Source organism: Pseudomonas putida (assembly GCF_028682455.1).
Taxonomy (GTDB): Bacteria; Pseudomonadota; Gammaproteobacteria; order Pseudomonadales; family Pseudomonadaceae; genus Aquipseudomonas; species Aquipseudomonas putida_AA.
Genome location: NZ_JANHLD010000002.1, coordinates 1 through 113604, shown reverse-complemented (window position 1 = coordinate 113604; position 113604 = coordinate 1). Strand labels below are relative to the sequence as shown.

Genomic DNA, 113604 nt, shown 5'->3' with positions numbered 1-113604 from the left:
GCCAGGACGGCGAACAGCTCGACCTGCCCGCCCTGGGCAAATCCATCGAACGCCTGATTGCCGGGGGCGTGCACGCCATCGCCCCGCTGGGCAGCACCGGTGAAGGGGCTTACCTCAGCGACCTTGAATGGCAGCAGGTTGCCGAGTTCAGCCTGGCGCACATTGCCAAGCGCGTCCCCACTATCGTCAGTGTCTCGGACCTGACCACCGCAGGCGCCATTCGTCGCGCGCGCTTCGCCCAGGCCCATGGCGCCGATGCAGTCATGGTGTTGCCGGCCGCCTACTGGAAGCTCAGTGAAGCCGAGATCATCCAGCACTACCGCGCCATCGGTGCGAGCATCGATGTGCCGATCATGCTCTACAACAACCCGGCCACCAGCGGCACCGACATGTCAGTGGAACTGATCCTCAAGATCGTGCGCGAGGTCGACAACGTGACCATGGTCAAGGAGAGCACCGGCGACATTCAGCGCATGCACAAGCTGCAGTTGTTGGGCGAAGGCCAGGTGCCGTTCTACAACGGCTGCAACCCCCTGGCCCTGGAAGCCTTCGTGGCCGGTGCCAGCGGCTGGTGCACGGCCGCCGCGAACCTGATCCCCGACCTCAACCAGCAGCTGTACCAGGCTGTGCTTCGGGACGACCTGAAAACCGCCAAGGACGTGTTCTACCGCCAGTTGCCACTGCTGGACTTCATCCTCAAGGGTGGATTGCCCGCCACCATCAAGGCGGGCCTGGCGATGACCGGGCTTGCGGTGGGTGAGCCACGCCGGCCGGTGTTCGCGCTGGATCAGGCCGGCCAAGGCCACCTCAAGACACTGCTGCAAACGCTGCGCTGAGTTGCGCTAGCGGCGCGAGGCGGCCATGCGCAGGCGATAACCGCCAGGGCTTTCACCGGTCCACTTCTTGAAGGCCCGGTGAAACGCACTGGGCTCCTGAAAGCCCGTGCGCTCGGCGATTTCGGCGATGCTCAGGTCGGTCTCGCGCAGGCATTCGAAGGCCATGGCCCGACGCACCTCATCCTTGATCTGCTGGAACGAGCGCCCCTCGCGTTCCAGCATCCTGCGAAAGCTGCTGGCACTCAGGCCCTGGCGCTTGGCCATGGCCACCAGCGTCGGCCACTGCCCGTGCTCGCGCTCACGCAGGTATCGGTACACCTGGGCCACCTGGCCATTCTGGTTGCGATAGCGGATCACCAGCCACTGGGGAGCGCTGCGCAGGAAGGTCTTGAGCCCGGCCAGGTCCTGGACCACCGGCAGGCGCAAGTAATCGGCGGCAAACTCGATCTCCGTGGCCCCGGCCCCCAGCTGCAGGTTCGGCCCCCACAGCAACGGGTCGTCATCCTGCTTCGGGCGCTGGTCGGTCAGCGCGGTCCGGTCTATCACCAGGCGTTGCCCGCCCAACCAGCACAGCAGGCTGATAACCAGCGCCAGGAAGGTTTCTTCGGCATACACTCGAGTGACCGGGTCGTCGATCTGCGAGCGCAGGCTGATCAGTGCGCGCCCACCCTTGATGGTCAGGCTCGAGCGCATATCCCGCAGGAACAGCCCGAAGTTGCCCAGGCACTGACGCAAGGCCTTGCCCAGGTTCGGCTCCTGGATCAGCCCCCGGCAGATCAGGGCAAAGCTGCCCACCGGCATGCCGTGGCTGTCGAGGTTGAAGAACTCGTCGTTCAGATCCTGGATCAGCAGCAGCCATAGCCGCGCAAAGGCCGAGGCATGCACCCGCGAGGCGGGTGAGTCGAGCAACCCGGGATCAATGCCGGCCTCACGCAGCAGCGCCTCGGCTCGCTGCGGTTGATCGCGCAGGGAGTGGAGCATGGAATGGACGAAATAGACCGCGACTGTATCGTTTTCCCGCATGGGGGTTTCCGCAAGGGTATGGCAAAAAATACCAGTTCCACTGAGCAGTTAAGGCATAGGCCCGGCTGCAGCCTTTGCCTAGACTCGATCACTACCTGAACCTGGCCCGGTGTGCATTCTGGCAGAGCCTGCCATTGCCCCGCCACGCTTTCGCCTATGGAGTCGATCATGAATACCCCAGAAATCTACGTCGTCAGCGCCGTGCGCTCGGCAATCGGCAGTTTCGGCGGCGCCCTCAAGGACCTGCCGCTGGCGGACCTTGCCAGCACCGTGACCCGCGCCGCCATCGAACGCGCCGGTGTGGCTCCCGAGCAGATCGGCCATGTGGTCATGGGTACCGTGATCCCTACCGAAGCACGCGATGCCTACCTCGCCCGCGTGGCGGCAATGAATGCCGGCATCCCAAAGGAAACCCCGGCGTTCAACGTCAACCGCCTGTGTGGTTCGGGCCTGCAGGCCATCGTCTCGGCGGCGCAGAGCCTGCTGCTGGGCGAAGCCGAAGCCGTAGTGGCCGCCGGCGCCGAATCCATGAGCCGTGGCCCGTACCTGCTGCCCCAGGCACGTTGGGGTGCTCGCATGGGCGACCTCAAGGGCATCGACTACATGCTCGGCGTGCTGCATGACCCCTTCGCCAGCTTCCACATGGGTATCACCGCCGAGAACGTCGCCGAGCGCAACGGTATCACCCGCCAGATGCAGGATGACCTGGCCCTGGTCAGCCAGCAGCGCGCTGCCCGCGCCATCGCCGAAGGCCGCTTCGCCAGCCAGATCGTGCCAATTGATATCCCCGGCCGCAAAGGCACCGTACGCTTCGAAGTCGACGAGCATGTGCGTGGCGAAGTGACCGCCGAGCAACTGGCCGGCATGAAGCCTGCTTTCAAGAAGGACGGTACCGTCACCGCCGGCAACGCCAGCGGCCTGAACGACGGCGCTGGTGCCCTGGTGCTGGCCACCGGTGATTTCGTCAAGCGTCACGGCCTGCGTCCGCTGGCTCGCCTGGTGGCTTACGCGCATGCCGGCGTCGAACCGGAACTGATGGGCCTGGGCCCGGTACCTGCCACCCGCAAGGTGCTGGAGAAGGCCGGTATCAGCGTCGCCGACCTGGACGTGATCGAATCCAACGAAGCCTTCGCCGCACAGGCCTGCGCCGTTTCCGGCGAACTGGGCTTCGACCCCGAGAAAGTCAACCCCAACGGTTCGGGCATTTCCCTGGGGCACCCGGTGGGTGCTACCGGCGCGATCATCGCCACCAAGGCCATCCATGAGCTGCAACGCATCGAAGGCCGCTACGCACTGGCGACCATGTGCATCGGTGGCGGCCAGGGCATCGCCGTCGTCTTCGAACGCGTCTGAACCAAGGAATCATCACAGTGAGCATTGAAAACATTGCCGTGATTGGTGCCGGCACCATGGGCAACGGGATTGCCCAGGTGTGTGCGGTGGCGGGTTACCAGGTAACCCTGATCGATGTGTCCGACGCTGCGCTGGAGCGCGGCGTGGCCACCTTGCGCAAGAACCTGGAGCGCCAGGTAAGCAAGCAGACGTTGGCTGCCGAAGCGGCCGAGGCTGCCGTCGCACGCATTCGCACCAGCACCGACTACGCCCAGCTTGCCTCTGCGCAACTGGTGATCGAAGCCGCCACCGAGAACCTCGACCTCAAGCTGCGCATCCTCAAGCAGATCGCCGAGAGCGTCAGCAGCGAGTGCGTGATTGCCACCAACACCTCGTCGCTGTCGATCACCCAGCTGGGCGCGGCCATCGGCAACCCCGAGCGGTTCATCGGCGTGCACTTCTTCAACCCGGTGCCGATGATGGCCCTGGTGGAGATCATTCGCGGCCTGCAAACCAGTGACGCCACCTACGCCAAGGCCCTGGCCCTGACCGAACAGGTCGGCAAGACGCCGATCACCGCCGGCAACCGCCCGGGCTTCGTGGTCAACCGCATCCTGGTGCCGATGATCAACGAAGCGATCTTTGTGCTGCAGGAAGGCCTGGCCAGCGCCGAGGACATCGACACCGGCATGCGCCTGGGCTGCAACCAGCCGATCGGCCCGCTCGCCCTGGGCGACCTGATCGGCCTGGACACCCTGCTGGCCATCATGGAGGCCTTCCACGAAGGCTACAACGACAGTAAGTACCGCCCTGCCCCCCTGCTCAAGGAAATGGTCGCCGCCGGCTACCTGGGTCGCAAGAGCGGTCGCGGCTTCTACACCTACTGAGGGCCTGACCATGGACGCCGCTTTGCGCTGTGCGAACTTCGAAGAGCGGCGTGACAAGGCCTTGGCGCTCTTCGCCGAGAAAGGGTTTGGCCAGGTCAGCATGCGTGAGCTGGCCAGCCACCTGGGCTTGACTGCGGGGTCGTTGTACCACCACTTCCCCAGCAAGCAGGACCTGTTGTACGACCTGATCGAGGAGTTGTACGAAGAGCTGCTTGCCACCCTCAACCAGGGGCGCCGGGCGCACCAGCAGACCCTCGCCGAGGTGATTGCCGCACACTGGGCGCTGCATGCCGAGCGCCCCTTGCAGTTTCGCCTGGCCGAACGGGATCAATGCTGCCTGAGCCCGGACCAGCAGGCGCGCATCGGCCAATTGCGCCAGCAATACGAGACCGCCCTGCTACGGCTGCTGGTGCCCAAGGCCACCTTGCGTGGCAAGGCACTGGAAGCCACGGCGCATGTCATCGCCAACCTGCTCAACAGCCTGCCCGGCTGGCTGCAGACCTCGCAGCTGCCGCAAGCCCAGGGCCTGGCCTTGATGGAAAGCATGCTGATGGGCGGGATCGAGCGGACCTTGCGCGGTGAAAGCCTCAACTCGATGGCCTGACCCGCTACCGCGCTATCGGCTGCGGGTCATGCACCTGGTCTGGCCAGGCGCTAGCGCAATAGCGCCTGGATCTGGTCGCGCAGCGTATCGAGGTCGAACGGCTTGGCCAGGATCGGCGCCTTGAAGGCTATCGGGCTTCCCGACTCGCGGATCTCTGCCGGGTACCCGCTGATGAAAATCACCTTGAGGTCCGGTCGCAATTTCAGGGCAGGTTCGGCGATCTGCACGCCGGAGACCCCTCCCGGTAGGCGAAAATCGGTGACGATCAGGTCCAGGTGCGGTTTGCTGGCGAGGATTTCGAACGCCTGTTCTCCGTCTTCAGCCACCAGTACGTGGTACCCCTCACCGGCCAGGTAGTCCCGCAGGACCATGCGAATGGTGTCGTCGTCTTCGACCACCAACACCACATCTTGCGCATCTTCACTCATGCCAACGCCTTGTTTTTCAAAAAGTTCTAACTACGACCCCAACCTTACGCCGAGGTTGCCTGCTGCTGGTTCGCTTCGTGTTGCAGTTGGGGCATCGGCAGGCGGACGGTAAAGGTCGCGCCTTGCCCCTCGATACTGTGTACACCAATGCTGCCGCCATGAGCCAGCACGATCTGCTCGGAGATATACAAGCCCAGGCCCAGCCCCGCGCTGCTCTGGCTGGACGCCACGCGCTCGAACTGCTGGAAGATGCGTTGCTGGTTCTGCTCGCTGATACCGATGCCCTGGTCCCGAACCTCGATGCAGGCCATGCCCTGCTGCTCGAAGGTACGCACCTGCACCGGGCTCTTCGCCCCGTAGCGCAAGGCATTGGTCAACAGGTTCGCCACCACCTGCTCGATGCGAAACTCGTCCCACACACCGCGCAGCGACGCCTCGGCACTGAATTCGATGTGTGACTGGGCAGCGATGGCCTGTGCGGCGAAATTCTCGATCAGGCCGCCGACCAGTTGCGACAGGTCGAAAGGGCTCGGCCGGATCGACAACTTGCCGGTGCGAATACGCGAGACGTCGAGCATGTCCTCGATCAGGCGGATCAGGCTGTTGATCTGGCGCTCGTCACGCTCGACCATGGCGCGCATCTTGTCCAGGGTGAACGCATCGGCGTTGTCACGCGCCAGGTGCATCTTGCGCAGCTGGGTTTCCAGGATCAGGCCGTTGAGCGGCGTGCGCACCTCATGGGAGACAATCGACATGAAGTCGTCGCGCATGCGCACCGCGTGCTCCAGCTCGCCGCGGGTGATCTGCAACTGGGCCAGCAGTTGCGCCTGCTCTTCGCGACTGCGCTCTATGGCTTCCAGTTGTTGCTTGAGCGCCTTGCGCTGGCGGAACAGGTCGATGAACACCGCCACCTTGCTCTTGACGGCATGAGGGTCCAGCGGCTTGTGCAGAAAGTCCACCGCCCCGCTTTCGTAGCCCTTGAAGGCGTAGTTCATCTCGCGTCCGGCGGCGCTGACGAACACGATGGGAATGTTCTTGGTCTTCTCCATGCCGCGCATCAACTCGGCCAGCTCGAAACCGTTCATGCCCGGCATCTGCACATCGAGAATGGCCAGGGCGAACTCATGCTCGAGCAGTAGCGACAGCGCCTGGTCGGCCGATTGCGCCTGATGCACCTCGCAGTCGCTGCCCTTGACCAGTGCATCCAGCGCCAGCAGGTTTTCCGGCAGGTCGTCGACGATCAGCAGCTTGGCTTGTATATGACTCAGCATTCAGTGGGCTCCAGCTTGGCGAGCAATTGCCCGATGCCATTCAAAGGCAGTATATGGTCAGGATGGTGCAAGGCCAGTGCCGCTTGCGGCATGGTGGCAACCTGAGCCTCCCGAGGGTCCTGGACAACAGTGCAGCCGCCCAGGCGCTTGATGCGCGCCAGCCCTGCGGCCCCGTCCTCGTTGGCGCCGGTCAGCAGCACACCCAGCAGCGCAGGGCCATAGGCGTCGGCGGCGGACTCGAACAACACGTCGATCGAAGGCCGGGAGTAGTACACCCGCTCCTCCTGGCTCAAGGAAAAACTGCGATCCTGCTCCACCGACAGGTGGTAGCCGGGACCGGCGAAATAGATCATGCCCGGAGCCAGCGCCTGCTTGTCCCGGGCCTCGCACACCGGACGCCTGAGCCTGCGGCCGAACACCTCGGCCAGCTGGCTGTGACGGTCGTCGGGCAGATGCAGCACGCACACCAGGGGAATCCTGAAGTCCGGCGGCAGGTAGTGGAACACATGCAGCAAGGCGCTGACGCCGCCGGCCGAGGCGCCCAGGGTAATCGCCTGGATACCGTTCATGATTTGCGGTAGATCCGTTCAGGCCTGACCAACGCCTCGAAGCGGTCGGCGTAGGCGGAAAAGTCCAGCGACTCCTTGCTCCCCAGCACCAGGAAGCCCCGGTGGCACAGCGACTCGTGGAACAGGCCGAAAGCGCGATCCTGCAAGGACTTGTTGAAGTAGATGAGGACGTTGCGACAGGAGATCAGCTGGGTTTCGGAGAACACGCTGTCGGTGGCCAGGCTGTGGTCGGCGAAGGTCACGTTGTCGCGCAGGCTGCTGTCGACAATGGCATTGCCGTAGGCCGAGGTGTAGTACTCGCTGAAGTCGCGGCGCCCGCCGGCCTTGCGGTAGTTCTCGGCATAGGCGTGCATGTTCTGCATCGAATAGATGCCCTGCTTGGCTTTTTCCAGGGAGTTGGGGTTGATATCGGTGGCATAGATGATGGTGCGCTCCAGCAGGCCTTCTTCGCGCAACAGGATCGCCATCGAATAGACCTCCTCGCCCGTGCTGCAGCCGGCGATCCAGATCTTCAACGACGGCCAGGTGCGCAACAGCGGCACCACTTCCCGGCGCAGGGCGAGGAAGTGCTCGGGGTCGCGGAACATCTCGCTGACTGGAATGGTCAGGAACTGCAGCAATTGCATGAACATGCCTGGATCGTGCAGCACCCGTTCCTGCAGGGCCGAGACCGTCTTGCAGTCGAACTGGCGCAGGGCATGCTGGATCCGGCGCTTGATCGAGGCACCGGAGTAATCGCGAAAGTCATAGCTGTACTTGAGGTAGATCGCCTCGATCAACAGCCGTATTTCAATGTCGGTGTTACGTTCGATAGTCAAATTCGCTCCAATTGCGGCAGCCAGACACGAATCAGCGAGAACAGGCGATCGAGTTCTATCGGCTTGGCCAGGTAGTCGTTGGCCCCCGCTTGCAGGCAACGTTCCTGGTCGTCCTTCATCGCCTTGGCAGTGACCGCGATAATTGGCAGCTTGCGCCAGCGCGGATCCTTGCGAATCAAGCGAGTGGCTTCATAGCCGTCCATTTCCGGCATCATCACGTCCATCAGCACCAGGTCGACATCGATGTTCTGCTCCAGTCGCTCCATGGCTTCGCGACCATTGCGGGCAATCTCGACGATGGCGCCCTTGTGCTCCAGTGCGCTGGTCAGGGCGAAGATGTTGCGCACATCGTCATCGACCAGCAGCAACTTGCGCCCTTCGAAGACCTTGTCGCGACTGCGTGCGGTCTTGAGCATGCGCTGTCGTTCATGGGACAGCGTCGACTCGACTTTGTGCAGAAACAATGTCACCTCGTCGAGCAGGCGCTCCGGCGAACGCGCCCCCTTGATGATGATCGAGCGTGAGTACTTGAGCAGGTCGGCCTCTTCGTCCCGGGTCAGGTTGCGCCCGGTATATACGATGACCGGCGGGAAGGAGCGGATGTCCTCGGCCGACATGCGCTTGAGCAGCTCATTGCCCAGCATGTCGGGAAGTTTGAGGTCGATGATCATGCAGTCATAGATATTCTCGCGCAGCAGTTCCAGGGCCTGTTGGGCCATGCCGACGGCGGTGATCTCGATGTCGTCGTCGCCGATCAGGCGGGCGATGCTCTCGCGCTGCAGGTCGTCGTCCTCGACCAGCAGAATGTGCTTGAGCTTCTGGGTGAGCTTGGCCTCGAGGCGGGCGAACACCGCCTTGAGTTCGTCGCGACTGGCGGGCTTGACCGCATAACCGACCGCGCCCATATGCATGGCCGCCTCCATCCGGTCTTCGACAGAAATGATATGCACCGGTATGTGCCGGGTGCTGGCCTGCTCCTTGAGACGCTGCAGCACCGTCAGGCCCGAGTGGTCCGGCAGGCGCATGTCGAGCAGGATCGCGTCGGGAATGAAGCGTGCCGCCAGCTCGAAACCTTCGTCGGCCGCCTGGGCGACCAGGCAGCTGTACCCCAGCTCATGGGCCAGATCGAACAGGATGCGGGCAAAGTTGGGCTCGTCCTCGATCACCAGGATGCAGCGGTTGCTGAAGGGTGCCAGCTCGCGGTCATCGGCAAAGGCCGGCGCGTGGCGAGGGGCGACGGCCACGCTGGCAGGCGCCTGCGGCTCGGGCTCGCTCACCTGTACCGGCGGCTGGTTGATGATCACCGCCGGGACCTGGTCGGCCTCCGGCTCGTAGTGCTCCGGCAGGATCAGGCTGAACACGCTGCCCTTGCCTTCGCTGCTGTCGACACTGATCTGTCCGCCCAGCAACTGGGCCAGGTCGCGGGAAATCGAGAGCCCAAGGCCGGTACCGCCGTAGCGTCGATTGGTAGTGCCGTCGGCCTGATGGAACGCCTCGAAGATGCTTTGCTGTTGATCGGCGGCGATCCCGATGCCGCTGTCGCGGACCGTGAAGACAATCCCGGTGCCCGGCTGCGCGCTGACAGTCAGGCTGACCTGGCCCTTCTCGGTGAACTTCAGTGCGTTGGACAGCAGGTTCTTGAGGATCTGCTCCAGGCGCTGGCGGTCGGTGTACAGGGTCGCCGGCACCTGCGGCTCGATGACCACGCTGAAATCCAGGCGCTTCTCGCTCGCCAGCGGTGCGAACAGCGTCTGCAGGCCTTCCGTCAGACGTGCCACCTGGGTGGTTTGCGGCCTGACTTCAAGCTTGCCGGCCTCGACCTTGGCAATATCGAGAATATCGTTGATCAGGTTGAGCAGGTCGTTGCCGGCCGAGTAGATCGACTCGGCAAACTTGACCTGCTCTTCGCTGAGATTGCCCTGGCTGTTCTCTGCCAGCAGCTTGGCCAGGATCAGCGAGCTGTTGAGCGGCGTGCGCAGCTCGTGAGACATGTTGGCCAGGAATTCGGACTTGTACTTGCTCGAACGCTGCAGTTCTTCGGCGCGCTCCTGCAGCTCGCCCTGGGCACGATTGAGCTCGCTGTTCTTGTGGTCCAGGGCATCGCGTTGCTGGGCCAGGGCGTCGGTGCGCTCGGCCAACTGCTCGTTGGTCTGTTCCAGCTCTGCCTGCTGGGTCTCAAGGTGCGCCTGGGACTCCTTGAGTACCCGTGATTGCTCCTCCAGCTCTTCGTTGGCGGTTTTCAGCTCTTCCTGTTGCACCTGCAGTTCTTCATTGAGCTGCTGGGTTTCCGCCAGCACTTCCTGCAGGCGTTGACGGTAGCGGGCGCTCTCGATGGACGTGCCGAGGTTGTCGGCAACCCGCTCCAAAAACTCGATGTCGCGGTCGGTCAGGGCGCGCAGGAAGCCGAGTTCGACCACGCCGTTGATCTGTCCGTCATTGCTGGCCGGAATGACCAGCACGCTGCGTGGCAGGCCCTCGCCCAGGCCCGAGGCGACTTTGAAATAGTCCTCGGGCACCTCATCCAGGCGCAGCAGGCGACCCTGGCTCACGGCCTGGGCCAGCATGCCTTCCTGGTGCCCGATCACCTGTTCGCGCTCCTGTTGCTCCCGTGAAAAGCCGTAGCTGGCCACCCGGCGCAGGCCGCCGTGCTCGTCTCGCACATAGAGCGCCGCGACCACGCTGCCCAGGTAACTGGCAAAAAAACGCAGGATATTGTTGCCGAGCATCGGCAAGGTCAATTGGCCCAGCACCTGTTCGGCCAGTTGGGTCTGGCCGCTGCGCAGCCAGGCTTGCTGTTCCAGTCGCAGGTTGGCACGTTGCTGGGCCTCGAGGTTGCTGGAGTAGCTGGCCGAGAGCGCCAGCAAGTCGCGGCGCCCAAGAAACGCCAGCAAGGCACTCAAGAGGATGACAAAGACCAGGTAGGTACTGATAGCCACCACGGTGTTGGTGCTGACCTGTTCGTTACGCGCCACCCGCAACTGGTGCTCCATGGCGATGAAGGCATCGAACTCCTTGCGGATTTCGTCGGTGATGCGCTTGCCGCGACCGCTGCGAATCGGTGCACTGTAATCGCCGGCTTCGCGGCGCAGGGTGATCATTTCGCTGGCAAACGCATTCCACTCGCTCTGCAATCCGATCAGCCGCTCCAGCCGGTCCAGCTGCTGCGGGTTATCCATCACCAGTTGCTTCAAGCCAGTGAGCCCGGACATCACCTGGGGCTTGGCTACTTCGTAGGGGTCCAGGAAGCGCTCGTCACCGGTGATCAGAAAGCCGCGCATGCCGGTTTCCATGTCGATCGACAGCTTCACCGTTTCATTGGCGTTGTTGATCACCCGGTCGGTATGTTCGACCCACTGGATGGCCGAAAGCAGGTAACTGACCACCGCCACGAACACCAGGGCACTGAGCAGGCCCACCCCCAAAGGCAGTCCGATGTTGCGGCTCAGCAACTTGCGAAAGCTTTGCTGATCTATCGAGGCGGGTTGAGTCATTGCAAAAAGTCCGGGCAAGTGAATCAAACAAAAGAGTGTGGCGGATTTTTCGAGTATTTGTTCTATTTTCCGCGACACAGGCCGCTGCTGGGCCTTTCTGTCATGAAGTCTAAACAGCTTTGCCGAATCTGGCAGGGCATTTAGCCAGCATTTGAGACCTGTGTACGGCAATCGTTCCCTGCCAGTGCGCAGATCGCTATTCTGCAGAACACGCCGGGAACTTCAGGTAACCCCCGGCTTACAGAATATGAACACACACCTGCACAGGACCCTTGCCATGCCCTCACCTACCCTTCCGCTGCTGGTCGTCGAGGATGACGATATCGTGCGCATGCTGATCGTCGAAGTGCTGGCAGAGCTGGGCTACGCGGTGATCGAGGCCCAGGACGCCGCCGCCGCGCTGGCGATCCTTGAAGACGCCAGCCAGCCGCTGGCGATGATGATGACCGATGTCGGCTTGCCGGACATGGACGGCAAGGTACTGGCGGCCAAGGCCCGCGAAGCCAGGCCATTGCTGCCGATCCTGTTCGCCAGCGGCTATGCCGAAACCATCCAGGTGCCCGAAGGCATGCACCTGATCGGCAAGCCGTTCAGCATCGATCAACTGCGCGACAAGGTGCACGGCATCCTGTAGAAGCGGGCTTGCCCCGCGATGCGATGTAACTGAACGACCGCTATCGCGGGGCAAGCCCGCGCCTACCGGATCTGGTTTAATACGCGTTTTTTGCCAAGGCGCTCAGCACTCATGTCCACCCTCAATGTCCTGGCCATCGGCTACGTCTGGCCCGAACCGCGCTCTTCGGCCGCCGGCGGGCACATGATGCAGATCCTTGAAAGCTTCGTGCAGCGTGGCTATCGCGTCACCTTCAGCAGCCCGGCGACCGTGGGCGAGCACAAGGCAGACCTGGCAAGCCTTGGCATCGCCGAGCAGGCCATCACCCTCAATGACAGCAGCTTCGATCGGTTCGTCGCCGAGCTGGCCCCGGATGTGGTGCTGTTCGACCGCTTCATGATGGAAGAGCAGTTCGGCTGGCGCGTGGAGAAACACTGCCCCAATGCCCTGCGTGTGCTGGAAACCTCCGACCTGCAAAGCTTGCGCGATGCCCGCCAGCAACTGCTGCGCCGCCGCCTGGTCGAAGGCCTGGACCCGAACGACTTTCGCGCCCTGTTCTCCACCCCCGGCCCCGAGCTCTATCGACAGATGGCCGCGGCTGACGTGACCCTGCGCGAACTGGCGGCCATCTACCGCAGCGACTTGAGCCTGATGATTTCAGATGTCGAGATCGACCTGCTGATCAATGGCTTCGGTGTTCCCGAGCACCTGCTGCACTGGTGCCCGCTGATGGTCGACATTCCCAGCGAGCCGTTCAAGCCCTACGCCGCGCGCGCGAACTTCCTCAGCATCGGCAACTTCCGCCATGCGCCCAACTGGGATGCCGTGCTGTGGATGAAGAACAGCCTCTGGCCGATGATCCGCCGACGCCTGCCCCAGGCCCAATTGCATATCTATGGCGCCTACACGCCGCCCAAGGCGACGGCGCTGCACAAGCCGGCCGAAGGTTTTCACATCATGAACTGGGCCGAAGACGCCCTGGAGGTGATGAGCGACGCGCGTATCTGCATGGCGCCGCTACGCTTCGGCGCCGGCATCAAGGGCAAGCTGACCGACGCAATGCTCTGCGGTACACCCAGCGTCACCACGCCCATCGGTGCCGAAGCCATGCACGGCTCCCTGCCCTGGCCAGGTGCCGTGGCCAGCACTGCCGAAGGCCTGGCCGAAGCCGCGGCGCAGCTCTACAACGACGAGTCGCGATGGCTGCAGGCCCAGCAACAGGGCCTGCAATTGCTCGCTGCGCGCTATGATCGCCGCCAGCACGCGGTTGCCCTGGTGGAACGCATCGAGTACGCGCTCAGCGATCTGGCCCAGCACCGCCTGTTCAACTTCACCGGGGCCATGCTGCGCCATCACCAGCACAAGAGCACCCAGTACATGGCGCAGTGGATCGAAGCCAAGAACCGCCTGGCTACAGCGGCCGACGCAGCAGATAAGTGTCCATGATCCAGCCCTTGCGCGCCCGGGCCTGGGCGCGCAGCTCAAGAATCCGTGCCTTGACCTGCTGCAACGGACCACTGACGAGCATTTCGTCCGCGGTGCCCAGGTAGGCACCCCAGTAGATGTGCAGCGCCGGGTCATCGAGGTCGGCGAATGCACAGCCACCATCGAGCATCACCACCAGGTTGTCGATCTGCGCCTGTTCAGGCAGGCGTCGGCCCGGCAGCACGGTCAACGGTTCGCCGATGCGGTTCAGGGGAATACGATGGCGGGCTGCCAGGGCCTGTACGCTGCTGATGCCTGGGATCACTTCGAGTTCGAACGCCAGCCCCCTGGCCTGGACCAGGTCAAGGATACGCAGGGTACTGTCGTACAGCGTCGGCTCGCCCCAGAGCAGGAACGCCCCGCATTCTCCCTCGCCAAGCTCGGCTTCCAGCAGGCGGGCGTACAGCGCCGCACGCTGCTGGTGCCAGTCGTGCACCGCACCCACATAGTCACTGGCCTCCCCCGCACGTTGCGGGTCTTCGACCTGCACGACCCGATAGCTTGTGTAGCGGATATAGCGTTCCAGAATGTTTTTGCGCAGTTGCAGCAACTCGTCCTTGACCGTGCCCTTGTCGAGGACGAAGAACACTTGGGCACGGTTCAGTGCATCGATGGCTTCAACCGTAATCTGGCGCGGATTGCCCGGCCCGATCCCGATCAATAACAGCTGTTTCATTGCAGTCGGTCCATTGTTCGGCCAGCCGACATTGTCGACCGGCCAAACAGCAGTGGCAATGCGCGGTTTACCAGATCGAGAAGTTGTAGCTGACAATCACACGGGTCTCGTCCATGTCACGCGCATACTTTTCGTAGTTGCTGCGAAAGGTCGAGTTACGCAGGCGCACGCTGACATCCTTGAAGGTCCCGCTTTGCACCTGGTACTTGAGTTCGCTGTCGCGCTCCCACTCCTTGCCCTCGTCCAGGCTGCCCGGCACCTTGATATGGTCACCGCTGATATAGCGGGTAAAGAAGCTCAGGCCGGGCACGCCCACAGCCTTGAAGTCATAGTCGTAACGCAGTTGCCAGGAACGCTCCTGGGCGGCGGCAAAGTCGTTGACCTGTGCATAGTTGACCAGGTACGGGTTGCTGCCATCCAGGTACGGCATGGCGTTGTCACCATACATGCGCTGCCAGCCGGCGCTGACCTTGTGACCGCCCAGGCTGTAGCCCAGCATGCCGCTGAAGGCGCGGTGATCGATGTCGCCCGCCCGTGCATTGCCAATATCGTCACTCTTGATCACGCGCAGGTCGGCCGACAGGCTGCCGACGGCCAACGGCTGGCTGGCGACGACTGCGAAGAAATGCTGGCGGTAGATGTTTTCCAACTTGGCGACCTGGTACTGGACGCTGAGTCGTTCATTGAAGCGGTAGTCCAGGCCGGCCAAGTCGAAATGATCGGCCGTGATGTCGCAGGCATAGCGCTTGTTCTTGCAATGCACGCGAATGTCCTGGCGATCGGTGGAATCACGCGCGGTATATTTGTCCAGGCGAGCCACATTGAACTTGAGGTTGTCGATCTCTTCCAAGGTGAGCATCGCGCCCTGGAACATCGTCGGCAGTAAACGGCCGTCGTTGTACTTGAGCAGCGGCATGTCGGGCAACATCGCGCCGTACTTGAGTACGGTTTTCGAATAACGCAGCTTGCCGGTCAACCCCAACTTGGCATATTGATCTACCGAGTGACGCGGATCGCGACCACTGGAGGGCAACAGTCCGCTGTTGCTGTCGGCCGGGCTGGAGTCGAGCTTGACCCCCAGCATTCCCAGGGCATCGACGCCTACGCCCACAGGCCCCTGGGTATAACCGGACTGCACATTGAGGATAAAACCCTGTGCCCATTCTTCGCGCTTCGAAGCGCCTTGGCTGGAACTGACATGGCCATCGCGAAAGTCGCGATTGAAATAGACATTGCGCGCTTCGAGTTTGGCACTGCTGTCTTCAAGAAAACCGGCAGCCTGAGTCGAAGTGGCAGCCAACATCGCGAGCAGGCCAGTGAGGCTGCGCCCGGGCGCGAGAGGGGTTGGGGCAAACATGAGAAGCACAATCCGAAAGAGTGACATAAACAACCGGCAACCATCCGGATGCCGGTAATGCGACCAGCGCCAACGCAGGCCGGGGCTGACCGACAATCATCTCGCAACCGCTCTAGACCGGGCCATTGGACCATCGTCTAAGGCGTATTCCAGGCGAAAGTTTAGTTCGTCTTCGGTAACGCTCGAGCAAATAAGAAAGTTCCATCAAAGCGCAATTAAAAGTTATTGTTTACCCGCTGCTTTGAGACTACTACACTCTTTATTAGTGCGATGTTGTGCCCAACCCGGTGGCGGCTGCGTAACTCAGGTTACTCCACATGTACACGCATGCCGGGCCACTTCAGACATAAAGGAGTGATGACAGTGTCCAGACTTGCAGAGTTTCGTGCTGCCGAAAAAGCGCTTCAAGAACAGATGGCGCAACTGGAGGCGCTGAAAAAGGACGCCGGCCTGAAGCGCGAAATCGAGTTCGAGCGCAAACTTGTCGACCTGATGAAAACCTACGGCAAGAGCCTGCGCGATATCATTTCCATCCTCGACCCCAAAGCCACGGCCAAAGGTCCTGCCAGCGCGCCCAAGACTCGCCGGGCACGGGTGGTGAAAGTGTATGAAAACCCCCATACCGGCGAGCTGATCGAAACCAAGGGCGGCAACCATCGCGGCCTCAAGGCCTGGAAGGAACAGTACGGTGCCAAGACCGTCGACAGCTGGTTGCGCAAGTGAGGATACCCTTCACACTTTTTTCACATCGACTCTATCAGGATGGAGGCTGCTAACGGACTAGCGCCCCATACGCCCGCCTCGGCGGGCTTCTAATTCTTGCGCCTCGCCCTCCCCGGCGGGGCGCAAACCGTTTGCGCTCTCGCATCAGTTCCGTATCATGTCGCCCTGACTGTTTTTCGCTGGCCGTGCTGCCAGCTTATTATGCGGAGTGCCCATGAGCCTGAACCATCTCGACACCCTCCCCGGTGTCACCGCGCAACCGGATGCCGCGACCCACAACTTCGTCTTCAACCACACCATGCTGCGGGTCAAGGACGTTGCCAAGTCCCTGGACTTCTACACCCGCGTGCTGGGCTTCAGCCTGGTTGAAAAACGCGACTTCCCCGAAGCCGAATTCAGCCTGTACTTCCTGGCCCTGGTCGACAAGTCGCAGATTCCCGCCGATGCCGCCAAGCGCACCGAGTGGATGAAATCGATCCCAGGCATTCTCGAACTGACCCACAACCACGGTACCGAGAACGACCCGGGCTTTGCCTACCACAACGGCAACACAGATCCGCGCGGCTTCGGTCATATCTGCATTTGCGTGCCAGACATCCGCGCCGCCTGCGAGCGCTTCGAACAGTTGGGCGTGACCTTCCAGAAACGCCTGAGCGACGGCCGCATGAAGCACCTGGCCTTCATCAAGGACCCGGACGACTATTGGGTCGAGATCATCCAGCCCACCGAGTTCTAAGCGACGCTGCACGAAAAACGGCCGGTTATCCCGGCCGTTTTCGTTTCTCGCTGGCATCGATGACGTTCGTCGCCCACGGCCGCCTGTGCAGCATTGCTGTGGTATACCCGAAAGAGCAGCCCAGCCTGCACCCTGAGCGAGGATACATTCGATACCATTGCAAGCGAGGTCAGGACGATGAAAACCCTTCAATGCGTGCATCGCAACCACACCATCACCGCCAGTGTCGAAACCCACGACGGCATTCCTACCCCCTTTGCCGCCGGATGCCTGATTACCGATCCCGACGGCCACACCAGCCGGCGCCTGTCGCTGCCCGTGAAGATGGCCTTCCTGGCCGATCTCGAGAATGCCCAGCATGCCTCACTGGCTCATGGCAAATGGCTGGTCGATCAACAACTGGACAAGCGCCAGCAGCTGTTCTGACGGGACGCTTGCCTGGCCGCTCGAACTAACCGGGGCGGCCCTTCGCTGCAGCATCATGGATGATTGGCGGCTCGAATCCCCAATCGCCATGCAGGTACCAGTCGTCACCGAGCATTTCAGCGGGGTGCATGGTCCGGTCGGCGCCATTGCCACAGGCCAGGGCGCTGGCCGCACAATAGCGATCGCAGCCCCAGCAGATGCGCTCGGGGTGTTTGGGATTGACTGGAAAGGGCTTGGTCATGATCATCGGCCGATCGTTGGACACGCCCAACTTACCGCTTCGCCGGCAACGCTTCTTGACGCAGGTCAGCCAGGGTCGCTGTCGCCCGGCTCGCCGCTGGACTACCCTGGTTGATCCGGAACAAAAAAAGGACCCTGAGGTCCTTTTTTTTGCGCTACGGACTTGAATAAGCCTGTAGCGCCAGATTTGGAGCGGGAAACGGGACTAGCACTGACGCGCTAAGCGTATGTTTTCCAACTCTTTTCTTCGCTGAGGGCTTCAACGAAGGCCTCAATTTTAGCCTCGTTTTCGAGCGTCGTCAACGAAGACCGTCCACCAATTTCCACTCGCCGCCAACACCATCCACTCACCTGCGTGCTACCCCGTGCCAAGGCAGTCCGCTGCATCGCGTACGTGTGCGCGAACTGAGTGCGCATCTCTCAGCCTTGCACAGCTGATCATGCGCAAGGCGGAGCGAGGCAGTCAGTTGTTATGTCGATCTATCAGGATGCCGTGGAAGTCTCACCGGCATCGTCTCCCCCTTGGCTAGTGCCAATCAAACTGCATAGATGCAGCGCCGAGGCAAGTCGGTTAGACCCCTTATAGAACACGCGATACGAAATGAGTCTTGATGAAAAAATCAAGGCCGACGACGCTGACAAGCGTGTACAAGCGCAACCAGGTGCGGTCACTAATCGCTCGATAGTCGAAGCATCGCGATTTTCACATATCGAGCGGGCAATGGCCACTGGCCTTGAGCATGTGGACCCAACATGCTTCGGCATACCCCGCCAACGTGCGCCCAAGAAGCCAAACAACAAACGCCGTGACCATACGTCGATCGGCAGCAGAGGAGTCGGTGATGTAGCGCTCCCGCAAGGAGATGGAGACATGCATGAAGAGCTGCCAGCTTCAAAGGTGTTCTATCGTCCGATTGAGGCCGCCATACGCTGGGCAGGATTATGGCGTTACTCGCAAGAAATCCTGTCCTCCATCTCGTCGCCTAGAAATCTGCCGAGAACGCTCAATTGCCCCCGATGGGATGAACTGCGGCTCTGCACGGAACGCATCTACGATGCCATCGTCAACGGTGAGCTTCCCTATGGTCGAAACGGCATCACGTTGAACGATGAATCCCTGCTTGATTCCCATGAGTTGACCGTGCGCCACCTCGATCTCAAACACTGGATGCAAACCCACTACCCAGGGCATCGACCTGCTTTTCTTTTCAGTCGCATCGAGCGCATCGCGCACCCCGTCATCACGCTGGAAGCCGGACAGGCCATGTTGGTGGAACGCCAAGCCATGAAGGCGGAGCTTGAGCTTTGTCGTCGCGAACTGCGGAACCTCAAGGAGCGTCACGAAGAACTGCTCAAGCAATCTGGGGCAATCCCAGCCTGCGGCCAGTGTTCTCTCAGTGATCGTGCGGAGGCCACCTACCTGCACATCATTGGCAGCATGTTGGAGCTGATGCTGAGCAGATCTCCTTCGGGCAAGCCGTACTCTTGCTTCAGCACCCAGGAGGCCATCGTCAGTGCGTTGATCGCTCATCGTGGCGGCATCATGGGCATCACCGAGCGCACGCTGAACGGCAAGTTCGCCAGCGCACGGAGGAAGCTGGGCAGCGCTAGCGTAGTTGCTTGAGGTTTTCCAGCTTGTATCTGCAGTCTGGGAAATTGCATTTGCAATGTACTTCGGAAGCCATGTCTATTGAATAGAGGTCACCCCAACAAACGCCACTGAGCGTTAAGGAGTGACCACTATGTCGCAGCCCACTGCACTGCTGCCCGGCGAGCGCCGCATCCTGCGGCTGGACGAAGTCGAGGCCAAATCCGGATTCAAACGCGCGCATATCTACTCGCTCATGAAAAAGGGTGAGTTTCCCCAATCGCTACGCCTCGGCGTTCGCGCTGTCGGATGGGATTCCACCGAGATCGATCTGTGGATAACCGAACGTCTCAAGAACCGCGCGCAGCAGCCAGCTCTCCCGAGCGATGTCTGAGGAGAGCCCTATGCAGGTCGTATCCATCATTTCGACCAAAGGCGGCGTGGGCAAGACCACCGTCGCGGCCAACCTCGGCGCATTCATCGCCGACGCAGGTCTGCGCGTGCTGCTGCTCGACCTGGACATGCAGCCAACCCTGTCGTCCTACTACGAGCTGAAGCATCGCGCACCGGGCGGCATCTACGAGCTTCTGGCCTTCAACGAACGCGACCTGGCGAACCTGGTGTCGCGCACCGTCATCGACAACCTGGATCTGGTGCTGTCCAACGACGAGCACCGGCAGCTCAATACCTTGCTGCTGCACGCCCCAGATGGACGCCTGCGGTTGCGCAACCTGATGCCAAACTTCCAGCCGCACTACGATCTGGTGGTCATAGACACCCAGGGCGCGCGCAGCGTATTGCTGGAAATGGCACTGCTGGCGTCCCAGCAGGCCGTGTCGCCCGTCACACCGGAAATCCTGGCTGCACGCGAACTGCGGCGTGGAACCCTGCAATTGGTCGAGGACATCACGCCGTACCGAAAGCTGGGCATTGAACCGCCCGCACTGCAGTTGCTGATAAACCGCGTCCCCGCCGTCTCGTCCAACGCGCGCCTGATCCAGCAGACGCTACGCCTGATCTTCCAGGAGCAGGCCAGCATCCAGGTACTGGCCACTGAAATTCCTGCGATCGAAGCGTTTCCGCGCGCAGCCACCCGAGGCTTGCCTGTGCATCGCGTCGAGCATCGACGGCCTTCGGGCCGGCAGGCATTGGCCGCGTTGGAGATCGTGTGCGGCCTGGCGAATGAGCTATGCCCTCAGTGGCAGGAACGGTTCGCAGCGGTCACCGGCAAGGCCGGAGGGAGGTGCGCCCATGTCGAACGCCCATGAGCTGGCCCGCGGCCACAAGCGGTTGCTGCCGCTGATCGAGTATGCCCTGAGCGAAGGATGGGAGGTCGTTCGCACCCCAGGCGGACATCTCAAGTTCACCAGGCCGGGACTGCCACCGATCTTCACCAGCGCCACCGCCAGCGACCACCGAGCGGGGCTCAACGCCCGCGCCATGCTGCGGCGAGCCCAGCGTGGGCTCGAACCCTCGGAGCTTCCTACGCAGGAAGGAGATGGCCATGCCTGACATCTCCCCCCAGGACGTTGCAAACAAGCTCCTGAGCGATGGCTTCACGCGCAGCGGCCCCGTCGCGAACAGCTTGAGCGATCCGATTGAGGATACGCCGATGGTCGTGACGCTCGATGAGTTGCGACCGTATGAGCTTGATCCGCGCCTCACCCGCAACCCGCTTTACGACGACATCAAGGCGTCGATTCGCGAACGCGGACTCGACGCTCCCCCGCCCATCACCCGGCGTCCGGGCGCGGATCACTACATCATCCGCAACGGCGGCAATACCCGTCTCGCGATCTTGCGCGAACTGTGGAGCGAGATGCGGGACGAGCGCTTCTTCCGCATCGCGTGCCAGTTCCGGCCGTGGCCGGAGCGTGGAGAAATCATTGCCCTGACGGGCCATCTCGCGGAAAACGAACTGCACGGCGGCCTGTCGTTCATCGAGCGCGCATTGGGCGTGCAGAAAGCCCGGGAACTGTATGAACAGGAAACCGGCAAACCCTTGTCCCAATCCGAGCTGGCACGCCGCCTCAAGGCGGACGGCTATCCCGTGCCGCAACCCCACATCAGCCGGATGCAAGAGGCCATCCAGTATCTGCTGCCCGCCATCCCGACCGTGCTTTACGCCGGCCTGGGGCGGCACCAGGTCGAGCAACTGACCAGCCTGCGGCGCGCCGCCGACAGAGTCTGGTCGGCCCGCAATCGCCAGGCCCACTCCCACCTCGATTTCCCCACGTTGTTCCAGGACGTGTTGGCACTGTTCGACAGTGCTGCGGGCGGCTTCAGCGTTCAGCGCGTCCAGGACGAACTGGTCGGCCAGATGGCCGATCTGCTCGACATGGAATACGACACGCTGCTCTTCGAGATCACCGACTCGGATCGACGCTGGCAGGTCCTCAGCAGCGAGCCTGCTGGCGAACCCGAATCACCTCCCGCGCCAGCACCATCCCTGTCGTCACCATCGACAGCGTCGACCGGGCAGCCATCTTCGCCCCCGCCACCGGAGCAGGCATCGACGACGCCTTCGGCACCGGCTGTCGCGCCACCCGCCAACGATACGCCATCGGCCGCTGCTGCTCCCCAAGCCCCGACTGCACCGGGTACGCAGGAATCCGGCGACTTGCAGCGCGCCACCCTGTTGCAGGAGCACATCGTATCGCCAGCCGACACAACCGAGCGGCTGCAATCCATCCAGCGCCTGGTCGCGGATCACACCGGCGAGACGTTGCCGGATTTCGAGCGCAACGTCCTGCAGTCGATCCCGATTCAGGCAGGAAGTCTCTATCCGATTACCGACGTCTGGTACATCGAACCCGCGCTGGACGACCCCGATCGCCTGCGCACGCATATCGCGCAGTTCGCCCGCGAGATTGCCGGCGAAGCCGCTCTGCAAGACTTGGTCGAGGCGTGCCAGGAAGGCATCGGTTTTCGATGCCGGCAGCCCGAGGCCGAGCCAACCGATCGGTACGCCCAGGCGACGCTGGCACTGCTGCATGCCCTGAGCACGCCTTACCTGGCGGCCGATCAGCCAGCCACGAGCATCGATCTATCGATTCTGACCGCGATGCTGGGAGCGCTGCTGCAAGGCGCCCCCGCCATTACCGGAGCCCAGCAAGGCTTGCCACACAGGCTCAGCGACAACGCCCTGGTGAAACTGTTCCGCCTGCTGCGGCTTGCCCGTCGCTTGAGGGACATCGAGCCCGGTATCGCCGATGGCGACCATGCCATCACCGGATCATGAGAGGCGTAGCCATGTCCGGACCTCACCCACTTAACCAGGCAGTGATCGCCCAGGCACTTCATGATCTACGCAACGGCCAGTTGCGCCGGGCCAAGTCGATGGGGTTCGACGACAAGGATCTAGATGCCCTCAAGCATCCCGCGATGGCCAGCGTGCTGGCCAACGCCAACGTGTCGTGGTGCTCGGTAGTCGTCAACCGCGATGTGCTGCGTCGTCTGCTGCACCAGGTAGAAGACGTCACCGAGGAGGTGGTGAAGATCGATCGGCTACTGCGCCTGGGCGCCAGCACGGAGCTGATCAGCAAATTCTTCGGCCTGACCCACCAGGAGATCGCCTTGCGTCGCAGTGTCATCGGCCTGCCGAAACGCAAGGGGCGGCATCCGGTATTGACCGAGGAACAGGACACCGACCTGTGGAAGCGCTGGTCCTCGACAGTGAAGGAGCAGGAAGTCGACAGCAACGACGACATGGGAATGCTGGGCGTCGCGGCGGATCTCGCCGAGGCCACTGGGCTGCCTCTGTCCGTGATCTGGAATGCCTTGCGCGGATGGATCGATGAAGGGCTGATCTGATGACGGATGGGCCACATCCTACGCGCGGCCCCGTCCGGCTGGGCGAGCTGTTCGAGCAGGCGCTCGGCCAACTGGCACCTCAACAGCCGCCACCGGCCCCATCTGCAGTCTCACCACCGACCGATGGCTTTCTCTATAGTGGCAATCGACACGACAGCGTGCCGCGTGCATTGCTGCTGGACCGACGCCTGACACCGCTCGAACGCAACGGCTGGCAGGTGTTCCGCCTGATGCTGGCGGACGACGGCATCACCGCCATGCCCACCTACGACCAGCTTGCGCCTTGGCTGGCCTCCATGCCTTGTGCCGAGAGGGCATCGCACGAGACGGTGGCCCGAGCGCTGACCGTGCTGCGACTGACGCGCTGGATCAGCCTGGTGCGGCGCCGGCGCGATCCCAGAAGCGGGCGCATTCAGGGCAACCTCTACGTCCTGCACGACGAACCGCTCACCCCTTACGAAGCCATCCAGCTCGATGCCGATTATCTGGAGTTGGTCAGCCAGGCACTGACGCATGCCAGCAAATCCGTCCAGCGCGTGGGGGCGACTACCCTGCAGGAGTTGACGCAAGACCCCATGCTCAGCGGCCGAGTGCTGCCGAGTCGCCTGGAGATTCTGTCACAGCGGCTGTCAGCGCAGGGCTGGAACGGCACATCGAGTTATCCACAGGCCGGCGGCGAACACGATTCCGAAGACGGCTCCGACGACCGTCTTCGGAATCTGGCGAACCTCTCTTCGGATTCCGAAGCAGGCCGGAAAACCCCGGAAAACGGCGCACTTCGGAATCCGAAGTCGGACCGTACAGTACGTATAAAAGAAAGTATTAAAGAAGTACGTACAGTACCGCGCGCGCAAGAAGAACGTCAGCAACTGCAGTTGCCCAGGCGCTTCCTGGCGCTGAAGGCGGAGCAGCAGGACGGCGCGCTGGCCGCGATGCAGTCAGTGGATCACGATCTGCGGCAAGCCCTGCTGGACGAATGGGAGGCACGCTGCGCCTCCACGACGATCCGCAATCCCACCGGCTACCTGTTCGGCATCATTCAGAAGGCCTTGCGGGGAGAATTTCGCACCTGGGCTGCACAGAAGGCGCCTGCGGCGCCAGTCAACAGGACACCAGAGCCAAGTCCACCGCCTGCTGTACCTGCTGATGCGGAGGTCGCGAAAGCTCATCTGGCACGCCTGCAGGAACTGTTGCGCTCGACCTGACACGCCCGCGAGCCGGCACGGCGTCGAGAGTCATCAGCCCGGAAGCTGCTCTGCAATGTCCAAGGTGTTCCACCGTCGCCTATACCCCGGGTATAGCGGAACACACCGCCTTCCGCCCGCAGCGGCCCTGATCCACACCGTGCTCCCCCGGCAGCATCCACTGAGCGCCATGGACGCCTATACCCCGGGTATAGCGCAACACGCAGCCTTCCGGTGCGGCATCGCAACGGTGCTTCCGAACGATGCGCGCGGCTGGCCGCTCCGACAAATCAGGCAAGCGGCGGGTTCGGTTTGATGACTGACGGCCTTCCGGCCAACCCGGATGCTGACGACTCATTCATCACCGAGAGTCGTCACCATGGCCCAAGAGAACAATGCCACCGAATCCCTTCAGTTGAACCTGGGATCGCTGCGCAGCGCGATGTCCCTGACCCTGCACACCCACCATGCGTCCCGCATCTGGCATGGCCGCGCCCCGGCCGAAGGCAGGCCCGGCATCATCGGCCTCAACGGCTTTGTCTCCATCATGAACAAGCTCAAGCGCGGTGCCGAACAGGACGACCCCTATTCGGACTGGTGGATGCTGCGCATCGAGGACAAGCTATCCACCACCAAGGAACAGCTCCAGACCCTGCGTCAGCAAGTAGACCAGGCACTGGCCGGCGTGCCGCCTGCGTTGAGCCTGGGCGAGAACCTCAACGTCCAGCCGGTCAAGCTGCCGCTGTTCGTGTCCTCGCAGTTGGGCTTCATGGCGGTGTATCTGCTGGCGGACTACGACGATCTTGCCCGACGTCTGATCCTGGCCCACCACACCGCGCTGATCGATCGCTCGACACTCGAACGCTGGCTCAACGACGGCGCGCACTCATTGCGCAGCCTGTTCTCGCTGGCGCAGCAGTACCGGTATTCCGGCACCACGCGCGACGACTTCGCGGCGAAGAATGCCGCAGCACGGGCGGCGCTGGAAAAGTACGGTGAATTGCCCCAGGACGTGCTCGAAGCTACCCGGCGCAGCCGCTTCGCGCCGCCGATCGCACGCCGTGGCCTGCAGCAGCGCACCGCCCCCGAAACCGAACCAGCCAGCGAGCCGGATGCTGCGGCAGACCCCGCCGAAGCAGCCTCATCCGACGAGGGTGAGTCAGCATGACAGTACGCGAACCGAACCAACGCCGGCACTTCCAGCCCCTGGAACAGGCGGACTTCATCCAGTTGGAACAGGCGGGCTATCTAAAAGGCCTTTTAAGGGCTTTTAAGGGTAAAGGGGATCTCGAAGACTGGGTCAACCGGTGTCACGCGCTCAGGGATGAGTTGATTGACCTGGCGCAGCGGCGCGTGCTGGCGCAGGCGCGAGGCTATCCCTTCCGTCTGCTGTCCATTGAACTGGCCCAGCAGCGTACCGGCGCAGGCACGACCTTTCTGCGCTGGCGCAAGCACGACCGCTCGGCGATGGGCGTCGCCCTCTGGCAGGAGGTCATGGCCTCCACGGCCACGCCGGTGAATCTGCTGGAGGATCTGCTCGCGCTGGAACAGCAGCGCATCGCGCTGAACATGCAGATCAGTCTGCTGCATACCCTCGGCCGGCAGGCCCAGGACTGCGCCGGCAAGATGGCCCAGGCCGAGGACGCTTATCTGCGCCGGCTCAAATCCATTCCCGCCGCAATGCACGATCGGTGATTGCGCCAGGCATCCCAGCACGCGCCCGGGGCCGACTTGGCACGGGCATTTCAACCACCACGGAGATCACAACATGAGCACGCATTTTTCTGGAGAAGGCAACATCGGCTCGCCGCCCGAGTACCGCGAGTTCCCGAATGGCAACGACGAACCCAGTCGCCTGCTGCGCCTGAACGTCTATTTCGACAACCCGGTGCCCAAGAAGGACGGCACCTTCGAGGACCGTGGTGGCTTCTGGGCGCCGGTCGAAATCTGGCACCGCGATGCCGAGCACTGGAAGGATCTGTACCAGAAAGGCATGCGCGTTCTGGTCATCGGCCGCATGGAGCGCGAACCCTGGGAGGACAAGGATGAGAAGCCGCGCGAGACCTGGCAGATCAATGCGCGCAGCGTCGGCATCCTGCCGTACCGGATCGAGTCGGTCACGCTCAGCCCGAAGCCGGCATCAGCGGAGCAGCCGCCACCGTCGGAGTAGGCGCATCTCCAGGGGCGAGCCTACCGAGGCTCGCTCCGTCTTCCTGTCTTCGGGAAGCGAGGTTCCACCAACATCCACCGCGTTTTCGCGCGCCCAGCGCAAGAAGCTCCAGTACACATCAACACTTCGCACGCCCAACGCCCCCGGTCGGATATGCCGCCGTTTCCGTGATCAAAGCGGGTGCCTGCACATTCCTCTTGTTTGCGGTGAGGTTCGCAACATCCAGACATGCTGCTGCCCAGATACATCGGCAATGTGATTTGGATGGACAGGCATGCGGCTATTTCTCTGCGAAAAACCTTCGCAAGGCAAGGACATCGGGCGCCTGTTGGGCGCAAGGCAGCGCGGCAATGGTTGCCTCAACGGCCCCGGCGTCGTCGTGACGTGGTGCATTGGCCACCTTGTCGAAGCCGCGCCGCCGGAAGCCTATGACGAACAGCTCAAGCGCTGGACGATCGAGCAACTTCCCATTATTCCCCAGCACTGGCGGGTTGAGGTCAAACCCAAGACCGCAGCGCAATTCAAGGTCGTCAAAGACCTTCTGAGCAAGGCGACCGAACTGGTCATCGCCACCGACGCCGATCGCGAAGGCGAACTGATTGCGCGCGAGATCATCGATCTCTGTGGCTATCGCGGCCCCATTCAACGGCTGTGGTTGTCAGCACTGAACGACGCCTCGATCCATGCCGCGCTCGGCAAGCTGAAGCCTTCGGGCGACACGCTGCCCATGTATCACTCGGCGCTGGCGCGCTCCAGAGCGGACTGGCTGGTGGGGATGAACCTGAGCCGCCTGTTCACCCTCCTGGGGCGCCGGGCCGGCTATGACGGCGTGCTGTCGGTCGGACGCGTGCAGACCCCCACGCTCAGACTGGTGGTCGATCGCGATCGTGAAATCGCGGCCTTCGTCTCCGTCCCGTTCTGGTCCATCGAAGTGGCGCTGTCCTGCACAGGCCAGACATTCACCGCGCAGTGGCTGCCGCCATCGGCCAGTACCGACGATGCAGGCCGTTGCCTGCAGGAGCCTGTTGCGCAGCAGGCGGTGCAGCGCATCCGCGCCGCTGGCGCTGCTCAGATGGTATCGGTCGAGACCGAACGCATGCGCGAAGGCGCGCCATTGCCGTTTGATCTCGGCACCTTGCAGGAAGTGTGTTCCAAGCAGTTCGGCCTCGATGTCCAGGAGACGCTAGAGATCGCCCAATCCCTGTACGAGACGCACAAGGCCACCACCTATCCACGTAGCGACTCCGGCTATCTTCCCGAAAGCATGCATGCCGAAGCGCCCACGGTGCTCGACAGTCTGCTCAAGACCGATCCGAGCCTGCGCCCGATCATCGACCAGCTCGACCGCACCCAGCACTCGCGCGCCTGGAACGACGCCAAGGTATCGGCCCACCACGGCATCATCCCCACGCTCGAACCCGCCAACCTGTCGGCGATGAGCGAGAAGGAACTGGCCGCCTACCGCCTGATCCGCGCCCACTACCTGGCGCAATTTCTTCCGCCGCACGAGTTCGACCGCACGACAGCAAGGTTCTCTTGCGGCGACCAGACATTGCAGGCCGTGGGCAAGCACGTAGTCGTGCCGGGTTGGCGCCTGGTACTGGCCGAGCCGCAACCCGACGATGCCGGCGATGACGCCGCACCCCGCAGCCAGGTGCTGCCAGCGCTACACCAAGGGCTGGCGTGCCAGGTGGCTGGGGTCGATCTGAAGGCGCTCAAGACGCTCCCGCCGCGCCCGTACACCCAAGGTGAGTTGGTCAAGGCGATGAAAAGCGTCGCCAAACTGGTGTCAGACCCACGCCTGAAACAGAAGCTGAAAGATTCCGTGGGCATCGGCACCGAAGCGACCCGCGCCAATATCATCGGCGGCCTGCTGAACCGTGGCTACCTGATCAAGAAAGGACGGGCCATCCGCGCCTCGGATGCCGCCTTCACGCTCATCGACACCGTGCCCGCCGCGATCGCCGATCCCGGCACAACCGCGGTGTGGGAACAGGCGCTCGACATGATCGAAACCGGACAGCTCGCGCTCGATACCTTCATCGACAAGCAGGCGGCCTGGGTCACGCAGTTGATTGCGCAGTACCGTGGCACCTCGCTGTCCATCAAGATTCCCGAGGGGCCAGCATGCCCGCAGTGTGGCGGTGCCACGCGCCAGCGCAGCGGCAAGAGCGGTCCATTCTGGTCCTGCGCGAAATACCCCGACTGCAAGGGAACGCTGCCCATCGAATCGGGCAAGCGTGCCGCGCCGCGCAAGCGCCGCGGTGGCCCGAAGGCCTCCTGAAAGACAGAGAACCCGTCGTCGCGTTGACCACCCCCGGCAACGTGACCACCGCCCCGCAGCCCTGCGAGGCTCCCAGCACGCGATACCTTCTGTTGCGGTGTGCGCGCCCCTTGCGAGGGGCGAGAAGGCCTTTTTTCCTCGAATCACGCACCGCGTATTCCCTCGATCAGTAACAGTCCCGCCCGCTGCGAAGGGTCTCCTGATGCCTTGCCTGCCATGGGGGTCGAGGCATCAGGAGACCCTTCAGGGTTGGCGGTATTCGACACCGGCGCCCACCGGTGAAAAGAACGGGCTCCCTTTGTGCGCGGATGTGCGCCAGACGATGCCGGCCCCAACCACGACAAGGGCCGGGTGAATGCTGAGACAGCGAACGGTTCCACCGACGACCGCAACCTGAACCAGTACACGGGTGGTTTCCTCCTCCAAGCCGAAGGCGCCCAGCCTTCGGCGTGTTTTCTCCTGCGCATCCGCCATGACGACCCGGCAATTCCGCCTCGGTCACACGAACAGGAGACACCCGAACGAATCCTCAACCACAAGCCGGCCGCCGATGCGCCGCGCTACAAGGCGATTGGCAATTCGATGGCGGTGCCGTGCATGGCCTGGCTGGGCCGGCGCCTGCTGCAAACCCTGGACAACGCGGGGCGCACGACTGCGCATTGATCAGCGACACCATGCAACGGCAGGCGCCGTTGTCGGGCCTGCATCGCTGATTCGTCAGCCGTTGCCAGCAGCCAAGGTCGTGCAGGCTGCGTCGCGGACCCTCCGCGCCGACCGTCCTTGTCCGCATCGCATCGTGCCGCGGACACGCGCCCATCCCGGGCGTCGATGCTGCTTCTCCCTCGGGCCGACCGGCCCATTCCCCTTCCCACCGGCATCCGCCTGTTCAGTGCCCCGTCGCACCGGGCAGCGCTGTGCCTGTCCGGTGCAAACCATTATCCAAGGAGTCATCTCATGAGAACCCTTCGTCTCAAGACCAACCAGCACAGCCTCATCGCCAATCTGCGCCATGCGTTCAACCATGGCTCGATGCTGGGCGAACTGTTACAGAACGCCCGCCGCGCCCAGGCCAGCGCGATCCACATCACGGTGAGCCAGGACAGCCTGACCATCACCGACGATGGCATCGGCATTACCGACCTGCAGACCTTGATCTTCATCGCCGAATCCGGCTGGGACAAGCGACTCAAGGCGCGCGAGAACGCCTTCGGCCTCGGCGTGCTCTCGGCCTTGTACTTTGCCGATACCCTGACGGTGCATTCGCGCGACAAACTGTTCAGCGCGCGAACCGCCGAGATCATTGCCGGCGAGCCGATCGAGGAAGACATCGCAGGCTTCCATCTGGAGGGCACCGCCATCCACCTCGAAGGCGTCAAGCCGGTGCAGGCCGGGCAGGATCTGCCCACCTGGGTGGAGCACGAGCTCCAGCGTCTGTGCGAAGCCTTTCCGGTGCCGGTCTGGCTCAACGACGCTGAAGTGCCACGCCCGTTGGCGAAGCCCGATCTGCCCTGGCGCGAGACGTCCATGGGCAAGGTCTTGATCAATCTGTCCGGTACGCGCACGCAGTGGCGCTGCTTTCTTCAGGGCTTGCCCATCGGCGGACGACCTATCGACAGGCTGCCCACGAGCCAGGAACGCCAGGTCGTCCTGCTGCCTGACAACACGCTGGCGAAGCTCCCGGATCGGCAGCACCTGCTGAACGAGACGGAAGATCATCCACGTATCCAGGCTGCGGTCGATCAGGCCTACCGCGAGGCACTGATCGAGAAGAAGCAGGCGCTTGCCGCCAGCGACTTCGTCACGCACTACGCGCATGTCTGCCTCAACTCGTCGAACGCCGATCTGCTCAACGACGTGCCCTTCGTTCCTCTGTCCTGGTTCCGGGACTGGGACGAAGAGCCGGCCGGCTATCGTCAATACTGGCGGCGTTATCTGGGCGGAAATGGCGTGATCGCCCAACAGGCCCTGGAAGTGCTTGGTGTCTGGCAGATCGAGCCCGACGACGAAACCGCGCCGACCGCCGAGATCTACCTGGAAGCGGCCAAAGCGTATGTACTCGACGAGCCCGGTCTGGATGACGGCCACTGGCTCAAGCGTCTGATCAAGGTCGTCAGCCCTGAGCAGGTGCGCATCAGAACCGGCACCACCTTGCATCGAGAGGTCAATCCCGGACTTGCCGACTACGAGGTGGAGCTGGAATTGGTCGATACCCTGCATGTCGGGCTGGAGGGCCATCTCGGGACGGTGGAGTACGCAGTGGAGGCCGTGCGCAAGGGATACACGCTCTACCTGACCCCCTCGGCGGGGGCCAGAACCGGGCTGGTCTGCGACTATGTGTTCGACGATCGCTACGGTGAGGATCGTGAAGACGAGGACGCACTCCTGATCGAAACCTTCATCGCCGTAGGCTGCTCGTCATCAGCCGATCGCGTGGTCCAGGCGCTGCTGCCGTACGCGCTGCGCCATGGCGTGCAACCCAAGCTGGCCGGCGCCACCGTGCGCCTGGTCTTCGATGACACCGGCAAATTGCAGGCGGTCACTGCCTGATCGGTGCCATCTCTCCACGCCCCCGATTTCGGGGGCGTTTTTTCTTCTTGTGGGCCGACGAAAAACCGGTTCTCGCTACCGGGTGCGGGCGAATCCGGCTGTGCTGATTTCCCGTTTCCGGATGACGCGGACAGTACCAGAACCGATGCTGGCATCCGCTGTTGCCGACATTGTCGGCTTCGCCAGCAGCCAGGGTTTCAGGCTGCCGTGGAGCTTGCTCCATGCCACCCGCCAGTTCGCCGTCGCATCGCTCGGGCGAACGCTGCCCATGCGGGCATCGATGCCTCTTTCTCCAACCTACGGGATGAGCGCTTCGTCCCGCAGGGGCGTGGCGTTTCCCGACTGATCTCAAGGAATGTCCATGGAAACCATCACCACGCAAGACCGCATCACCCTGATACACCTCAAGGTCGCAGATTTCGCCAGCGAAGAGACGCTGTGCTTCACTGCCACCGTGCTGTTCGATGGCGTTGCCATTGCCGATGCCCGCAACGACGGGCACGGCGGTTCCACCTGCATCCGCGCACTCGACGGCCAGGCTGCATGGCTGGCCGAGGCCGAAGCCTTCGCCAGGAGCCTGCCCCCCGACATGCTGGAAGGCGGCATCTCCGGCGAGGACGACGACCCGCTGGTCATCGACATCACGCTCGACTATCTGGTCGATCATCTGGCTGAAGCACAGCATGCCGAACGCAAGCTACGCACCGCCTACACCCGCGACATCGCCAACAAGGTGCTGTTCATCAGGGACGGCAAGCTGCTGTTCCTGAAAGGCATCAAGCTCAAGGCCATCGCCGACCGCGCCGGGTACTTTGCGGCGCTGCGCGCACGGCAGGAAACACCCATCATCATTCTGGCCGAGCTGCCGCCGGATGAGGCTTTCGCCTTGTGGAAGCAGCATGTACTGGGCGGCGAATCGTCCTGATCCCCAAGGCTTCCCGAGCCTCCACAGCCCCGCGATTCAGACTGTGTGAAAACGCACTGATGGCGGGTTAAGCAAACGCCCCGGCTCGTTCGGGGCGTTTGCTTTTGCGCGGACGAAAGGCGAAAACACGCTTTTCAGCCCATCAACGCGATCAGCTGGCCTGCACCGAGTACATTGATCGCTCTTTTGAGGTTGTAGGCTTGTACCGCCAGGGCCATTTCCGTCCTTGCACCCTTCAGCTGGCGAAGCAGGAAGCGGCCATTGCCGAATAACCACTGCTTGAGGTTGCCGAAGGGGTGCTCAACGATCGACCTTCGGCTGACCATCATCTCTGGATGTGCCTGCATCCGCTGTTCCATGCGCTCGAAGGCGGCTTCATGGGCATGCCGTGAGACGTAGCGGCGCTTGGCCTGGGTGCAGCGCGCTTTCAGTGGGCAACTGTTGCAGTCGCTGATCGCTGCCTGGTAGATGCGATCCCCTCGATTCCATTGCTTGAGGCTCAGCAACTTGCCCGCCGGGCACTGGTACTGATCGTTCTCTGCATCGTAAGTGAAGTCGCCTCGCTCGAAGAGGTCGACGTCATCACTGCGATTATTGGTCGCGCGGTTGGGCGGCACATAGGCCGTAATACCCGCCTCCTCACACGCCTGGAACTGCGCACCGTTGGAGTAGCCGGCATCGGCGACCACCTCCAACTTGACCTGTTGCAGCACGGCTTGAGTTGCCTTGGCCATGGGTTCGAGCTGCTGGGTGTCGTTGCCATCCTGAGTGACCTCGTGGTGCAGGATCAGGCAGTGCTCCGCGTCCACAGCGCTTTGCACGTTGTAGGCTACTCGAGGCCCCAGGTGGGTGCGCATCAGCTTGGCGTCCGCCTCGCCGATCACGAACTGTTCCAGCTGCTGCGCCTCCAGCAGCGCCTGACTGGTCAGATTGTCGGCATGCTTGCCCTGCAACCGTTGCAGGGCTGCCTTGACCGCCGAACGATCGATCGCCTCGTCGGCTTCAGCCCGATCCGCAGCCTCCAGCTGCGCCAGGTAGTCGGTGATGTGCTTCTCCAGCCGCTCCTGCTGGCGCTTGAGTTGCTTGAGGCTCAGCTGCTTGCGCGCCGAGGCGACGGCTTGGAACTTGCTGCCGTCGATGGCCACCAACTGGCCGGCGATCAGGCCGACCTGGCGGCAGAACTGCACAAAGGCCCGACAGGTCGCCGCGAATGCTGCACCGTTGTCCTTGCGAAAATCAGCGATGGTCTTGAAGTCCGGAGCCAGGCGTCCCAACAGCCACATCACTTCGACATTGCGCTGGCACTCGGCCTCCAGCCGCCGGGATGAGCGGATGCGCTGGAAGTAGCCATACAGATAGAGCTTGAGCAGATCGGCCGGATCGTAGGACGGTCGCCCGGTTTGCCGGGCCTGCACCTTGCTGAAGCCCAGCACGCGCAAATCCAGGCGCGCCACATAGGCTTCGATCACGCGCACCAAATGATCTTCCGGCACCAGCTCGTCCAGCGACTGTGGAAACAGACTGCCCTGGCTGCGCGCTTCACCTTGGATGTACTGCATAAACAAAAATGCCCGTATCGCGTGATACGGGCATTTTCTAGAACACCGGCCGGGACTGCCAGGTTTTCACACAGTCTGGATTGCGGGGCTTTTTTTCGTCCATCAATCGGGACGCCTCGGATTCCCATTTGCGCATGACGCCGGCCTAGCGCCGGCGGAAGCTGTCGGCATGCGTCGCTGACCTCGTCAGCACCATGCCAGCAGCCAGGGTTTCAGGCTGCCGCGGGATTCCCCTCCCGTGCGACCCACACCAGTCCGCCATCGCATCGAGTCCGCGGACGCGCGCCCTCACGGCGCCGATGCCGATTCATCCACCGCCAGCGGGAGCAGCCATCCCGTCCAGGGCCATGGCGATCCTGCTTCCTGAAAGGAGCTCCGCCATGTCCCAGCAAGCCTCGTTCGGCCACTTGGCCCTGATCTACGCCGGCAAACACCTGCCGCTCCAAGTGCTTCACAGCGCCGCCGGCCACTACATCGGTACGCGCGACATCGAAGGCCCCGTCTCCCGCGAGTCGGCCGAGTACTTCCGCAGTTCGGCGGCAGCCCAGCGAGCCCTCGACCGAGGCGGCTGGACCCAGCTGCCCACCCCTTGATCCCCATCCATGAGGAGACCGTCATGAATCAGCTTCTACCAACCGACGTCGTCGATCAGATCATGCGTGAAACGCGCCATTTCGAGCGTGCGCCCGAGGCCTTTTTCAAGGCTTGGAAACGCGGTGCGGAAATCGCCGGGCCCGAGTGGTTTGGCGATGGCACCCGCGAAGGCCTGCGCCGTGCCGCCAGCAAGTGGGACTTGCGTCCGAACCTGCTGGAACTCAACGACGCCCTGGGCGTTTTGAGCGGCGGACAGCGCATGTTCCTGTCCGCGATGGTGAGCTTCTACAACTCGCGCGAGGGCGCCGCGATGCTCAAGCGCTGCGGCTTCGAGGGGCTTTCCGACCTCGGTGGCCTGGATCTGGAGCGGCGTCAGGTGATCGCCGATCTGGTACTCAACTACAGCGGCTGGTAGGTCCGAACGACCGACCACCGCCATTTTCTCAACCCCCAGCGAGGGACATCCGTCCCTTCGGGGCGGTGTCCCTCCATTCTTCCCACAGGAGCGACCCATGTCCCGAAATCCGTCCTTTGCCGTCGTCCTCGAAGGAGGCCTGGTGCAGGCCATCGTCGTGCAGGACTGGCCCGATCATCTGCCGCTGCCGCCATTCGCGGTAGTGGACTACGACACCGAAGGCGCGGCCGACGACGAAATCGTCTGCTTCGACATCGGCAACTCCGAAGCCGAAGCCCTGTGCCGCAGCGACACCCCCACGGTGTTCGAGTCCTTGCCGGACGCGCTGTCACCACGGGTTGTGCTTGCCGCACTGGGCGAGCCCGTCCTGGATGACACACCCAAACCGCTGGCGATCGCCCGCCGGGTGCGGCAGAACGTCCTCGATCTGGATGCCCGGATCAACACCAGCGAGCAGGCACCGACGGGCGACGACTACAACGCGCTCTACGTCTTGGCCAACTGCGGCCTGATCGAACTGCTGAAGTCTCTGGGCGACCCCACCGACTTCGGCGAATAGCGCTTTTCCACCTTTGCCCGAAGCCACGGTTTCGGGTTCATCCCCGCGGATGCCATGTCCGCAGGGGCTGGCTCCGCATCACCAACCAGGAGCCACCCCATGGCAAACAACTACTACGACGCCACCGGCGTCCTCGTTCTCGACCAAGTCACCCCGGTGATTACCGCGCTGTTCGGCGGTTTGAAGCTGGATGCCTCATACCCCGGCGACGGCGAGGTCTACATCGCCCAGATTGCCGAAGACAGCGGCGCGCATTGGGACGATGTCTGCGAAGACCTCGTTGCACTGGCCCAGTCGCTGGGGCTGTCCGTGCCCAGCGAGGGCCCTCCCACGATGGACGACGTTCTGGCCGTGCTTTCCAGGCATTTCGGCACCGACCAGGACGAAGATCTGCAGCACCTGATCGAACACCATCGTTTCGAGGACGACTCGGATCTCGACGCGCTGTTCCTGATCGCCACGCGACTCGACGATGGTCACGGCCTCAAGGAGATTCGCTTCGAGGGTTGCTGGTATTGCAGCAAACCACGCCTCTTCAACTTCGGCGGTGACGGTTCTTTCATCAGCCGCGAGTTCTCGGTCTTCGGTGCCTCCGGTCAGGTGCTCGATCTCGGCAACCGTATCCGGCAAGCCCTTCTGATTCAGAACCTGGAGGCTGCTGCCAATCTGTTCGCCCGGGAAACACAACGCCTGCTCGCCGGCATCACCGACGAAACGCAGCGCCGGCAATTGCAACACCGCCTGTCCGAGCTGTTGAGCTGACAGGCCGCGATACGACGCTTGATCCATACCGGTGCCGCCTGCCGGCACCACTTCCTTTCCCACTGGGTCGATCCCCGGTGGGGGTTGGCCCTGCGTCACCCCTCACCGGAGAATCAAACCATGGACCATTCATCCAATCCTTTCGCCCGCGGCTACTACGGTTTCGAGATTCGGCGCCTTGCCGTCATCAGCTACGACGAGCGCCACCCGCAAACCTTTCTGCCGCTGCATCCATCGCAGGCTCATCTACCCGATGACAAGGTGGCGTACCAAGCGTGCATCTTCAACGATGATTTCGTGCTGATCACCGAAGGCCAAACGGTGCCCGCCGAACTCGATGCCTTGTGCGGCGGCAGCGGCGCCGTGCAGGCCGTGTACCACAGCATCTATGGCCGAACCCTCGATAGAGGCTTCATCCATGTGGGCGACAGCTACACACTGGAATATGCCCAAGCGGTGGTGCGCAATCTGCAGTTCGAGACGGGCTTCTACAGCCGTGCCTGGGAGATCAGCACGGCCCACATCACCGAAGCATCGGGCCGCTACCTGTGCGAACTGGCGGATATCGCCACACCGAGCGGGTTCCTGTTCGTCGCCTTTCGCATCCCGTACAGCCCAGCCATCGGCGTCAAGCTGATCGCCACACCCTGGACGGATGAGAACCTGATGCACGTCGAAGGCATCACCGCCGAGCAACTGCGCCGGGAGCACCTGTCCAAGGGCATGCCCGAGGATCTGGCCGACGTACTGGCGCTGGCCGGACAGGCTGACGTCAGGGTGCTGGTATTCGATGCTGATGCCAACGAGCTGGACGGTCTGACCGTCTTCGAGGAAGAGGACGACACCCCCTCTGTGGACACCTGACCAGTCATGTCCCCCCGAGCCCCTCCGATGAGGGGCTTTTTTCTGCCTCGGGAATGCGGTGCAGGCCGGTTCGGTTTATCGCAGGCCGGGCCGGCCAGGCTCTGCCATCCTGCTGCCATGTTCGCTGGCGTAGCCGGCAACATCCCAGGCGGTCAAGGCCATCGAGACCGCGGCATGCCGATCGCGTGCTGGCTTTCATCCTCTTCCGGACGCACCGCGTCCATCCAATCCACCCACTTGGGACAACCCGTCCCCTGTGGCCGGGAAGTCCCTTTTTTCTGGAGATTTCCCATGGACCATCAACTCATTCGTCAACAACTCCCGACGCTGGTTTCCGGCCATGTGCCGTCCAATGCCCGCGGCTTCAAGTTCGTCATCTTCGACGGTGAGCCCAAGGTATCGACGATGGGCTTCCATATCGATCCCAAGCCTTTTGAAGGCAAGGTCATCGCGAGCACAGACGAGGCCATTGTCGTCAAGACCGGACGCACCCAGTTCATGGTGCTCGACCGGTCGCGCGTGACCGAGGAACCCGACGAAGGTGCCAAGGTACAGGTCGAGCCTTATGCCAGACGCCGCTTCGACGGCTTGCGGGCGGATACCCCCGAGGAACGCACCGAGTACACCCACGACGGCCAGCCCTACAAGCTGCAGACGTTCGTGCTCGGTTCGGCTCCGGCGAAACTGCCGGTCCCGCAGCCGCGCTGCCTGGAACTGCAGCAACTCATCGAGCAGTTGGAAACGCTGCCGGCGCCCGACGGCTACCGGCGCATCACGCACCTGTTGGTCGATGCTGGCGCGTGCGACTTCACTTGGGTCGATCCACTGCCCAAGGACATCATCGCCACGCCGCCGGCCATCAGTTTCAACGTGGTCACTGCGAAGTTCCAGGGGCGCGTCACCGTGCTGTACGAACGAGGCGACGATCTCTATGCGGTGGAACTGCACCGCGACGGTGAGCTGGTGGAGCGCGTGGATGAGGTGTTCTTCGATGACCTCGGCAACACGTTGGAACGCCTGATCGACGATGGCAGTTGGCGCCAGATTCGCGTCAGCACCGTGCAGAAGCCCGCACGGCGCAAGCCGCGGGCGGTATCCGCATGACTGCGCGAAGCGGCTGAGTCCGTCGGCGGCATTTCGTCCTTTCCGCACCGCCTTGTCGGAGCATTCATCCACCACGGCACTTGCCCCGGAAACTGGCCTCGCGCCAGCTTCCGGGGCTGTGCCTATCTGCTGGGAAATATCTCATGACCGTGTCGGCAGAACACTGAACCTGCCTCAGCCCCCCGGTTCCGCCGCGAGTGCGCACTTAGCTGGCCTGTTTTACCGAACGCCAGGACGACCTGTTTGACCCTGCCGAAGAGACCATCGGCTGCTATTGCGGCGATTGAATGCGGTCAGGCGACAGTACTCATTCCCGATGGTGTGCGAAGCCGCGCGGTGTGAGGCTTGCCCCATGCTTGCTGACGTTGTCAGCGACATGCCAGGCAACCATCGGTCTTCGAGGTTGCGGCGCGGCACCCGCCGCGTGACCGAGCCAGTTCGCAACGCATCCCTCCGTGCGAACGACCATCGGCTTGCCGGTGGTGGATGCACCTTCCTAGTCCATTCGCCTTATCAACCCACCGCGGGGTTACGCACCCCCCCGCGCAGTCGGGTCCGGTGTGTCTCCGCTTCATTCCCATTGGAGATTCACCATGACCAATACGACTTCCAACGCGAAGAGCTACTTCGATCTTCACACCGAGGGCTACGCCCGCTTGCAGCGTGTCCGGGAGGTTCCTGTCCGTGGTGGCCGCCGTGCGCAGCCGTTCCTGGCTTGCACTGTCGCCGCACTCGTCGGATCCGCCAAAGACCCCGTCACCCGCTACTTCGACGTCAAAGTCTCCGGTGCCGACGCCAAGAAATTGGTCGAGGGTTACATCGGCGTCGATGACCCGAGGCAGCGTCCGCTGGTCAAGTTCCGGCTCGGCGATCTCTGGGCCGATGCTTTCATCCGTACCAGTGGTGACCGCAAGGGCGATCCGGCAGCCAGTCTCAAGGGCCGACTGTTGAAAGCCGAACTGATCGATCGTGCCGAACTGGCGCAGATCAAGCAGTACGAGCTGATCACCCGGGGTATCGGTTATCTCAACCGTCCGCGCGAGGTTACGCCGAAGGATGGCGATCCGTTCCTGTCGTGCTCCATCGGGGCGCTGGCCGGCCCGGTCGATGAGCCGGATTACCGGTACATCAACACCATCGTCGCCACTGCGGACGCCCAGCATCTGGTGCGCCGCTGCGTACAGGCCATCGAGGCCGAGCGCAAGGTGCTGATCGCCTTCCGTCTCAACGACATGAAGGCCGATGCGTACCTCCGCACCAAGGGCGAGCGTGCCGGCGAACCGGCGGCGAGCCTGGAATCCAAGCTGATCCACATCGGCCTGATCAAGATCGATGGCCAGCAGGTCTTTCCGGCCGCCGCACCGGCGCCCGTTTCCGAGGACGCTGCGGCGACCGAGGATGCGGATACCGCCGATGGCACCGTCGAGGCGCCGACCGCCGAGTCCGTTCAGGACGAACCCGTGCCGGCACCCGAGGCCGAGGAACCCGCACTCGCGGCTTCCTTCTGATCCACCCCCGCAAGGCCCCATTCCGGGGTCTTGCTTCTTATCCCCAACCTGCCTGCAGGCCACTGACGTGGCGCGTGGGCGTTCGTCTTTTCATCCCCGCAGTCCGTTCCGCACCGTGCGGATTCGGCTGCATAACAATCCCAGGAGAATGCCATGTCTCTCGCATCCCGTTTCGCACCGCGCTCACCGGTACTGCGCTCGGACCGTCCTCTGTTGGACGACCAGATTCGCGCCGTGGTGCCGTCGATCTTTGCGGAAACACCGCACGAAAGCCGTTCCCAGCGGTACAGCTACATCCCGACGGCCACCGTGCTGTCGGAACTTCGTCAGGAGGGATTCCTGCCCTTCATGGTGTGCCAAACACGTGTCCGCAACGAGGACCGCCGCGAGTACACCAAACACCTGATCCGCCTTCGCCACGCCAGCCAGATCAATGGCGACGAAGCCAACGAGATCATCTTGTTGAACTCGCACGATGGCACCAGCAGCTATCAGATGCTGGCAGGTCAGTTTCGATTCGTCTGCCAGAACGGGCTGGTCTGCGGCGACACGTTCGCGGACATCCGCGTGCCTCACAAGGGCGATGTCGCGGGCCAGGTCATCGAAGGTGCCTACGAAGTCCTGAAAGGCTTCGAGCGGGTGCAGGAAGCGCGCGAGAGCATGCGCGCGATCACGCTGGAGGCTGGGGAGGACGACGTTTTCGCCCGTTCGGCCCTGGCGCTCAAGTACGACGATCCGGACAAGCCCGCGCCTGTCACGGAGAGTCAGTTGTTGGTTCCCAGACGCTGGGACGATCGCAAGAGCGACCTCTGGTCGATCTTCAACCGCGTCCAGGAAAACCTCGTCAAGGGAGGGCTGACCGGACGCACTGCGAACGGCCGCCGCCAGCGTACCCGCCCTGTACAGGGTATCGATCAGAACCTGCGCCTGAACCGCGCCCTCTGGATGCTCGCCGAAGGCATGCGCCAGTTGAAGTCCTGAGCCACTACTCGGACCTCGCCCGTCAGGGCGGGTCCATTTTCTTCCTGACCCGTTGCGCGCCGCGCAAGACGGTTCCATTCATCACAAGGAGATACGCCATGGCTACAGCAGCCGTTCAATCCGATCCGCCCCTCATCGTCCGCGGCCAACTCGCCATCCGCACCATCCCGGGCCGCAACGGACGGTTCACGGTCGGTCGCCTCACGACCCGCCTTGGACTGTTCCATGTGAAAGACCCGGAACTGGAGCAGTACCCCGAAGGGAAGTACGAGGGTGAGTTCGTCATCCGCTACATCTATCCGAAGGCCTATCCGGTTGGCGATGGCATGCGCTTTGAAATCCGCGCCAACCTGGACGGCATGACCCTGTCGGGCATCGACAAGCTGAGCAAGGCCGAGGCTCGCGCCTTCGCCGCACAGGACGTCGATCCGCTCGATGAAGAGCTGGGCACGCCACCGGCGACAACGCCGGCAGCAGCCGAGAAATCCAAGTCCCGGTCCAAGCCGGAGCCCGCGCCCGTGCAGGCATCGAAAGACCCGCTGGTCGATACCACGCCATTCGGCGTCGATACGCCGTCCGCCACCGTGGCCGCTTCGGGTGGTCCCGAGAGCGACGACGCGGCGCTGTTCGGCATTCTCTGGCCGTTGGAAGAGTCGGTGAAACTCGACTCGACCATCGATCGCCGCACCCTACGTCTGCAGATCGCGCGGCTCAACCAGTTGGGCTATGCCTTCGACGCCACGGCCCAGCAATGGAACCTGCAACTCGCACCCGAACCGCAGGCTGCCTGATCGTCCTGCCGCATCCGCGGCATTTCATCCACCCGCCGGGGCGACCCCGATGGGGAGGTTCCCGGCTATTTCAATCGAGGAGCTTCACCATGAGTCGGCACTACTTCGACACATTCCACAAAGGATTTCCCGTCACCGTACTACTCGGCTGGGATCGGCCGATGAACTACTTCTTCTTGGTCATCGAGAAGCCAACCGAGTTGATCGACGACACCATGAAGGTCGAGAGCGACGACTTCTTGTACAGCAATCTGCACGAGAGCGATCCGTTCAACCATGACCTGGACTACTACCGTGAGGTCTTACGTCATTTTCAGATCCTTGTGCCGGAAAGCCTGTTCATCGAGGTCCAGCACGACGCTGAGAGAAATGTCGGCAACCGCGTAGTCAAGCATCAGGCCGACGGTTCGTTCACCGAACGTGAACTCTGAGTAGTCCGCGTTCTTTCATCCCTAACGGGGCATTCACTGCCCCTGCGGGTGGTGGTGCCCCTGACTTCATTGAGGACTCCACCATGTCTGCACCTTCATCCCCACAGTTGCTGTACCGCATCGACGAATGCGGCGACGTGATGGCCGATGCTTGCGTCTGCGGCGAAGACGGCGATCTGGTCTTTCTATCGGTCTGGGCGCGGGACACCGCGATCCAGCAGTTTCTCGCCCGGCTCACCTTGGGCCGCGACGAGGATGGACTGGACCAGTTCCATCTCGTCACCGACCAGGGCGGCTCCGTGCCCGTGTTCGTTCCCTCGGTCGAGCGTCTGGAAAAGCGCTTGACCCGCAGCTATCGCCGCACCCTGTTCGGGTCGCTCGTCAATCTCTGGCTGTTCGATCGGCGCTGCATCCGGCCGGACAAGGCCACCACCAGCGCGCTCGCACTGTTGCCGCGCGCGGCGGCCGATCCTACGTCGCGCCTCTGGCTGCTCGTCAAGGAGACGTGCCCGCTGCCCTTGCTGGATCACTGGCAAGGGACGGTGCTGGCACTGCTGCGAGACCGCGACATGCTCCGCGACCTGCCGACGGCCCTCGGGCCGCTGCGTGGATTTCGTCTGGGGCTGGATGTGCCAGCGCTCACCGAAGCACTGAGCAGCCTGATCCGCCAGGGCGTACTGACCGCCCATCCGCTCCCGCAGCCGGCGACCACCCAAGGGTCGCTGGAAGCGGTGGCCTGACCCACGGCAGGTGCGTGCGACCGGCGCGCACCCGCTTTCCTTCATCCCCGCTACAGGAGATTTCTTATGGCACTCATGTTCCCGCGGCTCGCCCGCAATTTCGTCAAGGCCGGCTACTTTCCGACCGACGAACCCACGCTCGAAAGAGCGCTCAGCGCACTGGCGTCCGGCGACGGGCCGATGTGCATCCTCGATCCTTGTGCAGGCGAAGGCGTCGCCATCGCGGAGGCTGCGCATGCCCTCGGGCGTGACCAGGTCACCGCCTATGCGGTGGAGTTCGACCCGGAGCGCGCCAACCATGCGCGTCTGCTCGTCGATCACTGCATCCAGGGCGACCTCATGGACACCCTGATCGCACGCCAGAGCTTCGGTTTGCTGTGGCTCAACCCGCCATACGGGGATCTGTCCAAAGATGCGAACGGCAACATCGGCTACGACGGCAAGGGCCGCGCACGGCTGGAAAAGTTGTTCTACCAGCGGACGCTGCAACTGCTGCAGTACGACGGCATCCTGGTTTTCATCGTCCCGCACTACGTGCTCGACCAGGAGTTGGTCGGCTGGCTCACGCGGCACTTCGCCGATCTGCGCATCTACCGTGCGGTGGATACGCAGTTCAAGCAAGTCGTCGTGTTCGGTCGCCGGGCCCGCCAGCGCGAGCTGGTGGGCGATGAGGTCAAGAACGCCCGTGCCCGCCTGTTGCAGATCGGGCAAGGCGACCTGGAAGCGGAGGAACTGCCACCCACGTGGCCGTCGCTTCCGTACGTGGTCCCCGTCGCCCAGCACGAGCCGGAGCACTTCTACCGTCTGAGCATGGAGCCGGCGCAGTTCGCCGACGAAGTGCAGCGCCTGCATGGCCTGTGGCCGTCGTTCGAGACCCATCTGGGCGCCGCCCAGCAGTCCTTGCGCCGCCCGGCGCGCGCATTGTCCCAGTGGCACCTGGCACTGGCCCTCGCGGCCGGCGCGATCTCCGGTGTCGTGCAGTCGAAGAACGGCCGCACCCTGGCCGTGAAAGGCGACACCTACAAGCAGAAGGCGACGACCACCGAATATCGCGAGCGCGATGACGGTTCAATCGCAGAGACACGCATCCTCACCGACAAGTTTGTCCCCGTGATTCGTGCCTGGGACTTGTCCCCGGACTCGGCCACCCTCGACCGGATTCTCACCATCCACTGATCGCATCGGGCGGCTCGCCGCCTTGCTTCATTCATCCACCAGAAGGAGAACTCCCATGCTTTCGCGTTTGTTCGCGCGGCGCGAGCCGCAAGCCCGTCCGTTGTTCGCCCTCGGTTCGCTGAGGCTGAGCGAGAAGGTGCACTGGTTGGCCAGCAAAGGCCTCATTGATCCCTTGCCTTATGTGCAGCGCCATGTGCGCGGCGATTGGGGCGATGTCGACGAGACCACCCGCCAGGTCAATGATGTGGCACTCGACCAGGACAATCCCATGATCTCTCGCTACAGGATCACGCCGCAGCTGCTGCTGATCGTGATGACCAGCGAGGATCACCGCACCACCGTGGTCCAACTGCCCGAAGAGCAGTCCTCGATCTAGCACCAGCCCATTTCATCCACCCACCGGGGTCATGTCGCCCCGATGGGGACGCCATGACCCTTTCTTTCATCGAAGGAGCTATCACCATGGCAACTGTAATGTCCATCAGCACGGCCCCCAATCTGCGCTTCTCGCCGGGCGCGACGGTCATGACCGTCGGCGTGGCCAATCTGGTCGAACAGGGACGGCTCAACCCGAGCCCGTACCTTCGCCGCCACCTCAGCGGCGACTGGGGCGACCTCGACGAGGACGATCGGCGATCGAACGATGCCGCGCTGGCATCGGGCGAGGCCCGGTTGCTCTCTTCGTACCAGGTCGATCCCGATCTGAAACTCTGGATCATCACTGAGTGGGACCGCAGCGTCACGACGCTGTTGTTACCCAGCGAGTATTGATTTCCGGGCGGCTGCGCGCCGTCCACTCACCTTCACCCCCAGGGGCATCCATCGCCCCTGGGGGCGGTGCATGCCCCATTTTTTTGGAGCATCACCATGACCATGCAACTCGAAGCGGCCCCCGCCGCACCTTCCATGCCCGCCACGGGCGATCTGTTCAAGCCTGCGGACAGCGAAAGCGATCTGTCTTTCAGCCTGCAGGATTTCGTCACCGAGTTTGGGGATGAGTTACTCGACTCCCTCAACCGGGCCAACCCGCCCGTTTACAACGGTGTGCCGCGCGCCAACCGCCAGCTCGTCCTCGCCAGCCTCAAGCGGCAGCTGTTCCCCGCCCAGGCCGAGGTCGTCCATGCGGCCGCCGAACTGCTCGTCAATCAGGGCGAGCGCGCGGCCATCGTCAATGGCGAGATGGGGACGGGGAAAACCACCGTCGGCATCGCGCTAGGGGCGGTGCTCAACGCGGAAGGCTATCGCCGCACGCTCGTCCTCAGCCCGCCCCATCTTGTCTACAAATGGCGGCGCGAGATCCTCGAAACCGTCGCCGGTGCGAAAGTCTGGGTGCTCAACGGCCCGGACACATTGCTCAAGTTGATCAAGCTGCGCGAGCAGTTGAACGTGCCGGCCGAAGGGCAGGAGTTCTTCATCATCGGCAGGGTCAGAATGCGGATGGGATTCCACTGGAAGCCCGCCTTCGTCCGCAAACACACCCGTTACGGCATGGTCGGCGCCTGCCCGCACTGCGGGACGGTGGTCACTGATCTCGACGGCGAGCCGGTCAATGCTCTGGAGCTGGAGGCGGAAGAAATCCGCCGCAAGTGCAATGTCTGCGACGGCGCACTCTGGACGCTGATGCGGCCGCGCAGCCTGTCGGGCAGTGATCAGTCCTCGGCGGTGCTGCGTGCGCTGAAGAGAATCCCGACCATCGGCGAGGCCACGGCCAACAAGCTGATGAAGACCTTCGGCGATTCGTTCCTGGCGTCGATGCTCGGCGACAACCTGCACAACTTCATCAACCTGATGGACGAGCGCGGGGAGTTGGTGTTTTCCGACCGGCAGGCGCAGCGCATGGAACGCGCCATGTCCTCAATGGAGTTCGGCTTCGGAGAAGGCGGCTATCAGCCCTCGGAATATGTGAAGCGGTATCTGCCGCAAAGCACCTTCGACTTGCTCATCGCAGATGAAGCCCATGAATACAAAACGGGTGGATCGGCGCAGGGCCAGGCGATGGGCGTCATCGCAGCCAAGGCACGCAAGACCGTACTGCTAACCGGTACCCTCATGGGGGGCTATGCAGACGATCTCTTTCATTTGCTGTTCCGGGCCTTGCCCGCGAGGATGATCGAAGATGGTTACCGCCCGAGCGCCAGCGGCAGCATGAATGCCGCTGCCATGGCGTTTATGAGGGACCATGGTGTCCTCAAGGACATCTATTCCGAGAGCAACGGGCCGGCCCACAAGACCGCCAAAGGCTCGAAGATCACCGTCAGAACGGTCAAGGCACCCGGGTTCGGGCCGAAAGGCGTACTGCGCTGCGTGCTGCCGTACACGATCTTCCTCAAGCTCAGAGACATCGGCGGCGTGCTGCCGCCGTATGACGAAGAGTTCCGGGAGGTCGCCATGGATGCCGGGCAGGCCGACGCCTACCGCAATCTGGCCGCCAGCCTGACGGCGGAACTCAAGGAGGCCCTGCGCAAGCGGGATACCACCTTGCTGGGCGTAGTCCTCAATGTGCTGTTGGCGTGGTCCGACTGCTGCTTCCGGGCAGAAACCGTGCGCCACCCGCGTACGCGCCAGGTCCTGGCCTTCACACCGGCCCAGTTCAACGAGCTGGAGATCATGCCGAAAGAGCGTGAGCTGATCGACATCTGCCGCGAGGAGAAAGCCGCGGGTCGTAAGACCCTGGTGTACTCCGTCTACACCGGCACGCGCGATACCACCAGCCGTTTGAAGATGTTGCTGGAGCAAGAGGGTTTTCGGGTGGCGGTACTGCGCGCAAGCGTGGATGCCTCTCGCCGCGAAGACTGGATTGCCGAGCAGCTCGATCGCGGGATCGACGTCCTCATCACGAATCCGGAACTGGTGAAAACCGGCCTGGATTTGCTGGAGTTCCCCACGATTGTGTTCATGCAGTCGGGGTGGAACATCTACACGTTGCAACAAGCCGCGCGCCGGTCATGGCGGATCGGCCAGAAGCAGCATGTGAAGGTGATCTACCTGGGGTATGCGGCCACGTCGCAGATGACGTGCTTGGCCCTGATGGCGAAGAAGATCCTGGTATCGCAGAGCACCTCCGGCGACGTCCCGGAATCGGGGCTGGATGTGCTCAACCAGGACGGCGATTCGATCGAGGTCGCCCTGGCCCGGCAACTCGTCGCGGCCTGATACTCTCGTTCATGCCGGCGTCCCTCTGGGCGCCGGCTTTTTTTATTCCTGCACAGTACCTTCAATCGTCGCCATGACGCCCAGCGTCGGGGTCGTTAAACTGGGCGGACATACGCAGATCTCGAGGGGCATGATGGTCATGGTGATCGAAGCAGCCTACGCGAATGGCACTGGCGTCGCGAATGCACTGCGCATGTCGCAGGCCCAGTGGCTGGGGCTGCAACGGAACTATCACGTCGGCGATCTGCTAATGCCATGCTGCAATGCTCCAGCCGTCCCCAAGATCAGTGCCAATGGCCATCCTTTCTTCGCGCATCTAAGCGGTGCCTGCAGCACTTCCGAAGAAAGCCAGTGGCACCTCGCGGCCAAGATACTGGTGCGCAGCGTTTTGGAGGATCTTGGTTGCCGAGCCTCGGTTGAGGTTCCAGGGAGCAGCGAAACCAGCCGCTGGAAAGCCGATGTCTGGGGCGAGCGTGGCGAGGCCAAGTTGGCTATCGAGATCCAAAGGTCATATCAGTCGCTGCGTGACTACCGTACCCGGCAAAAGAAATATCGGGCCGAGGGCATCAAGGCGCTTTGGTTGCTAAGACAAGAGAGATACAGCACTCTCACGAGGAGCATGAGCAAGGAGCGACTGCGGACCGAGTTCGGAGGAAAATTCCCTCCAGCCGGGCACTTCGGCCCATGTCTCGCAGATGTGCCTATAGCAATGCTCGAGTTGGAGCCGACCACCACGATCACAGGTGCTGGATTTTTCACCGCCAGTCTTCCGGATTTACTCGAAGCAGTGCTTAGTGATCGCTTTCTTTGCGTAGATGGTCTTTGGTGCATCGACAACCTAGATGCGATGTCTCGTGCCGCCCAACTTGCGCGCGAACGTGCCGCAGCCCAGCGCGCGGCAGATATTTAGTTAAGAACCGGTATTAACTCATCCGGAGCCCATGCGATTCGGATACAGCCCCAACCCTTATATAGTCGCTCAGAGGTTCGCAGCACGCATTCGTGCCTCTAATTCATCCAGGAATGGTGAGCGCCCATGGCGCATCGGACCATAGCGCCCTTCAACGAATCCCGAGTACAGCATGTGAACCTCGTCGCGGGCGCGTGTGAGTCCCACATAGAACAGCCGGCGACTCTCGCGCAACTTCTCTGGACTCAGTTTTCGCCATGGCAAACTCCCATAGTCGAGACCGACCATAATGACCACGTCGTACTCGCATCCCTTAGCGGAATGAAGTGTCAGCAGGTTCAGGTGATCCGGCGAACCATCACGTCCGCCCAGACTCGCAATGTCCAGCGTAGCCAGCGCGCCACCTTCGGCAAGCGCCGCCGTCATGCGATCCAGTTGTTCCTTCTGATCGGCAAGCGACGATTCAGCAACCAACAGACGATCCAAGATGCCGTTGCGCAGTGATGCGACAAAATCACGTGCGGACTGCTGATCGGCGCGCAACGCCCACAACAGAGCGGTTAGCTCCTGCCCCTCGCGTCGAGCCTGCGCATCGTCCAAGTTCGCTCGATGAAATGCGAGATAACGGTCGATCAATCCACGCAGTTGCGGACGCGCGATACGCCAGCCACCCGCACACCATGCGGCGCAGTCTTCTACCCAACTCGTCAAGGCAACTTTACGGTAAGGCGCGGCGGTGTCCACGCGGATATAATCGAAACCGCCGGCTGCCACGGCCTTGGCCACAATATCGCCTGCGCGATAGTCCGTATACAAGATTGCGATATCGCCCAGCGTTCGTCCTGGCTTGGAGTCCAAGGCCACCGGAATGATCTGCGCGACGGCGTGTGCGGCCTGATCTGCGAGCCCATCAGGGCACAGCACAAACTCGATAGTCGCCTGACGGGTCGGGTCGTTCGCCCGATAGCCACGATCCTCACCCAACGCCATTTCTGAAGCGCTGACAATGCCTGCCCCTGAGCGATAATTCAATTGAAGTCTGACCGGCTCGATGTCTTCACGCTCAGCTAGCTCCATGAGCAACGCGCCATCGGCCCCTGTGAAACCGTAGATCGACTGGTCTGCATCACCGACTGCGAACAAGCGCACGCCACCATCAAAAGCCAGGCGCTTGACGATGCGATGGAGTGCAACCCCCAAATCCTGATATTCATCTACCGCCAGCACCGGAAATTTCGCCTGCACCAGAGGCAGTACCCAATCATGCTCAGCGATCAGGCGCTGGCCATAGACCACCATGTCGTCGTAGTCGATCAGCCCCCCTTGGCGCAGTGCCGCCTCGTAGGCTTCGGCCCAGGCGGCAAGTTCTTCCTCGCTACGCCAGGCAACGCTGTTTCGGTTCAGTACGGATCGGCGATGCCGTCCAAGATCGATAGCTTTGTAAGGATGGTTGGCCCCAAAGAGCTCGTCTCCGGACTGCCTGATCAAACGATCACTCACTCGCTGGGATGCCACTGAGAGGGGAAACTGAATCGGTAGATCAGCTAAGCGTCCATATGGCATCAACAGATGGCGTAGGCAGAATCCGTGGACGGTGCCGATGAACAGGTTTGGCGCCTCCCGCAGCCCCAACATTTCAAGCCGACGGGTTAATTCGCGTGCGCACTCTTGACTGTAGGTGATGCACGCAGCACCACGCGGTGCCTGCACGTCTTCGGCCAAGATGCGAGCCAGCTTCAGCACAAGCGTCTTGGTTTTTCCGCTTCCAGGGCCGGCGAGCACCACGCAATGTCCCTGGGAGTTGTACGCCGCCAACTGACCAGGATTTCCGGCCAGCTCGGCAGCCTGGGCCAGGTAGGCTGTGCTGAAACTACGCGACGGCATTGCGGATATGCTCCAGCGCGGAACGGATGTAGTGCGGGCAAGTATCCTCGGACACTGAGCGTGCAAGGGCCTGAGCGAATCGTCCCTTTCCGATTCTTTCGATAAGCTTCAGCAGCCGTTCTTCATCGACCTGGTCTAAGTCATCCACCCACTGCTGCAATGCTTCTCGGGTTGCTTGCCTCAGTTGCGGCAATTCCTGCTGAATTACATCCCGCATCGACTCAGCCAACCCACCGGCGAACAACTCCGTTTCCAGTGTGTTCTCGTTCACGAAGTATCCGAACTCCTCGGCAAGCTCAATTACGTCATCTGTCTCCATCTCCGAGTGGTCGTACTCGTCTTCAACCACGTCAAGAAGATTGATCAGTCGCCGGCGAACCAGCGGAGCCTTGCCATTGACCGGATCATAGTCCGTCAGGATGACATGAGGAATATCCAGTCCTTCAGGGCCTAGGAGCTTCACATACGGCGTGAAGTTAGTTCCGCCAACCGAGCACACGGTAATCCCAAGCATATCGAGGTGGATATCAAGCGCCTCAGCGAACGCGGGGACCAGGAAACGCTCTGCGTCGCCTTCGACCAGAATGACCCCCCGAGAAAAGAAAATCTCGCCACGCGTGACATCAATGTAGCGCTGTAGATCTTCTTCATCCCTCTGTGTGAACGGCGCATTCGCAGTTGAAACGGCGACAGTCTTGCCTGCCCCCACGTCATGACGTAGCAGAACGATGGATCTAATCGGCGTAACGCTTGCAATGTGTGGGGAGTGAGTTGTAAGGATCGTTGTTAGCGGAGCATCTTCCTCGTTTTCATCCCCTCCGGTGCCAAGGAAATAACGATAGACAAGGCGCTGAACGTGCGGGTGCAGGTGCGCTTCGGGCTCCTCAACCACAAAGAATGTATGGTCACGTTCTCCGTCAGACACGAGGCGGTCGAGTTCGAGGCTCTTCAATGCCAGGAAGATCAGGTTCGCGGTTCCCAGACTAGCGTCACCGACGCCGCGAATTCCATTGTCAATTAACAATCGCAAGCTGCGAAGCAGCGCATCCACCCGAGTTGGAGCGAGTCCAAGCGACACAGGCACAGCATGCTGCTCACCAGCAATGGAGATCAACCGCTCGCTGATCCGGTTCGCCGTCGCAACCACTTGGGCGTGGCCAGCTAGTTCCCGCTGTGCGTCGTCAACCTGATTTTGAATCTCCTCACGGGCGTCTTCGTCCAACGACTCGGCAAGATCTTCGATGAGGGGTCTCAATGGTGAATTGCGCCAACTCGCGAGATCCTTCTCAGCATCACGCAGTGCCACCTGGACGTCTATTGGCAACATGCGGCGAAACGCACTACCGACGTGCATTTCGGGGTCGTTACCACCAAAGATCACATACTCATAGTCTTTCAACGATTCCGGAGCGCGTCCCAGTCCGGCTTTGGGCTGGAAGCGATAGGTGAGACGGGCCGTCATGGGTGGGCCTGGATCAATCACACAATCGTTGAGATGAGCCATCAACCGCGGGTTATCAGTGAAGTCGGTCAAGTCCACCGAGACTTCGATGATTTTACCGATCTTGTCTTCAACCAGGCCATCCCAGAAGTGCTCTATGCTCAATTGCCGGTCACGCTCGGACAATCCTGGGTCGAGAATCAGCTGTAATCCACGAATGAAGTTACTTTTTCCGACTTTATTCTCACCAACGATAACGATGCTATCGCCAGTCTTTATATCAACATCCGAAAAATTGGCGAAATTGATCAGCCTAACGCGTGAGATCCGCATGCACACCCCCTGCAATATGTCTTACGAATAATATCAGCCCATCGTCGGCAACACCGTTAGTTATTCACCGCCTTCCCTACAAGCCTGCGCTGACTCAACCTCCGAAGACTCATACTTCCAACCTACACCCGCGAACAAAGCGATCCAAGACTCTTTCGTATTCTTTGCTGAACGATTCGGTCTGCCCGGCGAAGGTATCGGCTCATCGCCATCGAGAGCCGAACCATGCCAGCAACCCAACTTCTACGGCGCCTGACCGGCAGCGGCCTGCTGATCACCGCTGTGTTGAGCGGCGGCTGCGCCACCACCGCCGCACCGCCCGTTGATCCTCTTGTCGAGGAAGCCGACACAGCGCCGCAGTCACCTGAACTGATTCCGGTGGTGCGCTATGGCCGCTACACGCTCGTGGAGCTTGTTCCCACCGCGGCCCAGCGTGACCTGCTGCTGCAGGTCATCGACGTGGCGATGCCAGCGGATGCCAGAGCGACGGTGGGCGACGGCCTGCGCCACGCACTCCAGCGCAGCGGCTACCAGCTTTGCGAGAACGCCCATGCGGTGATCGAGCTGTATTCGCTGCCGCTGCCGGCGGCGCACCTGTATCTGGGGCCGATGACGCTGCGCGACGCACTGCTCACGCTCGCCGGGCCGGCCTGGGATGTACAGGTCGATGACAGGGCGCGCCAGATCTGCTTCGTTCCTGCCGGCGAGCCCTCCGCAGATCCCGAGACCGACACGCCACTGGCCGCGCCGGTGCAGACCTTTCCCATCGTCGACGGAGGCCAGCCATGAGCGCAGTGGCCCATGCGTCGCGTTCGCGCGCGGCCTTCGTGCTGTACCTGCTGCTGTGGGCCTGGATGGTCGGACTCAGCGCACTGGTGCTCGTCAACTTCCGCGTTGCGGGCGACCTGGCCGGTCAGAGTCAAGTTGATTCGGCCTTACGCCAACTGCAGGTGCTCGAAGGCCGGCTCGCCGAATTCGCCGACGACGTACAGACGCTGCAAGCCCGCCCCGAAGCGGCGACCACGGCAGCTTTGCAGGAAGCTTTGCAGGACACCCGCCAGCGCCTCGAAGCCGACATCGCCCGTCTCGAACAGTCGCTGGCCGGCTACGCCACCGAGGCGGCCCTGCAGACACTGCACAGCGAGGTCGAGCAGCTCAAGGCACAGCGCCAGACCGCCGCGCGCACGCCCGCAGCGCCGCGTCCCGCCAGGGCGACGACGACGGCACCGGCACAGGTGCCGTTTCCCTTCCGCTTGATCGGTGCGGAACTGCGCGCCGGGCAGCGCGCCGTTTCCATCGCCCCCGCCACCGACCCGCTCTCGGCCGGGCAGATCCAGGTGCTGCTTCCCGGCGAGCATGCCGGGCGCTGGCAGTTGCAGACCATCGACGGCAACACCGCCGTGTTCCAGGCCGGTGACCAGACGCGCCGGCTGGCGATTCCTTGATCGGGAGGCGCCATGCAACGTCGCGCACTTTCCATGCTGTTCCTGTTGGCCGCGCTGAACGCACCGGCCTTCGCGCAGCAGCCCGCCACCCAGAGCACACCCGCACAGTCTTCCCGTGTCACGCCGAGCCAGATCGATCAGGCACGCGATGAACGCCTGGCGCGGGACTGGGGGCTGCGCGGCGACGAATGGGGACGCTACCGCGAACTGATGGAAGGGCCGCTGGGCATCCATTCACCCAACCTCGACCCGCTGACCGCACTCGGCATCGAAGCCCGCTCCGACGAGGAGCGACGGCGCTATGCCGAACTGCAAGTGCAGGTCGAAGCGCGCCGCGTGGAAAAGTTGCTGGCGTATCAACGAGCCTACGACGAAGCCTGGCAACGCCTGCATCCCGACGCCCAGCGGGTGAATCTGCCCGATGCGCTGCCGGGCGGCAGTGCGATGACCGGCAGCGGTCGTACCGCCGTGTTCGTCCGGGACGGCTGCGCGCCGTGTGCCCAGGTCGTGCAGCGTCTGCAGACGGCGAACGCCGAGTTCGACCTGTACATGGTCGGCAGCCGCCAGGACGACGCGCGCATCCGCGAGTGGGCCCAGCGCGCGCAGATCGATCCGGCGCGCGTGCGCAGCGGCTCGATCACGCTCAACCACGACGGTGGCCGCTGGCTGGCGCTGGGTTTGCCCGGTGAACTGCCCGCGGTGGTGCGTCAGGTGAACGGCCAATGGCAGCGCCAGCCCTGATGCCGACGTGGCCGCTGCGCGTGCTGCTGGCCGCCGCGCTGGCGACCGGGCCAGTCCAGGCCCAGGAAATTCCGCCGCCCGCCTACCAGTTGGCGGCCCAGCGCGCCGGCATTCCTTCGACGGTGCTCTATGCCGTGGCGCTGCAGGAAAGCGGCGTGCGCCGGGACGATCGCATCGTGCCGTGGCCCTGGTCGCTCAATGTCGCCGGCCAGTCGCGCCGCTACGCCACGCGCGCGCAGGCTTGTGCGGGCGTGCGCCAGGCGCTGCGCGAGGTGCCCCCCACGCGCATCGACGTGGGCTTGGGCCAGATCAACCTCGGCTACCAGCAGCACCGCTACCGCCAGCCCTGCGATCTGCTCGACCCCTACGACAACCTGCGCATCGCCGCCGACATCCTGAAAGAGCAGCACACCCCCGGCGAAGACTGGCTGCTGGCGGTCGGGCGTTACCACCGACCGGCTGGCGGCGCGCCCGCGGCGCGTTACCGGCGCAGCGTTTCACAATACCTCCAGCGCGTGCTCGGCCCGCAACAGACCGCCGCACACGCGCCCCGCCAGGAGAACAGCCGATGACCTCATCCATCCGGGCCACGCACGGCCTTCTTGTCGTAATGCTCGCCACCGTGCCGATGAGCGCGGTGCGTGCCACGCCGCCCCTGATCGTGGTGGAAGACCGGGGCGGCGCTTCCGCGCTGCCGTACTACGAAGCGCTCGACCTGCAGCCGCGCGCCACGAGTCAGCCACTCCCCTCCATCGTCATTCCCGAGGCACCAACCGCCGCTGTCGATGAGACGGCCATGCTGCCGGTGCGCAGTGCCAGGCTCACGCCGGGAACGGTTGCCCGCCGTGTCATCGAGGCCCCCGGACTGCAACCATTCTTCCTGGTCGGTGACGATGCGACCTCTCAAGCCTGGTTGCGTCAGCACGCCGACACGCTGCGCCAACGCAACGCCTGGGGCCTGGTGGTCAATGTCGAGACGGCCCAGGCGCTGGCACAACTGCGTGCAATCGCGCCCGGCCTGAATCTGTCGCCGATGTCCGCCGACGATCTGGCCGAACGCCTGGGCCTGCGGCATTACCCGGTGCTGGTCACGGCCACCGGCATCGAGCAATGACGCCATGTCGCAGACGCAGCCCGTCGAAGTTCTGCTGCGCCCCGCGGTGGAGCTGTACACCGTGGCGGTCTGCGCCGGCGCCGCGTTTCTGTGCCTGGTGGCACCGTGGTCGCTCGCGCTGAGCCCGGCCATGGGTATCGGCAGTGCGCTGGCGTTCGCCACCTTCGGTGCGATCCGCTGGCGCGACGCGCAGGTGATTCTGCGTTATCGCCGCAACATCCGCAGGTTGCCGCGCTACGTCATGACAAGCCGCGACGTGCCGGTCAGCCAGCAGCGGTTATTCATCGGCAAAGGCTTTCGCTGGGAACAGAAGCACACGCACAGGCTGATGCAGACGTACCGGCCCGAGTTCAGGCGCTACGTTGAACCGACACCGGCCTACCAGTTGGCGCGGCGCCTGGAGGAACGGTTGGAGTTCGCGCCGTTTCCACTTTCGCGCCTGTCGAGCCTCACCAGCTGGGACATGCCGCTCAACCCCGTGCGCCCCTTGCCGCCAGTAGGCGGCCTGCCGCGCCTGCACGGCATCGAACCCGAGGAAGTCGACGTCAGCCTGCCGCTGGGCGAACGCGTCGGACACTCTCTGGTGCTGGGCACGACACGCGTGGGCAAGACGCGGCTCGCCGAGCTGTTCGTGACCCAGGACATCCGGCGGCAAAACGCTGCGGGCGAGCATGAAGTCGTCATCGTCATCGACCCCAAGGGTGATGCCGATCTCCTGAAGCGGGTGTACGTCGAGGCCAAGCGCGCCGGCCGCGAGAACGAGCTGTATATCTTTCATCTCGGCTGGCCCGATATCAGCGCGCGCTATAACGCCGTGGGACGGTTTGGCCGCATCAGCGAGGTCGCAACGCGCATCGCCGGCCAGCTTTCTGGCGAAGGCAACAGCGCGGCCTTTCGCGAATTTGCCTGGAGATTCGTCAATGTCATTGCCAGGGCGCTGATCGAGCTGGGGCAACGTCCGGACTATCTGTTGATCCAGCGTCATGTGATCAACATCGATGCGCTGTTCATCGAGTACGCCGCGCATTTCTTCGCCCGCACCGAGCCGAAGGCCTGGGAAGTCATCGTCCAGATCGAGGCCAAGCTCAACGAGAAGAACATCCCCAGGAACATGATCGGACGCGAGAAGCGTGTCGTGGCCCTGGAGCAGTACCTCAGCCAGGCGCGCAACTACGATCCGGTGCTCGACGGCCTGCGCTCGGCGGTCCGGTACGACAAGACGTATTTCGACAAGATCGTCGCCTCGCTGCTGCCTCTGTTGGAAAAGCTCACCAGCGGCAAGGTCGCCCAGTTGCTGGCCCCGAACTACTCGGACCTCGGTGATCCCCGTCCTATTTTCGATTGGATGCAGGTGATCCGGAAGCGCGCCATTGTCTATGTCGGCCTGGATGCGCTTTCTGATGCCGAAGTCGCTGCGGCGGTCGGCAATTCGATGTTCAGTGACTTGGTTTCCGTCGCAGGCCACATTTATAAACACGGTATCGACGATGGTCTGCCGTGGGCCTCCGCGAACACCAAGGTGCCGATCAATGTTCACGCGGATGAATTCAATGAGTTGATGGGCGACGAGTTCATTCCGATGATCAACAAGGGGGGCGGCGCCGGGCTCCAGATCACCGCTTACACGCAGACCCTGAGCGACATCGAGGCGCGCATCGGCAATAGGGCCAAAGCCGGTCAGGTCGTCGGGAATTTCAACAATGTGTTCATGTTGAGGGTGCGCGAAACCGCCACCGCCGAACTGCTGACCAGGCAGTTGCCGAAGGTGGAGGTCTACACCACGACCATCGTCAGCGGTGCGACCGATAGTTCGGAGATCCGCGGTTCAACCGATTTCACCAGCAACACGCAAGACCGCATCAGCATGTCCAGCGTGCCGATGATCGAGCCCTCTCATGTCGTAGCGTTGCCGAAGGGTCAATGCTTCGCCCTGATGCAGGGCGGACAGCTGTGGAAGGTCAGGATGCCGCTGCCGGCGGCCGACCCTGATGAGGCCATGCCGGAGGATCTGCAGCAGCTCGCGGGGTACATGCGCCAGCACTACACCGAGGCTGCGCACTGGTGGGAGAACCTGGGGTCGCCGATGCTGCAGGATGGCCCCTTGCCCGACGACTTGCTCGACGAAGCGCCCATTGCGAGCGACCCTCCCGCGAACGTCACGGGCGACACGGGCCTGGATGAGCACACGCCATGAGCGACCCGGCATCCACTGCGCAGCGGCAGCAACAGCGCCGGCAGGGCCTGATCGCCACTGCGATCTCCTTGCCGCTGCGCCTGTTCGGGGTACTGATCGCCTCGCTGATGCTGTCGATCCTGATCGAGTGCGTGGGCATGCACCTGTTCTGGAAGGACCAGGGCTGGCGCCATGCGCAATCGATGCTGCAGTACGAGCTGGGGCATCTGTCGAATCACTTCACGCGCAGCGCCATCGTGCAGGAGCCAGGGCGCACCGCGCACCGTCTGGTGGAGACGGGTTACGAGTGGGTGTTCGTCAAGACCGGGCTGCTCGACAAGATGAACGATACCGCAGAACGCGCCCGCGCGCCGGGCCAAGGACAATCCCGTGATTTCCGCTACTTCATCAGCCAAGTCTATGTCTGGGCCGAGCGCTATCTGATTGCCGCCGCTTTCATCACCTTGACCTTTATGGTGCGCCTGCTGGTTCTGGTATTGACACTGCCGCTGGTGCTCACGGCAGTGTTCGTCGGTCTGGTCGATGGACTGGTGCGCCGCGACGTGCGCAAGTTCGGCGCCGGCCGGGAATCGGGCTTCGTCTACCATCGCGCGAAAGCCTCGCTACTGCCACTGGCGATACTGCCCTGGGTGATCTACTTGGCGATGCCGGTCTCGGTGCATCCACTGCTGATTCTGTTACCCAGCGCCGCCTTACTGGGACTGGCTGTATCTCTGACTGCGGGGAGCTTCAAAAAGTACCTGTAGCTATATTGTTCTGAACGCCTTGTCTTCATCTGAACCACCATAGTGCTGTAACCGCACTGCGCACTCAATCAACACGATCCGTGCGAGGTAGGTGGCATACTGGCGCTCTGCGGCGAATGATTCCAGCCTGTCGTAGTGTGTGCCATGCAGTATCTGCGATCGACCGTGGTCATAGATGTCCTTGACCAACTGCTTCAGTGTGCGAGGACGGTTGCCCCGTACTACCTGAGTTTCGCTACTCGTACCAGTTAAATGGATGACCATTTCACGGATACCATCGTTCTTGCCACCGCAGCACAGTACATCTAGGCAGGTTCCGAGCTTCGCCAGCGCTATGGCATCACTTGATTCACGATTGCCTTCGCCGAACCAATCCAGCGCAGTAGCCCATCGATTGGCAAGCTTGGGATGCGGGTGACTCGATGGATCAAGCAACCCATCAAGGATCGCCGCGAATGCCGGAATAATAGACGTCATGTCATCCAACGCTTGCCTTACTCGCTCGGGAGGTTGCGAAGTAATACGCTTCCCAAGCGAGCTTCCGGGCAACCACAGAAATCCTTTGGTTTCGACCAGGCGATCGCTACCGGCAGGCGGTAGACGCTCGTCTTGAAGCGCCTGTTGCAAGAAGCACTCGGGGGCCCCAAAGCCAAGAGAGATAGCGTCAAGCGCTGTCTTGGCAACCAACCTCGCCAACTTGCGTGAGAATTCACGCTCATAGCCACGGACTGTTACCTTGACCAAGGCCGGACATCCGACGATCGCACTGTAGACGGCGTTGGCCAGCCCTTCGATGGAGGAGCCATCATTGGGATTCTGCAAGGCATCCTTGAGAATTTCCTTCCAGCGGTGGTTCGCCTCTGGTTGGTTCAGATAGTGATCCTTTCCGTACTGAGGGAAGTCGACCGAATCTATCCAGTCGGATCTATTCAAGAATGTCACCGGGCCGAGGGAGAAAGGAGAAACCCTCTCCATGCCCAGGGTCCAGGCAGGAAAATAGTGCGTGTGCTCGTTGGCGATGCTTGCGAGTCGTTCCTCAATGAGTAACTTCAGTTTTGGAAGAAGCCCGCCCTGATCGCATTCATCAAATCCTAAGAGCTCACCCGCAGCATGCAAGTCGGCAACGGTCTGACGGACTACCTTTTGATAGGCCTCAGACTCAATCTTCACTGACTTCTGGGGCCGATTCTGATGGAGGGTGCTGGAGAATTGCCCAAGTGCCTCTCTTGCCTTCCTTGTGAAGAACCGCTGCATACCATTCTCAGCAGTGACGAAATCAGGAATTCCAGGTTCTTCGGACCATGGCGTGGCCCCCTTGTGTATTTGATCTAACTCATCTACGAGAGCTTTCAGCTCGGCCTTTAACCCCATACATTTTCCCTTGATCTAATGCTGATCGCAGGATATCGCAAGCTGGCACCAACGGTATTGGCATCCATCAATCCGGTCAGTTCGCAGTACCCATTGTTTGCGGTCTTGAAGCGCCTGCCTCGCCACGATCGAGCCATTGCTGATCGAACCGAGGAATGGCGCGATGGTGTTTTCGTTTCCACGCCACGCCGCGCATCGCGGCGTGGCCGCCCTGCTGCTGATGGCGCTGACGGCGAGCCCGCCGCTGGCGGCCCATGCCGGCACGCCAGCCCAACGCCAGGAGCTGGCTGCGGCCCTGCGCCAGCTCGACGCGCTGGAACGCTTCGTCGCACAGAGTGCGGCGAATACCCCGATCACAGCGGGCGAGCGCTACCACTTCGACTACCCACGTCTACTCGATGACCTCGCGCGCGTGCGCGCCGGCATCCAGTTCCACCTCGCGCCGTCTCGCGCCCAGCCACGCGACCCCGCCGTACTGAGCGGCGATTACCGCAACGAGTCCGCCCCCGACGTTTTCTCGGCACCGGAGGCCCAGCCATGACCTCCGCGCAGATCAGCGCCTTCCAGGCCAACAGCAGCATCGCACCCGCCGCGATGGCGACGGTGATCGTCGGCCTCGTGTTCGCGGTGCTGCTGCTGTGGGGGGCCTGGGCCATTCGCACCGCCTACGTCGGCTGGGCGGAAAACCAGCTCAACCAGCGTCAGTTCCTCGGCGTCGTCGTGCGTTTTCTCGCGATGTACCTGGTGCTGACTTTTTTCCTCCTCTCCTAACCACAAGGGTCAGACCATGAAAACCGCTCATTTCCCCCGCATCTGTCTCGCCCGGCGCGCCGCGCTGGCACTGAGCCTCACCACGCTGCCCGCGCTGTCGTTCGCACAGGGCCTGCCGCAACTGGAGAATCCGTCGCGCGGCACCGGCGGCGGGATCATGGAGACCATTCGCAACTACGGCTACGACATCGTGCTCCTGGTCGCACTGCTGGTCGTGGCGTCGATGTTCATTGGCGTGTGCTACCACGCCTACGGCACCTACGCGGAAATCCACACGGGCAGGAAGACCTGGGGCCAGTTCGGACTCACGGTAGCCATCGGCGCGGTGCTGTTGGTCATCGGTATCTGGCTGCTCACCGAAGCGACCGGGATTCTCTGAGGCCGCGCCCATGTCCGAGCATCAGCACATCCGTGCGGACGGCACCGTGATGTTCCTTCCGCACCGGCTCAACCGGCATCCCGTGGTGGTGCGCGGCCTGACGGCGGACGAGCTGTGGATCTGCTGCGGCCTGTCCGGCGCAGCCGGATTGCTGGTCGGCGCGCCCCTGTCCTGGCTGTTCTCGACCATCGCGATCGCGCCCACCTTCATCGTGCTGGGTATCGCCTTCGGCGTGTTCATCGGCGGAGGCATCCTGCGCCGTCAGAAACGCGGCAGACCCGACACCTGGTTGTACCGCCAACTGCAATGGCGCATCGCGACCCGCTATCCGTTGATGGCCGGCTGGATCGGCGGGCATGCACTGATCACGCGTTCGGGCCGCTGGTCGAACCGGAGGGTAGCGCGATGAGCCGCTTCCGGAACGAAGTCGCGCACCTGCAAGCGCACATCAAAACCCTGCGCCTGGGCGCTGTTGCGCTGCTGCTGATCGCGCTGGTGATGGGCGGCGGCTGGTGGAGCGCGCCCCGCGACCTGACCATTCACGTTCCGCCCGATCTGCGCTCGGGCAGCACCCGGCCCTGGTGGGACGTGCCGCCGGAGAGCGTCTATTCATTCACTTTTTATGTGTGGCAGCAACTGCACCGCTGGCCCACGAATGGCGAAGAGGACTACGCGCGCAACCTGCATGCGCTATCGCCGTACTTCACCCCCGCCTGCCGCGCCTTTCTGCAGGCCGACTATGACTACCGCCGTTCTACGGGAGAGCTGCGCCAGCGGGTGCGTGGCGTGTATGAGATCCCCGGGCGCGGCTACGGCGACAACCCGACCGCGCGCGTGCGCACGGTCTCCGATCGCAACTGGGTGGTGACGCTCGATCTCAGCGCGGACGAGTACCACGGGCCGGAGCAGGTCAAGCGCGCGCTGGTGCGCTACCCGCTCAAAGTCGCGCGGTCGGACGTTGATCCCGCGCGCAACCCCTTCGGCCTGGTTCTCGACTGCTACGACGGTGCGCCGCAGCGCATCGCTACGCCCGAACCGGAGCCACCTGCTCGCGGCGGCCTGGGCCAGCAAGGAGACTCCCCATGAAGACCCGCCTTCTCGTCTGGCTGGGCATGCTGGCCTGCGCGCTCGTGCCCATGGCCCATGCCGTGGAAATCCTGCGCTGGGAGCGCCTGCCTCTGGCCGTGCCGCTGCAGGTCGGAGAGGAACGCATCGTGTTCGTGGATCGCAATGTACGCGTCGGCGTTCCGGCCAGCGTCGGCGACCGGCTGCGCGTGCAGAGTGCCGGCGGCGCGGTCTATCTGCGCGCCAGCGAACCGATCGAGCCCACGCGACTGCAATTGCAGGATGCTGACAGCGGCGCGCTGATCCTGCTGGACATCGCTGCCGAGCCGGCCAAGGACGGCGAGCCGCCGTTGGAGCCAGTGCGCATCGTCGAGGGCAACGCCACGCCGCAGCGCTACGGCCAGGCACAGGAATCCGGCACCGCTGCACCATCCCCAGATCAAGCCCGTCCGCCCCGGCGCGAAACCCCGGTGGCAGTGGTGCTGACCCGCTATGCGGCCCAGAACCTGTACGCCCCGCTGCGCACCGTGGAGCCCGTGCCCGGCGTCATGCGCGTGAATCTGCGCCGCGACCTGCCGCTCGATACCTTGCTGCCGACCCTGCCTGTACGCGCCGAGGCGCTGGCGGCATGGCGGCTGGAGGATCAGTGGGTGACCGCCGTGCGGCTGACCCATACCGGCGGCGGCTGGATCGATCTCGATCCGCGCGCGCTGCAAGGGGACTTTCTCACCGCCACCTTCCAGCATCCGACGCTCGGTCCGCGCGGCACGCCGGAGGACACCACGGTGCTGTATCTGGTCACGCGCGGTCGCGGCCTGCCGCAGTCGCTGCTGCCGGCCATCCACCGCTTCGACCCGGCCGCACTGTTGCCCCAGGTCGCTCCTGGTCACGACCTCAAGGAGTCCGGCGATGCGCAGTAACGGCTTGCTCAAATGGCTAGTGCTTCCGGTCGCCTTGCTGGTGCTGTTCTTTGGCATCCGCCTGTTCTCCGGCGGCGGCGACCAGCCCCCCACCAGCGTCGATGCCGAACCGCAGCTCACCGCCGAAGAAATGCAGGCGCTCGGCATCGAGGGCGATACGCCCCGCGATACGGTCGCCACCCTGGTGGCGCAGGTGCGGCAGTTGCGCACCGAATTGCAGACGGCCACGGCGGACAACCGCACCCAGCGCGAGGAAAACCAACGCCTGCGCCAGCGCGAAAGCGCGATCGACCAGCGTATCGGCACGGCGCTGGAAGCCGAGCGCACCGCATTGCGTCGCGACCAGGAGCAACTGGCCGGCGAGCGCCGGCAGACCGAAGGTCTGTTGCAGGATCTGCAGCGCCGGTTGGAGAACATCGGTGGCGGCGGTCATGCCGATCTGCCGGTCGGATTGGGTTTGCGCGAAGGTGACGGCGATGGTTTCGCTGGCGAAGGCGGTATCCGCTGGGTGGAGCCGGATGACGCCAGGCAGACCGACGGACGCGGCGGCGCGGGTACAAGCCTGAGCTTCCCGACCAGCTTCGGACCGGCACAGAAAACGCTGGAGGCCACCGTCGGGCATGTTGCCGATGCCGGTGCCAGGGCTGCCGGCGTCAAGACGGCCCAGGCGGTCTACACCGTACCGACGAACTCCACCCTGATGGGATCGGTCGCGATGACCGCATTGATCGGCCGTGTCCCGGTCGATGGCACCGTCAACGACCCGTTCCCGTTCAAAGTCCTCGTCGGGCCGGACAATTTGACCGCCAACGGCATCGACATCCCGGATGTGGCTGGCGCGGTGTTCAGTGGCACTGCCAGCGGCGACTGGACCTTGTCCTGCGTCAGGGGGCAGGTACGTAGCATCACGTTCGTGTTCCATGACGGGACTGTGCGCACGATTCCCGAAGACAGCGAGCGCAGCAGCCAGCAGAACAACCAGCAGGATGGCCTGGGCTGGATCAGCGATCCGTATGGGATTCCTTGTGTCAGTGGCGAACGCCGCAGTAATGCGCAGCAGTATCTCGGTACCCAGGCCTTGATCACCGCCGCGGGCGCGGGCGTCGCTTCGCTGATCGACTCCGACAGCGGCCAGATGTCCTATGTCGGTGCCGATGGCTCGATCGGCACGGTCGGCATCAGCACCAACGAGGCGGTCGGACGCATCCTCGCCGGCGGCGTGCAGGACATGTCGCAGTGGGTGAACCGGCTCTACGGCCAAGCCTTCGCGGCGGTCTATGTCCAGCCCGGCGCACAGGTCGCCGTTCATCTCGAAAAACCCCTTGAGATTGACTACGACCCCGAAGGCCGCCGCGTCGACCATCGCGCAGGAGAAGCTCATGCACTCGAACTGGATTAAACCGCTGCTGCTGGCGGCGGCCGTGGCGGCGCTGGCCGGCTGCGCCACCAGCAAGGAAGAATTGATGCCGCATGGCGGCCGCACGATGCAGGACATCTGGCACCAGGCGGCCGGCGACGGCGGCAGCGGTCAGGTGGCTCGCCGCCAACTGCTGGACGCGCGCCAGAGCCTGCGCCGGCCGCTGACGGATGCGGATGTACAGGCCGCGCCCGCCGAGCAGATGCGCTACACGCGTACGGCCGCGAACGAAATCCATCACCAGTTCCCGAGGCTGCTGAATCCAGACCTGGTGATGTATGTGTATCCGCATCTGGCCGGCACCGATCCCGTGCCGGTGCCAGGCTATTCGACTGTTTTCCCCTTGTATCAGCGCGTCCAGTACGCGATGCCGGGCGAACGCACGGAGGCGTACTGATGGCCTGGTCGTTGCCCTGGCGCCGGCGGGCACCTAACGATGCGGCGCAGATCGATGACCGGCAGGATGGCTGGACGCGCCATGTACGCGCGCTGCGCGAGGCCGGCATTCCCGAACCCGGCGAGGCGGTCGCGCCCAGCCGCCCGGCCACGGTGGCCGATGAGCAGGCACTGTACGATGCGGCACCGTCATTCGTCGCGCTGCTGCCGTGGGTTGAGTACCTGCCGGATTCGCAGTGCATGCTGCTTGAGGATGGCGTCTCGGTTGCCGCCTTTTTCGAGCTGACGCCGCTGGGCACTGAAGGTCGCGAGGCCGCCTGGCTGGCACGGGCACGCGATGCGTTGGAAAACGCCTTGCAGGACAGCTTCGACGAGCTCGATGCGAATCCATGGGTGCTCCAGCTCTACGCCCAGGACGAGGCCAACTTTGACCAGTACCTGGACACGCTGCGCGGCTACGTTCAGCCGCGTGCCGAGGGTAGCCGCTTCACGGAGTTCTACCTGACCTCGTTCGCCCACCATCTCCGCGCCGTTGCCAAATCCGGCGGGCTGTTCGAGGACACGGCTGTCACACGCCTGCCGTGGCGCGGTCAGAGCCGGCGCGTGCGGATGGTGGTCTATCGCCGCGCTGCGGGCCAGACCGGCCGCCGCGGCCAGACACCCGAGCAGGCGCTGAACGTCGTGTGCGACCGCCTGATTGGCGGCCTGTCCAACGCGGGTATCCAGACGCGCCGGCTGGATGCGCCGCAGATCCATGACTGGCTGCTGCGTTGGTTCAATCCCCGGCCCACCATGCTCGGGCCGACGGCGCAGGATCGCGAACGCTTCTACCGGCTGGCGGCCTATCCGGAGGCACCGGAATCTGATGAGATCGAACTCGCCAGCGGCAAGGATTTCTCGCAGAGGTTGTTCTTCGGCCAGCCGCGCTCCGACGCCGAGCTGGGGTTGTGGTACTTCGATAGCCTGCCGCACCGGGTCATGGTCACCGACCGCCTGCGCATGCCGCCGGCCACCGGCCATCTCACCGGCGAAACGCGTAAGGGCGACGCGATCAACACGCTGTTCGACCAGCTGCCCGAAGGCACCGTGATGTGCCTGACGCTGGTTGCGACGCCGCAGGACATCCTGGAAGCGCACCTCAACCAACTGGCGAAGAAGTCAGTCGGAGAAACCCTGGCGTCCGAGCAGGCGCTCCAGGACGTGCAGGAGGCGCGTTCGCTGATCGGCAGCTCTCACAAGCTGTATCGCGGCTCGCTGGCGTTCTACCTCTCCGGCGACGACGAAGACGAACTGGACCGGCGCGGCCTGCAGCTCGCCAACGTGATGCTCAACGCCGGGCTGCAGCCAGTCCGCGAAGAAGACGAAGTCGCGCCGCTCAACAGCTATCTGCGCTGGCTGCCTTGCGTCTACAACCCCGGCGCGGACCGCAAGCAGTGGTACACGCAACTGATGTTCGCTCAGCATGCCGCCAATCTGTCGCCGGCATGGGGACGCAGCCAGGGTACGGGCAGGCCCGGCATCACGCTGTTCAATCGCGGTGGCGGAGTACTGACGTTCGACCCGTTCAGCAGATTGGATCGGCAAATGAATGCCCATTTGTTTTTGTTTGGGCCAACGGGTTCGGGCAAGTCGGCCACGCTTAACAACATCCTCAACCAGGTCGCCGCGATCTACCGCCCGCGCATGTTCATCGTGGAGGCCGGTAATTCCTTTGGCTTGCTGGCTGATTTCGCCGCACGGCTGGGCCTGTCGGTGAACCGGGTCAAGCTCGCGCCCGGTTCGGGCGTGAGCCTCGCGCCGTTCGCCGATGCCCGCCGGTTGATCGAATCCCCCAGTGATGTGCAGACGCTGGACGCCGATGCGCTGGATGAGGAACAGCCTGTCGACCCGGCCGCCGTCGATACGGACGAGCAGCGCGATGTGCTCGGCGAGCTTGAGATCACCGCACGCTTGATGATCACGGGCGGCGAAGATAAAGAGGAATCCCGCATGACGCGGGCCGACCGCTCCTTGATCCGCCAGTGCATCCTGGACGCCGCCCGCCACTGCGTCGCGCAAGACCGGGATGTGCTCACGCGCGACGTGCGCGACGCCCTACGCGAGCGCGGCCGCGATTCGACCCTGCCCGAAACCCGTCGCACGCGGTTGTTGGAGATGGCTGACGCTATGGACATCTTCACGCAAGGCTCAGACGGCGAAATGTTCGACCGCCCCGGCACGCCCTGGCCAGAAGCCGACATCACGGTCGTCGATCTCGCCACCTATGCCAGGGAGGGCTACAACGCCCAGCTCTCGATCGCCTACATCTCCCTGATCAATACCGTCAACAACATTGCGGAACGCGACCAGTTTCTCGGTCGGCCAATCCTCAACGTGACCGATGAAGGCCACATCATCACGCGCAATCCCTTGTTGTCTCCGTACGTGGTGAAGATCACCAAGATGTGGAGAAAATTGGGCGCCTGGTATTGGTTGGCAACGCAGAACATCGACGATCTGCCCAGGGCGGCGGAGCCGATGCTCAATATGATCGAGTGGTGGTTGTGCTTGTCGATGCCACCGGACGAAGTCGAAAAAATTGCCAGGTTCCGCGAGTTGTCGCCAGCGCAGAAGGCACTGATGCTCTCGGCCAGGAAGGAATCCGGGAAGTTCAGCGAGGGCGTCATTCTCTCCAAGAGCATGGAGGTGCTGTTCAGGGCCGTACCACCGAGCTTGTATCTCGCACTGGCCCAGACCGAACCCGAAGAGAAAGCCGAACGATACCGGCTCATGCAACAGTTCGGCATCAACGAGCTGGAAGCCGCGCTCAAGGTATCCGAGAACATCGACCGCGCGCGCGGCATCGAGCCGTTGCCATACGCCGATCTGCTCTCCTGACGGCCGGAGCACGCCATGCCTCTCCATCGCTCAACGAACCCGCCACCGGCTGTACGTCGTCGGCGTTGTCTGCACCTGTTGCTATGTGCCGTCGGCCTGCTTGCGGTGCTGCTGTTCGCGCTGCTCGCCGTGGTGCTGCGCGACAGTCCCGATGCCGCACCGACCCCGACCACTCAGCACCACCCGGGCGGTCCGCCGTGGCGCCACGGCCAGGCCGACGCCCGTTTCGTGCTGACGTTGTTTGCAGACCTGGAATGCCCATTCTGCAAGGCCTACTACCCGAGCCTGAAGAGCTGGATCGACCAGCATGCCGACGTCAGTCTGCAATGGCATCACCTGCCGCTGGCGATACACGAGCCGGCCGCCTCGGAACTGGCACGTGTGGCCGAGTGTGCGGGCGAGACCGGCGGGCACGGGGCCTTCTTCGATGCCGTCGGCTGGCTGTACCAGCACACGCGCGGCGGCGGCCAGGGGCTGCCCGGGGGGCTTCGCTACCCAGGGCTGACACCGGTGCTCCAGCGCTGCCTGGATAGCGAGCGTCCCCAGCTCATCGTGCGCGATCAGGCCGAGCAAGGCGCGCACGGCGGCATCACCGCCACTCCCAGCCTGCGCCTGGAGGACCGCCAGACCGAGCGATCGCTACTCCTGCAAGGGCCGGTCGAAGGCGATGCGCTGCTGTCCGCCATGGATCTTCTGATGGGTGACGTGCCGGATGCCGCTCCGGCTCGCGCCGCAGGTTTGTCCGCCATCGACGATGGCGACATGCCCAGGTAGCCGGGGTCTTCAAGGCTACGGCGCAGCGCTGCTGCGCTGACCTTCGTTCGCAACGCATCCCGAGGCGAACGGCCAGCGTTCCCACGCTGGTGGATGTGTGTTCTTCCTTCCGTCATTCCCCTGGAGGTTCTGCCTCCATGGGGTACCTCCGCTCATCCATTGGAGGTTTCCATGACTGCTGTACTTTCCCCCGACGACTCCTGTATCGAGTTGAACCACGATCCCGTCGCCGTCGACGAGCACGAAGACCGGATCATTCAACAGGCCATCGCGCTGCTGGAGCAACGCATCTTCAGAGCCGGCAACGCCTTGAAGAAGCCGAACGACGCGTGTGACTTTCTGCGTCTGATGCTCGTCGGCGAACCCAATGAAATCTTCGCCGCACTGTTCCTCGACACGCGCCACCAGGTGCTGGCCTACGAGCCGCTGTTCCGCGGCACGATCAACCAGACATCAGTCTATCCCCGGGTAGTCGTCCAGCGTGCGCTGGCGGCCAATGCCGCCGCCGTCATCTTCGCGCACCAGCACCCTTCGGGGAACTCAGAGCCCAGTGCCGCCGATCGCATGATCACCCGCCGGCTCAGGGATGCCTTGGATCTGATCGACATCCGTGTGCTGGATCATTTCATCATCGGCCAGGGCGAACCGTACTCCTTTGCCGAGAGCGGCTTGCTGTAGCAGCACCTGATCGTGTCTGCCAAGCCCCATCCAACGCATGGACCTGCCCAGGTCCATGCTTTTTTTCGCTTCCCTGAAAGGCCTCTCCGCTCCACGGGACAGCTATCCGATCCCCAAGAAACAGGGATTGTCACAGTGCGCATTGTTCGTGGTGGGCATCTGCACCATGGGTTCGACTACCAGGGTCATTCACCCCGAGACGCGAAGTCCATGCACACCTTTCTTGCCCACCTCAGCCGGACGCTGGCCCTTCCGGCACTGCTGCTGGTCGCCGGCAACGTGACCGCAGCGGAGATCTGGATCGTGGCGGACGTCCGCCACCCGGTGGCCGGTGCCCAGGCGGCGGATCGCATCATCCAGCTCGACGCGGCGCAGGCCATCGAAGCGGAACTGTCGGCCCGGTTGCCGGACGATCCGCAGCGGGCCGCGGCGCTCGTCCAGCGGCGGCTGAACGAAGGTGGCCAAGCGCTGCAACAGCGCATGCGTGAGGCTTACCAGGGCATGACCGATGCCTGGAGCTTAGGCATCACCAGCATTCCGGCGGTGATCGTCGATCAGCGCTACGTCGTGTATGGGGAAAGCGACCTCGGCCAGGCGCTGGTCCGCATCGAGCGTTACCGGGAGGGACAGCCATGATTTCCCGTCGCCTGCGGCTCGGGGCCGCCGTCGCGCTGCTGTGCAGTGCCACGTCGAGCTTCGCCCTCAACACCGCCACCATCATCTCCTCGACCTTGTCGCCGGACTGCCTCGAATACCGGGTCACCGGGATCTGCTACTGGCTGTATTGCACCTGGACGGGCTGCACCGTGCGCACGTCGATCAAGGTACGCCACTACGTTCCCGACGCGGTGGTATCGAGCTACAGCAACACCGGGGAGAATCCCTGGGTCGAGGCGCGGGCAATGAGCCAGCCCAATGCCACGGCGCAGGCCGGTGGTGACGGAACCACCAACGAGGATCACGAAAACAATCTTGCAAAGTTCAAGAACGCCGACGTCATCGGCCACCCGGGCGGCGAGGTATTCAGCCAGTTCGCTTCGGCGTCCGGCTACATCTGCGCAGGCGCCGGTACTGCCTTCATGCCGTACCTGCTCAGCACGCTCGACACCCTGGCCTGGCGCTACAACGTCCCGGAGGCGGTGTACCCCGAGGCGCTGATCCCCGGTATGCGCGAGATCGGCACACGCAGCGGACTGAATCTTTGGGGCGCCGTGTACCCGCGTGGCGGGTTCTTGCACCAGACCGACGACTACAAGGCCGGGGCGGTCGTCGCCCAGCGTGCTGGCGACATCGTGACCCGCCGCGGCCAACTGCATGTGTACCAGCCGCTGCTGGCGAACGCGCGCGACGGCTACTGGCCGGCCGGCGCGTTGATCGAAAGCGACGCCAGCACGGGCAAGTGGCAGCAACTGACCCCACGCCTTTCCAACAGCTGCACCGTGTTTCCCCATGCCGGGTCGCTGCCCCAGGCACAACGGGGCGACTACGCCTGGGCGCTGTGGCGCCCGTACAGCTGCTGCCAGCGCCGCGGGCAGACCTTCCTTGGCAGTGTGGATTTCAACTGAGGACACCACGATGAAGCGCCCTGACCGTCGCCGTCATTCCATGCTTGCAGATCACTTGTGGCGGCCGGCCATACTGGCCGGCGCGCTCGCGTTGGCCAGTGGCTGGGCATGGGCTCAGAGCGGCGGCTTCCAGACCAGCGGCAGCGTGATCGGCGACGAAGTCATGTACTCGATCGGTGGCGGTAACGCGGTTTCCATGAGCGGCGCTGCGGGCATGCGCTCGATCGGGGTCGGGGCCGGCTGGAACAGCAACCTGATCTGCGGCGACATGAGCATCAGCACCACGATCCAGAACCAGCTCAACGGGCTGACCAACGGATTTCAAAACATCATGAGCAACGTGATCCAGAGCGCTACCAGCGCCGTTGCGTCGCTTCCGGCTCTGATCATCCAGAGGGCCGACCCAGGTTTGTATAACCTGCTGACCAATGGCGTCCTCCAGGCAAGGCTGGATTTCGATCGCTCCAAGTTGACCTGCAGGTCGATGGCTGAACGCATGGCCGACATGGCCGGCGGCCAGCTTGGCTGGAGCCAGATGGCGGAAGGCATGGCGCTGCGCGATGCCGTGTCGAGCACGGATGCGGTGTCGGCCATTGAGCAGGCTGAGACGCGCCGGGGCAACGACGGCGTGCCGTGGGTCGGGGGCAACAACGCCGGCGGCGCCGGTCAGCCGGCGATCAGGGTGGTGAGCGACGTTACCAGGGCCGGCTACAACCTCGTCAATGGCCGCAGCGTGACCGACGCCTCGGCCATCGATGCGGCGAGCTGCAACAGCCTGGCCTGCCAGACCTGGACCTCCCCGCAAGAAGCGATCGACTGGGCCACCCGCGTGCTCGGCGAACAGGAGCAGCGCACCTGCGACGCCTGCACCAAAACCGAAACCGTTCCGGGTGTGGGCCTGACACCCCTCATCCAGGAAGAGTACGACACCAAGCTGCAGACGCTGCAGGAGCTGATCGACGGCACACGCAACACCACCTTCGAGAACCTGCGCGACGCCGGCAGCGTGTCACTGCCGATCACCCGGGGCGTCATCGAGGCACTGCGCGACGAACCGGACCAACACGTCCTGGCGCAACGTCTTGCCTCGGAAGTCGCCTTGGCATCGGTGCTGGAGAAAGCCTTGCTGCTGCAGCGCACCCTGCTGACCGGCAGGAAGGAGCCCAACGTCGCTGCCAACCAGTTGGCGGTGGCTGCCGTCGATCAGGAGAGCGGCGCGCTCGACCGGGAGATCTCGAACCTCAAGACTGAACTGGAGCTGCGCCGCACGCTCGCCAACAACTCGCCGATGGCGATCATCCAGCGCCACAGCACCCGGGCCGCCGGTTCGCGGGGCATCTACGAGGGCGACCCCGTACCCGACCGCCTCGACCAGCTGCAGCGGCCCAACCCGGGAGGTACGCCATGAGTCCGACCTGGCTGCGCCCGCGCTGGCTGTTCAACCGGCGCGTGGCGAGGACGCTGCTGTGGACGATGCTGCTGCTTGCGGCGGCCGTGGCAGCCAACATCGCGGGTATCCACTACCTCGGCAGTGTCGGCGGCTGGGAACGCTGGCTCGCCGAGGCCTCCGGCTACTTCCTGCTGTGGCGGCTGTGCCTATACGGCGCGACGGGCTACGGATGGGTATGGATGCGCCGGCGCCTGCTGGCGCGCGAAACCGGCGCAGAGGCGAAGCGCCGCCTCCGGCGCACCGAAATCGCCGGCGTGGCGGGAATCGTCGCGCTTGAGGCCAGCCTGCTGATGCATGCGGCGTAGTGGGAGGCCGGACATGACGTTGTTCACCACGGATTACCTGGAGTATTACCTGACCCTGCTGGGCTGGATCATCCATAACGGCATCTGGGCGGTTCTCGTTTCCAGCGGCGTGTTCGCCATTCCCTTCGTGGCGATCATCATCCAGGAATGGCTCAAGGCGCGTGCCGAGGGTGCGGACGAAGGCAATAAAGGCGCACTGTCATCGGTACGCATCGAGAACCGCGTCTGGGTGGCGATCGTCGTGGTGATGTTCGCCGGTATTCCCTTCATCGACGTCGACCTCAACACCATCCAGTACGACCAGGCACGCTCGGCGCAGTGCCAGGTGAGCGTTCCCCAGCCCAGCGATACTGGCTGGTCGCAGTCGTTCAGCACGCTCAACAACCAGAGCGCGCGCGTGCCGGTGTGGTGGGCCTTCATGCACGCGCTGTCGCGCGCGATCACCGGCGCCTCGGTCGCCGCCATTCCGTGCGGAACCGACCTGCGGCAGATCCGCATGGAGGTCAATGCCACACGCATCGACGACCCCGTATTGGCACAGGAAGTCGCCGACTTCACCCACGACTGTTATGGCCCTGCACGCGCCAAGCTGTTCATGAGCCGCCCGGATCTCGACGAGGCGCAGATGCACGACGTCACCTGGATCGGGTCTCGGTACTTCCTCGACAATGCGGGCTACTACGACACCTACCGGGCCAGGACGCCGCGCGACGGCTGGGCCTACGACAGCAACCGCGATGCCGGCCTGGCACAGGTGCCGAGCGGTGCCGGCTATCCGACCTGCCGCCAGTGGTGGAGCGACAGTGGCAACGGCCTGCGCGCCCGCCTGCTGGAGCAGGTCGATCCCAGCCTGCTCAACCGTCTGGCCGGCTGGGCCGGTTTCCTCAGCCGTGCCGAGGTTGATGACTCGGTGATCCGCACTATCGCCTCGCCGCGCCAGCAGAAGCTTAACCAGGGCAGCGTCTATACCGATTATGGCGGGCAGATTGATAAGACGCTGCCCAACATCATCAATCGCGCCGCCAGTGACGTCGGGATGGCGGTTGGTGGACTCGCCTATTTCCCGGCAATGGACGTCGTGCGCCAAGCCTTACCCATGGTGCTGGCGTTCCTGAAAATGGCTTTGGTGATCTGTATTCCGATGGTATTGCTGATCGGCACCTACGACCTGAAAACCGTCGTCACTCTTACCGTCGTCCAGTTTGCGTTGTTCTTCACCGATTTCTGGCTGCAACTGGCGCGCTGGATCGACAGCACGATCCTCGATGCGCTTTACGGTTGGGGATGGGGATGGAACCGCCCCCACACGAATTTTGACCCTCTGATTGGGCTGAACAACACGTTTGGCGACATGCTGCTGAACTTCGTGATGGGAGCCATGTTCCTGGTGTTACCCGGGTTCTGGGTCGCGGCGCTGGGATGGGTCGGTTTTCGCGCAGGGCATACCATTCAAGGCATGGCCGAAGGCACCAAGGGAGGCGCACAGGCTGGTGGCAAAGGCGCAGGTGCCATGACGGGTGGAAAACTCAAGTAGCTCCCGAACCTCAGTCATCCTTGTAGTCGACATGGGTGTTGTCGTTGTAGAGATTGGGGTCATAACCCGGCGTATTGCGAAGCTCGTCTATGTCGGTGAAGGGCCAAACATCTTCGTCCGGGGTGTTCGCTGCCGAGGCCCAAGCAGCCACGGTAGCGAACACCAGGAGCAGCGTCAGCCAGAAGGCCACGTAGAGCAGCACCCCTAGCACAGCGAGCTTGACGATCCACACCAGAGCGGTCGCGACACCGTTCGGCGCACCAGCCGACACCAGCCACGCGGCCACCCGCCGCTCACGACGCACATAGCCCCGCCATCCACGGCCAAGCCAGCGGCCAAGGCGTTCTGCGGTACTGCTACGGGTTGTCGTGTTCATGGTCGTCACCTGCTACATGTGAGATGGCTATTCCCGTTTGCTCCAATCCGGCTTGCTTGCCCTTACCAATGCGTTCCATTCGTCGGGCGGGTTTCCGCGTCCGAGCATCTTCTCGAACACCGCATAGGGGTCTGACTTGCTCCCCGATGACCGCAGGGTCTGTTCGTCGTTGACCCAGGCGTACACGATGACCTTCGCCTTCGAGTCGTAGCGGAAGAACAGCCGGTACCGCCTGCCGAGCTTGGCCCGTCGCCAGTGGCGATAAGCCGGCCCCATGGTGTTGCCCTGGCGGTACTCGTCTCGCGCTGGATCGCCCGGCACCACGTCTTGCATCGACTGGACCAGGGCCCGAAAGAACTTGACATTGGTGTTGGACCCGAAGCCCTCCGGGTCGTTCTCTTGTGCGCGCAGCACGGCCGCACGCAGCTTCATCAACTGCTCGATCAGGTTGTCGTGGAACAGCAGCGTCCAGCCATGCTGTTGCATCAGATTGCCACGTCTTCATCAAAATCGTCGCCCAGGACCACGTTGTGGCCCGAATGCTCCAGCATCGTGCGAGCCAGATCCTCCGGGAGCCCACGAACATTCCGGCCAGCTTCAATATCGCGGGCCAGCAGGTTCAGGAACGCGGCTATGGCGGGGTCTTCGTGCTCGGCGTCGGCACGGGTCACGACAACTTCGCCGTCACGCAGGTCGAACGCAACCTTGCCGCCGGTATCCACACCCAGGGCTTGCCGGATGGACTTGGGCAGCGTGATCTGGCCTTTGGAGGTCAGCGTGGCGACTTCATGAATGACAGACATGGCAACTCTCCCGATAGCGATGCCTGTATAGTAAGGAATTATCCTTACCTTGTCAATGTAGGGGCCCATGGTGTCCTTCCGAATCCAATATACGGCCCATCGTAGGACGGGAACAGCGAGCCTTCCCGCATCAAACCGGCTTTGCCGCACCCCGCATTGGCGGTGGACGATCGATGCCCGTCGCCCTATACCCAAAGGCTTAAGGGCCAAGGGGCCAAAAGGGGAAGGGAATGGGGTGCAAGGGGAAAGGCCCTACCTCGAAAAGGCGAAAAGGCCCCCCGGCCGGCCCATCACCAGGACACTCGCATGCTCTCCCTGTTCCAGCGAAAACGGATCTCGGTCACTGCCGCTCCGTCGCCGGCACCCGCCGCCGATCTTCCCAAAGGGCTGCTGCAGCCCGAGCCGGCCGCGTCCTTGCTGGCGACGCCGCGCCGGCAGAAGCTGCTGGAACACATCTGGCAGCGCACATCGCTATCGCGCAAACAGTTCGCCACTTTGTATCGCGCACCGCTGGAGCACTACGCCGAGCTGGTCCAGCAGTTTCCCGCTTCGGAGAGCCATCACCATGCTTACCACGGCGGCATGCTCGATCACGGGCTGGAAATCATCGCCTACGCGCTCAAACTGCGACAGTCCCACCTGCTGCCGGCTGGCGCTCCCCCCGAAGACCAGGCAGCCCAGTCAGAAGCTTGGACGGCGGCTATCGCCTACGCGGCGTTGCTCCACGATATCGGCAAGATTGCCGTCGACCTTCACGTCGAGTATGAGGATGGCGGCGTTTGGCACCCCTGGCATGGGCCACTGACACGCCCATACCGCTTTCGCTACCGGGATGACCGCGAGTACCGCCTGCATGGTGCCGCCACAGGATTGCTCTACCATCAACTGCTCGATGGCGACGTTCTCGACTGGCTCAGTGGCTACCCCGCACTGTGGGCATCACTGCTCTATGTGCTGGCCGGTCAGTACGAACATGCAGGCATCCTGGGAGAGCTCGTCATCCAGGCCGACCGCGCCTCGGTGGCCCAGGAACTGGGAGGAGATCCCGCCCGCGCCATGGCCGCACCCAAACACGCCCTGCAGCGCAAGTTGATCGATGGCTTGCGTTACCTGCTGAAGGAAGAGTTGAAGCTGAACCAGCCCCAGGCTTCGGATGGCTGGCTCACTGAGGATGCCTTGTGGTTGGTCAGCAAGACAGTCTCTGACAAACTGCGCGCCCATCTGTTGTCCCAGGGTATCGACGGCATTCCCTCCAACAACAGCGCCGTTTTCAACGTCCTGCAGGAACATGGCATGCTGCAGCCGACGCCCGATGGCAAGGCCATCTGGCGTGCCACGGTCAGCAGCGAGGCCGGTTGGTCACACAGCTTTACGCTGTTGCGGCTGTCGCCGGCGCTGATCTGGCAGCCGGCTGAGCGGCCTGAACCCTTCGCCGGGACGGTGATAGTGGAGGCGGCTGCCGAGGCTGACACTCTCGAACAACCGGCGACTGGCACGGATGATGCCCCGAGCAGCATCAGAACTGAGGCCGACAGCGCTCACCCTGTCGCCAGACAGCCGCCTCCCGAAGCTACGCCTGCCGACGCCGCGATGGACGATCTGCTGTCCCTGCTCGCGGTACCCGCGCAGGAGAGCGATGGCGAGCGGGAGCAGCCCATCCTAGACAACAGCGCCCCGTCGATACCTCCCACCGTACAACCCACGGACACCGACGCCAGTCCGCCGAAGCGGGCGCCTGAAGCCCTTGGCAGCACGGAGCCGTCCGGCGAGCATTTCATCGCCTGGCTCCAGCAAGGCATCCAGGCTCGGCGGCTCATCATCAACGACGCCAAGGCGCTGGTGCATACCGTGGCCGATACCGCCTACCTCGTCAGTCCTGGCTTGTTCCAGCGTTACGCCCAGGAGCACCCTTCCATCGCGGCGCTCGCCAAACAGGACAAGGTGCAGGACTGGCAATGGATACAGAAGCGCTTCGAGAAACTGCAACTGCATCGCAAGCAGGCCAGCGGCCTGAACATCTGGACCTGCGAGGTCACTGGGCCGAGAAAATCCCGCCGCCTTCATGGGTACCTTCTGGATGATGCTGGCCTGTTGTTTTCGGAAACGCCACCGAACAACCCTTATCTCTCGCTATCGGACGATACCACCAACATTTCTTTATGAGGGCAGCGGACGCTTTGCCGTCCTCCCCCTGTCCAGCGCGGTGATCTGTCCCGTCAAGAACCTTGATTGATCACTTGCGCGGTAAACGGCAAGGTCACCGACGTCTTCCGACTGACCGACTCGGCCAAGCGGGTGCAGATGATTGAGGGCTTCTCGAGCAGCGCTCGGATAGGGCTGCGAGTCCAGGTAAGTCTCGCTTAGTTCCATTGTGACCCAGCCAGGATCCACCGCCATGGCTCTTGTTATGCCATACACATGGCTCAGGAATGACATCCAAGCAGGACGTTCTAGTCAAATTTGACTCGCAGAAGTCACTCCTCTTCTTGTAGACTATCGCAGCCACTGAGTTACAAAAGACACCCGATAAGGCCTCGTGCTTACTGTGCAAAACATGACCTGGCAGCCTCCGCCCCGAAAGCCGCGCCAGCGACGCATTGATTCGCATACACTGGCCCGTCACTTCCGGTTCACCGCGCCGATATTCTGGTGCCAGCGCTTCCCTGCAGAATACCCAGTGCATCTTCCAGTCTGCCAATGCCGCTGAACCCTCCGTATTGGGCAAAGTCGGCGGCAGCGGCCAGTTTGGGTCCCATCGAACCGGCCGGCAGATCGAGGGCACGCCCCTCCTCCACGCTCAGGCTGCTGATCGCCGCTGCGTTGTCCTTGCCGAAGTCCCGATAGATCGCATCGACATCGGTCAGCAGCAACAGTGCATCGGCCTTGAGCTGTTGCGCCAGCAGGGCGCTGGCTGCGTCCTTGTCGATGACCGCCTCAATGCCCACCGTACTACCGTCTTCACGGCGCAGTATCGGGATGCCGCCGCCACCTGCGCAGATCACCACCACGCCCTGGTCCAATAGCAACTTGATCACCCGCATGTCGGGAATTTCCAGCGGCTTGGGTGACGGCACCACCCTGCGCCATTTGTCGCCATCTTGGGCAATATGCCAACCGGCGGTTTTCGCCCGGGATTCGGCTTCAGCCCGCTCATACACGGGCCCGATGAACTTGGTCGGGTTATCAAACGCCGGATCATGCTGATCCACCACAACCTGGGTCAGCAGTGTGGCTACTGGCCGGTCGTGATTCAGCGCATTCTCCAGCTCCTGTTCGATGACGTAACCAATCATGCCTTCGGTTTCCGCCCCCAGCATATCCAGGGGGTAGGCCTCGTCCGGATTGTAGGCGGCACCCTGCAACGCCAACAGGCCGACCTGGGGGCCGTTGCCGTGGGTAATGACCAGATCGTGGCCAGCCCGCACGATAGCGGCCAAGCCTTGGGCGGCGATTCGTACATTGGCACGTTGGGTGCGCGCGGTCAGAGGCTCACCGCGCTTCAATAGGGCGTTGCCGCCCAAAGCTGCGACTACCAGCATGTCAGGCTCCCAGGGTGGCGACCAGCACCGCCTTGATGGTGTGCATGCGGTTTTCCGCCTGATCGAACACGATCGAAGCGGGGCTTTCGAAGACCTCATCGGTGACTTCCATGGCATCGATACCGTACTTCTGCTGAATCTCCTTGCCGATCGTGGTTTCGGTGTTGTGGAAGGCCGGCAGGCAATGCATGAAGCGCACCCGCGGATTGCCGGTTTTTTCCATCAGTGCCGCATTGACCTGATAGGGCAGCAACAGCTTGATCCGCTCGGCCCATTTTTCCTCGGGCTCGCCCATCGACACCCAAACATCGGTATAGACGAAATCCACACCGGCTACTGCGCTGTCGATATTCTCAGTGATGGTGATTCGCGCGCCGGTGGTGCTGGCGATTCGCTGGGCTTCCTGTTGGATATCATCATGCGGCCAACAGGACTTTGGGGCGCACAGGCGCACGTCCATGCCCATTTTAGCGCCGCCGATCAGCAGGCTATCCCCCATGTTATTGGCGGCATCGCCGATGAAAACATAGGATATGTCACGCAGTGGCTTTTCCACATGCTCCTGCATGGTCAGAAAGTCGGCGAGGATCTGGGTAGGATGAAATTCATCCGTCAAGCCGTTGTAGACGGGCACGCCAGCATACTCGGCCAACTCCTCGACCACAGCCTGGCCGAAGCCCCGGTATTCGATGGCATCATAGACGCGCCCCAGCACTCGGGCGGTGTCCTTGACCGATTCTTTGTGACCAATATGGGTGCCGGTCGGCCCAAGATAGGTAACCTTGGCGCCCTGATCAAAGGCCGCAACCTCGAAGCCTACCCGGGTGCGAGTGGAGTCCTTTTCAAAGATCAGAGCGATTTCCTTACCGCACAACTGCGGCACTTCGGTGCCGGTATACTTAGCTGCTTTCAAGTCGCCTGCCAGTTTCAGCAGGTAACTGATTTCGCGCGGACTGAAGTCCCGCAGCGTGAGAAAGTGTCGGCTTTTCAGATTGAAGGCCATTGCCATGCTCCTAAGGTGTCAGATTGCGTCGCGTATGGTTGGGCAGCTCATGCAGCGTCCACCGCCGCGCCCCCGGCCTAGCTCTGCGCCTGGTACTTTCAGCACTTCGATGCCGGCCGATTCCAGAGCAGCGTTGGTGTCGTCATTGCGGTCATAGCCAATGACGACGCCCGGGCTCAGGGCCAGTACGTTGTTGCCATCATTCCACTGCTCGCGCTCACGTTCGGCGGGCGTGTCCCCTCCGGTAGGGATCACGGTCAGAGATTGATAACCGAGCGCCTCCGCAACCACGTCGAACATCGGACGCGGATCCTGGTTGAACGTCAGGTGCTTGCCGCCCGCGCCGGGCCGCAGGTCATAACAGACCATCTGATCAGCCACTTCTGTGAAGGCAGTAACGACATTCCCACCACAGAACGTGAACACTGTATCCAGATGCATGGCCGCCCGGCTTTTGGGAATCTGGCAGGCCACTACGCGATCGACCGTGCCGTGCTCGAACAGGGCATTAGCCAGCTGCCCGATCGCTTGGGGGGACGAACGCTCGCCCATGCCGACCAACACGGTGCGATTGCCGATCGGCATGATGTCGCCGCCTTCCAGGGTTGCCAGTTCGTGATCCTTGAGCGGATCTCCCCAGAGCACCTCGACCTTGCCGGAAAATTTTGGATGAAACTGGTAGATTGCTGCCGTCAGCAGCGTTTCCGGCTTGCGTGCGGCCCAGTACATGGGATTCAGCGTGACGCCACCGTAGATCCAGGCGCTGTTGTCTCGGGTAAATAGAAAATTCGGCAGAGGCGGTAAGATAAAGCCATAAGGCCCCAAGTGGTTGCCGAACAGACCGCTCGGATCGAACGGCAGATCATTCACCTGCAAGCCACCGATCAGGAACTCTGCCAGGACGTGCCCTGGCAGCTCGTCCATCCAGGCCCGCAAATCAGACACCATGCCGACGCCAATATGATTCCAGCTGATCCGATGATCGAGAATCCAGCTTCGCGCTTCGGCGATGTCCAGGGTCTCGGCCAGCAGTTGATTGACATCCAACACCTCCACTCCTCGGGCACGCATCAGACTTACGAATACATCGTGATCCTTTTGCGCCTGTTTGACCCAGAACACATCATCAAACAATAGAGCATCACAATTACTGGGCGTTAGCCTGCGATGGGCAAGACCGGGGCGACAAACGATGACCTGCCGCAAAATACCTGTTTCGGAGTGAACGCCAAGAGTATGTTCAGACATGTGAAAACCTCATTTATCAGAGAATTACAGGAAGACACCGATGCTGATCACTAAGGTGATGAACAGGGTCAAAATCGCCATCAAGGGCCAGATGAATACCAGCCAGCGGTCATAGGAGACTCGCCCTATGGCCAGGCCGCCGATCACCACTGCGAAGGTTGGGTTGATCAGATTCACCAGGCCGCTGGCTGATTGATAGGCAGTTACAACTAAGTCGCGACTGACATTAGCAAAGTCCGCCAGGGGGGCAAGAATGGGCATCGACAGTACCGCAAGGCCGGATGACGAAGGCACGAGGAAGCTCATGCCCGTCTCGATCCAGAACATCAGGTTGATGAAACCCAGTTCCGACATGTTGCTCAAGCGCATTTCAGCACTGTGCAAAATCGTATCAGCAATCATGCCCTGTTCCATGATGACCACGATGCCTCGCGCTAGGCCAACGACCAGAGCTACGCCAAGCAGATCACGGGCGCCATCGACAAAGCTGCCGGCCAGCCTCTTCTCGCCCAGGCGGGCGACAACACCAACGACGATCGCAGCGGCCAGGAACAGAGCGCCCATCTTGTCCATCCACCAGTCCTGGGAGGAAACACCCCAGATCATGACCACGAAGGTCAGGGCGAAGATCACCAGTACCAGTTTCTGGGTCAGGCTCAGTTTGGCGTCACCCAGATCATCATGCCCCTGTAGAAACAACGTGCGGTGGGCATTGCGTTGTTTGGCCACGACGGAACGCGAAGGGTCGGCCTTGACCCGTTTTGCATAGCGCATCACATAGACGGCACAGATCACCAAACCGCCAATCAGCAGCACTAGGCGCAGCAGCAGGCCATCGGTAAAAGGAATGTGGGCTGCATTGGAGGCGATCACAGTGGCAAAGGGATTGATGGTCGAGCCCAATACACCGATGCCTGAGCCGATCAGGATCACAGCCACCCCCGTCACGGCATCGTAGCCGGCGGCGATGATGATCGGGATCAAAATGACATAGAACGCCAGGGTCTCTTCAGCCATGCCATAGGTTGTGCCGCCAAGGGCGAACAAGGTCATCAGGATCGGGATCATCCAGATCTCTCGGCCCTCCAGCCGCTGCATTGCGCTGCGGATGCCGGTGTCGATCGAGCCGGTGGCATTCACTACGCCCAGGAAACCACCGAGAAATAGTATGAACAGCGCTACATCCACGGCGTTGGCGACATAGCTGTCTGGATCATAAAAACCCGCAGTGGGCGCCAGCAGAACGTCGGCGGTTGCAGGATCTGAGTGCAACACGGTTATTGAATTGAAGCGGGAGCATCATGCCGCATCACCACGGCTTCTTGCATCACTTCGCCCATCACCTCGATCGGGCATTTGAAGTCGAAGCGTTTGCGCGGTCGCATATTCAGTTGCAAAGCGATGGCGTCCAGGGCTTCCTGACTATGCACCGACAAGTCCGTGCCCTTGGGCAGGTACTGGCGGATCAGTCCATTGATGTTCTCATTGCTGCCGCGTTGCCAGGGGCTGTGCGGGTCGCAGAAGTAGATCGCCACCCCGGTCCGCTGGGTGATCTCGGCGTGCCGCGCCATCTCCCGGCCCTGGTCGTAGGTCATGCTCTTGCGCACCGCCAGCGGCATGCCATTGAGCGCCGCACTGAAGCCCTCCAGCGCCGAGGTCGCCGTCGCGTCGGCCATCTTGATCAGCATCAGGTAGCCGCTGGTACGCTCCACCAAGGTGCCCACCGCCGAGGCATTGGCCTTGCCCTTGATCAGGTCGCCCTCCCAATGGCCTGGCATCAGCCGGTCTTCGACCTCCGGCGGGCGCACGTGGATGCTGAGCATTTCAGGGATCTGGCCGCGCCGATCGACGCCGCCAGAGCGCGGCCTGCGACTCGTCTTGCCCTGGCGCAGGCAGATGATCAGCTCCTTGCGCAGGCCACCGACCGGCAGGGCGTAGATCGCGTTATAGATCGTCTCGCGGCAGACGTAGGCCTCTCTGAGGCTGGGTATGTTCATGCTGCGCAGCTTGCCGGCAATCTGCTCGGGAGACAAACCCTCACGCAGCATATGGACGACCAGCTCGAAGCGCTCACTGCCCGGCAGCAGCTTGCACTGAGGCCTGCAGACCTGGCGGCGGACCTGCATCTGCTGCTGGGCAGCACAGGCCTGGTAGCGGGTGCCAGGGGCCCGGTTGCGGCGCAGCTCCCGGCTGATGGTCGAGGGGGAGCGGCCGAGCATCCGGGCAATTCGCCGCTGGCTGAAACCTTGGGCAAGGCCGAGTTGAAGGGTCGCACGTTCGGGGATACTGAGTTCGTGATAGGACATAGTGGCAGCACCGTACCGGAAAGGTCAGGTGTTGCACTCAGTTTTTGCGGCCGCCGTCCATAAACCCCTGGGGGCTGGACTCGACCACTTGGTAAGTGCCAGGCACAGCCACTTCGCGGCCGACCTCTTCATTCATGACCCGCTCATACTTTCCGGCGGGAATGATCCAAGTCAGCGCAGCAATCAAGACGATCAACAAAAGCAGAATGGTGTAAGCCGTTGGAAAGCGACTTGTCAGATCCTGCTCTAGGTTTTGCGCGGAAGCGCTTTCTTCAGCCATTGTGGCTTTCCTCTCCGTGAGCCCATTGAGGGCTGCGATTGCGCAGCGAGTGTTATGACGTTCAGTCGATAAGTGGGTACTGATTATTGCCAATTGAAGGTAGATGACCATAAAACAACCGTCCAGTCGTCCAGTCGTTTTTTTGTAGAAAGAGGGTTAAATGGCATTGAGTTGACATAGATCCATCAATGGCCAAAAAAACGCACAGAAATAGCTCTGTGATGCCTTCTGCTATGCCCGGAGCAGCCATAGAAGTTGTCGTCGGCCGGGACAGGCCAAAGTCATATACGGATCAAAGGTATGGAGGAGAGTGAGACTGTCTCAGGTAAGCTGCGCGTGCCATCATCGCCGACAACTCGCGCGTCATTCCCTGCTAGGGTCCGGCAAACACCCATGCGGGCGCCGTCTAGCGCACCACGCTGGTGCCGACCATAGCGACATGAATATTCGCGTCAGACGCACACCAATTCGACGGACACGGCCGTATCCTTGTGTGCGTCCACTGCCTTGTCTGAGCCAGCGGCAGCTGCCTAGCGCGGGGTGAGCTGCTCTTCCCGCTGCGTCATATCCTCTTTCAGAATACGCTGGATCTCTAATATTGCGACCGCGCTCTGTTGCACGCTGTGCCCCGAAATGATGACTTTCTCGGACTGCGCGCCGGGCAGGTGGGAGCTGCGGTAAGGCACAAGACCATCATCAGAATCAACGAGGGCCTCTTCGGCATTAGCCTGGGCCACGATCGAGTGATAGTTCACCTGGGCAGAGATGGGAAAGTCCGCCGCCGCGCGCACGAAAGGATCGTTCTCGTCGAGGTTGTCGACGCTATTGGGGATATGCCCCAGGCTTTCGTGGCTGCTGGCCGCCGCATTGGGTGCTAGTGTGTGGGCGAGTTCTTCGAGCACCGTAACGGGGAAGCAAATGAATCCCGCCATCCAGCGCCCCAGGCGTCCACCTGCGACCGACGTGCCCCGGTGCGGTGCTGCGATGAAGATGGCGCGGCTGACATGCGGGAAGGGCTCGAAACGCAACATCGGATCTATGCGTTTGATCTGCTGCGGCGTCAGCCGACTGCGATCCGCAGCCAGCTGCACCAGCGACTGGTCGGTTGACGACACCATCAACCGCGCGATGACCCCGCCCATGCTATGCCCCAACAGTACAAGGTCGGACGATGCCGGCGCCTGGCCGGAAGGATCGAAATGCGCCAGCGTATCCCCGAGCGCTCTGCGAATCATCGCGTGGTTCAATGCGATCGGCATATTGGTCGGGTAGTAGACCTGCCAGATTTGGTAATGCTGGCGCAGCGCCTCATCGCCCAGGATTTCGTTGGCGAGTTCCACCCAGGCTTCCGGGCTACTGGCCAGTCCGTGCAGCATGACGATGATCCGTCGGTTCGGATCGTAGGGCTGCATCAGGTAGACGTGCGGACGGTCGATTCCACCCTCGCGCCCAAGCAGGCTGCGCAGCGACTGCCGGTTGAAGTTGGCGCGGGCCAGCCACAGTCCGTAGCCGGCGGTGAAATTGGCCGCCAGCGGTACGCGCTGCCCGCGCAGCATGATGGCCGACTCCACATAGGGGTCATGCACCGTCAAACGGACAGTGCGGGTATGCAGCACGCTGTCCAGGTCGTCTCCGTCCGGGTGCAGCAGAATCGTCATGGACGGCGCGGGCATCTCGCTCCAGGGTAGAGGCTGCTGATTGCGTTTGGCCGCTGGATGGCCATCCCGGGTGGGGGCGGAAGTCAGGGGTTCGTCCGGCATGACCGCCACCAGCTCGGCGCCGAAACCGTCGCGCCGGTAGAGGCTGCGCAGTCCGCGGAAAGACAGGGACGAGGCTGGCAGGAGTTCGGCTGGCACCGCCGTACTGCCCGGCAAGCGCGCTGCGCATATCCAGCTGCAGCTCCCAGCCTGCAATGTTCCAGCGGGTCTGCGCTGGCAACTGCGTAGACATTTGTTGCCGAACCTCGAACATCCCGGTGGCGGCACGTTCGACCGCATAGTTATACCAATCCCGCACTTGCGTCTGGCGATCCTCGAAGGCTCGCTCCCCAGGCGTATGGTCACCGAAGAACAGGTAGGCATAGGCATAACGAATGGTCTCAAGCCAGGCGGCTTGCTGCTCTGATCCGGGCTTCATGGCCTGAGCCTGCGCCAGCCACAGTTCGGACAGTGCAGCCAGGCGTCGATCCGCGGCAACGCCGGTCACGGCGGCCAGGGCCTCGACGCAATCCGCTGAGATCGGTTTTGCGCAAGCCTGCGCATCCAATGCCGCCACCCTGATGGTCTGGGTCGTCGCATCGCTGAGTTTGCCGCGTGTCAGGATATCGCCGCGCTTGAGTTCGATGGCCTCGCCCGCATCCAGTGTATGAACCTCAACCACTGGGCCGAACTCACGCAGGATCGAGCAGCCCCCCAGCAACAGCGGGGCAATGACGAGCCACACTGCCATGCGGCAAGACTGCTGGAACCTCATGGAGATACCTCGTCGGCCGGCACGCCGGGCACACCTTGTCGAATCGACATCGAGAAGTCGTCTCCTGATGCGTCAGAGGCCAGTGCGCGTTCGTTGATGTGCCCCAGTGCCTGCAGTTCTGCGTAGCGATGGCCGGGCGTCAATCCGTGCAGGTCATGGATGTATTCCGCAAAGTGTCCGGACAGCAGCAGGCGATAGTCCGCCGGCAACGCTGGCGCAATGAGCCGAGCCAACTCGAGCACGATGGTCGTGCAGTTGCTGGTCAAGGTATTGTAAAAGCGTGGCGCGCGCCGCAGGCCATTGGCCGCATCCAAATACTCCAGAAACAACGCGCGGACTTTTGCCTGACTTATCTGCAACCGATAGAGATAAACGTCCTCGCCTCGCGCATTACTGCGCGTACGCACAATGTCACGCTCATCGGCGGCTACCAGGATCTGCTCGAACTGACGGAAAAATCCGCCGACCGCTGAGAAGGTCTCGTGGCGCTCCTTGCGTATTTCCAGTGAGAACACCACCCGCTCGCCATCGTCGAAGCCGAACGATACGAGCGTGTGAGCGATGTTCGGCCCCATCCAGTAGGAAAGTACCAGGTCGGCGCTACGCAGGCGGGTAAGGTCGTAGGTACGGTTCTCCCAACGCGGCGTGTAATCGGTTTCACTGCGCCATTCGAAGTTGCGTACATTTTTCAGTTGAACATGATCGCCGTCGATCCTGGCCTCCAGCAACTGGGCGACATCGTCAGCCCATAGGCGGTGGTGCGAGGGCTGCAGGGTGCTCCACCACGCCGCGAGGATAGCGACGGCGCTTACGAATGCCACTGCCGCGAGATTGCATGACTTGCGGCTGCGCAGGCCTGTCAGCGCCACCACCATCGACAGCCCCGCGGCCGCCCACAGTGCAAGGGTGATCAAGCGAACAGCGGGCTGCAGCACCTGATGCCATAGTGCCAGTGCGCCCCACGCAATCAGCAGTAGCACCGCAAAGCCGATCACCAGGCGCACAGGGAGATGCCTGTATTTTTGCCTTACCCTGCTCATCGAGGCTGCAAAAGCTCAAGCAGCAGTTGCCGATGTGCATCCCGTAACTGCACCAGCGATATGGAAGGGTTGCCCCTGGATAGCATCGAAGAGTTCAGCCACAGCAGTGCGGGAGCGAGCGCCAGCGGGAAAAAGTGCTCAGTCAGGACACTCGGACGAACAACCCCCCGGTCTATGTTGCCTTGGATGATGAGCTGTGCTCGCCTGCGCAGTCCGCGCGCTACCTCATCATGCCAACGTTTCACCAGTTCCGGTGCTCTGGCGCTTTCGGTCAGAAGTAATCGGTAGATCGATACCGTAGTGGGGGATTCAAACGTCGCGTAAAGGCGATCAAGATAGGCGTCTACCAGCTCTGGCAGCGTCAGTTCTTCATCCGGAAGCCAGCCCTGAAAATCGCGAAGCTGCTGGGTTGCACGTTCGAGCAAGGCGTGAAAAATTTCTTCCTTGCTTTTGAAGTGGGCGTAGATGCCTGCCTTGGATAAGCCCGCACATTCCGCCAGGCGCTCCATCGACACGGCGTTGTATGTCCGATCCGCAAACTCGATCAACGCCGCATCCAATATTTCCTCTCTCCTAGCCACAGAAGACAGATAGCGGTGCTTGCCTGGTACGTCGTCTTTTTTGGTTGGCATACAAAGGTCCCTGTTCAAAAATTGACTGGATTGTCCCATGGACTGGTCACCGGTTCCACCATGGGCGCATGGTCAGCCCAGGCTGAGCACTTCCAACTGGCGGGTGTGCAGTGCCTAGTGAACGGCTAGTTGCGTTTTCGGGATTGTAACGTACAATCAAAAGCAACCGTCCAGTCGTTTTCTTTATAGTGTGCGATAACGCGCACTATTCGCAGGGACGCATACGAACCCGGAACGCCGGAAAATGAAGAAGGAGAGCCCCATCGACCGGTTGCTAGAGGCGAGAGTGCAGACATTAATAGGGAGGTGGCGTGAACAGCCATCAAAGTCGCGCTCGATTGCAGCGTTCGTTGGTGACCGACATGCCTGCGCGTCGCTGTACGTGGGCGGCTACTCCTCTACAACCAGGCCCTATTCAGCCCGAACCCCGTACGGAACGTGATCATGCCTCCAGCTTTTCCTTTATTGTCTGAGTTCAAATTGCGCACTGCCTCGCTGGCACTGAGCGCCGTCGTACTGACCGGCTGCATGTCGCTCGCTCCCGCTCCTGATACTCCGCCCCCGCCGGTGCCAGCGGTTTGGTCTGGTCATCCTGAATCAGGCGCCAAGGGTGCTCATGCGGGAGAACTTGCCTGGCAGGCGTACTTCACGGATCCCTTGCTGCAACGCCTCATCGAGACAGCGCTGGAGAACAACCGCGATCTGCGCCTGGCCGCGCTGCGTGTCGAGGAAGCCAGCGCCGCATTCCGCATTCAGCGCTCGGATCGATTTCCTGCCGTGGGCCTCGGTGCCCAAGGTGGGCGCGCCCGCGTCCCTGGCGATCTAAACATGTCGGGCCGATCGCAGGTCGGCGGCGAGTACCGGGCCGAGGTGGGGTTGAGCACCTGGGAGCTGGATCTGTGGGGCCGGGTCCGCAACCTGGAAGACGCCGCCCTGCAAAGCTGGCTGGCTTCCGACGCGGCCCGCCAGGCCGTCCACCTGGCGCTGATCGCCCAGGTGGCCGACGGTTATCTTGGCTTGCGCGAGATAGACGAACGCGTGGCTATCGCCCGTCAAACCGTCGCGACCCGCGAGGAGTCCTATCGCATTTTCCGGCGCCGCGTTGAAGTCGGCTCGACCTCGAAGCTGGACCTCACTCAAGTCCAAACTTTGCTGAACCAGGCTCAGGCGCTGCTAACCCAGCTTGAGCAAGCACGCGCCACGCAACTGCACGCGCTGGCACTGCTGGTAGGTGCCGATCCTGGCCCGCTGCCCACCAAAGCACCCTTCGATGAAACAACGGTGCTGGCCGACCTGCGGGCCGGCCTGCCTTCGGAGCTGCTGGTCAGCCGCCCGGACATCATTTCCGCGGAACACCAATTGCGTGCCGGCGATGCCAACATCGGCGCGGCCCGTGCGGCGTTCTTGCCGCGCATTGCGCTGACCGGCAGCTTCGGCACGGCCAGTTCCGATCTTGACGGCCTGTTCGATTCCGGCAGCCGCGCCTGGACCTTCATGCCTACCTTGTCGCTGCCCATCTTCGATGGCGGGCGCCGGCGCGCAAACTTGGAACTGAGCGAGGTGCGCCGCGACATCGCCGTTGCCGGCTACGAGAAGACCATTCAAACGGCCTTTCGCGAGGTGGCCGATGCACTGAGCGCCAAGTACTGGCTGGCTGAGAAATTGACGATCCAGCGGGCCAATCTGGAAGCGCAAAGCGAACGCGCCCGGCTGGCCCAGTTGCGCTACGACAACGGTTCGGCCGCTTTCCTGGAGGTGCTGGACGCCCAACGCGATCTGCTGGATGCCGGACAACAGCTGGTACAGGCGCGCCGTGCGCTGCTATCCAGTCAGGTGGCGCTGTATGCCGCGCTCGGCGGCGGCACCCTCGCTGCAACCGACGAAACCCAGGGTGCAACCTCGACGCCCGCTCCCACGCCATTAACCCGTTAAGGCACGCCGAACCTATGACTGTCTCACCCTCTCTCAAGAAAAAACTCCTGGTCGCTGCCGCTGCAGCGGTTGTTATCGCGCTGGCCTGGTGGGGCTGGACGGAGCTTGCCGACAGCGGACCCGGCGAAGGGTTCGTCAGCGGCAACGGCCGGATCGAAGCCACCGAGATCGATATCGCCACTAAGCTTCCCGGTCGTATCGAAGACATCCTCGTACGTGAAGGCGACTTCGTCGCGGCGGGTCAGCCACTGGCCAGAATGCAATTGGAAACGCTTGAGGCGCAGCGCGACGAAGCCTTCGCCATGCGTGAACAGGCCGAGCACTCGGTGACCGCAGCGCAGGCCCAGGTGGCGCTGCGTGAAGCCGACGTGGTTGCGGCGCAGGCCCTGGTCGGTCAGCGCGAGTCGGAGCTCGACGCTGCGCAACGGCGGCTGAAACGTTCGCAGACCCTGTCCCAAGAGGGTGCCGCCTCGATACAGGAGCTGGACGATGACCGGGCGCGCGTACGGGGCGCACAGGCGACGCTCGCGGCCAGCAAAGCACAGACCGCCGCTGCCCGCGCCGCGGTTGAGGCCGCCAAGGCGCAGCTTGTCGGCGCGAGGTCCAGCGTGTCCGCTGCCACGGCCAGCATCAATCGCATCGAAGCGGACATCCGCGACAGCGAACTGCGTGCCCCGCGCGACGGACGGGTTCAGGTTCGCGTTGCGCAACCTGGCGAGGTGCTCGGAGCCGGCGGACGTGTCCTGAACCTGATCGACCTGTCGGACGTGTACATCACCTTCTTCCTGCCCGAGACCGTGGCCGGCCGCGTCGCGCTGGGCACCGAGGTACGCATCATTCTGGATGCCGCGCCGGAGTTTGTTATTCCAGCGAGCGTTTCCTTCGTCGCCAGTGTGGCGCAATTTACTCCCAAGACGGTAGAAACCGCGAGCGAGCGGCAGAAACTGATGTTTCGCGTGCGCGCGCAGATTTCGCAGGAGCTGCTGCGTGAACACCTGGACCAGGTCAAGACCGGGCTGCCCGGCGTGGCCTGGGTCAAGCTCGACGCCAATGCCGAATGGCCCCAGACCCTGACCGCTCGCGTGCCGGAGTAAGGTATGAGCCACAGCGCGCAGCTCGCGACCGTTGCCAGTGTCCATCAGGTAAGCCTGCGCTACGGCGACGTCATTGCCCTGGATGGCATCGACCTGGACATTCCCGCCGGGCGGATGGTCGGCCTGATTGGCCCCGACGGCGTCGGCAAATCCAGTCTGCTCTCATTGCTGGCCGGTGTGCGCATCATCCAGGAGGGCACGGTCGAGGTGCTGGATGGCGACATGGCCAGCAAGGCCCATCGCACGCAGGTGTGCCCGCGCATCGCCTACATGCCGCAGGGGCTGGGCAGGAACCTGTACCCGACGCTCTCGGTCGAGGAGAATCTGCAGTTCTTCGCGCGGCTGTTCGGTCATGGCGCCGCGGAACGCCGCCAGCGTATCGACGAACTGACTCAGGCCACTGGCCTGCTCAAATTCCTGGAGCGCCCGGCAGGCAAGCTCTCCGGGGGCATGAAGCAGAAACTCGGCCTGTGCTGCGCGCTGATTCATGACCCGGATTTTCTGATTCTCGATGAGCCGACGACTGGCGTGGACCCGCTGGCGCGCGCGCAGTTCTGGGATCTGATTGACCGTATCCGCGCCGATCGCCCCGGCATGAGCGTGATTGTGGCCACGGCCTACATGGATGAGGCCCAGCGCTTCGACTGGCTGGCCGCCATCGACGACGGCAAGGTCCTCGCCACCGGCACGCCGAAGGAATTGCTGGCAAGAACAGGCAGCCCGAACCTGGAAGAGGCATTCATCCGCCTGCTCCCGGAAGAGAAAAAGCGCGGACACCAAGCGGTAGTCATTCCCCCTTGTCGGATGGCGGCGCGGACGATATCGCCATCGAGGCCGAGGGGCTGACCATGCGCTTTGGCGACTTCGTTGCCGTCGATAGCGTGTCCTTCCGTATCCGGCGCGGTGAAATCTTCGGCTTCCTCGGCTCCAATGGTTGCGGCAAGTCCACGACCATGAAGATGCTCACCGGCCTGCTGCCGGCGAGCGAGGGCCGGGCCTGGCTGTTCGGCCACGAAGTCGATCCGCATGACCTGGACACCCGCCGCCGTGTCGGCTACATGTCGCAGGCGTTCTCGCTCTACAGTGAACTCACGGTACGCCAGAATCTGGAGTTGCACGCCAAGCTGTTCAGTGTGTCCCCGAACGATATTCCGGGCCGCGTGGACGAGATGGTGGAGCGCTTTGGGCTGGCGGACGTCATCGACAGCCTGCCGGCCAGTCTGCCGCTGGGCATACGCCAGCGCCTGTCGCTGGCCGTTGCCATGGTGCACAAGCCCGAGCTGCTGATTCTGGACGAACCGACTTCGGGCGTCGACCCGGTGGCGCGCGATGCGTTCTGGCGACTGCTCATCGAGCTGTCGCGGCGTGACCGGGTGACGGTCTTCATTTCCACCCACTTTATGAACGAGGCCGAACGCTGCGACCGCATGTCGATGATGCATGCCGGCAAGGTGCTCGACAGCGACGTGCCCGCCAGACTGGTCGAGAAACGCGGCGCCAAAACCCTTGAAGAGGCCTTCATCGGCTACCTCCTCGAAGCCGAGGGCGGCACAGCCGCCCCGCCCAGCCAGCCTGAGGCCGACAATCACGAGGAGCCGCCATCCGCGGTACCCGCTGAACACCGCGGGCACCGCTCTGGAGGCTTCAGCTTGCAGCGCATGTTCAGCTATCTATGGCGCGAGACCCTGGAGCTGCAGCGGGATCCGGTACGCGCCACCCTGGCGCTGGGTGGTTCGCTGCTGCTGATGTTCGTGATCGGCTTCGGCATCACCATGGACGTCGAGGACTTGAGCTATGCGGTGCTCGATCGCGACCAGACCACGCTCAGCCAGAGCTACACGCTGAACCTGGCCGGCTCGCGCTACTTCACCGAGCACGCGCCTATCGTCGACTACGACGATCTCGACCGGCGTATGCGCAGCAGCGAACTGTCGCTGGCCATTGAGATCCCCCCTGGCTTCAGCCGCGACGTGTTGCGGGGCCAGAACGTGCAGATCGGCGCCTGGCTCGACGGCGCCATGCCGCAACGCGCGGAAACCGTGCAGGGCTACGTTCAAGGCATGCACCAGCACTGGCTACTCGTACAGGCCAGCGAACGCAGCGGCGCCAGCGCCGCAGGCAATGCGAGCGTCGAGACGCGCTTTCGCTACAACCCCGATGTCAAGAGTCTGCCAGCCATGGTGCCGGCGGTGATCCCTCTGCTGCTGCTCATGCTGCCGGCCATGCTGACTGCGCTGGCGGTGGTGCGCGAGAAAGAAACCGGGTCGATCACCAATCTGTACGTGACGCCGGTCACGCGCATCGAGTTCCTGCTTGGCAAGCAACTGCCCTATGTCGGTCTGGCCATGGTGAACTTCCTGCTGATGAGCCTGCTCGCGGTCACCGTCTTCGGTGTGCCGGTCACGGGCAGCTTCTTCACCCTGTCGCTGGCCGCGCTGATCTTCTCCTTCGCCGCGACAGGCATGGGGCTGCTGGCCTCGGCCGTCACGCGCAGCCAGATCGCCGCCATGTTCTTTGCCATGATCGGCACCATCATTCCGGCCACCCAGTTCGCCGGCCTGATCGATCCCGTGTCCTCGCTTGAAGGCTCCAGCAAGTTCATCGGCGAGATCTACCCCGCCACGCACATGATCTCCATCAGCCGTGGCGTGTTCAGCAAAGCGCTCGGCCTGGCCGATCTGGCGGGGCCGTTGTGGTCGATGCTGCTGTCGGTTCCGGTGATTCTCGGTGCGGCCGTTTTGCTACTCAAGAAGCAGGAGCGCTGAGATGAGCGGAAGAAACGTTGCCAACATCTACGACCTCGGTGTCAAGGAGCTGTGGAGCCTTTGGCGTGATCCGATGATGCTCGTACTCATCGTCTATGTGTTCACCGCGTCGGTCTACACCTCGGCCACGTCCATGCCGGAGACGCTGCACAACGCGCCCATCGCCATCGTCGACGAGGATAATTCGGCGCTGTCCCAGCGGATTGCCTCGGCCTTCTACCCGCCGCAGTTCACGCCACCGGCCATGATCGACTATGGGGACGTGGACCCGGGCATGGATGCGGGGCTGTACACCTTCGCCCTGGTCATTCCGCCCAACTTCCAGCGTGACGTGCTGGCGGGGCGATCGCCCGCCGCGCAGCTCAATGTCGACGCCACCCGCATGAGCCAGGCCTTCACCGGCAGTGGCTATATCCAGCAGATCTTCACCGGTGAAGTCAATGAGTTCGTCAAGCGTTACCGCGGCACCGACGCGCCACCCGTGGATCTGGCATTGCGCGCCCGCTTCAACCCCGCGCTCGACAAGGCCTGGTTCGGCTCGGTGGTGCAGATCATCAACCACATCACGCTGTTGTCCATCATCCTGACCGGCGCGGCGCTGATCCGGGAGCGCGAGCACGGCACCATCGAGCACCTGCTGGTGATGCCGGTCACGCCCGCGCAGATCATGCTCTCCAAGGTCTGGTCGATGGCCCTGGTCGTGCTGATCGCCTCCTTCCTGTCCCTCAATCTCATGGTGCGCGGCGTCCTGGGCGTTCCCGTCGAGGGTTCCATTGCGCTGTTCTTCGCTGGCGCGGCGCTCAGTCTGTTCGCCACCACCTCGATGGGCATCTTCATCGCCACCCTGGCGCGCAACATGCCCCAATTCGGCATGTTGATGATGCTCACCATCATGCCGCTGCAGACGCTTTCGGGTGGGTCTACCCCGCGCGAGAGCATGCCCGAGATCGTGCAGAACATCATGCTGATCGCACCCACCACCCATTTCGTGGAGCTGAGCCAGGCCATCCTCTACCGGGGCGCTGGCCTGGAGACGGTGTGGCAGCCCTTCCTGGCGCTGGCACTGATCGGCACAGTTCTGTTTTTCCTGTCGTTAGCACGCTTTCGCAAAACGATCGGCCAGATGGCTTGATCGTTTGACCGCCCGAGTGAGCATTTCACCCCCGGCAAGGAGTTTTACAATTAGCAATGAAACCATCCCTCTCAACCCATTCAAGGCGAACTCAGAACTGCAACTGCGCTTTCCAGCGCCTGACGCTGGAAAGCGCCCACAGGCAGGTCGTCGTGGCCGTCGAACCAACCAACGAAGAGTGGATTGCGGCCAGCCATGCGCTGTCCTGTTTGGCTAGTGGGAAGGCCAGATGAATATCGACGCCTTCCATGCGTTCACGCTCGCCATCCTGCTGTTGTTCGTGGGCAAGGGTCTGGTAGCCCGTTTGGGCATCTTGCGTCGCTACAGCATTCCGGAAGCCTTGGTGGGTGGCTTGGCCTGCGCCTTCGTTGTCTTCGTCCTGTACTACGGGATGGGGATCACGGTCAGTTTCGATCTGCAAGCGCGCGACGCGCTTCTGCTGTACTTCTTTGCCGCCATTGGACTGAGTACCGACGCCCGCACGCTGCGCCATGGTGGACGGCCTTTGCTGATCTTGTCGGGATTGGCCATCGGGTTCATGGTGCTACAGAACCTCGCCGGGATGGAGACAGCTCGCGCATTCGGCCTGGATCCGCGTGCCGGGCTCATGGTCGGTTCGATTTCCTTGACTGGTGGGGTGGGCACCACCCTGGCCTGGTCCGATTACTTTGTTCAGACCCTTGGCATTGCCCAGGCGCAAGAACTGGGATTGGCGGCGAACATGATTGGCCTGATCGCGGCCTGCACCATCGGTGGACCGATCGCAAGTCTACTCATACGCAGGCATCGACTTCGAGCCTCCGAGGACAGCGCCTTGGAGATTGGCACGCTGCATAGCGATGAGCAGCATGCTCGCTTGGATTACTACGGTGTGCTGCTGGCATTGCTCTGGCTCAACTTCGCCTTGATGTTGGGCTCCGGAATCAATGCCGTCGTTGCGCGCACTCCCCTCACGTTGCCTGCATTTGTTGGCTGCCTGCTGGCGGGAATCCTGCTGCGCATGATCGGCGACTGGATGAGGCCGAATGGGCGCGGGCGTCTATGGAACTGGCCAAGCATGCAGCCAGGTCTCGCCCTGATTTCCGACATCTCACTGGGCCTGTTTCTGACTATGGCGTTGATGGGACTCAGACTTTGGGAGCTGCAACCCGTGCTTGGATTCATCACTGTGGCAATGCTGGTGCAAATTGTGCTGGTCATAGCATTCGTTCTTCTGATCGTTTTTCGGGCAATGGGCAAGGATTACCAAGCTGCAGTGATGTGCGCAGGCTTCGGCGGAATCGCGCTGGGATCTACCGCCACCGCCATTGCCAACATGACGGCGGTCACTCGGGAGCATGGCGCTGCACGCGAGGCGTTCATCGTGGTGCCGTTGGTGTGTGGGTTCGTTATCGACATTGCGAACGCACTGGTGATCAGCCTGATGGCCGGCTAGGACGAAAAAATTAACGGAGTGCGCTGGCAGACGGAGTCGTATCTAGCACGCTGACACAGTGTCATCAAAAAAGCGTTAATGACATGAGGCCATGTGTGCAGGATAACAAACAAGCAGAACTCCCCTCGTTTCAAATGAGGCGGTCCATCTATATGAATAATAATAGAGGTAATGCGTTGTGACGGAAAGAAAGACTGGCAACCCTTCAGATATCTCTGCTGAAGAAGGGCTTGGTCAATTCGGACCACAGGGGATGTTGTAGGCCTCAGCTCATTGGGGCTGAATCGGATACCGCCAGCAGCTCCTACTGCACGGTACACGCGACATCTATTTGACAGACTCCAATCTGATAACTGGAGACATTCATGTACTCAAAACTCTTGGTTCCGCTCGACGGAAGTCCTACCGCCAATTTGGCGCTCCACCACGCTGCGGTGCTGGCGCGACTAAGGAAACGCTGCACAAATCAGCCATCTGCCTGAGTGCCCAGCTCCGCGTATAATCACCAGACACTGCCACTACCTCAGCCAAGCCACCCGATGAAACAGATCACATTCGCCCAAGCCGAGCATCAGAACAAGAAAAAGGTTACTCGCCGGGAACGCTTCCTAGCTGAGATGAATGTACTGGTGCCCTGGCAGCGCCTGCTGGATGCCCTGTCGCCCTCATATTACCCTGACTCTGCCGGCAAGCGTGGCCGCCCACCTACTCCGCTAGAGCGGATGCTACGAATCTACTTCCTGCAGCAGTGGTATGGCCTGGCTGATGAGGCTCTTGAGGATGCGATCTACGACAGTCAGGCGATGCGTGATTTCGTCGGCATTGATCTGTCCATCGAAAGCGTGCCGGATGCTACAACACTCCTGCGTTTCCGCCACCTGCTGGAAAGGCATTCGCTGACGCAGCGGATCTTCGAGGAGATTAACGCCAGCCTGTCAGAACGCGGACTATTCATGCGCGAAGGGACCATTGTCGATGCCACCATCATTGCTGCTGCACCTTCTACCAAGAACAAGGCCAAGCAACGTGATCCATCAATGAAGCAGACTCGAAAAGGCAACCAGTGGTTTTTCGGCATGAAAGCCCATATCGGTGTTGATGCAGTAACCGGTCTGACGCACAGCGTGGTGGCCACCTCGGCCAACCAGGCGGACATAACGGTAGCCGAGCAGCTCCTGCGGGACGGCAAGGAACCAGTCTATGCCGATGCCGGTTACACGGGGCTTGGCAAGCGTCTTGCTGGGTGTGGCGACAGCCTCCCTGCACTGCGAATTGCTGCACGGCGCAGCACCATCAAAAAAATGGAAGATGGCCCGGAGAAGCAGATCATGCAACGTATTGAACACTGCAAAGCGAGCATCCGCGCAAAGGTGGAACACCCGTTCCATGTGATCAAGAACCTGTTTGGCCACCGCAAGGTACGCTACCGTGGCATGGAGAAGAATCAGGCCCAGCTGTTCAGCCTGTTTGCACTGGCCAACCTGGTGTTGGCCAAGCGGTGTTATGCGATGACAGACGGGGTTATTGCGTCTTGAAACCCGGTACTCGGGTGAAAACTGGCCCAAATGGCCAGAATTGAAGATGATTTGCGTGGTGCTGTCGCCGAGAGCGGGTTGGCTGCATCAAAAAACCATTGATTGGAACGGCCGCCGCGCCAATCTGAATTGATCAGCGATTCCTTAGATGTCCACATTAACCATTGTAAGGGCTAATTCCGGCTGGGATAGATCGTAAGCCAATTTTGAGCGGATGCCAGTCTGCAGGTGTCTATCTCAGTGGTTTTGAAGGGTTTTACTTTTTCGAGCGCCATGTTGTCAGTGAATTTTCGCCGGCTTCAGCATAGGTAGGTTTGTTGCGGCGGTTGTCCGTTAGATGTCCACATTAACTATTGTAAGGGCTAATTCCGGCTGGGATAGATCGTAAGCCAATTTTGAGCGGATGCCAGTCTGCAAGCGTCTATCTCAGTGGTTTTGAAGGGTTTTACTTTTTCGGGTAAGCGGATTAAATGGTTGATCTTACCTTTGCATGAGAGTGAGACAGACCGGCATCTCATCGGATTATCTGGTTGATGCTTCACCTACTGCTGGTGCATGTTTCCTTCGCTAATTCCAGCAAGAACCCCACACGCCTCAACTTCCCGGTCATCGTTGCAACTCGCTCTCAGTGAAACGAGTTGTTTCTCAAGCGCTTGCAGAGCGGTTATCTGCGACCGCACATGAGAGATGTGATCATCGAGCAAGGCGTTGACGGCGGTACAAGGCTGATGAGGGTCGTCCTCATAGCTCTGTAGTTCGTGAATCTCAGCCAGTGACAGGCCCAGGATTCTGCAGCGACGGATGAAGGCCAGCCCCTCACCATGCTTCTCGGTATAGACACGGTAACCGTTGTCCTGCCGATCAGGCGGCGGCAACAAGCCCTGCTGTTCATAGAAGCGGATCGTCTGTGTTTCGACCCCTACCAACTGCGCCAACTGACCAATGCGCATCAGCCTCCTCCCCAACGGATTCTTTACTCTATTGACCTTATAGTAGCTTTATAGTTTTAAATGGTACCACAACATTGTTCAAGTGGAGTCGTATCATGAGCAAATCCTGTGGTGGCGCCTGTGGCGGTGATGCAACGTCCGCAGCGGATACCGATATACAGGCCTCCTCCGAGGCGCCAGGGAGATGGGTCAGTGTTTATGCCGTGCCGAAGATGGACTGTCCATCAGAAGAACGAATGATTCGCCTAGCCCTGAACGGCTTTGAGGAGATTCGGGCGCTGTCCTTCGACTTGTCGAACCGCCGGCTGAAGGTCGTGCATGACGGCGAGGTCGAGCCCGTCACCTCGAAACTGAAGACCTTGGGGCTAGGCGCCTCGCTTCAGGAAACCGTCGCTGCAAATCCGGAGACCATCAAGGCCGCCGAGTTTTCGGCAGCTTCTGCTAAGCAAGAATCCGGGACCCTGCGCTGGCTGCTCGGCATCAATGCACTTCTGTTCGTGGTGGAAATGACTGCCGGTCTGATCGCCCGGTCCACCGGCCTGATTGGAGAATCCCTGGACAATTTTGCCGATGCGGCGGTGTACGGGCTTGCCCTTTATGCGGTTGGACATAGCGTGAAAATGCAGGTACGTGCCGCGCATCTTGCTGGTGTACTGCAACTGATCTTGGCTGTGGGCGTGCTCGTAGAGGTGGTGAGACGCTTTGTATTCGGTAGTGAGCCTGAATCGCTGGTGATGATGGCTATCGCATTCGTCGCATTGATTGCCAATACCAGTTGTCTGCTGCTCATATCCAAACATCGGGAAGGCGGGGCGCACATGAAGGCAAGCTGGATATTCTCGGCCAACGACGTGGTGATCAACCTGGGGGTCATCACCGCCGGCGCCCTGGTCGCGTGGACCGGTTCCAATTATCCGGATCTGATTATCGGCACCATCGCGGGGGCATTGTACTTAACGGTGCCAGACGCATTTTGGCGTTGAAGGGTTAAATAATGCTCATTATTGGCAAAAAGCTCTCGCCGTATGCCCTATTGTCCATATCGGGCCTGCTGGCAGCGTCTGATCAGGCTGTAAAGTGGCTGGTGCAGCAATCAATGGCCTATGGCGAGTATGTTTCGGTGACCCCGTTCTTTAACTGGGTGCACCTATGGAACACCGGTGCCGCATTCAGTCTTTTTGCGAATGGTGGAGGCTGGCAGCGCTACTTTTTTTATCGGAATCGCGGTAGTGGTCTCGATTTTTCTGATCAAGCTGATCCTTGAAAATCGTCATAAAGGAGAAGCCATCGCTTACAGTCTTATCCTCGGTGGCGCCATGGGCAACCTGATTGACCGGGTCTTTCGCGGCTATGTTGTGGATTCCTTTGATTTCTATTGGCGAGACTGGCATTGGCCGGCCTTCAACCTGGCTGATATTGCAATTGTCCTCGGTGCCTTACTTTTCGTTTCCAGCAGCTTGTTGGGTAAAAAAGCAAACACCAATGCCGAGTCGGATGGATCTGACTGACACCTACGCCTATACAACACCATGACTGAACTTCCCGACAACATCCTTCACCTGCCGCAATACCAAGTACTGGGCTGCAAATCAACCGACGACGAAATGCACTTCCAGGTGGACGTGCCCGATCCCATCGCCTGCGAGGAATGCGGCGTGCAGGGTGAGTTCGTACGGTTCGGCAAGCGTGACGTTCCCTATCGTGATCTGCCCATCCACGGCAAGCGGGTCACTCTCTGGGTGGTCCGCCGCCGATACACCTGCCGGGCCTGCAAGACAACATTCAGGCCCCAGCTACCGGAGATGGTGGACGGATTCCGTATGACACTGCGGCTGCATGAGTACGTGGAGAAGGAATCCTTCAACCACCCCTACACCTTTGTGGCGGCACAGACCGGCCTGGACGAGAAGACGGTGCGCGACATCTTCAACGCCCGCGCCGAGTTCCTGGGGCGCTGGCACCGCTTCGAGACGCCCCGCATCCTGGGCATTGACGAGCTATACCTGAACAAGCGCTACCGCTGCATTCTGACCAACATTGAGGAGCGAACCCTGCTCGACCTGCTGGCCACCCGCCGCCAGGACGTGGTGACCAACTACCTGATGAAGCTGAAAGACCGGCAGAAGGTCGAGATCGTCAGCATGGACATGTGGAACCCCTACCGGGCAGCGGTCAAGGCTGTGCTGCCCCAGGCCCGTATCGTGGTCGATAAGTTCCATGTGGTGCGCATGGCCAACGATGCCCTAGAGAGAGTGCGCAAGGGCCTCAGAAAGGAGCTGAAACCGTCCCAGAGCCGGACTCTCAAGGGAGACCGGAAAATCCTGCTGAAACGCGCTCACGAAGTCTCAGACCGGGAGCGCCTCATCATGGAGACCTGGACAGGCGCGTTCCCGCAACTGCTGGCCGCCTACGAGCACAAGGAGCGCTTCTACGGCATCTGGGACGCCACCACACGGCTCCAGGCAGAAGCCGCCCTGGACGAGTGGATAGCCACCATCCCGAAGGGCCAAAAGGAAGTCTGGAGCGATCTGGTCAGGGCAGTGGGAAACTGGCGCGAAGAGACCATGACCTACTTCGAGACGGACATGCCCGTCACCAACGCTTACACGGAGTCCATCAACCGACTGGCCAAGGACAAGAACCGTGAAGGGCGCGGTTACTCCTTCGAGGTGATGCTGGCACGAATGCTCTACACCACGAAGCACAAGAAGAAGGCACCGACTGCGAAGGTCTCTCCTTTCTACAAGAAAACCATCGGTTACGGACTGCCGGCTTCGCAGAGGAACTCAACTACGGAGTCGATCTATCAACCATCTGAGGGTGGTATCAGATTGATGGGGTGAAGGTGCCCCATCAACCATTAAATCCGTATACCCACTTTTTCGAGCGCCATGTTGTCAGTGAATTTTCGCCGGCTTCAGCATAGGTAGGTTTGTTGCGGCGGTTGTCCGTTAGATGTCCACATTAACCATTGTAAGGGCTAATTCCGGCTGGGATAGATCGTAAGCAAATTTTGAGCGGATGCCAGTCTGCAGGTGTCTATCTCAGTGGTTTTGAAGGGTTTTACTTTTTCGAGCGCCATGTTGTCAGTGAATTTTCGCCGGCTTCAGCATAGGTAGGTTTGTTGCGGCGGTTGTCAGCTAGATGTCCACATTAACCATTGTAAGGGCTAATTCCGGCTGGGATAGATCGTAAGCCAATTTTGAGCGGATGCCAGTCTGCAGGTGTCTATCTCAGTGGTTTTGAAGGGTTTTACTTTTTCGAGCGCCATGTTGTCAGTGAATTTTCGCCGGCTTCAGCATAGGTAGGTTTGTTGCGGCGGTTGTCCGTTAGATGTCCACATTAACTATTGTAAGGGCTAATTCCGGCTGGGATAGATCGTAAGCAAATTTTGAGCGGATGCCAGTCTGCAAGCGTCTATCTCAGTGGCTTTGAAGGATTTTACTTTTTCGAGCGCCATGTTGTCAGTGAATTTTCGCCGGCTTCAGCATAGGTAGGTTTGTTGCGGCGGTTGTCCGTTAGATGTTCACATTAACCATTGTCAGGGATAATTCAGGCTGGGATAAATAGTGAGTAAAAACCTGCTTGGATGACAGCGTGCAAGCGTCTATTCAATCTACCCATTCTACTCACTGCCAAAAAACTCATTCTTAGCGATCAAACCCAAATGCTCATTACTGTTGGTCACTTGGTCATCAAATATATTCTCGATCCGTCGCTCCTGTTTGAGATAAGCAATCGTTTTGAAGAAGCAGTACTCACAGAGATGCACCTCATAACGCTCACCATCGTGCTTAGCGCCATAACCCCAGCGTGCCTCCAGACATCCGTATTGAAGACCACCACTTTCATGCAGAGTGGAGCTATCGCATACATCACACAAAACATCGGTGACGGTCTCAACTTCGATACGCCCACGAATCTTCATCGCTGCTCTCCAAAAAAAGATTTTTACCGCATACTACCCGAGACTACATCTGTCAGTTATGCGCTCCCTTATACCGTTTTTATCGCTTGCCACTTTTCTCGTCAAGATTGCTAACGACCTATCCCAGCCGAAGCTACCCCTGAAAGTGGTTAAAGTGAACATCTAACGGACAACCGCCGCAACGAACCTACCTATTCCGGTTGGAGTGGGGCACCAGTAATACCTCCTTGGATAGTGAGGGTGTAATTCATCAAGGCCATTGAAATAGACGCCTGCACGCGGTCGTCCACTCAAAGAAACTGCTCACGATCCACACCTATACAAGGCCGACCGCTGATGGAGGTTAAGGTGGACAGATATTTGACGAATGACCAACCTAATTGCCCTATCTGTGAACGGCAAACAGAAACCGTCGCGAATCCTACCCATCACGGCGGCTTAGGAACCTCACCCGATGCCCAGCACTGCTTTACCTACCGGTGTCTGCCGCGCCAACCCACCGCGTACGAGCATAAAGGTCAGGGAATTCGCTAGCCCACCTAGCCTCGGTTTGGGAGCGTAGTTGATCTGCTAGAGTAGGCACCGTGCGAATAACTACCTGTCACCGATAGCAGTCGATCATGGCCGTCCGAAATCGGCCAGAAGCGGACAGAAAGATCGACTCTAAATACAAGCTACTGAGGAAGGGAAGACGTCGCATGCCCTTTAATCGCCCTTGTCGGTGGGGCATATCCGTGGCTTGTTCCCAAGCACTTCAGGCTTTCGCGCATCGGTGTGATGAACTGTTCTTGCCATTGTCGCTTTGACCATACCGTCTCATCATAGGGCGCTGGCTTGGCAAGCATCCAAGCCGCCTCTACATCCAAAACTGGGCGGGCATCCACGTTTGCAGTAATAGGCACGGGGCACGAAGTAAGGTTAGATCCTTTCGGAGGAAAGGCTTCCATGATCCTGCCACAAGCCATATTAGGGCATGAATAGCGTTGGACAAATATGGTCCCATTGCGTCCATATACGCGATCAGGGTACGTCTCCATCCCCAGCGGCAACTTGTATTTCACTCCAGCCGCTTTAAGCACACCCCAATAACGCCGAAAGTAGTTCGTTGCACTAGTTAAGGTGAGTGATTTCCCTTTACGCTTGGCAGAAGTACGGCTGACGGAGACGTAGAGCGGATCTAGATCTCCACGAATCCGATTTGGTAGAAGAACTACTCCAACAGGGAGGAGCCAAGGCTCACCGCACTTGCAGTCAACCAGCACGGCGATTGGACGGGCCGGCGTTTTGGCTATGTCTGTCCGGTCATCAAAAAATGCGATTCCCGAGCACACGGCCTGAGCAATATCGGCAGCCTCAGACTCCGAATCAGCCTCGAACACCGGGTTCGATTGCAGTAGATCGACGCCAAGGTGACCAGTGCTGGCACCTTTGCCAAAAATCCAAAGGGTTGGAACCCCAGACTCAGATCGTTGGTGCGTGCGTTCATAGGTTAGCTGGGCGCTTTGCTTAGTAAGCTGTACCTCGATAGCCAGGGCTGGGCCCAAGGCTGACTCGCCCACCAACACATCTGCGCGCCAGTCATCCTGGCCTGCCTCAAGCTCTGCCGGGATACCCAGCTCTAGGAGGCGAGCATAGATCGCCAGCTTCCGGACTGCATGAGCGGGGCTTTCCTTGCTCGCATAGCCCTCAGGGGCCTCTCTGGGGAAGTGCGAGAAAAAACGGGTAATTCCGCCTTTCCAGCGGACGGTTTTAGCAATGGCCGGTAGCTCGGTGTCGGCCATCAATACCCTGCGTTCCTTGCTGAGTTTCACTAGGGCACTCCACTCATCGTTAGAGAGGAATGCACCGACCACGCGCTTGCCATCCACTAATGCTGTACAGGCCATCCCGCCTCAATCCTCATCCTAGAGCTTGGGAATAAATCGTCCCTGGTTGTGCAGATACCCTCAAATCGTCGCATACTAAACAACTGCATGGCCAGCCGCTTTTGGCCGTTTTCTGCCCATTCGCTTCGACGGCTTTCGGCCAGAACCGGTCATTCAGACAGGATCATTCCGAGGCTCGGCACACCAGCCTACTGGTTTCAGAATGGTTCAGAAAAGCCTAAACTCGGACCGAACGGTCTGATCAATATTCAGGCTAGGTGTGTCTGTGATCCGAACGGCGTACTTCGAGCGGATTCGATAAAACATAAGGAAGTTGATGACGGCACATAAATTCATGGAGGAAGTGTATTTGAAACAGAATTTCGATCGTCCTCTTTTGGCTTACGCTTACCTAGCTCAATCGGGTGCTCAAGGCGACATCGTCAGCGGTTTGGTGCCGATAGTCACACCTATCGCTCGGGCAAGGGCCGGCTGCAAATTCGATGCGAAGGAGCTTTCGGTAGAACTTGAAAAACTTTACGGGATCGATGTCCACCCTTGGGTTGTAGAAGATTTGATCCCTAGGCTAGCGGAAGCCGGCATCATTGTCGCTCAGCTTGTGGGCAAACACGCCGCAACCTACTTCTACGCCGAAGCGTTCGAGAGTGATCCCGGGGAAGTAGCTGAGAAAGAGATTCGTGATGTTGCCAGTACTTTCCTAGAATACTATAAGAGGGCTGCAGGGTCAGACACCGTTGACGATCAAGACGTCGAACAAAGATTCCTCAGTCAGTTAACCTCTTTGGATTTCCACATCGCAATCGTTAGGCCCCAAAGAGCCGCCACTACGGATAGAACGCTCACTTTAAAAAGAAATGGCCATGCGGACTGGGAAGGAGTTTCCGAGGACCGGCAGATTGACCTACAAGCGGACAATAGAATTAAACTGTTAAGCGCCGCTTTCATCTTGGACATGAAGCGAACCGACCCTGCCAAGTTTGACATCCTTGCGCGAATAGCGACAGGGGCTGTGGTAGCTGAATATATATTAAACCTTCGCGCCCCTGGCGGCCTGCAATCTCTCGCTGGAATTAGATTCTACCTTGACGGCCCTCTCGTAATGTCTTATCTGGACCTTACGGATGAAACAGCGCATGCTCATGCCAAAAGGCTTATCCAGCTTCTGTTAGAAAAAGGTGCATCGCTAGTAATCTTTGATCATCACGTACAGGAGATTAGGGACAACCTAAAAGCAGCAATAAATAAAGCCAATGATGGAAACGGTCACAGGGCTACGTTCAGACGCTTGCGTCAGAATACGTTCCGACATCACGTAGAAGGGCTGCTTAGTGATCTAGATGCCCATTTGAAACGTGAGAGGATCTACCCCGTTGCGGCCTCGACTGGTAATCAATATTTTACGGCCGAGCAGGAGCAAGCCTTGATCTCTCGCTTGGGACAATATTCTCCCCAAGCTCGCGAAAAGGACGCTGCCGCAGTTGCGGGCGTCATGCGCTTACGGAAAGGTATGAAGGCAGGCCGGAGTGAGTTCCATAAATGCCAGCACATCTTCGTCACCGAGAACGGGAGAGTCGCTAGAAATTCTACTGAGTTTATTCAAAGCGAGCGCATTTACCGGAATAACGAAATTCCCGCGGCCGTGACAGATAGATATTTGGCTGGATTGATGCTGGTTTTGTTTGGCGGAGCTGCTACTTCTGAATTGGCTCATCTTAAACTCATTGCGAATTGCGCCTCTGCATTAGAACCAAGTCAAGACTTACTCGGCAGCATCACAACTTTTCTGGAAAGCACTGACTCGCACAAAGCCGAAACTTTCAAAGCGATGATGACTTCAGGTCGATCGGCTCAATACGTTTCGAAAATTATAGCAGAGGAGCGAATATTAATAAACTCCGTAGACGATGCGGAAAGAGTCTTGCAGCGACTGCACGACGACATGAGCTCCTCACTAGAAGAGGAATACAACAGCAGACTTCAAGCGACTGAACAACACTACAACGCATTAGTAGAAGAGAGGGATCAACGCCTTAATAATCTGCATCAAGATATTCAGAATCAACAACTGCAAATGAATGAAGCACTTGCGGCCGCCGCTATCAAAGAGCGCGAAATGAGCGAACAGGTAAGCTCCCTCTTGTCTGGTTTGGATAAGGTCAGGCGCGAGCGGGAGGCCGATGCGCAGCGCGACAGACAAAAAGCAAAGGAAGCAATCAAGAGGTTGATGGACAAAAGCACAGATAGATACGCTAACTTCTCTCGCAGGGCCGGTTGGTGTTTGGCGTCATTGCTCGGAGTACTTTGCACCACGGCCTCGTGGATGGCGTTTTTCGTGAAAGAGGATGCGCATCAGATCATACTGGCCGCTTGCCTAGGCCTGTTGACAGCGCTCTCGATGCTACTAGGAGGCCGACCTTTTGATCCCTTGCTTGCTCGAAGTCGCCGCCGGCACTTCGAGCAAGCCACTCGGAACAATCCGCTTATCGAAGAGCATCTTGACCTCTTCTCGCTGGACTTAGATGCCGGCACGGTCACCGAACGCACCGACCTTGAGGAACCCGACCCGAAGATGACCATTGATTATTGATGCGCAGTAAAATGACCCCCGCGGGCGATTTGCGACATTCGCAATCCTCCGCTTTTGGCCGATTGTTCCCGGTCATGGCCGAGCCTTCCATGCCTGGCCAAATTGACCATACCTATATTGTCGAGTGCGCGAATGCTAGGCTAAAAAATCATAATACCAACTCAAATTGGCTAGACGAATTTTGGCCACCTGTCGTTTTCAGAAGACAGCTGCACAAAATGTCAGAAGTCGTCATCACTGCTTTCTATAGCGATCTCGGGCTTTCATATCAATCTTGCTGGGCGGGATTAGTTGGGGTCAGGGATGTGGCAAAAAACAGCAAACTGAGAGGTAACGGTAGCACGTAAAGGCCACTTTGGTTGAAAAGGCGCATGTAAAAACCTCAAAGAACGAAATATGCCTTTCTGACGTTCGCGCTTGTTGAACCGATTAAAGAGTTTGAACAGTTGGGCAATCAATCGTATTGAATCGACCATGAAGTTCTCTGAGTCTTTCAGACGACGATCATGCAAATCGAATTTGGTTTCTGCCTAATCGCTTTTCGAGATCACACCAAGATACTTCAAGGTTGCGGCAGTGCCTTTTGCCAAGTCACCCGACGCTTGCCGCGTTGGCGAAAGGATTCCGTGTTCATCGCACTTCACCCATCCTTTTTCAACCAGCTTGGCAACCTTTCTGCGTACGGTTTCACGGGGAATATCTGCATACATAGCGACCGAGAGCGTATTGATGCCCGGTGTCGGGTTCGCCTCGGTAGGGGCGGGGTTTGCGGCCTTCGAGCCATTATGGCGCTCTGCAATGACCGCCATAATCAAGACCAGATCCAAATCGTTACCCAATTCGGCACGAAGTGTGATCAGCAGTTCCGAGAACGCACGTACGTGGGCCGGTATTCTATCATTTTTGCCGCTCATAAAAGCCCCATAAGTTGTTGAAAAGACGCCTTTCCGGGGCATCCAAGGTCAGAACATTACCCGAAATGGGGAATGCTGTCATTGCCAGTGGTCGGCGCTTCCTGCTTAGATGATGCCCTGTACCGCAGCGATTTAACTGCGCCAGCAACAGGAAACAAGAGGCAGGCTTTAGCACTTTTCAATACTTCAACTACCGTCTCGCAGGAGTAATCAGAATGTACAACCCAGCAGATTTTACGCTCAATAATCATGTCGCCGTCGTTACCGGCGCGGGCGCAGGAATAGGGCGTGCCATCGCCGAGACATTCGCCGCAGCAGGTGCAGCTGTGATGGTCAGTGATCTCGATTTGGATGCCGCCAATGTCGTCGTAAAGGAGATCGAAGCCAAGGGTGGCAAAGCAGCGGGCATGGCGTGCGACGTAACCAACGAAGACAATCTGGCCGCGCTGGTTAGCCAGACTGTAAACACATTCGGGAAACTGACCATCCTGGTCGGCAATGCCGGTGGCGGTGGCCCCAAACCCTTTGATATGCCAATGAAGGATTTTCGCTGGGCTTATGAGCTGAACGTGTTTTCCCTGTTCCGCCTGGCGCAGCTTGCCGCACCCGAAATGGAAAAGGCCGGTGGCGGTTCTATTCTCGCTATTACCTCAATGTCTGCCGAGAACAAGAACAAGCGTATGGCGTCTTACGCGTCTTCCAAAGCCGCGACCAGTCATCTGGTGCGCAATATTGCGTTTGATCTGGGGCCCATGGGCATCCGTGTAAACGGTGTCGCTCCCGGTGCTACCCGCACCGACGCGCTGAAATCCGTACTGAATGACGACATCGAAAAAACCATGCTGGCGCACACGCCAATCAAACGCCTCGGTGAACCCGATGACATGGCCAACGCAGCTCTGTTCCTCTGCTCACCCGCTGCAAGCTGGGTCAGCGGCCAGATCCTGACCGTTTCCGGCGGTGGTGTGCAGGAACTGGATTAACCCGAATTCTATCGCCCGCTCGGTGCGGGCAAACCTCAGACTGATTACCAGGAGTGAGTAACATGACTGACAAATTTGATGCTTTCGCTGATTTTCATATGAATGGCCACAACGTTGTCCTGACCGGCGGTGCACAGAATATCGGTGCTGGGATTGCGAAAACGCTGGCTGCTGCTGGCGCGAATGTGATGATCGCCGACCTGCAAGGTGACAAGGCGCAAGAAACCGCCAGGCAGATAGAAGCCGAAACCGGTGGCCGCTGCATCGGCATGGGGTGTGACGTTACCAAGGCCGAGGATATAGACGCGCTGGTCAAGGCGACGGTCGACGCCTTTGGCGGCATTTCGACCCTGGTCAACAACGTCGGTTGGGGCCCGCGCCACGACGATCCGCGCGCGATCACAGAAGAGGAACTGGTGAACGCCTACAAGCTGAATACGGTCAGCGCCTACCGGATGTCGATGGCCTGCCTGCCCCATCTGGAGAAGGCCGAAAATGCGAGCATTACCAACTCCGGGTCGTTTTCCTCAGTGGTTCCGGCCTATGACATTCTGGGCTATGGCACAGCCAAGGCCGCGCTGAACCAGATGATGATTTCGCTCGCCCACATGCTGGCTAAAAAGGTACGGGTAAACACCGTTCTGATCGGGACTGTGATGACCGAAGGATACGGCGATGCCGGGCTGGACGAGGCGATGCAGGAGCGGCTCAAGCATCCCGACAACCTGATCGGGCGCACGGGCCAGCCGCAGGATATCGCTAATGCGATGCTGTGGCTCACGTCACCGGCTGCCGGATGGGTCAGCGGGCAGATTGTGAAGGTTCACGGCGGCGGTTCGACCGTCCGGTTGTTTGGCGAATAAGGAGCCCTTCGCCAATGTACCGCGCAAGACACATCGTTGGAAGCCTTGCGCTGGCCCTCGCCTGCATCAGTGTGGGCGAGCCTTCGCTGGCCCAAACCGTGTCCCACAACGAATCGGTTGTGGGTCTTGCGGTTCAGGCCGAGGGGCGCCCTATTGCCCAGGTTGATGTGGTTCTTTCGCGCTCCAGCGGCAATACCTCCCGCGATGAAGCCATCGTTGCGCGTTTGAAGAACCTGCTTGCCCCGATGCAGGGGCAAGCATTCAGTCGAGCCTTGGTTGAATCCTCGCTCGGAGGTGCAAGATCACGTATTGGAGCAGGGCAAATCGGCTACCGCGTTCTGGACGCTCCAACCGTCGGTTCGGTTGTTTTGCGTATCGAGGTTGATACCTCATTGGATGCAGCCGGAGCGGAAGCGAACCGTCTCATGTTCCCTAACCTCTATCGCGATGACCGCTCTTACCTCACCGCGATGACCGCTCTTACCTCACCGCGATCCTCGGTGGCGGCTTCGGTGTGTATTCGGATGGCAACGCATGGTTCGGACGCCCGGATCTGTTTACCGAAGGTAACCCCCTTGCAGGCAACCTGCCCGGCAGACGTGCGAGTTGGGGCGAGAGCTACATCGAGGCGGGGCTCGGTGGTGCGACGCAGCTCAGTGACAATGCATGGTATGCCTTCAGCGCATTGACCGGCGTGACCTCATGGTCGCTTGGACAGGATATATTCCGCGATGACACACGAACCTTCTCCTCCGTCGAAAAAGCCTATGCCGGACTGCTGTATGTCGACCCCGGCACTGGAAACAAATTCAGCATCAGTGCCGGTCGTCAGAACGTGACCCTGAACGATGGCTTTCTTATCCATTTCGTTCGCGGCTCTGCCAATATCGGAGAACGAGGGGGAACCTATCTGGGGCCGCGCAACGCGAATGAATTTTCGGTAGATACGGATCTTACCCTTGGTGCATGGTCTTTCAAGGGGTTCTATATCGACCCGGATGAACTGCCCCTGGTCGACGGTAAATCAACCTTTGCAGGCTTGAACATTCGATATGCGTTCAGCCCCGATTTTTCGGCCGATGCCAGCTATATCACCATTCCCGAATCCGATTCGTTCTATTCCATACCAGGCGATGGCCGCCTGCCCCGCGAAGGGTTGCGAACCCTTGCCGGGCATGTGAATTGGAAGCGACCTCTTGGGATGGATGGGGTTTGGCTGGAAAGTGAGTTTGCTCAGCAATCCCACGAGCAGTTCAGCATGTCTGCGCGCGCGGGTTATGCACTGGTCGGATATCATTTCACTGAACTGCCCTGGTCGCCCAGCGTTTCTTACCGCTACGCTCATGCGTCCGGCGATGATCCGAACACCTCTCGTTACGAACGCTATGATCCGATGCTGTCCACCGGACTCGGCAACTGGTTGCAAGGCATCAATTTCGGCAAGATCACGTCAAATTCGAACCTTGCCGTTCACCGGGTGCAGTTGAATGTAGCGCCCCGGCAGGAACTTAACCTCACATTGGACTGGCATGGGCTGAGAGCATCCGAATTGAACAATCTTGGTGGCAATCCTGCGCTGTCGCAAATGACCTCCAGCGATATCGGAAACGAGATAACCGCCACCGCACGCTGGGCAATCTCGCGCAGCTGGTACTTTCAGGGCGTGGCGTCCTACGCCGAGCCAGGCAAGGCGCTGCGTAATATCGGGGCTGATGACGCCTGGACCACGCTTCAGGCAAATCTTTACTGGACTTTTTGACGCATTTCTAAAGGGAAAAACATGACACAGGTTAATACGGTTCCAACACTGACGAATGAGAAGATTCTGCAAGGTGCCATTCTGAACGGCGTTATTAACGCGGTTATCAACGGTGCGATTCAGCTTTATTTTCTTTGGGGCACGACAACCATCCCGCTTTCGGTAGACACCATCACCAACGAAAGCCATACGGTTTTGGGCTCGGCGGTTCCATTGGCTGTTTCTCTTGCGATGATTCTGACTGTCGTCGCCTACATGACCATGAAAGTGCCCAAGCAGCCCTTCTTCCCGTCAGTTTTGTGGCTAACCTTCAAACATGGCATGTTTGTGTTTGGCCTCTGCGTCACGGGAGCGGTGATCTGGCAAAGAACGATGGGGACGATGACAGTGTCCCTTGCGAGTGCGGTGATTGTGCTTGGCATACTCGCGGGGTTGGTGGCAGGCATCGTCAACTATATGACCATTCACGCCAGTCGCCTGTGATAATCCTTGAAAGTGCCTGTTTGAAACTCGACGGAAGAACGAAGAAGGAAAAGACGATGAAACCCATTATTAGTGCATGTCTCACTCTATCCGTGATCCTTGGAGGGTCTGCCATGGCGCAGGGTACAACTCCGCTATCAGCGCAAGAGTCCACCCCCGATGCACAGGGCTGGATGCAGGGTTTTCCACCAGCGGCGGGCAAGACGATTCGCTTTACTGATCCGGATTATTTTGCCTTTCCCAAACTGCGCTGGACGGTCTGTCATTTCCGCGAGCTGATGCCGTCTGTCGCGGTTCGCAATGGCACTCAGGGCGCCAGTGAGATGCCTGTTGAACTCGACGCTGGCCTGGATGCGGTCGAGTTTATGCCGCTGGGTGGCGGCGAGCCCATGACCTGGGGCGCCGCCTTCGATGCAAATTACACCGACGGTATTCTGGTCCTGCACAAAGGCCGCGTTGTCTATGAGCGTTACGATGGCTGTCTCGACGAAAACACATTGCACGGTGCCATGTCGGTCACCAAAAGCCTGACGGGCCTGATGGCCGAAGTGCTGGTGGCTGAAGGTAAGCTGGATGAAACTGGCCTGCTGCGTGACATAATTCCCGAGCTGGACCAAAGCGCATTCGGTGATGCCACTGTGCGTCAGGTGCTGGAGATGACCACGGCACTGGATTATTCGGAAGATTATTCCGACCCCGACGCCGAGGTATGGACATACGCCGAGGCTGGCAGCCCTTTGCCCAAGCCCAAAGGCTATGAGGGGCCGCGCAGCTATTTTGAGTACCTGCAGACTGTCCGCAAAGAGGGCAAGCATGGTGAGGCCTTTGGCTACAAGACCGTTAACGCAGATGCCGCCGGTTGGCTGGTTGCACGCACCACGGGCGTGTCTGTCGCCGACTATCTGTCAAACCGTATCTGGTCAAAGATCGGCGCGGAGCGCGAGGCGTTTTATACTGTCGACTCTATCGGCACGCCGTTCGCCGGCGGTGGCTTTAACGCGACGCTGCGTGATATGGCCCGTTTGGGTCAGCTCGTACTGAACGAGGGCGAATGGCAGGGCGAACAGATCATCCCCGCACAGGCCATTGACCGTATCCGTGAGGGCGGCAACAAGGATGCCTTTGCAAAGGCCGGGTACGACTTACTGGAAGGCTGGAGCTATCGCGGCATGTGGTGGGTCAGCCATGACGATCACGGATCCTTCGCCGCACGCGGTGTGCATGGCCAAACAGTGTGGGTTGATCCAACCGCCGACATGGTAATCGTACGGTTCGCCTCAAACCCGGTTGCCGGAAACGCCGCAAGCGATCCAACTTCCCTACCGGCCTACCGGGCTATCGCCGACTACCTCATGGCACAAGAAGAAGCCCCGCAGCTGATGGGTCGCGAATGGTTCATCGAGGATATCGCAGGCAAGGGTGTGGTCGACAACAGCCCGGCAAGCCTGTTGTTCATGCCGAATGGTCGTCTGGCCGGAAATGCGAGCTGTAACCGGTTGATGGCAAGCTACACACAGGACGGCGATGGCCTTTTGATAGGTGATGCAGGTGCCACAATGATGGCATGCCCCGAGGCTCTGATGAATCAAGAGCGTAGCCTGCTGGACTTGCTGTCCATGGTGGAACGCTATTCAATCGATGATACGGACGCTTTGGTTCTAACGACATCCGACGATGAGACGATCACCGCCCGCAGACAGCAATCTGATGGGGAGCGACCATGACATATGGTTAGTAAAAGGCAGGACATGAGCGACGATGGCACCACGCCTCCCGCCAAGAACCTCAGCCCCCAGAGTCTGCGATTGTCGAGGTCTTGTTGCTGCTTGCTTGGCCATTCTCAGCGTGGAGATAGTCCTAAGGTGCCAAGTCCGCCTGTGAACCGCTACCCGTTTCAGGTCGTCGCCAATTATACAGCTGAAGTGCGGGAGAGAAGCTTTACTCCGTCTGGCCGTAGTTCGCCGTTAGGAGATACATGCCGATAGAGCGTCTGTCGGGTAATCCCAAGTTCCTGGCACAAGTCGCCGACCTTGGTTTCCGGTTGCCCCATGCTGGCCATCGCCAGGCGCAACTTGGCAACCGTCATCTTGAACGGCCGGCCACCCTTTCGTCCGCGTGCCCGCGCTGACGCCAGCCCAGCTATGGTGCGTTCGGCGATCAGCTCGCGCTCGAATTCGGACAAAGCTGCAAAAATCCCGAACACCAACTTACCTGCCGCAGTTGTCGTGTCGATGGCCGCTCCATGGCCGGTTTCAGTGGGAAACATCACCGTACCGATGTTTTGCGTCGGCACTGCCTCCGATCATATTGCGCCGTGGCGCTCCGTTTACAAGCTGCATCTCCTGTCTTCAGCCGAACTGACTTTTGTATTGACCACCGGAGGGCACAACGGCGGCATCGTGAGCGAGCCTGGCCGAGGCAAGCGCCAGTATCAAATCCATACGCGCGCCGTGAATGAGGGGTACATGGCGCCGGACGAGTGGCAAGCCACTGCACAGACGCATCTAGATTCGTGGTGGCCGGCATGGTCAGCATGGCTTCGAGAGCGCTCTGGTGAAGGTGTTGCGCCTCCGCTCATGGGGGCCGAATCCCGTGGATATCCCACTATTTGCGACGCCCCGGGGAAATATGTACGCAGCTGAATACGCGCATACCGCGTCCGCTATTGCGACACGCTATGCGCAAT

Annotated in this window: 106 protein-coding genes and 6 pseudogenes (1 of these 112 only partly in view); 80 read left to right on the top strand and 32 right to left on the bottom strand. The window is 61.2% G+C overall.

Translation table 11 applies throughout. The annotated features are described in order from the left end of the window. On the top strand, window positions 1–836 hold the 3' portion of the coding sequence (locus NPS58_RS11320) for a dihydrodipicolinate synthase family protein (protein WP_274115441.1). Its footprint begins 49 nt before the window's first position; only the last 836 of its 885 coding nucleotides appear in the window; its start codon lies off the left edge, out of view; its stop codon occupies window positions 834–836. Window positions 837–842: 6 nt separating this feature from the next. Here the strand turns inward: NPS58_RS11320 and NPS58_RS11315 are convergent, their stop codons facing one another. Continuing rightward, complete coding sequence (locus NPS58_RS11315; RefSeq protein WP_274115440.1) at window positions 843–1859, bottom strand: AraC family transcriptional regulator; 1017 nt, start codon at window positions 1857–1859, stop codon at window positions 843–845. Window positions 1860–2027: 168 nt separating this feature from the next. Here NPS58_RS11315 and NPS58_RS11310 point away from each other — a divergent pair, with 168 nt between their 5' ends. From NPS58_RS11310 to NPS58_RS11300, 3 genes are read left to right on the top strand one after another with little or no spacing between them, the layout of a single operon-like run. Next, on the top strand, window positions 2028–3212 hold the full coding sequence (locus NPS58_RS11310; protein WP_274115439.1) for an acetyl-CoA C-acyltransferase family protein: 1185 nt from the start codon (window positions 2028–2030) through the stop codon (window positions 3210–3212). Between the two features lie 17 nt (window positions 3213–3229). Continuing rightward, window positions 3230–4078 (top strand): 3-hydroxybutyryl-CoA dehydrogenase, encoded by an 849-nt coding sequence (locus NPS58_RS11305; RefSeq protein WP_274115438.1) that lies wholly within the window; start codon window positions 3230–3232, stop codon window positions 4076–4078. Between the two features lie 10 nt (window positions 4079–4088). Then, window positions 4089–4682, top strand: a complete 594-nt coding sequence (locus NPS58_RS11300; protein WP_274115437.1) for a TetR/AcrR family transcriptional regulator — start codon at window positions 4089–4091, stop codon at window positions 4680–4682. A 50-nt stretch (window positions 4683–4732) separates the two neighbouring features. Here NPS58_RS11300 and NPS58_RS11295 read toward each other — a convergent pair whose 3' ends face one another. Genes NPS58_RS11295 through NPS58_RS11275 form a run of 5 tightly spaced genes read right to left on the bottom strand, consistent with a single transcriptional unit; the run spans window position 4733 to window position 11259 of the window. Beyond that, on the bottom strand, window positions 4733–5110 hold the full coding sequence (locus tag NPS58_RS11295) for a response regulator (protein ID WP_274115436.1): 378 nt from the start codon (window positions 5108–5110) through the stop codon (window positions 4733–4735). 44 nt (window positions 5111–5154) lie between these two features. Next, window positions 5155–6381, bottom strand: a complete 1227-nt coding sequence (locus NPS58_RS11290) for a hybrid sensor histidine kinase/response regulator (protein WP_274115435.1) — start codon at window positions 6379–6381, stop codon at window positions 5155–5157. Further along, window positions 6375–6950 carry a chemotaxis protein CheB gene (locus tag NPS58_RS11285; RefSeq protein ID WP_274115434.1) on the bottom strand — a complete coding sequence of 192 codons (576 nt, stop codon included), beginning with the start codon at window positions 6948–6950 and terminating at the stop codon, window positions 6375–6377. The genes NPS58_RS11290 and NPS58_RS11285 overlap by 7 nt, the downstream gene beginning before the upstream one ends. Continuing rightward, window positions 6947–7768, bottom strand: a complete 822-nt coding sequence (locus NPS58_RS11280; RefSeq protein ID WP_274115433.1) for a CheR family methyltransferase — start codon at window positions 7766–7768, stop codon at window positions 6947–6949. Before NPS58_RS11280 ends, NPS58_RS11285 begins: the two co-directional genes overlap by 4 nt. After that, complete coding sequence (locus NPS58_RS11275; RefSeq protein WP_274115432.1) at window positions 7765–11259, bottom strand: response regulator; 3495 nt, start codon at window positions 11257–11259, stop codon at window positions 7765–7767. The genes NPS58_RS11280 and NPS58_RS11275 overlap by 4 nt, the downstream gene beginning before the upstream one ends. Window positions 11260–11536: 277 nt before the next feature. Here NPS58_RS11275 and NPS58_RS11270 point away from each other — a divergent pair, with 277 nt between their 5' ends. Further along, window positions 11537–11893, top strand: coding sequence for a response regulator (locus NPS58_RS11270; protein ID WP_274115431.1), 357 nt, complete (start codon window positions 11537–11539; stop codon window positions 11891–11893). A 111-nt stretch (window positions 11894–12004) separates the two neighbouring features. Then, on the top strand, window positions 12005–13318 hold the full coding sequence (locus NPS58_RS11265; protein ID WP_274115430.1) for a glycosyltransferase: 1314 nt from the start codon (window positions 12005–12007) through the stop codon (window positions 13316–13318). Here the strand turns inward: NPS58_RS11265 and cobF are convergent. Continuing rightward, complete coding sequence (gene cobF, locus NPS58_RS11260) at window positions 13284–14033, bottom strand: precorrin-6A synthase (deacetylating) (protein WP_274115429.1); 750 nt, start codon at window positions 14031–14033, stop codon at window positions 13284–13286. The genes NPS58_RS11265 and cobF overlap by 35 nt on opposite strands. 67 nt (window positions 14034–14100) lie before the next feature. After that, window positions 14101–15390 carry an OprD family porin gene (locus NPS58_RS11255; protein ID WP_274115428.1) on the bottom strand — a complete coding sequence of 430 codons (1290 nt, stop codon included), beginning with the start codon at window positions 15388–15390 and terminating at the stop codon, window positions 14101–14103. A 363-nt stretch (window positions 15391–15753) separates the two neighbouring features. On the opposite strand from NPS58_RS11255, the gene NPS58_RS11250 reads away from it, so the two are divergent. The 3 genes from NPS58_RS11250 (at window position 15754) to NPS58_RS11240 (ending at window position 17275) form a co-directional block, all read left to right on the top strand. After that, the gene (locus NPS58_RS11250; RefSeq protein ID WP_274115427.1) at window positions 15754–16113 is read left to right on the top strand and encodes a histone-like nucleoid-structuring protein, MvaT/MvaU family; all 360 of its coding nucleotides are present in this window, start codon (window positions 15754–15756) and stop codon (window positions 16111–16113) included. Window positions 16114–16327: 214 nt separating this feature from the next. Next, window positions 16328–16849: a lactoylglutathione lyase gene (gloA, locus tag NPS58_RS11245; protein ID WP_274115426.1), complete on the top strand. Its 522-nt coding sequence runs from the start codon at window positions 16328–16330 to the stop codon at window positions 16847–16849. 177 nt (window positions 16850–17026) lie between these two features. After that, the gene (locus NPS58_RS11240; RefSeq protein ID WP_274115425.1) at window positions 17027–17275 is read left to right on the top strand and encodes a hypothetical protein; all 249 of its coding nucleotides are present in this window, start codon (window positions 17027–17029) and stop codon (window positions 17273–17275) included. Between the two features lie 25 nt (window positions 17276–17300). Here NPS58_RS11240 and NPS58_RS11235 read toward each other — a convergent pair whose 3' ends face one another. Continuing rightward, window positions 17301–17516, bottom strand: coding sequence for a DUF3079 domain-containing protein (locus NPS58_RS11235; protein WP_274116524.1), 216 nt, complete (start codon window positions 17514–17516; stop codon window positions 17301–17303). 600 nt (window positions 17517–18116) lie between these two features. Here NPS58_RS11235 and NPS58_RS11230 point away from each other — a divergent pair. The 14 genes from NPS58_RS11230 (at window position 18117) to NPS58_RS11165 (ending at window position 32026) form a co-directional block, all read left to right on the top strand. Continuing rightward, window positions 18117–19139: a hypothetical protein gene (locus NPS58_RS11230; RefSeq protein WP_425313060.1), complete on the top strand. Its 1023-nt coding sequence runs from the start codon at window positions 18117–18119 to the stop codon at window positions 19137–19139. A 118-nt stretch (window positions 19140–19257) separates the two neighbouring features. Further along, window positions 19258–19497, top strand: a complete 240-nt coding sequence (locus NPS58_RS11225) for an AlpA family transcriptional regulator (protein ID WP_003296444.1) — start codon at window positions 19258–19260, stop codon at window positions 19495–19497. 10 nt (window positions 19498–19507) lie between these two features. Continuing rightward, window positions 19508–20371 carry a ParA family protein gene (locus NPS58_RS11220; protein ID WP_015879460.1) on the top strand — a complete coding sequence of 288 codons (864 nt, stop codon included), beginning with the start codon at window positions 19508–19510 and terminating at the stop codon, window positions 20369–20371. Then, complete coding sequence (locus NPS58_RS11215) at window positions 20355–20615, top strand: type II toxin-antitoxin system HicA family toxin (protein ID WP_003296446.1); 261 nt, start codon at window positions 20355–20357, stop codon at window positions 20613–20615. Before NPS58_RS11220 ends, NPS58_RS11215 begins: the two co-directional genes overlap by 17 nt. After that, complete coding sequence (locus tag NPS58_RS11210; protein WP_015879461.1) at window positions 20608–22344, top strand: ParB family protein; 1737 nt, start codon at window positions 20608–20610, stop codon at window positions 22342–22344. The genes NPS58_RS11215 and NPS58_RS11210 overlap by 8 nt, the downstream gene beginning before the upstream one ends. An 11-nt stretch (window positions 22345–22355) precedes the next feature. After that, window positions 22356–22916 (top strand): DUF2857 domain-containing protein, encoded by a 561-nt coding sequence (locus tag NPS58_RS11205; protein WP_015879462.1) that lies wholly within the window; start codon window positions 22356–22358, stop codon window positions 22914–22916. Then, window positions 22916–24121 (top strand): STY4528 family pathogenicity island replication protein, encoded by a 1206-nt coding sequence (locus NPS58_RS11200; RefSeq protein WP_015879463.1) that lies wholly within the window; start codon window positions 22916–22918, stop codon window positions 24119–24121. Before NPS58_RS11205 ends, NPS58_RS11200 begins: the two co-directional genes overlap by 1 nt. A 358-nt stretch (window positions 24122–24479) precedes the next feature. Then, the gene (locus NPS58_RS11195) at window positions 24480–25268 is read left to right on the top strand and encodes a PFL_4669 family integrating conjugative element protein (RefSeq protein ID WP_274115424.1); all 789 of its coding nucleotides are present in this window, start codon (window positions 24480–24482) and stop codon (window positions 25266–25268) included. After that, complete coding sequence (locus NPS58_RS11190; RefSeq protein WP_015879464.1) at window positions 25265–25795, top strand: DUF3158 family protein; 531 nt, start codon at window positions 25265–25267, stop codon at window positions 25793–25795. Before NPS58_RS11195 ends, NPS58_RS11190 begins: the two co-directional genes overlap by 4 nt. 73 nt (window positions 25796–25868) lie before the next feature. Next, a complete protein-coding gene (locus NPS58_RS11185; protein ID WP_015879465.1) occupies window positions 25869–26270 on the top strand; it encodes a single-stranded DNA-binding protein in 402 nt (133 codons plus the stop codon). A gap of 274 nt (window positions 26271–26544) precedes the next feature. Further along, window positions 26545–28554: a DNA topoisomerase III gene (locus tag NPS58_RS11180; RefSeq protein ID WP_015879466.1), complete on the top strand. Its 2010-nt coding sequence runs from the start codon at window positions 26545–26547 to the stop codon at window positions 28552–28554. A 300-nt stretch (window positions 28555–28854) separates the two neighbouring features. Continuing rightward, on the top strand, window positions 28855–29217 hold the full coding sequence (locus NPS58_RS11175; protein WP_274116556.1) for a hypothetical protein: 363 nt from the start codon (window positions 28855–28857) through the stop codon (window positions 29215–29217). A 291-nt stretch (window positions 29218–29508) separates the two neighbouring features. Continuing rightward, the gene (locus tag NPS58_RS11170; RefSeq protein ID WP_015879468.1) at window positions 29509–31101 is read left to right on the top strand and encodes an ATP-binding protein; all 1593 of its coding nucleotides are present in this window, start codon (window positions 29509–29511) and stop codon (window positions 31099–31101) included. 361 nt (window positions 31102–31462) lie between these two features. After that, window positions 31463–32026, top strand: a complete 564-nt coding sequence (locus NPS58_RS11165; RefSeq protein ID WP_015879469.1) for a hypothetical protein — start codon at window positions 31463–31465, stop codon at window positions 32024–32026. Window positions 32027–32160: 134 nt separating this feature from the next. Here NPS58_RS11165 and NPS58_RS11160 read toward each other — a convergent pair whose 3' ends face one another. Next, the gene (locus tag NPS58_RS11160; protein ID WP_222106970.1) at window positions 32161–33585 is read right to left on the bottom strand and encodes an IS1182 family transposase; all 1425 of its coding nucleotides are present in this window, start codon (window positions 33583–33585) and stop codon (window positions 32161–32163) included. A 380-nt stretch (window positions 33586–33965) separates the two neighbouring features. Here NPS58_RS11160 and NPS58_RS11155 point away from each other — a divergent pair, with 380 nt between their 5' ends. The 16 genes from NPS58_RS11155 (at window position 33966) to NPS58_RS11080 (ending at window position 47573) form a co-directional block, all read left to right on the top strand. Continuing rightward, window positions 33966–34178, top strand: coding sequence for a hypothetical protein (locus NPS58_RS11155; RefSeq protein WP_003296458.1), 213 nt, complete (start codon window positions 33966–33968; stop codon window positions 34176–34178). 23 nt (window positions 34179–34201) lie between these two features. Continuing rightward, the gene (locus NPS58_RS11150) at window positions 34202–34594 is read left to right on the top strand and encodes a hypothetical protein (protein WP_015879470.1); all 393 of its coding nucleotides are present in this window, start codon (window positions 34202–34204) and stop codon (window positions 34592–34594) included. Between the two features lie 97 nt (window positions 34595–34691). Further along, the gene (locus NPS58_RS11145; protein WP_015879471.1) at window positions 34692–35153 is read left to right on the top strand and encodes a hypothetical protein; all 462 of its coding nucleotides are present in this window, start codon (window positions 34692–34694) and stop codon (window positions 35151–35153) included. 99 nt (window positions 35154–35252) lie between these two features. Then, complete coding sequence (locus NPS58_RS11140) at window positions 35253–35915, top strand: hypothetical protein (RefSeq protein ID WP_003296461.1); 663 nt, start codon at window positions 35253–35255, stop codon at window positions 35913–35915. Window positions 35916–36035: 120 nt separating this feature from the next. Beyond that, window positions 36036–36779 carry a hypothetical protein gene (locus tag NPS58_RS11135; protein WP_015879472.1) on the top strand — a complete coding sequence of 248 codons (744 nt, stop codon included), beginning with the start codon at window positions 36036–36038 and terminating at the stop codon, window positions 36777–36779. 291 nt (window positions 36780–37070) lie between these two features. Then, window positions 37071–37883: a hypothetical protein gene (locus NPS58_RS11130; RefSeq protein ID WP_003296462.1), complete on the top strand. Its 813-nt coding sequence runs from the start codon at window positions 37071–37073 to the stop codon at window positions 37881–37883. 593 nt (window positions 37884–38476) lie between these two features. Next, entirely contained in the window at window positions 38477–39391 is a 915-nt protein-coding gene (locus NPS58_RS11125) for a DUF3577 domain-containing protein (protein ID WP_015879473.1), read from the top strand. A gap of 153 nt (window positions 39392–39544) precedes the next feature. After that, a complete protein-coding gene (locus NPS58_RS11120; RefSeq protein ID WP_003296474.1) occupies window positions 39545–40372 on the top strand; it encodes a DUF932 domain-containing protein in 828 nt (275 codons plus the stop codon). Window positions 40373–40470: 98 nt separating this feature from the next. Then, a complete protein-coding gene (locus tag NPS58_RS11115; RefSeq protein WP_003296475.1) occupies window positions 40471–41163 on the top strand; it encodes a DUF3275 family protein in 693 nt (230 codons plus the stop codon). An 89-nt stretch (window positions 41164–41252) separates the two neighbouring features. Next, window positions 41253–41594, top strand: a complete 342-nt coding sequence (locus NPS58_RS11110) for a hypothetical protein (protein ID WP_003296476.1) — start codon at window positions 41253–41255, stop codon at window positions 41592–41594. Window positions 41595–41677: 83 nt separating this feature from the next. Then, window positions 41678–42334 carry a hypothetical protein gene (locus NPS58_RS11105; protein ID WP_003296477.1) on the top strand — a complete coding sequence of 219 codons (657 nt, stop codon included), beginning with the start codon at window positions 41678–41680 and terminating at the stop codon, window positions 42332–42334. Window positions 42335–42400: 66 nt separating this feature from the next. After that, window positions 42401–43510 (top strand): DUF6094 domain-containing protein, encoded by a 1110-nt coding sequence (locus NPS58_RS11100; protein WP_015879474.1) that lies wholly within the window; start codon window positions 42401–42403, stop codon window positions 43508–43510. A 55-nt stretch (window positions 43511–43565) separates the two neighbouring features. Beyond that, window positions 43566–43886, top strand: a complete 321-nt coding sequence (locus NPS58_RS11095) for a hypothetical protein (protein WP_015879475.1) — start codon at window positions 43566–43568, stop codon at window positions 43884–43886. Between the two features lie 98 nt (window positions 43887–43984). Continuing rightward, complete coding sequence (locus NPS58_RS11090; protein WP_425313077.1) at window positions 43985–44281, top strand: hypothetical protein; 297 nt, start codon at window positions 43985–43987, stop codon at window positions 44279–44281. A gap of 96 nt (window positions 44282–44377) precedes the next feature. Beyond that, window positions 44378–46663, top strand: coding sequence for a helicase-related protein (locus NPS58_RS11085; RefSeq protein ID WP_015879477.1), 2286 nt, complete (start codon window positions 44378–44380; stop codon window positions 46661–46663). Between the two features lie 133 nt (window positions 46664–46796). Continuing rightward, window positions 46797–47573 (top strand): competence protein CoiA, encoded by a 777-nt coding sequence (locus NPS58_RS11080; protein ID WP_015879478.1) that lies wholly within the window; start codon window positions 46797–46799, stop codon window positions 47571–47573. 69 nt (window positions 47574–47642) lie between these two features. On the opposite strand, the gene NPS58_RS11075 is transcribed toward NPS58_RS11080, so the two are convergent. Together NPS58_RS11075 and NPS58_RS11070 are read right to left on the bottom strand one after the other, a co-directional pair. Beyond that, complete coding sequence (locus NPS58_RS11075; protein WP_015879479.1) at window positions 47643–49457, bottom strand: ATP-dependent helicase; 1815 nt, start codon at window positions 49455–49457, stop codon at window positions 47643–47645. Beyond that, window positions 49444–51231: an ATP-dependent nuclease gene (locus tag NPS58_RS11070; protein ID WP_015879480.1), complete on the bottom strand. Its 1788-nt coding sequence runs from the start codon at window positions 51229–51231 to the stop codon at window positions 49444–49446. The genes NPS58_RS11075 and NPS58_RS11070 overlap by 14 nt, the downstream gene beginning before the upstream one ends. Window positions 51232–51456: 225 nt before the next feature. On the opposite strand from NPS58_RS11070, the gene NPS58_RS11065 reads away from it, so the two are divergent. From NPS58_RS11065 to NPS58_RS11035, 7 genes are read left to right on the top strand one after another with little or no spacing between them, the layout of a single operon-like run. Beyond that, a complete protein-coding gene (locus tag NPS58_RS11065; RefSeq protein ID WP_015879481.1) occupies window positions 51457–52020 on the top strand; it encodes a PilL N-terminal domain-containing protein in 564 nt (187 codons plus the stop codon). Continuing rightward, the gene (locus NPS58_RS11060) at window positions 52017–52676 is read left to right on the top strand and encodes a hypothetical protein (protein ID WP_015879482.1); all 660 of its coding nucleotides are present in this window, start codon (window positions 52017–52019) and stop codon (window positions 52674–52676) included. The genes NPS58_RS11065 and NPS58_RS11060 overlap by 4 nt, the downstream gene beginning before the upstream one ends. Before the next feature lie 12 nt (window positions 52677–52688). Continuing rightward, window positions 52689–53417 (top strand): TIGR03759 family integrating conjugative element protein, encoded by a 729-nt coding sequence (locus NPS58_RS11055; protein WP_015879483.1) that lies wholly within the window; start codon window positions 52689–52691, stop codon window positions 53415–53417. Beyond that, the gene (locus NPS58_RS11050; RefSeq protein WP_015879484.1) at window positions 53399–53989 is read left to right on the top strand and encodes a transglycosylase SLT domain-containing protein; all 591 of its coding nucleotides are present in this window, start codon (window positions 53399–53401) and stop codon (window positions 53987–53989) included. The genes NPS58_RS11055 and NPS58_RS11050 overlap by 19 nt, the downstream gene beginning before the upstream one ends. Next, entirely contained in the window at window positions 53986–54531 is a 546-nt protein-coding gene (locus tag NPS58_RS11045) for an integrating conjugative element protein (protein WP_015879485.1), read from the top strand. The genes NPS58_RS11050 and NPS58_RS11045 overlap by 4 nt, the downstream gene beginning before the upstream one ends. A 4-nt stretch (window positions 54532–54535) precedes the next feature. After that, on the top strand, window positions 54536–56725 hold the full coding sequence (gene traD / locus NPS58_RS11040) for a type IV conjugative transfer system coupling protein TraD (RefSeq protein ID WP_015879486.1): 2190 nt from the start codon (window positions 54536–54538) through the stop codon (window positions 56723–56725). Then, the gene (locus NPS58_RS11035) at window positions 56722–57471 is read left to right on the top strand and encodes a TIGR03747 family integrating conjugative element membrane protein (protein ID WP_015879487.1); all 750 of its coding nucleotides are present in this window, start codon (window positions 56722–56724) and stop codon (window positions 57469–57471) included. Before traD ends, NPS58_RS11035 begins: the two co-directional genes overlap by 4 nt. On the opposite strand, the gene NPS58_RS11030 is transcribed toward NPS58_RS11035, so the two are convergent. Beyond that, window positions 57472–58842 carry a HEPN domain-containing protein gene (locus NPS58_RS11030; protein ID WP_015879488.1) on the bottom strand — a complete coding sequence of 457 codons (1371 nt, stop codon included), beginning with the start codon at window positions 58840–58842 and terminating at the stop codon, window positions 57472–57474. A gap of 163 nt (window positions 58843–59005) precedes the next feature. On the opposite strand from NPS58_RS11030, the gene NPS58_RS11025 reads away from it, so the two are divergent. The 16 genes from NPS58_RS11025 to NPS58_RS10950 all read left to right on the top strand — a co-directional run bounded on the left by NPS58_RS11025 (window position 59006) and on the right by NPS58_RS10950 (window position 72973). Continuing rightward, window positions 59006–59383 carry an RAQPRD family integrative conjugative element protein gene (locus tag NPS58_RS11025; protein WP_015879489.1) on the top strand — a complete coding sequence of 126 codons (378 nt, stop codon included), beginning with the start codon at window positions 59006–59008 and terminating at the stop codon, window positions 59381–59383. Continuing rightward, entirely contained in the window at window positions 59380–59613 is a 234-nt protein-coding gene (locus NPS58_RS11020) for a TIGR03758 family integrating conjugative element protein (RefSeq protein WP_003296490.1), read from the top strand. Before NPS58_RS11025 ends, NPS58_RS11020 begins: the two co-directional genes overlap by 4 nt. 16 nt (window positions 59614–59629) lie before the next feature. After that, on the top strand, window positions 59630–59992 hold the full coding sequence (locus NPS58_RS11015; protein WP_015879490.1) for a TIGR03745 family integrating conjugative element membrane protein: 363 nt from the start codon (window positions 59630–59632) through the stop codon (window positions 59990–59992). Window positions 59993–60002: 10 nt separating this feature from the next. After that, window positions 60003–60401 (top strand): TIGR03750 family conjugal transfer protein, encoded by a 399-nt coding sequence (locus NPS58_RS11010; RefSeq protein WP_015879491.1) that lies wholly within the window; start codon window positions 60003–60005, stop codon window positions 60399–60401. Further along, entirely contained in the window at window positions 60398–61078 is a 681-nt protein-coding gene (locus NPS58_RS11005; RefSeq protein ID WP_015879492.1) for a PFL_4703 family integrating conjugative element protein, read from the top strand. Before NPS58_RS11010 ends, NPS58_RS11005 begins: the two co-directional genes overlap by 4 nt. Then, the gene (locus NPS58_RS11000) at window positions 61075–61977 is read left to right on the top strand and encodes a TIGR03749 family integrating conjugative element protein (RefSeq protein ID WP_003296493.1); all 903 of its coding nucleotides are present in this window, start codon (window positions 61075–61077) and stop codon (window positions 61975–61977) included. Before NPS58_RS11005 ends, NPS58_RS11000 begins: the two co-directional genes overlap by 4 nt. Then, window positions 61967–63376 (top strand): TIGR03752 family integrating conjugative element protein, encoded by a 1410-nt coding sequence (locus tag NPS58_RS10995; protein ID WP_015879493.1) that lies wholly within the window; start codon window positions 61967–61969, stop codon window positions 63374–63376. Before NPS58_RS11000 ends, NPS58_RS10995 begins: the two co-directional genes overlap by 11 nt. Next, the gene (locus NPS58_RS10990) at window positions 63357–63791 is read left to right on the top strand and encodes a TIGR03751 family conjugal transfer lipoprotein (protein WP_015879494.1); all 435 of its coding nucleotides are present in this window, start codon (window positions 63357–63359) and stop codon (window positions 63789–63791) included. Before NPS58_RS10995 ends, NPS58_RS10990 begins: the two co-directional genes overlap by 20 nt. Further along, the gene (locus NPS58_RS10985) at window positions 63791–66667 is read left to right on the top strand and encodes a conjugative transfer ATPase (RefSeq protein ID WP_015879495.1); all 2877 of its coding nucleotides are present in this window, start codon (window positions 63791–63793) and stop codon (window positions 66665–66667) included. Before NPS58_RS10990 ends, NPS58_RS10985 begins: the two co-directional genes overlap by 1 nt. A gap of 15 nt (window positions 66668–66682) precedes the next feature. Further along, on the top strand, window positions 66683–67441 hold the full coding sequence (locus NPS58_RS10980; protein WP_015879496.1) for a DsbA family protein: 759 nt from the start codon (window positions 66683–66685) through the stop codon (window positions 67439–67441). Window positions 67442–67612: 171 nt separating this feature from the next. After that, on the top strand, window positions 67613–68119 hold the full coding sequence (radC, locus tag NPS58_RS10975; protein WP_015879497.1) for a RadC family protein: 507 nt from the start codon (window positions 67613–67615) through the stop codon (window positions 68117–68119). Window positions 68120–68329: 210 nt separating this feature from the next. Beyond that, a complete protein-coding gene (locus NPS58_RS10970; protein ID WP_041609533.1) occupies window positions 68330–68755 on the top strand; it encodes a TIGR03757 family integrating conjugative element protein in 426 nt (141 codons plus the stop codon). Further along, on the top strand, window positions 68752–69684 hold the full coding sequence (locus NPS58_RS10965) for a TIGR03756 family integrating conjugative element protein (RefSeq protein WP_003296502.1): 933 nt from the start codon (window positions 68752–68754) through the stop codon (window positions 69682–69684). Before NPS58_RS10970 ends, NPS58_RS10965 begins: the two co-directional genes overlap by 4 nt. A 10-nt stretch (window positions 69685–69694) precedes the next feature. Continuing rightward, a complete protein-coding gene (locus NPS58_RS10960) occupies window positions 69695–71092 on the top strand; it encodes an integrating conjugative element protein (protein WP_015879499.1) in 1398 nt (465 codons plus the stop codon). Continuing rightward, window positions 71089–71439 carry a hypothetical protein gene (locus NPS58_RS10955; protein WP_015879500.1) on the top strand — a complete coding sequence of 117 codons (351 nt, stop codon included), beginning with the start codon at window positions 71089–71091 and terminating at the stop codon, window positions 71437–71439. Before NPS58_RS10960 ends, NPS58_RS10955 begins: the two co-directional genes overlap by 4 nt. 13 nt (window positions 71440–71452) lie before the next feature. Then, window positions 71453–72973 carry a conjugal transfer protein TraG N-terminal domain-containing protein gene (locus NPS58_RS10950; protein WP_015879501.1) on the top strand — a complete coding sequence of 507 codons (1521 nt, stop codon included), beginning with the start codon at window positions 71453–71455 and terminating at the stop codon, window positions 72971–72973. 10 nt (window positions 72974–72983) lie between these two features. Here the strand turns inward: NPS58_RS10950 and NPS58_RS10945 are convergent, their stop codons facing one another. From NPS58_RS10945 to NPS58_RS10935, 3 genes are read right to left on the bottom strand one after another with little or no spacing between them, the layout of a single operon-like run. Continuing rightward, window positions 72984–73349 (bottom strand): DUF3742 family protein, encoded by a 366-nt coding sequence (locus NPS58_RS10945; RefSeq protein WP_015879502.1) that lies wholly within the window; start codon window positions 73347–73349, stop codon window positions 72984–72986. Between the two features lie 27 nt (window positions 73350–73376). Continuing rightward, a complete protein-coding gene (locus NPS58_RS10940) occupies window positions 73377–73835 on the bottom strand; it encodes a type II toxin-antitoxin system YhaV family toxin (protein ID WP_015879503.1) in 459 nt (152 codons plus the stop codon). After that, on the bottom strand, window positions 73835–74152 hold the full coding sequence (locus NPS58_RS10935) for a type II toxin-antitoxin system PrlF family antitoxin (protein ID WP_015879504.1): 318 nt from the start codon (window positions 74150–74152) through the stop codon (window positions 73835–73837). The genes NPS58_RS10940 and NPS58_RS10935 overlap by 1 nt, the downstream gene beginning before the upstream one ends. Before the next feature lie 306 nt (window positions 74153–74458). On the opposite strand from NPS58_RS10935, the gene mobH reads away from it, so the two are divergent. After that, entirely contained in the window at window positions 74459–76315 is a 1857-nt protein-coding gene (gene mobH, locus NPS58_RS10930; protein WP_015879505.1) for a MobH family relaxase, read from the top strand. On the opposite strand, the gene NPS58_RS29595 is transcribed toward mobH, so the two are convergent. The 11 genes from NPS58_RS29595 to NPS58_RS10880 all read right to left on the bottom strand — a co-directional run bounded on the left by NPS58_RS29595 (window position 76310) and on the right by NPS58_RS10880 (window position 86672). Further along, complete coding sequence (locus NPS58_RS29595; RefSeq protein WP_049759189.1) at window positions 76310–76549, bottom strand: SDR family oxidoreductase; 240 nt, start codon at window positions 76547–76549, stop codon at window positions 76310–76312. The two genes, mobH and NPS58_RS29595, sit on opposite strands and share 6 nt — an antisense overlap. A gap of 233 nt (window positions 76550–76782) precedes the next feature. Next, window positions 76783–77691 (bottom strand): carbamate kinase, encoded by a 909-nt coding sequence (gene arcC, locus NPS58_RS10925; RefSeq protein ID WP_274115423.1) that lies wholly within the window; start codon window positions 77689–77691, stop codon window positions 76783–76785. Between the two features lies 1 nt (window position 77692). Continuing rightward, complete coding sequence (locus NPS58_RS10920) at window positions 77693–78694, bottom strand: ornithine carbamoyltransferase (RefSeq protein WP_274115422.1); 1002 nt, start codon at window positions 78692–78694, stop codon at window positions 77693–77695. An 18-nt stretch (window positions 78695–78712) separates the two neighbouring features. Next, window positions 78713–79942: an arginine deiminase gene (locus tag NPS58_RS10915; protein ID WP_274115421.1), complete on the bottom strand. Its 1230-nt coding sequence runs from the start codon at window positions 79940–79942 to the stop codon at window positions 78713–78715. 24 nt (window positions 79943–79966) lie between these two features. After that, entirely contained in the window at window positions 79967–81217 is a 1251-nt protein-coding gene (locus NPS58_RS10910; protein ID WP_274115420.1) for a YfcC family protein, read from the bottom strand. A gap of 2 nt (window positions 81218–81219) precedes the next feature. Beyond that, on the bottom strand, window positions 81220–82248 hold the full coding sequence (locus tag NPS58_RS10905) for an IS30-like element ISShes10 family transposase (protein ID WP_011711660.1): 1029 nt from the start codon (window positions 82246–82248) through the stop codon (window positions 81220–81222). Window positions 82249–82285: 37 nt separating this feature from the next. Beyond that, a complete protein-coding gene (locus tag NPS58_RS10900) occupies window positions 82286–82528 on the bottom strand; it encodes a hypothetical protein (protein WP_274115419.1) in 243 nt (80 codons plus the stop codon). A 530-nt stretch (window positions 82529–83058) separates the two neighbouring features. Continuing rightward, entirely contained in the window at window positions 83059–84186 is a 1128-nt protein-coding gene (locus NPS58_RS10895; protein ID WP_274115418.1) for an esterase/lipase family protein, read from the bottom strand. Beyond that, window positions 84107–84976 carry a hypothetical protein gene (locus tag NPS58_RS10890; protein ID WP_274115417.1) on the bottom strand — a complete coding sequence of 290 codons (870 nt, stop codon included), beginning with the start codon at window positions 84974–84976 and terminating at the stop codon, window positions 84107–84109. Before NPS58_RS10890 ends, NPS58_RS10895 begins: the two co-directional genes overlap by 80 nt. Window positions 84977–84996: 20 nt before the next feature. After that, on the bottom strand, window positions 84997–86004 hold the full coding sequence (locus tag NPS58_RS10885; RefSeq protein ID WP_274115416.1) for a DUF4105 domain-containing protein: 1008 nt from the start codon (window positions 86002–86004) through the stop codon (window positions 84997–84999). 32 nt (window positions 86005–86036) lie between these two features. Beyond that, entirely contained in the window at window positions 86037–86672 is a 636-nt protein-coding gene (locus NPS58_RS10880; RefSeq protein WP_274115415.1) for a TetR/AcrR family transcriptional regulator, read from the bottom strand. Window positions 86673–87116: 444 nt separating this feature from the next. Here NPS58_RS10880 and NPS58_RS10875 point away from each other — a divergent pair, with 444 nt between their 5' ends. The 7 genes and pseudogenes from NPS58_RS10875 (at window position 87117) to NPS58_RS10845 (ending at window position 96565) form a co-directional block, all read left to right on the top strand. After that, on the top strand, window positions 87117–88604 hold the full coding sequence (locus NPS58_RS10875; protein WP_274115414.1) for an efflux transporter outer membrane subunit: 1488 nt from the start codon (window positions 87117–87119) through the stop codon (window positions 88602–88604). Between the two features lie 14 nt (window positions 88605–88618). Next, window positions 88619–89698, top strand: a complete 1080-nt coding sequence (locus tag NPS58_RS10870; RefSeq protein WP_274115413.1) for an HlyD family secretion protein — start codon at window positions 88619–88621, stop codon at window positions 89696–89698. Between the two features lie 3 nt (window positions 89699–89701). Then, a pseudogene (gene rbbA, locus NPS58_RS10865) lies at window positions 89702–92463 on the top strand (ribosome-associated ATPase/putative transporter RbbA). Between the two features lies 1 nt (window position 92464). Continuing rightward, window positions 92465–93595 (top strand): ABC transporter permease, encoded by a 1131-nt coding sequence (locus tag NPS58_RS10860; protein ID WP_274115412.1) that lies wholly within the window; start codon window positions 92465–92467, stop codon window positions 93593–93595. A 229-nt stretch (window positions 93596–93824) separates the two neighbouring features. Continuing rightward, the gene (gene gltS / locus NPS58_RS10855; protein ID WP_274115411.1) at window positions 93825–95030 is read left to right on the top strand and encodes a sodium/glutamate symporter; all 1206 of its coding nucleotides are present in this window, start codon (window positions 93825–93827) and stop codon (window positions 95028–95030) included. A gap of 365 nt (window positions 95031–95395) precedes the next feature. Continuing rightward, on the top strand, window positions 95396–95512 hold the full coding sequence (locus tag NPS58_RS10850) for a universal stress protein (protein WP_274115410.1): 117 nt from the start codon (window positions 95396–95398) through the stop codon (window positions 95510–95512). A 57-nt stretch (window positions 95513–95569) separates the two neighbouring features. Next, window positions 95570–96565, top strand: coding sequence for an IS5 family transposase (locus NPS58_RS10845; protein ID WP_147811342.1), 996 nt, complete (start codon window positions 95570–95572; stop codon window positions 96563–96565). A 542-nt stretch (window positions 96566–97107) separates the two neighbouring features. Here NPS58_RS10845 and cadR read toward each other — a convergent pair. After that, window positions 97108–97515, bottom strand: coding sequence for a Cd(II)/Pb(II)-responsive transcriptional regulator (cadR, locus tag NPS58_RS10840; RefSeq protein ID WP_009403731.1), 408 nt, complete (start codon window positions 97513–97515; stop codon window positions 97108–97110). A gap of 95 nt (window positions 97516–97610) precedes the next feature. Here cadR and NPS58_RS10835 point away from each other — a divergent pair. From NPS58_RS10835 to NPS58_RS10825, 3 pseudogenes are all read left to right on the top strand, one after another. After that, window positions 97611–98506, top strand: a pseudogene (locus NPS58_RS10835) (cation transporter). A 3-nt stretch (window positions 98507–98509) separates the two neighbouring features. Next, window positions 98510–99023 (top strand): annotated as a pseudogene (gene lspA / locus NPS58_RS10830) (signal peptidase II). 21 nt (window positions 99024–99044) lie between these two features. Continuing rightward, window positions 99045–100333: pseudogene (locus NPS58_RS10825) on the top strand (ISL3-like element ISPpu12 family transposase). 807 nt (window positions 100334–101140) lie between these two features. Here the strand turns inward: NPS58_RS10825 and NPS58_RS10820 are convergent. Together NPS58_RS10820 and NPS58_RS10815 are read right to left on the bottom strand one after the other, a co-directional pair. Next, entirely contained in the window at window positions 101141–101443 is a 303-nt protein-coding gene (locus NPS58_RS10820; protein ID WP_274115409.1) for a hypothetical protein, read from the bottom strand. A gap of 674 nt (window positions 101444–102117) precedes the next feature. Continuing rightward, window positions 102118–103254: a competence protein CoiA gene (locus NPS58_RS10815; protein WP_274115408.1), complete on the bottom strand. Its 1137-nt coding sequence runs from the start codon at window positions 103252–103254 to the stop codon at window positions 102118–102120. Between the two features lie 391 nt (window positions 103255–103645). Here NPS58_RS10815 and NPS58_RS10810 point away from each other — a divergent pair, with 391 nt between their 5' ends. Beyond that, window positions 103646–105916 carry a hypothetical protein gene (locus NPS58_RS10810; protein WP_274115407.1) on the top strand — a complete coding sequence of 757 codons (2271 nt, stop codon included), beginning with the start codon at window positions 103646–103648 and terminating at the stop codon, window positions 105914–105916. Between the two features lie 530 nt (window positions 105917–106446). On the opposite strand, the gene NPS58_RS10805 is transcribed toward NPS58_RS10810, so the two are convergent. Beyond that, window positions 106447–106830 carry a hypothetical protein gene (locus NPS58_RS10805; protein WP_274115406.1) on the bottom strand — a complete coding sequence of 128 codons (384 nt, stop codon included), beginning with the start codon at window positions 106828–106830 and terminating at the stop codon, window positions 106447–106449. Window positions 106831–107045: 215 nt separating this feature from the next. On the opposite strand from NPS58_RS10805, the gene hdhA reads away from it, so the two are divergent. From hdhA to NPS58_RS29590, 6 genes and pseudogenes are all read left to right on the top strand, one after another. Further along, window positions 107046–107813, top strand: coding sequence for a 7-alpha-hydroxysteroid dehydrogenase (hdhA, locus tag NPS58_RS10800; protein WP_274115405.1), 768 nt, complete (start codon window positions 107046–107048; stop codon window positions 107811–107813). 62 nt (window positions 107814–107875) lie between these two features. Further along, entirely contained in the window at window positions 107876–108676 is an 801-nt protein-coding gene (locus NPS58_RS10795; protein ID WP_274115404.1) for an SDR family oxidoreductase, read from the top strand. Window positions 108677–109190: 514 nt separating this feature from the next. Beyond that, the gene (locus NPS58_RS10790; protein WP_274115403.1) at window positions 109191–110435 is read left to right on the top strand and encodes an alginate export family protein; all 1245 of its coding nucleotides are present in this window, start codon (window positions 109191–109193) and stop codon (window positions 110433–110435) included. Between the two features lie 21 nt (window positions 110436–110456). Beyond that, window positions 110457–110918, top strand: a complete 462-nt coding sequence (locus tag NPS58_RS10785) for a hypothetical protein (protein WP_274115402.1) — start codon at window positions 110457–110459, stop codon at window positions 110916–110918. A 56-nt stretch (window positions 110919–110974) separates the two neighbouring features. Continuing rightward, a pseudogene (locus NPS58_RS10780) lies at window positions 110975–112282 on the top strand (serine hydrolase domain-containing protein); the annotation flags it as partial. Beyond that, entirely contained in the window at window positions 112271–112642 is a 372-nt protein-coding gene (locus NPS58_RS29590) for an META domain-containing protein (RefSeq protein WP_425313076.1), read from the top strand. The pseudogene NPS58_RS10780 and the gene NPS58_RS29590, both read left to right, overlap by 12 nt. Before the next feature lie 185 nt (window positions 112643–112827). Here the strand turns inward: NPS58_RS29590 and NPS58_RS10775 are convergent. Next, window positions 112828–113154 (bottom strand): annotated as a pseudogene (locus tag NPS58_RS10775) (recombinase family protein); the annotation flags it as partial. Window positions 113155–113604 lie beyond the last annotated feature (450 nt).

What these genes read in the sequence shown, in the direction of transcription:
- NPS58_RS11315 (WP_274115440.1), bottom strand. Translation starts at nt 1,859, where the DNA reads ATGCGGGAAAACGATACAGTCGCGGTCTATTTCGTCCATTCCATGCTC.
- NPS58_RS11310 (WP_274115439.1), top strand. Translation starts at nt 2,028, where the DNA reads ATGAATACCCCAGAAATCTACGTCGTCAGCGCCGTGCGCTCGGCAATC.
- NPS58_RS11300 (WP_274115437.1), top strand. Translation starts at nt 4,089, where the DNA reads ATGGACGCCGCTTTGCGCTGTGCGAACTTCGAAGAGCGGCGTGACAAG.
- NPS58_RS11295 (WP_274115436.1), bottom strand. Translation starts at nt 5,110, where the DNA reads ATGAGTGAAGATGCGCAAGATGTGGTGTTGGTGGTCGAAGACGACGAC.
- NPS58_RS11290 (WP_274115435.1), bottom strand. Translation starts at nt 6,381, where the DNA reads ATGCTGAGTCATATACAAGCCAAGCTGCTGATCGTCGACGACCTGCCG.
- NPS58_RS11285 (WP_274115434.1), bottom strand. Translation starts at nt 6,950, where the DNA reads ATGAACGGTATCCAGGCGATTACCCTGGGCGCCTCGGCCGGCGGCGTC.
- NPS58_RS11275 (WP_274115432.1), bottom strand. Translation starts at nt 11,259, where the DNA reads ATGACTCAACCCGCCTCGATAGATCAGCAAAGCTTTCGCAAGTTGCTG.
- NPS58_RS11270 (WP_274115431.1), top strand. Translation starts at nt 11,537, where the DNA reads ATGCCCTCACCTACCCTTCCGCTGCTGGTCGTCGAGGATGACGATATC.
- NPS58_RS11265 (WP_274115430.1), top strand. Translation starts at nt 12,005, where the DNA reads ATGTCCACCCTCAATGTCCTGGCCATCGGCTACGTCTGGCCCGAACCG.
- cobF (WP_274115429.1), bottom strand. Translation starts at nt 14,033, where the DNA reads ATGAAACAGCTGTTATTGATCGGGATCGGGCCGGGCAATCCGCGCCAG.
- NPS58_RS11255 (WP_274115428.1), bottom strand. Translation starts at nt 15,390, where the DNA reads ATGTTTGCCCCAACCCCTCTCGCGCCCGGGCGCAGCCTCACTGGCCTG.
- gloA (WP_274115426.1), top strand. Translation starts at nt 16,328, where the DNA reads ATGAGCCTGAACCATCTCGACACCCTCCCCGGTGTCACCGCGCAACCG.
- NPS58_RS11240 (WP_274115425.1), top strand. Translation starts at nt 17,027, where the DNA reads ATGAAAACCCTTCAATGCGTGCATCGCAACCACACCATCACCGCCAGT.
- NPS58_RS11235 (WP_274116524.1), bottom strand. Translation starts at nt 17,516, where the DNA reads ATGACCAAGCCCTTTCCAGTCAATCCCAAACACCCCGAGCGCATCTGC.
- NPS58_RS11230 (WP_425313060.1), top strand. Translation starts at nt 18,117, where the DNA reads ATGAGTCTTGATGAAAAAATCAAGGCCGACGACGCTGACAAGCGTGTA.
- NPS58_RS11225 (WP_003296444.1), top strand. Translation starts at nt 19,258, where the DNA reads ATGTCGCAGCCCACTGCACTGCTGCCCGGCGAGCGCCGCATCCTGCGG.
- NPS58_RS11220 (WP_015879460.1), top strand. Translation starts at nt 19,508, where the DNA reads ATGCAGGTCGTATCCATCATTTCGACCAAAGGCGGCGTGGGCAAGACC.
- NPS58_RS11215 (WP_003296446.1), top strand. Translation starts at nt 20,355, where the DNA reads ATGTCGAACGCCCATGAGCTGGCCCGCGGCCACAAGCGGTTGCTGCCG.
- NPS58_RS11210 (WP_015879461.1), top strand. Translation starts at nt 20,608, where the DNA reads ATGCCTGACATCTCCCCCCAGGACGTTGCAAACAAGCTCCTGAGCGAT.
- NPS58_RS11205 (WP_015879462.1), top strand. Translation starts at nt 22,356, where the DNA reads ATGTCCGGACCTCACCCACTTAACCAGGCAGTGATCGCCCAGGCACTT.
- NPS58_RS11200 (WP_015879463.1), top strand. Translation starts at nt 22,916, where the DNA reads ATGACGGATGGGCCACATCCTACGCGCGGCCCCGTCCGGCTGGGCGAG.
- NPS58_RS11195 (WP_274115424.1), top strand. Translation starts at nt 24,480, where the DNA reads ATGGCCCAAGAGAACAATGCCACCGAATCCCTTCAGTTGAACCTGGGA.
- NPS58_RS11190 (WP_015879464.1), top strand. Translation starts at nt 25,265, where the DNA reads ATGACAGTACGCGAACCGAACCAACGCCGGCACTTCCAGCCCCTGGAA.
- NPS58_RS11185 (WP_015879465.1), top strand. Translation starts at nt 25,869, where the DNA reads ATGAGCACGCATTTTTCTGGAGAAGGCAACATCGGCTCGCCGCCCGAG.
- NPS58_RS11180 (WP_015879466.1), top strand. Translation starts at nt 26,545, where the DNA reads ATGCGGCTATTTCTCTGCGAAAAACCTTCGCAAGGCAAGGACATCGGG.
- NPS58_RS11170 (WP_015879468.1), top strand. Translation starts at nt 29,509, where the DNA reads ATGAGAACCCTTCGTCTCAAGACCAACCAGCACAGCCTCATCGCCAAT.
- NPS58_RS11165 (WP_015879469.1), top strand. Translation starts at nt 31,463, where the DNA reads ATGGAAACCATCACCACGCAAGACCGCATCACCCTGATACACCTCAAG.
- NPS58_RS11160 (WP_222106970.1), bottom strand. Translation starts at nt 33,585, where the DNA reads ATGCAGTACATCCAAGGTGAAGCGCGCAGCCAGGGCAGTCTGTTTCCA.
- NPS58_RS11155 (WP_003296458.1), top strand. Translation starts at nt 33,966, where the DNA reads ATGTCCCAGCAAGCCTCGTTCGGCCACTTGGCCCTGATCTACGCCGGC.
- NPS58_RS11150 (WP_015879470.1), top strand. Translation starts at nt 34,202, where the DNA reads ATGAATCAGCTTCTACCAACCGACGTCGTCGATCAGATCATGCGTGAA.
- NPS58_RS11145 (WP_015879471.1), top strand. Translation starts at nt 34,692, where the DNA reads ATGTCCCGAAATCCGTCCTTTGCCGTCGTCCTCGAAGGAGGCCTGGTG.
- NPS58_RS11140 (WP_003296461.1), top strand. Translation starts at nt 35,253, where the DNA reads ATGGCAAACAACTACTACGACGCCACCGGCGTCCTCGTTCTCGACCAA.
- NPS58_RS11135 (WP_015879472.1), top strand. Translation starts at nt 36,036, where the DNA reads ATGGACCATTCATCCAATCCTTTCGCCCGCGGCTACTACGGTTTCGAG.
- NPS58_RS11130 (WP_003296462.1), top strand. Translation starts at nt 37,071, where the DNA reads ATGGACCATCAACTCATTCGTCAACAACTCCCGACGCTGGTTTCCGGC.
- NPS58_RS11125 (WP_015879473.1), top strand. Translation starts at nt 38,477, where the DNA reads ATGACCAATACGACTTCCAACGCGAAGAGCTACTTCGATCTTCACACC.
- NPS58_RS11120 (WP_003296474.1), top strand. Translation starts at nt 39,545, where the DNA reads ATGTCTCTCGCATCCCGTTTCGCACCGCGCTCACCGGTACTGCGCTCG.
- NPS58_RS11115 (WP_003296475.1), top strand. Translation starts at nt 40,471, where the DNA reads ATGGCTACAGCAGCCGTTCAATCCGATCCGCCCCTCATCGTCCGCGGC.
- NPS58_RS11110 (WP_003296476.1), top strand. Translation starts at nt 41,253, where the DNA reads ATGAGTCGGCACTACTTCGACACATTCCACAAAGGATTTCCCGTCACC.
- NPS58_RS11105 (WP_003296477.1), top strand. Translation starts at nt 41,678, where the DNA reads ATGTCTGCACCTTCATCCCCACAGTTGCTGTACCGCATCGACGAATGC.
- NPS58_RS11100 (WP_015879474.1), top strand. Translation starts at nt 42,401, where the DNA reads ATGGCACTCATGTTCCCGCGGCTCGCCCGCAATTTCGTCAAGGCCGGC.
- NPS58_RS11095 (WP_015879475.1), top strand. Translation starts at nt 43,566, where the DNA reads ATGCTTTCGCGTTTGTTCGCGCGGCGCGAGCCGCAAGCCCGTCCGTTG.
- NPS58_RS11090 (WP_425313077.1), top strand. Translation starts at nt 43,985, where the DNA reads ATGTCCATCAGCACGGCCCCCAATCTGCGCTTCTCGCCGGGCGCGACG.
- NPS58_RS11085 (WP_015879477.1), top strand. Translation starts at nt 44,378, where the DNA reads ATGACCATGCAACTCGAAGCGGCCCCCGCCGCACCTTCCATGCCCGCC.
- NPS58_RS11080 (WP_015879478.1), top strand. Translation starts at nt 46,797, where the DNA reads ATGGTCATGGTGATCGAAGCAGCCTACGCGAATGGCACTGGCGTCGCG.
- NPS58_RS11075 (WP_015879479.1), bottom strand. Translation starts at nt 49,457, where the DNA reads ATGCCGTCGCGTAGTTTCAGCACAGCCTACCTGGCCCAGGCTGCCGAG.
- NPS58_RS11070 (WP_015879480.1), bottom strand. Translation starts at nt 51,231, where the DNA reads ATGCGGATCTCACGCGTTAGGCTGATCAATTTCGCCAATTTTTCGGAT.
- NPS58_RS11065 (WP_015879481.1), top strand. Translation starts at nt 51,457, where the DNA reads ATGCCAGCAACCCAACTTCTACGGCGCCTGACCGGCAGCGGCCTGCTG.
- NPS58_RS11060 (WP_015879482.1), top strand. Translation starts at nt 52,017, where the DNA reads ATGAGCGCAGTGGCCCATGCGTCGCGTTCGCGCGCGGCCTTCGTGCTG.
- NPS58_RS11055 (WP_015879483.1), top strand. Translation starts at nt 52,689, where the DNA reads ATGCAACGTCGCGCACTTTCCATGCTGTTCCTGTTGGCCGCGCTGAAC.
- NPS58_RS11050 (WP_015879484.1), top strand. Translation starts at nt 53,399, where the DNA reads ATGGCAGCGCCAGCCCTGATGCCGACGTGGCCGCTGCGCGTGCTGCTG.
- NPS58_RS11045 (WP_015879485.1), top strand. Translation starts at nt 53,986, where the DNA reads ATGACCTCATCCATCCGGGCCACGCACGGCCTTCTTGTCGTAATGCTC.
- traD (WP_015879486.1), top strand. Translation starts at nt 54,536, where the DNA reads ATGTCGCAGACGCAGCCCGTCGAAGTTCTGCTGCGCCCCGCGGTGGAG.
- NPS58_RS11035 (WP_015879487.1), top strand. Translation starts at nt 56,722, where the DNA reads ATGAGCGACCCGGCATCCACTGCGCAGCGGCAGCAACAGCGCCGGCAG.
- NPS58_RS11030 (WP_015879488.1), bottom strand. Translation starts at nt 58,842, where the DNA reads ATGGGGTTAAAGGCCGAGCTGAAAGCTCTCGTAGATGAGTTAGATCAA.
- NPS58_RS11025 (WP_015879489.1), top strand. Translation starts at nt 59,006, where the DNA reads ATGGTGTTTTCGTTTCCACGCCACGCCGCGCATCGCGGCGTGGCCGCC.
- NPS58_RS11020 (WP_003296490.1), top strand. Translation starts at nt 59,380, where the DNA reads ATGACCTCCGCGCAGATCAGCGCCTTCCAGGCCAACAGCAGCATCGCA.
- NPS58_RS11015 (WP_015879490.1), top strand. Translation starts at nt 59,630, where the DNA reads ATGAAAACCGCTCATTTCCCCCGCATCTGTCTCGCCCGGCGCGCCGCG.
- NPS58_RS11010 (WP_015879491.1), top strand. Translation starts at nt 60,003, where the DNA reads ATGTCCGAGCATCAGCACATCCGTGCGGACGGCACCGTGATGTTCCTT.
- NPS58_RS11005 (WP_015879492.1), top strand. Translation starts at nt 60,398, where the DNA reads ATGAGCCGCTTCCGGAACGAAGTCGCGCACCTGCAAGCGCACATCAAA.
- NPS58_RS11000 (WP_003296493.1), top strand. Translation starts at nt 61,075, where the DNA reads ATGAAGACCCGCCTTCTCGTCTGGCTGGGCATGCTGGCCTGCGCGCTC.
- NPS58_RS10995 (WP_015879493.1), top strand. Translation starts at nt 61,967, where the DNA reads ATGCGCAGTAACGGCTTGCTCAAATGGCTAGTGCTTCCGGTCGCCTTG.
- NPS58_RS10990 (WP_015879494.1), top strand. Translation starts at nt 63,357, where the DNA reads ATGCACTCGAACTGGATTAAACCGCTGCTGCTGGCGGCGGCCGTGGCG.
- NPS58_RS10985 (WP_015879495.1), top strand. Translation starts at nt 63,791, where the DNA reads ATGGCCTGGTCGTTGCCCTGGCGCCGGCGGGCACCTAACGATGCGGCG.
- NPS58_RS10980 (WP_015879496.1), top strand. Translation starts at nt 66,683, where the DNA reads ATGCCTCTCCATCGCTCAACGAACCCGCCACCGGCTGTACGTCGTCGG.
- radC (WP_015879497.1), top strand. Translation starts at nt 67,613, where the DNA reads ATGACTGCTGTACTTTCCCCCGACGACTCCTGTATCGAGTTGAACCAC.
- NPS58_RS10970 (WP_041609533.1), top strand. Translation starts at nt 68,330, where the DNA reads ATGCACACCTTTCTTGCCCACCTCAGCCGGACGCTGGCCCTTCCGGCA.
- NPS58_RS10965 (WP_003296502.1), top strand. Translation starts at nt 68,752, where the DNA reads ATGATTTCCCGTCGCCTGCGGCTCGGGGCCGCCGTCGCGCTGCTGTGC.
- NPS58_RS10960 (WP_015879499.1), top strand. Translation starts at nt 69,695, where the DNA reads ATGAAGCGCCCTGACCGTCGCCGTCATTCCATGCTTGCAGATCACTTG.
- NPS58_RS10955 (WP_015879500.1), top strand. Translation starts at nt 71,089, where the DNA reads ATGAGTCCGACCTGGCTGCGCCCGCGCTGGCTGTTCAACCGGCGCGTG.
- NPS58_RS10950 (WP_015879501.1), top strand. Translation starts at nt 71,453, where the DNA reads ATGACGTTGTTCACCACGGATTACCTGGAGTATTACCTGACCCTGCTG.
- NPS58_RS10945 (WP_015879502.1), bottom strand. Translation starts at nt 73,349, where the DNA reads ATGAACACGACAACCCGTAGCAGTACCGCAGAACGCCTTGGCCGCTGG.
- NPS58_RS10940 (WP_015879503.1), bottom strand. Translation starts at nt 73,835, where the DNA reads ATGCAACAGCATGGCTGGACGCTGCTGTTCCACGACAACCTGATCGAG.
- NPS58_RS10935 (WP_015879504.1), bottom strand. Translation starts at nt 74,152, where the DNA reads ATGTCTGTCATTCATGAAGTCGCCACGCTGACCTCCAAAGGCCAGATC.
- mobH (WP_015879505.1), top strand. Translation starts at nt 74,459, where the DNA reads ATGCTCTCCCTGTTCCAGCGAAAACGGATCTCGGTCACTGCCGCTCCG.
- NPS58_RS29595 (WP_049759189.1), bottom strand. Translation starts at nt 76,549, where the DNA reads ATGGCGGTGGATCCTGGCTGGGTCACAATGGAACTAAGCGAGACTTAC.
- arcC (WP_274115423.1), bottom strand. Translation starts at nt 77,691, where the DNA reads ATGCTGGTAGTCGCAGCTTTGGGCGGCAACGCCCTATTGAAGCGCGGT.
- NPS58_RS10920 (WP_274115422.1), bottom strand. Translation starts at nt 78,694, where the DNA reads ATGGCCTTCAATCTGAAAAGCCGACACTTTCTCACGCTGCGGGACTTC.
- NPS58_RS10915 (WP_274115421.1), bottom strand. Translation starts at nt 79,942, where the DNA reads ATGTCTGAACATACTCTTGGCGTTCACTCCGAAACAGGTATTTTGCGG.
- NPS58_RS10905 (WP_011711660.1), bottom strand. Translation starts at nt 82,248, where the DNA reads ATGTCCTATCACGAACTCAGTATCCCCGAACGTGCGACCCTTCAACTC.
- NPS58_RS10900 (WP_274115419.1), bottom strand. Translation starts at nt 82,528, where the DNA reads ATGGCTGAAGAAAGCGCTTCCGCGCAAAACCTAGAGCAGGATCTGACA.
- NPS58_RS10895 (WP_274115418.1), bottom strand. Translation starts at nt 84,186, where the DNA reads ATGACGATTCTGCTGCACCCGGACGGAGACGACCTGGACAGCGTGCTG.
- NPS58_RS10890 (WP_274115417.1), bottom strand. Translation starts at nt 84,976, where the DNA reads ATGGCAGTGTGGCTCGTCATTGCCCCGCTGTTGCTGGGGGGCTGCTCG.
- NPS58_RS10880 (WP_274115415.1), bottom strand. Translation starts at nt 86,672, where the DNA reads ATGCCAACCAAAAAAGACGACGTACCAGGCAAGCACCGCTATCTGTCT.
- NPS58_RS10875 (WP_274115414.1), top strand. Translation starts at nt 87,117, where the DNA reads ATGCCTCCAGCTTTTCCTTTATTGTCTGAGTTCAAATTGCGCACTGCC.
- NPS58_RS10870 (WP_274115413.1), top strand. Translation starts at nt 88,619, where the DNA reads ATGACTGTCTCACCCTCTCTCAAGAAAAAACTCCTGGTCGCTGCCGCT.
- NPS58_RS10860 (WP_274115412.1), top strand. Translation starts at nt 92,465, where the DNA reads ATGAGCGGAAGAAACGTTGCCAACATCTACGACCTCGGTGTCAAGGAG.
- gltS (WP_274115411.1), top strand. Translation starts at nt 93,825, where the DNA reads ATGAATATCGACGCCTTCCATGCGTTCACGCTCGCCATCCTGCTGTTG.
- NPS58_RS10850 (WP_274115410.1), top strand. Translation starts at nt 95,396, where the DNA reads ATGTACTCAAAACTCTTGGTTCCGCTCGACGGAAGTCCTACCGCCAAT.
- NPS58_RS10845 (WP_147811342.1), top strand. Translation starts at nt 95,570, where the DNA reads ATGAAACAGATCACATTCGCCCAAGCCGAGCATCAGAACAAGAAAAAG.
- cadR (WP_009403731.1), bottom strand. Translation starts at nt 97,515, where the DNA reads ATGCGCATTGGTCAGTTGGCGCAGTTGGTAGGGGTCGAAACACAGACG.
- NPS58_RS10820 (WP_274115409.1), bottom strand. Translation starts at nt 101,443, where the DNA reads ATGAAGATTCGTGGGCGTATCGAAGTTGAGACCGTCACCGATGTTTTG.
- NPS58_RS10810 (WP_274115407.1), top strand. Translation starts at nt 103,646, where the DNA reads ATGACGGCACATAAATTCATGGAGGAAGTGTATTTGAAACAGAATTTC.
- NPS58_RS10805 (WP_274115406.1), bottom strand. Translation starts at nt 106,830, where the DNA reads ATGAGCGGCAAAAATGATAGAATACCGGCCCACGTACGTGCGTTCTCG.
- hdhA (WP_274115405.1), top strand. Translation starts at nt 107,046, where the DNA reads ATGTACAACCCAGCAGATTTTACGCTCAATAATCATGTCGCCGTCGTT.
- NPS58_RS10795 (WP_274115404.1), top strand. Translation starts at nt 107,876, where the DNA reads ATGACTGACAAATTTGATGCTTTCGCTGATTTTCATATGAATGGCCAC.
- NPS58_RS10785 (WP_274115402.1), top strand. Translation starts at nt 110,457, where the DNA reads ATGACACAGGTTAATACGGTTCCAACACTGACGAATGAGAAGATTCTG.
- NPS58_RS29590 (WP_425313076.1), top strand. Translation starts at nt 112,271, where the DNA reads ATGGCACAAGAAGAAGCCCCGCAGCTGATGGGTCGCGAATGGTTCATC.